We start from the raw sequence: 113,119 nt of genomic DNA on the forward strand, positions 1-113,119 counted from the left end.
CCTCGGCGCTGTGGCAGCAGTTCGGGCTGCTGGCCGACGTCATCGTCCCCGACGGCCGGGGTGGGGCCCGCTACCTGGAAGAGCTGCCGGTCGACCTGGAGGACCCGCCGATCGGCGACGCCGGCCATTTCGCGATCACCCTGGAGTACGGGCCGGAACACGACACGGTCGACCCCTTCGACATCGCCGTCGGCCGGATCCGGCAGAGCGACTCCGCGCGCGCCCACGAGGGCCACTACCTGCACCCGGTGGTACGGCATCACCGGCCCGGCGCGCCGGCCGCCGTCCACCACATCACCGAGAACCTGGAGAACGACTGGACCTCCCCGGAGGTGCACGTCGCGCCGCTGCGAGCCTTCTTCGCCCGCCAGGCCGCCTCGGTGCCGGCGTGATGGACACGCTGGGCGAGTTCGAGACCGGCGAGATGGACACGCTCGGCGAGTTCGAGGCCGCCGCCCGCGCGCGTCTCGACCCCGCGCACTACGACTACTTCGCCGGCGGGACCGGTGACGAGGTCACGCTGCGGGCCAACGAGGCGGCGTTCGACCGGCTGGCGCTGGTGCCGCGGGTGCTGCGCGGCGCCGGGAAGCTCCAGCTCGGCGTCACCCTGCTGGGCAGCCGCGCGGCCATGCCCGTGCTGGTGGCGCCGACCGCGTTCCACCGGCTGGCCGACCCCGAGGGCGAGCGGGCCACGGCCCGGGCCGCCGCCACCGCCGAGACGATCATGATCGTCTCCATGGCGTCCACGGTCGCCGTCGAGGACGTGGCCGCGGCGGCGCCTGGGGCCAAGCTCTGGTTCCAGCTCTACATCCAGCCGGACCTGGCCTTCACCGAGACCATCGTCCGGCGCGCCGAGGCGGCCGGCTGCACGGCGCTGGTCGTCACGGTGGACTCCCCCACCCTGGGAGCGCGGCCCCGGGACCGGCGCAACGGCTTCAACGACCTGCCCGAGGGCCTGCGCTGCGAGAACCTGCGCGACGGCGCGCGGGTGCGGCCGATCGTCATGTCACCGGAGATCTCCTGGGCGCACCTCGACCGGCTCAGGGAGATGACGGCGCTGCCGATCGTGCTCAAGGGCGTCGCCCATCCCGCCGACGTACGCCCGGCGCTCGACCACGGCGTCTCGGCGCTGGTGGTCTCCAACCACGGCGGCCGGCAGCTCGACACGGTCCCGGCCGCCGTCGACCTGCTGCCGGACATCGTGGCCGCCGTCGGCGGAACCGTCCCGGTGCTGCTGGACGGGGGTGTGCGGCGCGGCACCGACGTGCTGAAGGCGCTGGCGCTGGGCGCCGCCGCGGTCGCGGTGGGCCGCCCGGTGATCTGGGGGCTGGCGGCGGACGGGGAGCGGGGCGCGGGCCGGGTGCTCAGCCTCTTGCGTACCGAGGTCGAGCGGGCGCTCACCCTGTGCGGCTGCGCGTCGATCGACGAGCTCGAACCGGGGATGGTGCGACGACCGTGGTGACCGGAGCTTTGACCGCAGTGGCCACGGCGCTCGCCGTCGTCGCGGTGCTGAGCCTGCCGTGGTGGCTGCCGGGCCGGGTCGTGGCGCTGCGTGTACGGGTCTTCAACCGGGTCAACGGGGACGAGGGCATCCCGGTGCCCGGCGATCTGGTGGGGATCGAGCGGTTCAAGGAGGTCTACTCCCATCCGGCGGCCGGCGGCCGGAGCAAGGGCGCCGCCCTGTCGGACCTGTTCTGGTACTGGCTGGCGCCCGGCCCCGAGATGCACCAGGAGCACCTGGAGGCGGGCGAACGGTATGACGCCGTCGCCCGGGCCACGCGCGGCTTTCTGTCCATCCCGCGTACGGAAGCGGAGGAGCTGACCCGCCGCTGCGTCACCCGGACGCTGCGGGAGGCGGGCGGGCTGGTCCGGCTGCGCGACCTGATGATGCCGCTCTGGGCGGAGTTCTCGTACGAGCTGGTCTTCGGCAGGCCATGCCCGCGCACGGCCCGCGACCTGATCGCCGGCAACGCGAACGACGTCGTCACCTCGCTCAAGTGCTGCGGGCTGCGGCACATGGACCGGCGCGACCGGCTGACCCGGTATCTCATGGACCGGCTGCCCCTGGTACGGCAGCCGCTCCCCGAGGGGTTGTCGGCCAGGGAACAGGCGCTCTATCTGCAAGGGGCCTTCTTCAACACCGCGGTCGTCCAGCTGTCGGAGGCCATGGCCCACCTGCTGATGGTCCTCGCGCAGCACCCGGACGTACAGGCCAGGGCGTTGACGGGCGGTCCGCGCTACCTGGACCAGGTGATCGCGGAGACGCTGCGGCTCTACCCGCTCTTCGGCATCGCCCACCGCGTCACCACCGGCGACATCCCGCTGGACGAGCACACGGTGATCCCGGCGGGCTCGGTGCTGTGCTTCAACTACCCGGAGTTCCACCGCGCGGGCTTCACCGACCCCGACCACTTCGACCCCAGCCGCTTCGGCCCCGACCGGTCCGACCCGGCTCGCCTCCACCCCGACCGCCTCGACCCGGTCCAATCCCAGCCTGACCACTTCAGCCCGGCCCAATCCCACCCTGACCACTTCGACCCGGGCCGCTCCCACGCCGACCGGTTCGACCAGGCCCACCCCCGCCCTCACCGAACGGCGGTCCGTGAGCTCAACCACATCCCGTTCGGCGTCGCCGCGAACCGGCCGTGCCCGGCCTGGCGGCTGGCGCCGATCGCCATGCGGGTCGCGGCGGAGGAGATCCTGCGCCTGTACGCCCTGGACTCCACCGCCTCCCACACCCGGTCCCTGCCCAACCGGGGGCCGTGCCTGCTCACCCCGCGCTACGCCCGCAGGAGTGCCGCCCACCGGCCACTGCTGCTGTTCGTGCGATTCAGGGACCGCTGGGAGGACGTCTGGCGCAGCCTGGTCCAGCTCGTCCTCGGCACGTACATGGTCTGGGACGCGCGCAGGCAGCGGCTGTGCGAGCGCCACTTCGCGGATGACGGCCAGCCGGTCGCCCACTGACCATCCCGCCCAGCCGATCACCCGCTGATCGTCCCAGCCGACCGGTCACCCAACCGATTGTGCTGATTGTCTGGATTGCGAGCGGAGGAATGGTATGCCGACGATGGCGCTGGTCGCCGCCGGTGACCCGAACGCCTCGAGCAGGCCAGGAGAACCGACCCCGAACAGCCCCGCCCTCTGGAGGAGCAGACAGCCGCCGCCCAGCCCACCATTTCCTGAAATGTCAACACTTGTCGGGACCCTGGTAATTCTGCGGCGGTGATGCAACGGTTGATCCGTGGCTGGGACATCGAGTACAGCCGGCGCCCCCGCCCGTCGGCTGCTGCTCGTGGAGGATGACCGCGAGCTCGGGGGCATGTTGGTGGACCTGTTCACCGACGAGGGCTACACGGTCGACCTGGCCCTGGAGGGGCAGCGTGGCCTGCACCTGGGCCTGAGCCGCGCCTACGACGCCATGATCGTCGACCGGGGCCTGCCGGTGGTCGACGGCATCGACCTGCTGCGGCGGCTGCGCAGGCAGGCCGTCACTGTGCCGGTACTCGTCCTCAGCGCCTTCGGCACGGTCGCCGACCGGGTCACCGGGCTCGACGCGGGCGCCGAGGACTACCTGGTCAAGCCGTTCGAGATCGACGAGCTGCTGGCCAGGGTACGGGCGCTGCACCGCAGGAACCTGGACCAGGCCGGGCTGCTGCCCGTCGGCGCCGGCTGGCTGGATCCGGAGGCCCACACCGTACGGCTGCCGACCGGCGAACAGGTGACCCTGTCCGGCCAGGAGGCGCGGCTGCTGCACGCGCTGGCGATCCGGCCGCGGCAGGTGCACACACGCGCCTCGCTGCGGCAGCGGGTCTTCGACGGCGCCCGCACCGATGCGATCGTGGACACCTACGTCTACTACCTGCGCGGCAAGCTGGGGGCGGGCATCGTCAGCACCGTACGAGGCGTGGGCTACCGCCTGGGTGAGCTGTGAGGGGGCAACTGGCCGCCGATTCGGATCAGCGTCTGCTGAACCGGGCCCGCCGGCGGGTCACCGTGCAGGTGGCGGGCGCGATCTCGGTGGTGCTCGCGCTCTTCGGGGTGATGGTCTACTGCGTCACCGTGAGCGACCAGAGCGCCTCCGCACGGCGTGACCTGGCCGCCGCGACCCAGCACGGCTCCGTCGCTCACCCTCCCCCCTGCATGTGGCTGTTCGAACTACGCGACGGCACCGTACAGGCCTCTCCCGGCGCACCGGCGGCGCTCCCCCTGCGCACCGCGCTGTACCTGGCCGCCGCCGGCGGCGGCCCGCAGGTCACCCAGGCCGAGCTGGCCGGGCAGAGCTATCTCGTACGCACCGAGCGGCGCGGTGACGTGGCGACCCAGGCGGTGATCGACCTTCGCTACCAGGCCGCCGAACGGCAACGCCTGCTGCGCACGATCGCCGCCGCCGAGCTAGCCGGGCTGCTGGCCGCGCTGCTGATCGGCCAGGTCCTCGCCCGCCGGGCGATCGCGCCGCTGGGCGAGGCCCTGGCCCGCCAGCGCAGGTTCGCCGCCGACGTCAGCCACGAGCTACGGACCCCGCTGACCCGCCTGCACACCCGCGCCCAGCTCGTGGCCCGCCAGCTGCGGCGCGGCACCGACCCGATCCTGGTCATCGACGAGGCCGACCAGCTGGTCACCGGCAGCCGCCAGCTGGGCGAGGTGGTCGAGGACCTGCTGGTGTCGGCCCAGTTCAGGCAGCTGCGCCGGCCGTTCGTCCCCGTCGACCTGGCGGCGCTGGCCGAGGAACTGGCCGTCGCCGAGGCGGCCCGCGCCGCCGCGCACGGCGTGACGATCGAGGTACACCGCCAGGGCCTCGACGCCCACACCGTGCGCGGGGCGCAGTCGGCACTCCGCCGGGTGATCTCCGCCCTGCTGGACAACGCGCTCGGCCACACGAGTGCGGGCGGGCACATCTGGATGACGATCGTCGGCGGCCCGGAGGTGGTGGAGCTCACGGTGCGGGACGACGGGGTGGGCCTGGATCCGGCCGACTCCGAGCGGCTGTTCACCCGGTTCGTCGGCCAGGGCTTCGGGCTGGGGCTGGCCCTCGTACGGGAGGTGGTGGACGGGCACGGCGGCACGATCACGGCGGACGGGCGGCTGGGAGCGGGCGCGGTGTTCACCGTCCGCCTCCCGGCGGACCCCACCGTCCCGCACCGCCCGCGGCCAAGAAACGAGCCCACCAAGCCCACCAAGCCCACCAAGCCCGCCGAAACCACCAAGCCTGCCGACCACTCCGACCACTCTGGCCGCTCCGACCGCTCGGACCGCGAGCCTGAGCGGCGATTCTGATCCGCAATATTCCAACTCACGAATATTCCGGATCCCATCGACTGGCTGCTCGACGCGGTATCAGCCAGAGCAAGATCTCCAAGATCGAGACAGGCGAAGTACCGCCCTCCGCAGTCGACGTCGAGCGCATCCTGCGCGCCCTGAACGCTTCACCTGAAGTGACCGAGGAGATCACCGCTCTCCCGCGACTGGCGAACACGCAGTTCCTAGACTTGCGCTCTACCCTTCGGCGCGGCCTCTGTGCCGGCGGATGTCACGGCGGTCCAACTCGGTCGTCTGGCGTCGCTGGCGGTTCTTCCCAATATCCGGTTAGGCGTCATCCCCGTGGCTCAACCGCACCTGCCAGAGGGGCCGCTGGGCAAAGCCATGGGTCGACCTGGTGGTCTGGTCGGACGGGCTTCGCTTTTGGTGGCGTGTCGGCTGGAACGGAGAACACCCGAGACCCGTCTACGCGTGGCATCCGTCGGCGCACCCGACGCGCGCCGGCCGCCGCGTGACGCACTCGCCTTCCGAGGCGACCCCCGGTGCGTATCCATGGGTGTGAGCTTGCGCGAATTGATCAGCGCGTTCCCCGGCTGGGACATCTCAGACGCGGCCGGCGGGGGCTGGTACGCGGTCCGCATCGCCACGGTCCCCGCACACAGCGGGCTCTCCAATGTCCGGTGTGGAGCCACCTTGGACGAGCTGCGTAAGCACCTGGAGCTGGAAGCTCAACGCGCGCGCCGCCCTGCCCGGCTGCGAGGTGCGGCCTGACCTGCCGCCCCGTCTATCAGGGACGCTTCATCTGAATTGTGGCGTGGAGAGCCGGTCCTTCAGGGCCGGGAGAAAGCGCCACCCCTCCTCTCGAAAACAGTGTGGAAAGACTCGGTCACGTTCGGTAATATGTGCGGTGGGTGAGGCCGGAGTGACAGGAGGTGCGTGATGGCGATCCGCCGCTCCGCCACCAAACGCCACGGCCTGCCCACGGTCGTGCAACTGCGGCTCACACCCGCACCGGCCCAAGCCGACGCCCTGGCCGCAGCGGTGCTGCTGTGCAATCAGGCGGCCACCGTCGTCTCCCGCCTGGCCTGGCAGCACCGTGTCTTCGCTGTGGTGGAGTTGCATCGGCTGGCCTACTACGAGGTGCGGGCGCAGGTGGCCGGGCTCGGCGCGCAAGCGGCCGTGCGGGCCATCGCCCGGGTCGCCGGCGCCTACGCCAACCGGCGCGCCACCAAGAAACGCGCCCACATCTTCCGCCCGCACGGCGCCGTCCCCTACGACGCCCGGCTGATGAGCTTCAACCGGGACGCCCGCACCGTGTCGCTGTGGACCTCCACCGGCCGCATCACCCTCCCCTACACCGGCCGTACGGAAGACCTCAAAGCCGTGGACACGCTGCCGCTCGGCGAGGCAGACCTGATCTGCCGACGCGGCGTGTGGCTGCTGCAGGTCGCCCTCACCCTGCCCAAGCCGGCGGTGCGCGAGCCGGTTCACGGCTTTGTGGGGGTTGATCAAGGGGTGGCCAACCTGGCGGTCACCTCCGACCGGGCAGTGCTGCCCGGCCCCGCCCTGCCGGGGCCGATCGGCGGCAACGGCCACGTCCGCACCCTGCGCGAGCGACGCCATCGCCAACGCCGACGGCTGCAGAAGAAAGGCACGTCTGCGGCGCGGCGGGTACTGCGCCGCCTGTCCGGCCGTGAACACCGGATGATGACCGACCTCAACCACCAAATCAGCAAATACGTGGTGCGCGAAGCCGAACGCACCGGCCGCGGCATAGCCCTGGAAGACCTTCAGGGCATCCGCGGCCGGGTAAGGGCTCACCGGCTCCAGCGGCGCACCCTGCACAGCTGGGCGTTCGCCCAGCAGATCACCCTCACCTGCTACAAGGCCGCCCGCGCCGGGATCGCCTTCGTGCTGGTCGACCCCGCCTACACCTCGCAGACGTGTCCGGGGTGCGGGCATATCGGCAGGGCGAACCGTCCGGCGCGGGGCCGGTTCGTCTGCGAAAGGTGTGGCCTCGCTGGGCACGCCGACCACATCGCGGCCCGCAACATCGCCGCACGCGGCGTTGCGGGCTGGGCTGCCATCAACCAGCCACACGCTACCGGCCTCCCTTCACCCAGACGGGACCGTGAGAGCAAACCACCGGCTTCAGTCGGTGGTAGTTGATTCTTGCCTGCTCTCCGCACTGAGCAGCAGACCGAAAAGCGCGCCTTGCGCGGTTTGAGTACGGAACGCGTCCAGCGGCGGGTTCGATCCGATGCCGAAGAGGTCTTCGGCATCCTTCACGGACGGCGCGGAATCTAGGCTCACGGCCATCCCCTGTCCTGCTGGAGGCCTCCATGTCCGGGCCTGATCAACTGTTCGCCAAGCTGCGGGCCAGGCCGGCGCGGGCCCGCGTCTGGGTGCAGACGCTGATTCTGCTCGTACGCCCTGGATCTTCGGGTCGCGGGGGTGGGAGCGAAACATCTCCTCACAGAGCCCGCCCAGGATCGGTTTCACCTGCGGCGGCGGAACAGGCAACGAGCCGGTTGACCGGTGAGCGCCCCGAGGGCGATAGTGCGGACGAGCGCCGCCGGCACGCCCGGGACGAGTTACGGCGGGGCGGCGTCGTCTGGCTGGCCTATGCCACCGCGGTGCGGCACCTGATCCGGCTCGCGGTGCCCGCCGCGGCGGTATTCCTGCCGATCGGCCTGCTTGCGGCGTCGGCGCTGGTCTTGCTCGCGGACGGGTCCGCGGCGGTGGTCAACGGCGACTTCGAGCTGATCGGCACGCCTGATACGTCCTTGCTGGCGTGGTCGGCGGCGGTGCTGGTCGTCTTGGGGGCCGGACAGGCGGTGGCGCTGCCCGCGACGGTGATGCTCGCCACCGGGCGGCTGGTCGGCAAGGACGTCTCGGCCTCCGACGCGATGCGGGCCGCGGCCCGGCGCTGGCCCGCGATGGCGCTACTCGTCCTGGTCGGCGTGTTGGCGTTCACGGCTGCTCTGGTGGCCGGGCTCGGCATTCTCATGTGGACCGGGGCGCAGGTCACGGCTTACGCCGTCATGACGGTCCTGGCCCTGTCCGCGATGCCGTGCCTGCTGGCCGTGGCGCCCATGGTCCTGGAGGGCCGGTCCGCGAGGGGCTCGCTCGCTCGCGCCTACCGACTGACGGCCGGCGCCTCCTGGGCAACAACGCTCACGCTGGCCTTCGGCGTCGTGCTCTTGCCCGCGCTGGCCGCGCAGGCGGTGAACTGGGCGGTGTCCGGGCTGCCCATCGTGCCGGCCGTGGCCGGCTCCGTACTGGCGCTGGTCACCGTGCCGTTCCAGGCGGCCGTGATCGCCCGCCTGTTCCTGCACCGCTTGGACATCAAGGGGACGATCACCGAGTTCAAGGAGGTCGTCGACGGTCTACCGGCGAGCACGCCACGCCCGGTCAGGCGCGTGCCGGTGCTCGCGGCGCTGCTCCTGCCCGGCCTGCTGTACGGCGGCGCGGTGCTGATCAACCCGCTCGGCTGGCTGGAGGTCTCCGAGACGGCCGTCACAGAGAACTGGTCACGCGAGTCGGACTCCGAGGTTTCTGAGGAGGACGGGCGTCCAAAGCCGCAACTCCATGCGTCGGACTTGCAAGCCCTGCACGCGGGGCAGGGCGGGCGCATGGTCATGCTCCTCGACGACTCCGCCGAGGCGAAGCTGCTGACCTGCATGGACAGCAGCTGCACTCAAACCCGGTTCACCTGGGCCGAACCGGTCGGCGTCGTCGGCGGGTACACAGCGGCCAGCGCCCGGCTGGCGGACGGCCGTCTCGTCGTGTCGACGTGGACGCAGGAGGGCGCGGACGAAGACGGGCTGATCCTGGACTACGACAAATGGCGCGCCCGGCTCGGGCTGCTGATCTGCGACGCGACGGCCTGCGTCCCGGCCCCTGGCGGCAAGACCATCACGGAGGTGACATCGTCCACGCAGGACAGGGCGGTCGCTCTCGCGGCACGGCCTGGCGGCGGTCTGCTGGTCGCCCAGCTCCACCAGCTCCCGTTGAGTGAAAGTGACATCGCCGAGGAAGGGCTCTCGATCACCACCTGCGACGATCCGGCCTGCACCCATCCACGCACCAAGCAGATCGCCAAGCTTCCCGTCCACAGATACCGGGACAACGATCGCGGCCTCATCGCCGGCGTAGGCCCCGACGACCGGCCCGTTGTGCTGCGGTTCGACCGCGAAACCGGCTCGGTCTTCGTGATCTCCTGCGACGACCCCGCCTGCGCCCGGGCACGCACGGGGCAGCCCGTCCAAGATTCGACCGATTACTCCGACGGCCAAGCCGGCGCTGCCATGCTGGTCCGGGCCAACGGCCGGCCGCTGATCGCCTACCGGGATGTGACCGACGGCGCGATCAAACTGCTCGACTGCCACACCCGCGAATGCTCAAAGGCCGGCACCATCACGCTGTCCGAACCCGGTCACAACACGGCGCCGGCGACGGTGCTGTCCCGGGACGGGCGGGCTCTGGTGGCCTATCAAGACCTCGACCGCAAACGGGTCGTCATCGCCGCCTGCACGGGAACGCACTGCACGCGCACTCCGATCACGACGATCCGGCGCCGCGGTAGCGACGGCCTGGCCATGGCGTTGAACGGCCAGGGCCGACCCATGATCGCCTGGATGGACGTCGGGGGATGGCACGACTGGGACCTTGTCGTCACCACGCCGCTCAACCTGCCCTGACCCAACTGGTTCCCGCGCTACCGATCAACGTGCCGCGCCACACCTGATCATCGGGCACGAGCGCTCGCAAGGAGCTCAGGACGTTCCGTCCAAGCCCGCGAGCAATCGCTCGATCTCCGAGGCATCAGGCAGACTCTCCACCACCGGCGGTAGAACTGGAACGGCGTCTCGCTCATCGACTGCCGCAAGGTGTGCGACACCAGGCGGCACCACGGAGCGGATCGCCTCTACGCAGCGGGTTTCGGCCTCAGCGCGGATGCTGATCGCCTTCAGGGCGGAACGTTTGGCCTCCTGCCGTTCTTCTTCCCACTCGCGGGCCTCTCGGGCGACCTCGACGGATCGTTCTCTCCTGTACGGATCGGACAGATCGCGGATGAGCTCTTCCGCCATGAACTCGTCCAAGGCGCGCCAGTCACCGCCCGGCGCATCCGGCGCCGAAGCCAGGATACGGAAGCTCCGGACGGCCCGGCTGTGCGCCTCTCGCGCGTTCTCCGCCCAGGACCGCGCGCCGGATGCCTGTGTCCTGGCCAACTCCACGCTGTCGGCGAAGTCCGACAGCGCCTCGGCGCAGGCACGATAGGCGATCGCGAGTCTAGTCGTCTCCGCGTGGATCTCCGTCATGATCTCATGGAAGTCGGCATCATCACCGTCTCGCACCCGGGCGCCGCCGACCGGCCGGGCGTAGTCGGTGGACATCGAGGAGAACCAGCCCTGTCGGCGGGCCGAGTGCTTGGCCGCCCGCTCCAGCAGCACCCGCTCACGACGCGACATGCTCCCGTCCAGGGCCCGCAGCACCAGGTCGGCCACGTCCTCGGGCCGGTAGCGACGATCCAGCGAGCCGTGCAGCTCCACCAGGGCTTCCCTGCGGGCTGGAACGCGGCCGTCCGCCTCGCGGAACTCCATGCCCCCATCATTCACGTCCGCGCCATCGCGCCTCAAACGATTTGCCGGCGCGGGCCGAACCCGATGTCCGCCAAGCCCTGACCGTGTGACCGGAGGTCGTCCGCCACCGGTTCCAGCGATTCGGCAAGCCACTCTCATGACCAGGAAAGGTGACCGGGTCGTTCCAGGGCGGATCACGACAAGGCTGAAAACCTCCCTGTGGGAGATGCGGTGACCCGCAGTCCGATCACCACACGGAGGTGCGCCATGACGATCAACGCCAATCTCGACAAGCTGCTCGACAAGGCATTCGAGAAGTACGAGCTGGAGAAGCTGCCCGCCGCCCCGGTGAGCGCGCTCGCCGGGGTGAGCGACGCCGACGCCGAGTCGCTGGCCAAGGCGTTCAACATCAAGACCATCGGCGATCTCGGCCGCAACAAGCACTTCCGCGCCGCGGTGGCCATCGTCAACCTCGTCGACGCCGCCAAGTAGCAGCGCACCGCTAAGACGCCCTGTCCATCGTGGGCGCGGGCGGGGCGTCTCGGCAGCGACGCACGCATGAGAAGAGGCCCGTTCCTCATGACGAGTAACGAGCCTCTGACCTGCGACGAGCGTGGTGGGCGATACTGGGATCGAACCAGTGACCTCTTCGGTGTGAACGAAGCGCTCTCCCGCTGAGCTAATCGCCCGCCCTGCGGCCCCTTGCGGCGCCGACGGGAAAACCATACCGCACTCCGGGACCAGGTGGCGAAGCGGCGGGAGGCGCGGAGGGTGATTCGGGGAAAGGGTGCGGTTGCCCATCGGCGTGACGGCTCGTTGGCATACCATCGTCGTGTTCCGGTAGGTGCCGATCGTGATCTTTTCTCAAGGAACGTTCTTGGTGGGCTCCCCGGAACAGGCTCCACGAACACGCAAAACCCTTGTAAATACGACCCGATTGATGCCGTTTAGCCAGGTAGATGCCTAAATGTCCAGCTGTGATGTGCGTTACAGAAGGGCCTAGGAGCGGAATCTTTCCTACAGGTTTCTTCGTTCCGCGTGATAGCTCAGGACGAAGTCCGTCAGAGCAGTGATAGCCCCGAAGAGGGGACCTTCGACGAAAAGGTTTGGCTGACGATGAACAGCACCACCGTCTCCGCCGAGCTTGGCCTTCGGCTTGTGGTCCCCGACCGTACTACCGTCCCCCTGCTCGCCGGACTGAGTTACACGGCCGACGACCCGTACGCCATCCGCATGGCCTTCCACGTAGGGAACGACGAACCGGTCGAGTGGATCTTTGCCCGTGAGTTGCTGACAGTTGGCATCGTGAGACGCGTCGGCGACGGCGACGTGCAGGTATGGCCCGCACGCGCCGACGGCGAACGCACCCTGCACATCAGTTTGACCTCGCCGTTCGGCCAGGCACTGTTCGAGGTGCCGCTGGCGCCGCTGACCGAGTTCCTCCACCGCACCTACGAGAAGGTGCCCGCCGGCCGCGAGACCGACTTCATGGACCTCGACGCCGAACTCACCAATATGCTCTGGCCGAGCTGACCTCTTTTCGATCTTTTACGGCAGAGCACGGTGAGCCCCAGACGCCGCACAGGGCTGGGGTCTGTCCAGGGACACGCTCCTCCGGTGGAGGTGGCCGGGCGCCGTGACGTGCGCATTCTTGACCCCGGTCCGGGGATTGGGCCGGGGTCTCATGATTTGCGCGGGACCGCCCGGGGTCTGATCATTAGGCCGGGGTCCCGGTGAACGCGTGCCCGAGGTCCGCGCCATAGACGGTAAGTCGGGTTCCTGATGGTTTGCTGAGATTATTGGTTGATCTCGGTCAGAGCCGCTTTCATTCTCGTAATCTCGATGCTCTGGCCCGAGTAGACGTCTCTCGCCATGCGCCTCATCGGCTGGTCCGTGCCGGCGGCGAGCTCTTCGCCGGCCATCTTCAGGGCGCCCCCGTGGTGTCTGACCATGAGTTGCAGGAACAGGCGGTCGAAGGCGGCCGCGCGGGCCGCCCGCAGGGCGTTCATCTCCTCAAGGGTGGCCATGCCGTAGCCCTCGGGGCCGTGCGAGTGGTCGCCGGGGACCGGGCGGCCGAGGGAGGCGAGCCAGGAGGACATGACGGTGATCTCGGGACGCTGCGCACTGGCGATCTGCTCGGCGAAGCGGCGTACGGCCGGTGTCGTCGTACGGTCCTTGACCAGGCCGGTCATCTCCAGCGCCTGCCGGTGGTGCGGGATCATGCCTTCGGCGAAGCGCACGTCGGCGGCGGCCGGGGCGGGCGGCGGCTGGCCGAGGCGTTCGCCGGGCGTGGCCGTGCGGGCGGGGCTGCCCGGGCCCTGTGGGACGATCACCGGAGCGTCGGTGCCGATCGCGGACGGCTGCTCCGCCTCCTGGGCGCACGCCGACAGCACGGGCAGCACGAGTGCCGCCAAGACTGCGGGAATGAGCGCACGCGATCGGGACCTTTCTGACATAGCTTCCATAGTGACCCAGGAACGAGAGGGAAGTGCGTGATCTTCGGAAAGGTACGGGTGGCGGCGGCGTGCGCGGCACTCCTGCTGATGGCCGCGTGCAGCGCCGGTTCGCGAGGGGAGGATCCCTCCGGAGACGGGGGTGAGCCCCTCACCACCGCCCAGCCGACCGGTGACGCGAAGACGAGCCCGAACGTCAAACGGGTCGCCCACGTGCCCCGCACGGCTCCGCTCAACGGCGCCATGGACTGGAACACCGACCTGGCCTTCCAGGGCGACTACGCGTACGTGGGCAACTTCGGCGGGTTCTCGATCTACGACATCAGCAACCCGACCAAGCCCAAGACCGTCAGCCAGGTCGCCTGCCCGGCGCAGCAGAACGACGTCTCGATCTACGGCGACCTGCTGATCCTGTCGATCGACGAGCCGCGCAGCGACGAGAGCTGCGCCTCCACGACGAAGAGCCAGGCCTGGGAAGGGCTGCGGATCTTCGACGTCAGCGACAAGAAGAACCCGAAGTACGTCTCGGCCGTCGCGACCGACTGCGGATCGCACACGCACACGATGATCCCCGATGGGGAGACGCTGTACGTGTACGTGTCGTCGCCCGGCCCAGAGCCGGAGTCGGACACGTGCCCGCCGCCGCACGAACTCCTCCAGGTCGTGGAGATCCCCACCAAGGACCCCAAGGCCGCCAAGGTCGTGGCAAGGCCGAACTTCTTCCCGGACCGGGAGGAGACGGGCGCCGGGTGCCACGACATCACGGCGTTCCCGGAGAAGAAGCTGGCCGCGGCCGCCTGCTTCGGTGACGGCGTGCTGCTCGACATCTCCGACCCGGTCAACCCGAAGCTGCTCCAGCGGATACGCGACGAGGAGAACTTCCAGCTCTGGCATTCGGCGACGTTCAACAACGACGCGACCAAGGTGGTGTTCAGCGACGAGCTGGGCGGCGGCTCCGCGCCGACCTGCGACCGGGACACGCCGCGGACCAAGGGCGCGGACGCGATCTACGACCTCACGAACGGCCAGTTGGAGCGGCGCGGCTACTTCAAGATCCCACGCGAGCAGGAGCAGGACGAGAACTGCGTCGCCCACAACGGCTCGCTCCTCCCGGTGCCGGGCAAGGACATCATGGTCCAGTCGTGGTATCAGGGCGGCGTGTCGATCTGGGACTTCACCGACTCCGCCAACGCCAAGGAAATCGGCTACTTCGATCCGCCCCCGTTCGACGGCGTCGCGGGGTCCTGGTCGGCCTACTACTACAACGGCTACATCTACTCCAGTGACATCCGGGGCGGCCTGGACGTCATCGAGATCAAGGATCCGCTGACGGACCCGGCCAAGCAGGTCAAGATGGACGACTTCAACGTCCAGACCCAGAAGTCCTACTGAGGTGCCGTGATGGTCCCCGCCCGCCAGTTGCTGTAGGTGGTGGCGAAGGAGGAGGCCAGCCGGATGTTGGCGTTGAGCGCGCGCCAGGACAGGTCGAAGAAGACCGGCCTGTCGCGCGGGTCCAGCTTGAGCTTCCAGGTGAGCTGGGTGTCGGCGAGGTCGTCGGCGGTCCACCCGCCGGTGATCTCCGAGATCTTGTCCTGGAGCGCCCGCGGGCCCTTGCTGGTCACCAGGGAGCCGGAGTAGGACCGTCCCTCCGCGCTGATCCGCGGCGTCAGGCTGATCACGTCGAGCAGGGCGCCGATCCCCGCGGTCACGGGGAGCATCTCGGCGAAGTAGAGCGACGCCGACGCCTCCTTGCCCTTCACCGGCTTGCCGTCCAGGTAGACCGTCGGCGTGTCGGAGCTCTCTATGACGACCACCTGGCGGCTGTCGCCGACCGACTCGACCCGCATGTCGAAGTCCGTGGTGGTGTCATCGCTCGCGCCGAACACGAGCCGGCCCCGGGCCTGGCCGGCATACGCGCTCTCGCTCAGGCCGCCCGAGTAGGTGAAGTCGGCCAGCGGCGTCACGATGGTCGCCGCCTCCACGGCCGCGACCAGCTCCGCGCGCTTGGCCGGCGGCGGGGGGACCACGGACTCGGCCGCGCCGGTGGTCGTCGATGACGGTGTACCGGTGGCGGCGGCCGATGTGATGGGTGCGCGGCCGGCCGCCCGCTCCCAGAGCAGCACCCCGCTGACCAGCAGCGCCGTCGCCGCGAGGCCCGCCCCGGCCAGCATCTTCCTGCGCGCCAGCAGCGCCCGCACGGGGTGGATGGGCGGCAGCGGCCCGGCCACCAAGGTGTCGGCCGCCGCCAGCGCGCCCTGTTCGAGCACGTCGGCCTCTTCCGATCGCCGGTCCTCGCCGAGCAGTTCCAGCAGGACGCCGCGCGCCGTGGGACGGGCCGCGGGCTCCTTGGCCAGGCAGCGGGCCACGATCCCGCGCAGCGGCTCGGCCAGATCGCCCAGGTCGGGCTCGCCCTGCAGGATCCGGTAGGCGACCGCGGCGATCGTGTCCCCGCCGAACGGCGCCTGCCCGGTGGCCGCATACGCCATCGTGGAGCCCCAGGCGAACACGTCGGCCGGCGGCCCGACGGGCCCGTCGCCGAACTGCTCGGGCGCCATGTAGCGCGGTGTCCCGGCCAGCCCGCTCTTGGTCGCGGTGAGCCCCGAGAGCCGGGCGATGCCGAAGTCGATGACCCGCGGCCCGTCCTGGGCCATCAGCACGTTGCCCGGCTTGAAGTCGCGGTGCACCACGCCCGCCCGATGGATGGCGGTCAGCGCGGTGACCGTACCGATGGCCAGGCGGGTGAGAGACGTGCCGCGCAGGGGTGCGACCTCCTCCAGAGAGGGGCCGTCGATGTACTCGCTCACGACGTAGGGCGGGTCGTGGTCGAGGTCGGCGGTGATCACCCGGGCCGTGCAGAACTCGGCGACCTGCCTGGCGGCGGCGAGCTCCCGCTGCGCCGTGCGATCGACGCCGCCCGCCACGCCGCCCGCCATCAGCTTGATCGCCACTCGCTCGCCACCCGGCTTCTCGGCCAGGTAGACCACGCCCTGCCCGCCCTGCCCGAGCCGGCCCACGATCAGATAGCCGCCGAGCCGCAGCGGGTCGCCCGGCCGGGGTGTATCGACGGCCATCTGCTCAGGGGTTGAGGTCGGCGGCGGCGTGCTCGGCGAAGATCCGCATCGCCTTCGCGGTGATCGGCCCCGGGGCCACCGGCAACTCGGTCTCGTCGACGAGCCTGATCGGCTGGATGTCGCGGGTGGTGGAGGTCAGGAACGCCTCCTCGGCGGTGTAGAGGGCGGACAGCGGTACGTCGGCCTCCTCGCCGCCGCACCATTGGAGTACCAGCGCCCTGGTGACGCCGGCCAGGCAGCCGGAGTCGAGGGTCGGGGTGAGCAGCCGCCCGTCGCGGACGATGAAGATGTTGGAGCCGGTGCCCTCGCACAGGTTGCCGGCGAGGTTGCCGAAGATGGCCTCGCCGCCGCCGCGCGCCTTGGCGTGGGCCAGGGCCTTGGCGTTGTCGCCGTAGGAGGTGCTCTTGACGCCGGCCAGGGCGCCGTTCTCGTTGCGCGGCCAGGGGACGACGGTGACGTTGGCGGTGCCGGGGAACGGCTTCTGCTCGTCGACGATCACGATCGAGGTGGTGCCCTGGTCGCCGCGGTCGGAGCCGAGAGGGCCCGGGCCGCTGGTGTAGGTGATGCGGATGCGGCCGAGCGGCCAGTCGGGGGCGGCGGCCAGGCACTTGCCGACGCCGTCTTCGATGGCCCCGAGGTCGGGCTCGGGCAGGTCCATGCGCTGGGCCGACAGCGCGAGCCGGTCGAGGTGCCTGGTGAGCGCGAACGCCTCGCCGTGCACGATCTTGATGGTCTCGAAGACTCCGTCGCCGACCATCAGCCCATGGTCGAACACCGAGACGGTCGCCTGCGCGGGGTCGATCAGTTCCCCGTTGACCCAGACAGGGATGGTCATCTATTTCCTCCTGAGGATGCCAGTGCGATGAGCCTGGACGCCTTCAGCTCGGTCTCGAGCCATTCACGCCGGGGATCGCTGCCCCAGGTTATGCCCGCGCCCGTGCCGAAGCGGATCTCGCCTGCTTCGATCCAGAACGTACGGATGCCCACAGCCAGCGCCGCCCGTCGACGGTCGGCGTCGACCCAGCCCACGGCCCCACAGTACGGCCCGCGCGGCTCCGGTTCGAGCTCATTGATGATGCGCAACGCGGACGACTTGGGCGCGCCGGTGACCGAGCCGGGCGGGAAGGTCGCCGCGAACAGCTCCGGCCAGCCCGCTCCGGGCGCCAGCCTGGCCCGTACGGTCGACACGAGGTGGACCAGCCCGGGATGCTCCTCGACGGCGCAGAGCGACGGCACCTCGACGGAGCCGACGGCGGCGATCCGGCCGAGGTCGTTGCGGACCAGGTCGACGATCATGACGTTCTCAGCGTAGTCCTTCTCCAGCAGGTCGTCCGCCGTGGCGCCGGTGCCCTTGATCGGTCTTGACTCGATCTGGTCTCCCTCGCGCGACAAATACAGCTCGGGCGAGGCCGACACCACGCTCAGTCCGGGCACCTGGACGACGGCCGCGTAAGGGGCCGGGTTGCCGGTGGCCAGGCGGGCGGCCAGGGCCAGCGGGTCGGCGTCGTGGGGCAGCGGCGCGGTCAGGACGCGGCAGAGGTTGGCCTGGTAGACCTCGCCCCGCTCGATGTAGTCGCGGATGGCCTGGACGCCGCGCTCGTAGGCGGCCTGGTCGAGGGAGCTGTGCCACCGGTCCGGGGCTGGACCGTGCCATGGGGTCCTGGGGGTGGGCAGGGGCGCCTGGCGTACGTGGTCGAAGCGGGCGCACGTCACCTTGCCCTCGTAGTCGACCACCACCGCCCACCAGCCGTCACCGTCGAGCGCGGCCAGGTCGGTCGTCAGGTCGCGCAGGCCTGTGGCGAGGAGGTTGCCTACGGAGGCGAAGCCGTCGTACACACCTGCCATTCTCCCAGCAATCGGACGAACTCCCGCGCGGACGGCAGCGGCACTTCGGGCAGGGCCGCGTACACCTTGCGTGCAGGGACCAACCCCCTCAGGGGCCGCAACACCAGATCGGCGGGTACGGCCCGCGCCGCGAGCTCCGGCACCAGCGTCACCCCGAGCCCGGCAGCGACGCAGCCGAACTTGCCCGTCCATTCGGCCACCCGCAGCCCGCTGCGCGGCGTGAACCCGGCCGCGGCGCAGGCGGTGACGAGCAATGTCGGCTGTCCGCGCGGCGCGGCCTCGATCCACGTCTCGTCGGCCAGGTCGCGCAGGTCCACGTCGGGCTCGGCGGCCAGCCGGTGCGCCCGCGGCAGCGCCACCAGCAGCCGGTCCTCGCGCAGCGGCACGATCCGGCCGCCGTCGGCGGGCAGCCCGGCGGGATAGTCGCTGATCACCGCGACGTCCAGCGCGCCCGCCTGCAGCCGCTCCATCAGCCGCGTCGTCAGCCCCTCGACCAGCCGCAGCCCGACCTCCGGCCGGCGCTCGGCGAACCGCTTGAGCGTCACGGGCACGAGATCGACGTTGGCCGTGGCGAACGCGCCCACCCGCAGCGTGCCGCCGCTGCCGCCGTGGATCGCGGTCAGCTCCTCGCACGCGCGGTCGAGCCGGTCGAGCACGGCGACGGCGTGCCGGTGCAGCGCCACTCCCGCCGGTGTCAGGCGTACGCCTCTGGCCAGCCGCTCGAACAGCGGCCCGCCGGTGGCCCGCTCAAGGGCGGCGATCCGCCGCGAGACGGCCGACTGGGTGTATCCGAGCAACTCGGCGGCGGCGGTGAACGAGCCGCTTTTGGCCACCTCGTCGAAGAGGCGGAGCGCGACGGTGTCGAAGGTATTCGTGTCTGTCATGGCTGACATGCAATCTAGTCGGTGGTGGAATGCCTCGCATGTCAGTTAACTGGGGAACGTGATTGCATTTCTCGGACAGGGACGCATGGGCGTCCCCATGGCCCGGCGGCTCAGCGAGGCCGGGCATCAGGTGACGACATGGCGGCGCGGGACCGGTGTCCCGGTCGCCGAGGCGGTCGACGGGGCGGATCTGGTTCTCACGATGCTGCGGGACCCGGCCGCTGTGCGTGAGGTACTGACGGGCGCCCTGCCGGGGCTGCGGCCCGGCGCGACGGTGGTGGAGATGTCCACGATCGGGCCGGAGGCGGTGCGGGAGCTGCGCGCGCTGCTGCCCGCCTCCGTGAAGCTGGTGGACGCGCCCGTCCTGGGCAGCGTCGGCCCCGCGGCCGACGGCACGCTGACCGTGCTGGCGGGCGGGGATCTTGCGGGGGTGCGTGACGTGCTGTCGGTGTTCGGCACGGTGCGCGAGTGCGGGCCGGTGGGGGCGGGCGCGGCGATGAAGCTCGCCGTCATGAGCGCCCTGGTGCCGGCCCAGGTGCTGCTGGCGGAGACGTACGCGTACGGGGAGGCGCACGGGGTGGACCGCGACGCCCTGGCCGAGGTGCTGTCGGGCACCCCGCTGGGCGTCCTGGCCGAACGCCTCCGCACGCCCGCCCCCGAGACCCGCTACGCGCTCGGCCTGGCGGCCAAGGACCTGACGCTGGCGGCCTGGCCGGGTGCCACCCTGGCCACCGCGGCCCGCGCGCGCCTGCAGGAGGCCGAGGCGGCCGGGCTCGGCGACCACGACGTGACGGCCATCGCCGCCCACGTCGGCGGGCGGGCCGCGCACCGGGCCGTGCCGATCAACCCCGCGACCGTGCCGGCCACGAACGGCTTCTACTCCCATGCCGTACGAGTGGGCGACATGCTGTACGTCTCCGGGCAGGCGGCCTTCGACTCGAACGGGCGGCTCGTCGGGGAGGGGGACATGGCGGCTCAGGCCGAGCACGTGTTCCAGTGTCTGGGGCGGATTCTCGCCGATCAGGGGGCGGGGTTCGAGGACGTGGCGTTCCTCCGGACGTACCTGACGAACATGGACGATCGGGTGGCGTACGGGCAGGTGCGCCGCAAGTACTTCCCGGGGACGCCGCCCGCGAGCACCACCGTGGAGGTGTCGAAGCTGTTCATGCCGGGGCTGCTGCTGGAGATGGACGCGATCGTCGCGCTGCCGTAGCGCGGGCGGGGCCCGCGCCACGACGGCACCGGACGGCTGGCGGCCTAAATATGGCGAAAAATGCCGAAAAATTACGCCAGGCGGCCCGTGACGGACTCGGCGGCGGCGACCACGCCGCCGTCGGCGACCAGGCGGACGGCGTACTCGATCTCCGGCGCCAGGAAGCGGTCGGGGCCGGGCCCCGGGACGGTCTCGCGCAGCGCCTTGACCACCGCGCCGGTGGCGGGCGCCGGCTCCAGCGGGGCGCGCAGGTCGAGGGCGCGGGCGGCGGTGAGCACCTCGACGGCCAGCACCCGGGTGAGGCCGTCGACCGACTTGCGCAGCTTGCGGGCCGCCGACCAGCCCATGGAGACGTGGTCCTCCTGCATGGCGGAGCTGGGGATCGAGTCCACGCTGGCGGGCGCGGCGAGCCGCTTGAGCTCGGAGACGATGGCCGCCTGGGTGTACTGGGCGATCATGTGGCCGGAGTCCACGCCGGGGTCGTCGGCCAGGAACGCCGGCAGGCCGTGGTTGCGCGCCACGTCCAGGAAGCGGTCGGTGCGGCGTTCGGACATCGAGGCCAGGTCGGCGGCGACGATGGCCAGGAAGTCCAGTACGTAGGCGACGGGGGCGCCGTGGAAGTTGCCGTTGGACTCGACGCGGCCGTCGGAGAGCACGGCGGGGTTGTCCACGGCGCTGGCCAGCTCCCAGGTGGCGACGTTCGCGGCGTGGGCGATCGTGTCGCGGGCGGCGCCGGCCACCTGGGGGGCGCAGCGCAGGGAGTAGGCGTCCTGGACGCGGGTGCAGGCGGTCGGGTCGCGGTGGCTCGCCATGATGCCCGATTGATCCAGAATTTTCGTCATATTGGCGGCGGAGAGCGCCTGGCCGGGCTGCGGCCGGAGCGCCTGCAGTTCGGGGGCGAAGACGCGGTCGGTGCCCAGCAGCCCCTCGACGCTCATCGCGGCGCTCACGTCGGCGGTCCTGACGAGCATGGTCAGGTCGTCGATGGCCAGGATGAGCATGCCGAGCATGCCGTCCGTGCCGTTGATGAGCGCGAGGCCCTCCTTGGCGGCCAGCTCGACGGGCTCGATGCCCGCCTGCTTGAGCGCCTCTTCCGCTGCGGTGATATTTCCGGACTCATCCCGTACGACGCCCTCGCCCATCAGCGTGAGCGCCACGTGCGCCAGCGGCGCCAGATCGCCCGAGCAGCCGAGGCTGCCATACTCGTGCACGACCGGCGTGATGCCCGCGCTGATGAGCGCGGCCAGCGTCTTCGCGGTGGTCGGCCGGATGCCGGTGTGCCCGGTGGCCAGCGTGTGCAGGCGCAGCAGCATGAGCGCGCGCACCACCTCGGTCTCGACCTCGGGACCGTTGCCCGCGGCGTGGCTGCGGACCAGCGAGCGCTGGAGCTGGGCGCGCAGAGCCGGGTCGATGTGCCGCGTGGCCAGGGCCCCGAACCCGGTCGAGATCCCATAGGCGGGCACCGGGCTCTCGGCCAGCTCGTCGACCAGCTGCCGGGCCGCGGAGATGGCGGCGATGGCGTCGTCCGTGAGCCGTACGGCGGCGCCGTGACGGGCCACCCGGATGACGTCGTCGAAGGTGAGGGGCTCTGGACCGACGTTCACGACTCCGTTGTCGCGCATGATGTGACTCTCCCGCTTAGGTAACCGGCGTATGTGATGTTAGCTCCTTACCGGAGAACGAGGTGGCCCGCCCTTCCCTGGCCTCATCACTGGAGAACAAGGCATCACTGGAGAACAGGGCGGCCAGCCCTTCTCTGCCCTCATCCGTCAACACCACCGCCCGGGGAACGGGGCTCTGCCGGTACCAGCCGCGCTCGAGCAGCGCCCCGGTCACCGCCGCGCCGAGAGCCCCGCCGAGGTGGGCCCGGCGCTCGGTCCAGTCCAGGCATTCCGGGGCGAACCGCCGCCTGGCCTTCCGTACCCCCGCGACGTCCACCCCGAGCCCCGCCAGCAGCCGCTCCCCCTTGTCCGTGACCTCCTGGTTCACCAGGAAACCGCCCTGGACCAGCTGGTCGAACAGCGCCACACCGGCCCGCCCGGCCAGGTGGTCGTAGCACGTACGCGCCTCCTCCAGTTGCCTGGCCTGGCGCGACTGGCGCAGGGACCGGATGGGCGGCCGGGTGCTCACCCTGGCGAGCACCTCCAGCACCTCGGCGACCTCGTGACCGGCCAGGCGGTAGTAGCGGTGGCGGCCCTGCCGTACGACGTCGACGAGCCGCCCGTCGAGCAGGCGGGACAGGTGCGCGCTCGCCGTGGCGGCGCTCACGCCGGAGAGCCTGGCCAGCTCCCCGGCGGCCAGCGCGCGACCGCCCAGCAGCGCGGTGAGGATGGCCGCCCTGGTGGGATCGGCTATGAGCGCCGCGACGGGCGCGATGTCGGAGTCGTGGGCGATGTATTCGGCGGCCATACTTGACGCTACCCCACGGACATTTCGCCGCCCGCCGAAGCATGGCCTCTTCGCCGCGCCCGGCGCCCGGTTAGGCTGCGGGTGAGCCTAACCAGGGAGTTCCGTTGGCAGTCCCGTCGACCCCGTCGACCCCGTCGACAGCAGGAACCGGCGTCTCGACAGGAGAAGCCGACGCCTCGGCCGCCTCGGCCGCAGGAGCCGGCGTCGCGCTCGTCACCGGAGCGTCCCGCGGCCTGGGCGCCGTGATCGCCCGCAGGTTAGGCGCCGACGGCCACACCGTGGCCGTCAATTATCACTCCGAACACGAGAACGCCCACCGGGTGGCCGCCGACATCCGCGCCGCCGGTGGATCCGCCGAGGCGTTCGCGGGGGACGTCACCGACGAGGCCGCGACGGCCGAACTGGTCGCCCAGGTCACCGACCGGCTGGGCCCCGTGGAGGTGCTGGTCCTCAACGCGACCGGTCCCCAGCCGAAGGTCGCGTTCGAGGATCTCACCTGGCAGACGCACCTGGACCAGCTCCACTTCTTCGTGAAGAGCCCCACGCTCCTCATCCAGGCGGCCCTGCCGGGCATGAAGGCACGGGGCCGGGGCCGCGTGATCCAGATCGGCTCGGACATCGTGGACCGCGCCCTACCCGGCATGTCCGCCTACATCGCCGCAAAGGCCGCCCAGCACGAGCTCACCCGGGCATGGGCACGCGAGCTGGGACCGTACGGCGTCACGGTGAACCTCGTCGCACCCGGCTTCATCCCCGTCGAACGGCACGCCGAGATCGGCGCTGAGGACCTGGCGGCGTACCGGGCGCATGTCCCACTCGGCCGGATGGGCACGCCTGACGACGTGGCGGGCGCGGTGTCCTTCCTGGCCTCGGAGGCGGCGGCGTTCGTTACGGGAGAACGCATCACCGTCAACGGCGGCCACACCATCGGCTGACCCGAAACCCGAGACTCGGAGACAGCGGCGCCCGGAAACAGCGGTGTCCTGAGACGGCGGCGCCCAGAAACAGTGATGCCCGGAGACGGCGGCGCCCGATGACAGCGGCGAGCCCCACGGCTCGGCTCCCATGCGCCGGGCCGTCGCGACCTCGCGACGGCCCGACCACGCGACCACGCTTAGACGCCGCCCCAACCATTCCACGGCCACGATCGACCCCATGACAGACAACGCCACCAACCCCGCACTCCTCGTCGCCGAAGCCGTCGACCGGTGCCTCACCATCGCCGAGACCTGGCTCGCCTGGGACGGCATCCCCATCGTGACCGACGGGGCCAACCTGTGGACCCCGGCGAAAGCCGTACGCCGCATCCAGGACCACCTCATCGACCACCTCGCCGAAGTCGAGGCGCTCCTGGCCGGCGCCACCCCGCAGGACGACCACTGGCACGGCCGGATGGTGACACTGGAGGCCGACTGGGCCCGCTTCACGGAGCTGGACCTGGCGGAGGCCCGCTCCCGCTGGACCCGCCTGGGCCAGTCCTACGTGAACCGCTACACCACCGCCCCGGACGCCTGGGATCTGCCGCGCTCCCCCAACTGGACCCTGCGCGGGATCGCCGAGCACGTGTCCGAGATCACCTGGTACGCCGAACAGGTGGGAACCCTCCGGTTTGGGGACTCGGCCAGGATTCGCTAGAGTTCTCTCGTCGCCGCACACCAGCGGAGACAACGCGGAAGTGGCTCAGTGGTAGAGCATCACCTTGCCAAGGTGAGGGTCGCGGGTTCGAATCCCGTCTTCCGCTCGGAGCTTCCGGCTCGGTGGAGTGGCCGAGAGGCGAGGCAACGGCCTGCAAAGCCGTCTACACGGGTTCAAATCCCGTCTCCACCTCCCAGGACGATTAGCTCAGCGGGAGAGCACTTCCCTGACACGGAAGGGGTCACTGGTTCAATCCCAGTATCGTCCACCACATTTCAATGCAAGACCTGGTCAAACAGGAGTTATAGCCCCAGCTCACGGCACCTGACGGGAGTCTGGGGCTTCTTGTTGTTCCCGGCCGCGATCGTCAACCCGTGGGCCATGATGTGGCGCACCCCGCAGGCCGAACGGCTGGAGCTTCGAGCTCGGACGGTGAAACGAAGCCTGCTGCCAAACTTGGCCAGCTGTCCGCCTTCCTCAGCAGAACCAACCCGGCTGGCCGTGCCTATCCCTGGCGACGCCGTCTCCGGATGACGTCCATGCCGCCAAGGCCAGGCAACCGGCCCCGCCACAGACTGTGCCGCCGTTGACGTACCGGCTCACGAGGGTGACCTACACCGCTACAACGGCTGTTCCAACCAATGCCGCATGGGCGCGAGACCTGAGGCTCCGAAGAAGGCCAACGCGCGCTTGTTGAAGTCCCACACGTCGGTGAGAAGGCTTGAACAGCCCGCTTCCTTGCCGGCCACGCGAACTGACTCGACCAAGGCGGAACCCACTCCAGTACGAGCTATGGCAGGGTCGACGGCGATGTGTTCCACGAAGACAAAGCTCCGGGGCTGCATGAGCGCGTCACCTGGGCGCTTGTGCATGGTCGCCATGACATAGCCGACAGGACCTTCCGAAGAGTCTGCGATGAACGCAAGAGCGTTCTCGCGCGCCAGGAAGGAGCTGAAGAGGGACACTAACTCTTCCGCCGAGGTGAGGCCCGATGTCGTCGTGAAGGGAAGGAGTCGTCTCGGGCCGATTTGCTACACCCTTGCGCCGCTCCCTTTCGCTCAGGACCGGACCGTAATGCCTGAGGGGTCGATAGCGAAGAACCCATCATGCGCGCCGCAGTTTCCGGGTGGCGGCCCGGCCTGAGAGTAGGCGGGATGCGTTTGGGGAAGCGGAGTCCCGCCCCCGCTGAAGGTGCGCCCGTCGAATATCTTTCCCACGCCGGGGATCGCGACTCCGCGTCTCCCGTCCCGGGCCCGGAGCGGTGATGTGCCTTTCGGCCACAGGGGAATGAGCACCTTGGATCCGTGGGTGCGCACCAGGGCAAGGCACGATTCCTTCTCGATCCATGTGAGCCGGGCGGTCAGGAACATCAGATCGCTCCACCCTTGATCGTGCACGAGAATGGCGGGATCGGTACCAACCGTCCAGTGGCAGACGACTGTTGAGCAGGACGTCGGGGCGGGTGCACGGGTGGCGGCAGTTTGAGCGCTGGGGCGCGCAGACGTGCAGCCTTGCAGGCCGAATATCCCGATCAGCATGACGACGACGGCTACTCGCCTCATGAGGAGCGCACCTCCGTGAAGGCGGAACCAGGATCGAGGCTGGGCCGCCGTGGGCACTTCAGTATGTGCGTGCCATCGGCGACCCAGCGAAAGCCTAGCGAGTCCAGACGTAGTATTTCGCTCCGTTGTAAAATCGGTTTACCGGCGTGAAGGCGCAGAATGAACCTTCCACCGGCGTCGCAGCGCCCTTAAGGACGCCATATGCCTCTGCGTCGCGATAGAAGGGCCCACCGCTGTCCCCGAACCAGCATGTCGTGTCCGTGGCACGAATGGTGGTCACGACCTGGCCGCCGACATTGCCGATGGTGTGGTTGAGTTTGGTAACGGTACCGCAGTCCCGTCCGGTTGCCTGCCCATACTTGCAAACAGCGTCGCCTATGGCCGGGCCGGCGGATCGGGCGTCAGCGTAGCGTTTGGCGCCGTCGTCCCAGTAGAACGTCCGGGTCGCGGTCATCGCGCCGTGGTCGTACATGCCGATGTCACCGCCGGAACCGATGTACACCCACTTCGCGACTACGACACTGCTGCCGCCATCAGCCACGTCGTTGTGGTAGACCGCTTCTCCCTCCTCCACACAGTGCCCTGCCGTACCGTGCCGCTTGGTGGCTCCGCTCTCGGAGATCAGATTGAAGTTCGAGGTGCAGAACCCGTCGGCATATCCCAGTCTTCCTCCGCCCCGGATGTAGTTGTCATAATCGGCGCCCAACGGCCCTTCGCCGATGGACACCTTGACCTGGATGTTCGGATCAGCCACCGCTGGAACAGCGGCCTCACGCAGCTTGTCGGCCGTCAGCGTGGCTCTCGCACGTGAGGATGGCACCACCAGGGCTTCCACGGCGCCGAGCCGAGGGTCGTACCAAGTTGCGATGTCTGCCACGTCGGGATTGCCGCGTAGCGCCTTGTGCAACTGCTTCTGCGCGACAGGCAGATCGGCTTCGGTGTAGCCAAGGTTGCCACGCAGCTCGACCTGTACGGGAAGCGTCTTGGCAAGCGCGATGGCTCGGGGCGGGATCGCGCCCTTGAAGCCGATCCAGACGCTACCGTCGTCTTCGTTCGCGAACCCTGAAAGCTCTTTGGGAAATTCGCCGACAGTTTGTGGGCCATGGGTGAGGTGTACTTCTGATAGCCGTACCGTTCGATCGCATCCTCCAGCGAGGTCTGCTTGGCCTCAGCCATTCCCTGCAGGTCGATGAGCTGTACAGCCGACAAATCGTCGATCATGACGTCAGGGGTTGAGACAGGACCATCGGGCCAGTTGGCGGTCGCGGCGGGATCTGTTCTGGCGATGTTCGCGACGTAATCCGCGATGACATCCTTCAGCGGGATGCCCTTCGACGCGGCCGTCGCCTTGAGGCGATTTAGCTTAGGGCGCTGTACCTTCGGTTGTTTCTGGGCGGTCAGCGTGACGATCGTCGGATCGGCGGCGTTGGCTGTGGGGGTCGAGGCAGTCGCAGGCGCTGCCATGATCCCGCCCGGCAAGCCCAAGATGGGCAAGGCGAGCAGAGCAAGCATTTTCCCGCGTTTGGTGTGACCGATGGGTAAGTGCACCCGTTTCCTCCGATGGCCGTAAGGATCACTGCTTACGGTTGCAGTCAAGCCTCGCAATGCCGTACGGCAAAGGCGCGGAGGCAATCTGTGTCAGCCTCGTTATCTGGTAACGCTGCCGTCTCCCTCACCACAGCAATTCACCGCTCGAAAATAAGGCCATAAACATTTCGGGTCATCCCGAGCAGCGGGGTAGGTGAGGCGGCCGCCGAAGGTCTCCTGGGCTGCGCTCGGGTTTGCGCCAGTAGCCGCGCGCCACATTGGGGCCGTGCAGCCAGATCTCGCCGATCCGGTCATCGGGTAGTTCCGCGCAGGTCTCGGGGCCGACGATGACGACGTACTGGCCGGCGGGGCTGCCGCACGAGATCATCCCGACGGCGCGGCGGACCGGCGCAGCCGGGCGGCCGTCGAGGACGCTCGCGCGTGTGTCTCGGCCCAGGTCAACGTGGTTTTGCGGCCATCACGGTGGCTGCCGTAGTCGACGAAGGTGTACGCCGGCGCGTCGGGCCGCTCCACGGCCCACTTGAGAACCAGATCGGTCAGTGGTTCCCCGTCTAATGCCTCGGTTGAGCGATCACCCAGAGCCATTCCACTCCCCCCGCCAATGGGCCGGCGCGACCGTGTCGGCTAATTGCATTTACCTAGTCGCCGATTAATAGCGCCATTCGAGAGGATAGGCTCACCTCGGCTCGCTCAATGGACATATTTTCCATCTCTGTCTATATATGGTATTAAATTGGACATTTCTTATGCCGGGAGCAGCGGGCGACTTCTATCTCGGTCTTTTTTATCTGCTTTCCGGATATAAGAGATTGGCTTTCCGGCTGAATCGCGGGATCTGACACGTGGGAGACAGGTCCGATCTTGGCCCTGGTCAAACGGACCTGTACGGGTTACCATCCGGGAACACATCCGATGTATGTGGCCCTCAGGAGCTGTCATGCCGACCGCCACACCGATACGTCTGTGCGCCGCCCTCCTCCTGTGCCTCTTCCTCCTGCCCGCCCTGCCCGCCTCTGCCGCCTCAGCCACAAGCTGGACGATCTCCGCCTTACCCGGCGGTCCGGCGGCGGAGCTCTCGCTCGACCCCCAGGCGGGTACCCTCACCTTCGCCGCGACGCGCCACGGCGTCCGGGTCCTGGAGCCGAGCCCGGTCGGCATCGTCACCGAACGGGCCGACCTGTCCCAGGGATTGCGCTACCTGCATCGCCGCGACCGTCTGGTGACCGAGCACTACACCACCACGGTGGGCAAGCGGCTCAAGCGGTCGGCGCTCATGCGCGAGGCGACGTTCACCTTCGCGAACACCACCGGCGCCCGGCTCGACCTGGTCGTCAGGGTCGCGCGGGACGGTGTCGCCTACAGGTACCGGCTGCCGGCCGACTACGGTCCCGTCCTGCGCGAGACGTCCGCGTACACGCCGCCCCAGAACGCCACCGCCTGGCTGGCCCTGCACCGGCGCGACTACGAGAACCCGTTCGTCCAGTACACCGCCCTGACCGCGCCCACGGGCGACTACATGGTGCCCGCGCTGTTCGAGAGCGGCGGCGACTACCTCCTGATCACCGAGTCCGGCCTCGACGGCGGCTACTCCGGGCCGCGACTGGCGCACGAGGAGGGCACCGGCACCTACAGCCTGCGGCTATGGGATGAAAAAGTGCAGGCCGACGAGACCCCATGGCGGGTGCTGATCGCCGGGGATCTGGCCACGGTCACCGAGTCCACGCTGGTGGACGACCTCGCCCCCGGCTCCCGGGTCCGCGACACCTCGTGGATCGCGCCGGGCCAGGTGCTGTGGACGTGGCTCGCGGGCGGCAGGGAGGCGGGGCAGAGCCTGGAGAAACAGCAGGCGTTCGTCGACTACGCCTCGGCGCGCGGCTGGCCGTACGTGGCGGTGGACGCCGGGTGGTACTTCCTGAAGGACCAATGGGACGTCACCGATCCGAACTGGCCGACCACCAGCTGGATGCCGAAGCTCGTGGAGTACGGGCGGGCCAAGGGCGTGGGGATCATCGTCTGGATCCACTTCCGCGACCTGGACACGCCGGAGGAACGCGCCCTGTGGCTGCCCACCCTGAGCCGCTGGGGCGTGCGCGGCGTCAAGATCGACTTCATGGACTCCGAGTCGCAGGAGCGGCTGCGCTGGTACGACGAGATCCTCCCGGCGACCGCGGCGAACCGGCTCCTGGTCAACTTCCACGGCTCGACCATCCCCAAGGGCATCCACCGCACCTGGCCGCACGTGATGACCATGGAGGGCGTGCACGGCGGCGAGAAGCGCACGCTCACCACCGCCCACATCACCACCCTGCCCTTCACCAGGAACATCGTCGGCTCGATGGACTACACGCCCATGGCCTTCCACCGGGCGGGCCGGCCCACCTCCGACGCGCACGAACTGGGCCTGGCGGTGACGTACGAGTCCGGCCTGCAGGATCTGGCGGGCACCGTCGAGTCCTACCAGGCCAGGCCGGAGGCCGAACGCTTCCTCGAGCAGGTGCCCACCGCCTGGGACGAGACGCGATTGCTGTCCGGCCGCCCGGCCGACCACGTGGTGCTGGCCCGCCGCAGCGGCGACCGCTGGTTCGTGGGGGCCGGGATCTCGGGCGCGGCGCGCACGCTCGACGTGCCGCTGAGCATGCTGCGCGGCCGATGGCTGGTCGAGGTCGTCCGTGACGGCCCGACCGGCCTGGTACGCGAGAGCCACGTGGTCGACGGGCCCCGTGGCCGGCTGTCGGTGCCGGTGCCGGACGAGGGCGGATACGCCGCCATCGCCTGCCGCTGGCATCCCCGGATCACGACCTGCGACCGCTAGACCTCCGATCAGCGCTCCACCCACACCTCCGATGTATAGGTTGCATTTTGATGAGAAGACGGTTTCTGGCAGGGCCGATTGTCCTGGTTCTCGGCGCGGCGCTGACCGTGGTTCCGGCCGTACAGGCGCAGGCTCGTGAGCCCGCCGCAATGCCGTACACGCTGTGGTACGACGAGCCCGCCCCCGACACGAACGAGGGCTGGGAGACGCGGTCGCTGCCGATCGGCAACGGGGCCATGGGCGCGACCGTGTTCGGCGGGGTGGGAGCGGAGCGGCTGCAGTTCAACGACAAGACCCTGTGGACCGGCGGCCCCGGTGTGGCCGACTACAACTTCGGCAATTGGGACGCCCCGCGGCCCGGCGCGCTGGAGGGCATCAGGGAGCGGATCTGGAAGGAGGGCGGTATCCCGCCCGAGGACGTCCTGGCCGCGCTCGGGCTGAAGTCGGACACGCCGCGCCAGCGCCGGTTCGGCGCGTACCAGAGCTTCGGCGATCTGCGTCTGGCCTTCCCCGGCCTGCCCGAGCAGACCGGCGACTACCGCAGGCGGCTCGACCTCGCGCGCGGCGTGGCGGGCGTGTCGTTCACGGCCGGCGACGTCCGCCACAGCCGCGAGTACTTCGCGTCCGCGCCCGCGGGCGTGATCGTGGCCCGGCTCGCCACCGACCGGCCCGGCGGCGTGACCTTCACCGCCGGCATCGCCGTGCCGGCCAACCGCACGGTGAGCGCCACGGCCGAGCGCGGCAGGCTGACCGTCAAGGGGGCGCTGACCAGCAACGGGATGGCGTACGAGGCCCAGCTGCGGGTGCTCAACCAGGGCGGGAGCCGGACCGACAACCCCGACGGCACCATCACCGTGACCGGCGCGGACTCGGTGGTCCTCATCCTCGGCACCGGCACCGACTACGCCGCCGACTACCCCACCTACAAGGGCGAGGACCCGCACGCCAAGCTCACGGCGCGGGTCGACGCCGCCGCGCGCCAGGGGTACGCCAGGCTGCTGGCCGCGCACCGGGCCGACCACGCCGCGCTGTTCGACCGGGTACGGCTGGATCTGGGAGGAAGCCTGCCCGCCATCCCCACCGACGAGCTGCTCGCCCAGTACGGCAACGGCGCGTCCCCGGCCGCCGACCGGGCGCTGGAGCAGCTCTTCTACCAGTACGGGCGCTACCTGCTCATCGCCTCCTCCCGCCCCGGTTCGCTGCCCGCCAACCTCCAGGGCGTGTGGAACCTCCAGGAGGCCCCGCCGTGGCAGTCGGACTACCACCTCAACATCAACCTGCAGATGAACTACTGGCCCGCCGAGATGACCAACCTGGCCGAGCTGGCCCGGCCGCTGCACGACTACGTGAACGGGCTGCGCGAACCAGGCCGGGTCACCGCCAAGCAGATGTACGGGGCGCGCGGCTGGGTCGCCCACCACGCCTCGAACATCTTCGGCCAGACCGGCGCCTGGGACCACCCCGCCTACTTCTTCCCCGAATCGGGGGCCTGGCTGTCCGAGCAGCTCTACGACCACTACCGCTTCACGCTGGACGAGCGCTTCCTGAAGCGGACCGCGTACCCGATCATGAAGGAGACCGCCCAGTTCTGGCTCGACTTCCTGCGGACCGACCCCAGAGACGGCAAGCTCGTCGCCGTCCCCAGCCGCTCCCCCGAGCTCGGCCCGGCCACCGCCGGAGCGTCGATGTCGCAGGAGATCCTCTTCCAGCTGTTCACCGACCTACGTGAAGCCGCGGGGCTGGTGGGCGACCGGCAGCAGGCGGCCGCGGCCGCCGACGTGCTGGCCAAGCTGGACCCCGGCCTGCGGGTCGGCCGGTGGGGGCAGCTCCAGGAGTGGAAGGAGGACATCGACGACCCGGCGGAGACCCACCGGCACGTCTCCCACCTGTTCGCGGTGCATCCGGGGCGGCAGATCTCCCCGCGTACGACGCCGGAGCTCGCGGCGGCGGCCAAGGTCTCACTCAACGCCCGTACCGACGTGGGCACCGGCTGGAGCAAGGCGTGGAAGATCAACTTCTGGGCCCGGCTGCTCGACGGCGACCGCGCGCACAAGCTGCTGCGCGACCAGCTCCAGACCAGCACACTGGCCAACCTGTGGGACACCCACCCGCCGTTCCAGATCGACGGGAACTTCGGCGCGACCTCCGGCATGACGGAGATGCTGCTGCAGAGCCACCTGGGAGCGATCGACCTGCTCCCGGCGCTGCCCGCCGCGTGGGCGGCCGGCCGGGTGACGGGCCTGCGCGCCCGCGGCGCCCACACGGTGGGGCTGACCTGGGCGTCCGGGCGGCTGTCGGAGGCCCGTCTGACCTCCGACCAGGGCGGCGAGGTCAAGCTCCGTAACGACGCGTTCCGGGGCGGGGTGCGGGTCACGGCGGGGCACGGTCGTCCGGTCGCGTACAGGGTGGACGGAGACACGGTGACGTTCCGGGCGCGGGCCGGTGATGACTACCGAATCGGCGTCATCGGCCGATAACGGGCTCCAGGGGCGGGGGCCCGGCCTTGCGGCCGACGCCGACCATCACCCACGCCTTCTCCGGTCTCTCGGACTGGAAAGGGCTGTCGGGCCGCCACTCCCGGACGTACACCAGCCCGGGTTCGACCAGTTCGAGCCCGTCGAAGAAGGGCAGCACCGTCTCGCGCGTACGGGCGCCGCCTTCGGCGTGGCCCAGCATCCTCCGGTAGAGGGCGACGATCGGCTCCGCCACCTCCGGGCGGGAGTCGAAGACGACGTGCGTGATGACGATGTGGCTGCCGGCCGGCAACGCGTCACGCAGTTCGGCCACGTGCCGGAAGGGCTCGTGGCCGTCCGGGATGTACTGCAGGACGCCTAACAGCAGCACCGCCACCGGCTGGTCGAGGTCGATGACCGCCCGCAGGTCGGGGTCGGCCAGCAGCTCGGCGGGATGCAGGATGTCGCCCTTGACGACGCCGGTCCCGGCGCCCCGGGCCAGGATCGCGCGGGCGTGCGCGAGCACCACCGGGTCGTTGTCCACGTAGGCCACGCGGGCGTCGGGGGCGAGGGATCGGGCCAGTTCGTGGGTGTTGGCCTCGCTGGGGAGCCCCGAGCCCAGGGTGATGAACTGGGTGATGCCCTGCTCCACGAGAAACGGGATCACCCGTCCCTGGAACGCCTGGTGCTCCTGCGCCATGACCCGGACCTCCGGCGCGGTGGCCAGCACGGCCTCGGCCGCCTCCCGGTCAACGGCGAAGTTGTCCTTGCCCCCGATGAAGTAATCGTGCATCCGGGCGAGGTTCGGTGTGCTGGAGTCGATTCCTGCGATCCACCGGGCCTCGTCACTCATGCGGCGTCTCCTCCACTGTCGAATAGCTCTTTGATTATGCCCAACGACAGCAAGCTACGCCCAACCCGTAAAGACCGGACATAGCGCATCTAACAGCGGTGATGAGATGGGCTCACGTTTGGGCCTTGTTGGAGTGGCGCGGGCGGCGGATGCTGACGGCAGGCCCCCCAGCCGTGTGAGGTGTCCGTGATGCGCCGCCGATCCATCGCCGTCGTCCTCCTCCTTCTGACCGCCTTACTGGCGCCGCCGGGGGGCCGGTCGTCGGCGGTCGCGGCGGAAAGCAGGTCGGCGGCGGCCTCCGATGTGCGTGGGTTCGTCGACGCGCACAGCCACCTGTTCTCCTACGAGGCGTTCGGCGGCATGCTGCTGTGCGGGAAGCCGTTCGACCTCGGCGGCATCTCCCGCGCCCTGGCGGACTGCCCCGATCACTATCCCCATGGCGAGCTGGCCTGGTTCGAGAACTTCACCCGCACCGGCTCAGCGACCGGCACCCACGACCCGGTGGGCTGGCCCACGTTCCGCGACTGGCCGGCGCACGACTCGCTGACCCACCAGCAGGCGTACTACACGTGGGTGGAGCGGGCCTGGCGCGGCGGGCTCCGGATCATGGTCAACGACCTGGTGGCCAACCGCCAGCTGTGCGCGATCTACCCGCTGAAGAAGAACTCCTGCGACGAGATGACCACGATCAGGCTGGAGGCGCAGCGGGCCCGAGAGCTGCAGGACTACATCGACACCCAGTACGGCGGGCCCGGACGAGGCTGGTTCAGGATCGTGCTCGACCCGGCCGAGGCCAGGCGGACGGTCGAGGCGGGCAAACTCGCCGTCGTTCTGGGCATCGAGACCTCCGAGCCGTTCGGCTGCCGCCAGATCCTCGGCATCCCGCAGTGCACCCAGGGGCAGATCGACCGCGGGCTGGACGAGATGTACGCGCTCGGCGTACGGAGCATGTTCGTCTGCCACAAGTACGACAACGCCCTGTGCGGCGTACGCTTCGACTCCGGCACCCAGGGCGCCATCGTCAACCTGGGCAACCTGCTCAGCACCGGCTCCTTCTGGCAGGCGCGTACCTGCACCGGGCCCGAGCACGACAATCCGATCGATCCCGGCGGAGTCCTGCCCGACCAGCTGGCCGCGCTGCTGCCACCGGGCGTCTCCCTGCCGATCTATCCCCCGGCGCCGCACTGCAACACCAGGGGGCTGACCGCCCTGGGCGAGTACATGGTCAAGGGGATGATCCGCCGGGGCATGCTGGTGGAGCTCGACCACATGAGCGCGAAGGCCGCCGGCAGTACGCTCGCCATCCTCGAGGCGGCCGGCTACCCGGGCGTGATCTCCTCCCACAGCTGGGCCGATCCGAGCTACTTCGACCGGATCTACGCCCTTGGCGGGATGATCACGCAGTACGGGCACGACGCGCGGGACTTCGTCGCCGAGTGGCGGCGCACCCAGCCGCTCAGGCAGGCGCACCAGATCCCCGGCTACGGCTACGGCCTGGACGTCAACGGCCTGGGCCGGCTGCCCGCGCCCCGCACCGGCAACGCCGCGAACCCGGTGACCTACCCCTTCACGTCCTTCGACGGAAGCGTGTCCCTGGACCGGCTGCGTACCGGCGATCGGGTCTGGGACGTCAACACGGATGGCGTCGCCAACTACGGCCTGGTGCCCGACTGGATCGAGGACATGCGGATCATCGCCGGACCGGACATCGTGCGGGACATGGCCGCGGGCGCCGAGTCCTACCTGCGCACCTGGACGGCCGCCGCGGCCCGCCGCATCCCCTAGCCCTGTTACCGGGTGCGGTCGTAGCGCATCACCACCACGCGGGAGTCGCAGGTGCGCGAGTCGGCGAGCCGCAGGTTGATCCGGTCCTCGCGGGGCACGAACAGCGGCTTGCCGCCGCCCAGCACGACGGGATGCACCGCGACGTGGTACTCGTCGATCAGGCCGTGGTCGGTCAGGGCGGCGGCCAGGCGGGAGCCGCCGGTCAGCAGCAGGTCCTTGCCGGGCTGCCGCTTGAGCTCGGCGACCTCCTCAGCGAGGTTCTCGCCGATGACCCTGGTGGCCCATTCGGTCTCCTTCAGCGTGGTCGAGAAGACGATCTTCGGGGTGTCCCGCCAGATGGGCGCGAACCTGAGGACGTGCGGGTGGTCCGACATCGACTCGGCGTTCGGCCAGAAGCTCGCCATCCCCTCCCACACGCCACGCCCGTACAGGAAGGTGTCGGATCTGTCGGTCAGCGCGTCGGAGTACGCCGACAGCTCCTCGCCCATCTCGGGCCAGTCGAACTCGCCCTTCGGCCCGTCGATGTGGCCGTCGATCGACGCGTGCACCCAGTAGATGATCTTGCGCATGTCCCGCTCCTTCACTCGGCGTTCTTCGCTTTCGTGGTGGAGTCGGAGCCGCGCCGCCGTTCTCTACATCCGGCCGGAAGTTTTTTCCCGACTTCCGCGAGCCAGGGCTTCAGGCCAGGAGTTCGCGGGCCAGGGACTCGCTCCACCACTGCTGGACCCGATCCGGCGCCCAGCCGCGTTCGGTCGTGAGCGTGGTGTAGACGTCGATGGTGCACAGGGCCGCGTAGATGTCGACGGCCGACCGCACGTCCAGCCCGTCCCGCAGCACCCCGGCCGGCCAGGAGGAGAACACCTGGACCCGCGTCTCGTCGCCCCGCCGGCGGGCGTCGCGGTAGGCCGCGGCCAGTTCGGGCTCGGTGCGGCCGGCCTCGCGCACCAGCGTGATGACATCGCCCGCGCGCTCGAACAGCCGCCGGTCGTAGGCGGCCATCGCCGCCAGTTGCCGACGGGGATCCGCCGCCGCGGCTTCCAGCTCGGCGAGCTCCCGGGCGACATCGGCCGACAGGTCGGCGGCGTCGACGAGGGCCTGGGTCAGCCCCGCCTTGTTCCCGTACACCGCGTAGACCGTCGGTACGGAGACTCCCGCCTCGCGCGCCACGTCGCGGACGGTCGTCGCCGCCCACCCTTGGGAGACGAAGAGCCGGCGAGCGGCCCCGGCGATCTCGGCCCGCGTCTCCCGCGCCTGCGTCGCCCGGCGCAACGAGTCGTAGCGGCGCGGCCCCGGCTCTGCACTCACGATTCCCCCTACTTTCCGCTGTTCATAATGAATATATGACACGACTCGCAAAGGACAGCGCGGCGAGGCACCTCGTGGCAGAGGTCCCCAGGAGGGAGACGGTCCGTCACAGCAGGGCCCCTGCGGAGACACCCCTCCAGAGGGAGAGGTCCCCAGGAAGGAGACGGTCTGTCACGGCAGGGGTTCCTGCGGGGACACCCCCTCCGCGGGGAGAGGCGGCGAACGGTCGCGGACATCGCGCTAGTGGCCGCGTACGGCCTGGATCGCGGCGTCACGTGTGAGTGCGGCGCCGCGGTCGTAGGCCGTGGTGAAGGCCGCCTCACCGAGTAGGGCGCGGGCGCGTTCGGTGGGTCGCAGCAGGTTGTCGAAGCCGCTCAGGTCCGTCGTTCCCCGCAGTGCGGTGGCCAGGCCGAGCAGGTGGGCGGCGCGCGTGGGCTCGGCGTCGGCCAGGGCGAGCGCGGCGCGCAGGTGTGCCGCGCCGGCCAGGGTCGGCATGTCCACCGCGTCGGCGGCCAGCTCGATCGCGGTGTCGAGCAGCGGCCGGGCGCCGTCGGCGTCGCCGTCGAGCAGGGCGGCCATGGCCCGGTAGCAGCCGGCCGACGCCCGAACCGGAGAGTGGAGAGCCATGGCCTCCACCGCATCGAGCTCGCGCCGGGCAGCCGCCCGATCGCCGCTTCTGAGCAGGACCTCGGCCCGCGCCAGCCGGATGTACTCGATGCCTTCCTGCTTGCGCAGCTGCTCGGCGAAGTCCCAGGCCGCGAGCATGTCGCTCTGTGCCTGGTCGAGCTCGCCCAGCCGCGCGCGGGTGATCGCGAGGCCGGCCAGGATGGCCGCCTGATCTTCGAGGATGCCGAGCTCGCCGGCCAGGCGGAGCGCCTCCAGCCGCGCGTCGATCGAGGCGCTCAGGTCGCCCTGGCGGGCGTGGTGCTCGGCCAGTACGCGTAACGCCGAGGACAGGGCCCAGCGTTCGCCGAGGGCCTCCAGTTCTCGGCGGGCCTCGTCCAGGAGGGTAAAGGCGTGAGTGACCTCGCCCTCGTACTCCGCCACGATCGACTGCGTCATCAGCGTCGTCGCGCGCTCCCAGCCGGTGAGGCGCGGCAGCAGCCGATCGGCCGAACGCGCGGCGCCCGCGGGATCGCCCAGCCAGATGGGCGCGAAGAGCAGCAGAACCCATCCGGACACCCCATCGCCCAGCCGGTCGCGCAGCTCCAGGCCGGTGTTCATCGCCTGCCGGGCCGCCTCGACCGCACCGAGCCCGTGGTGGGCGAACGCCTCCAGCACCAGCCGCACCGGGCGCTGGGCCTCGGGCACCTCGCCGGGCAGGTCGAGGACGGCGCGCGCCCAGTGCATGCCCTCGAGGGACCTGCCCTCCAAGTACCAGAACCACCAGACTGCCGCGAGGAGCCGTACGCCCAGCTCCGCGTCCCCGACGTCGGCCGCGAGCCTCATCGCGGCCAGGACATTGTCGTCCTCGGCCCGCAGCCGCGCCAGCCAGTGGAGCTGGTCCGCCTTGCGCAGCTCGGGGTCGGCGGTCTCGGCGAACCGGAGGAAGTAGCGGGCGTGCCGGTCACGGACGGCCCGGTCCTGCCCGGCCTCGGTCAGCCGCGCCATCCCGTACGACCGGACGGTCTCCTGCATGCGGTAGCGCTCACCGGACGGCTCGACCAGGGACTTGTCCACCAGGGCAGTGAGGACGTCCAGCACGTCGGCGGCATGCGGTCCGCTGGCCCCTTGGGGGGTGTCGGCGGCATGTCCGCCAACCGTTTCGAGCGCGTCGAGGGTGGCGCCGCCGGGAAAGGCGGCCAGGAGCATCGCGAGTTCGCGTTCGCGGCCGGACAGCAGGTCCCAGCTCCAGTCCACGACCGCCTGCAAGGTCTGATGCCGGGGCAGCGCCGTACGGCTGCCGCTGCTGAGCAGGCGGAACCGGTCGTCGAGCTTGGCGGCGATCTGCTCGACGCTCAACGCGCGCATCCGCGCGGCGGCCAGCTCGATGGCCAGTGGCATCCCGTCGAGCCGTCCGCAGATCTCGACGACCGTACTGGTGTTGTCCTCGTTCAGTACGAAGCCGGGGCGGACCAGGGCCGCGCGCTCGACGAAGAGCCGCACGGCCGGATAGGACCGCGGATCGCGCACCGCGGCCGCCGGCCACTCCAGGGGCGGGATGGGATAGAGACTCTCCCCCGCGATGGCCATCGACTCCCGGCTCGTCGCCAGGACGCGCAGGTCGGGACAGGCACCGAGCAGCCGGTCGGCCAAGTGCGCGACGGCCCACACGACGTGCTCGCAGTTGTCCAGGACGAGCAGCACCCGCCGGCCGTCCAGCTCCTCGGACAGCCGGTCCAGCGCCTGGGCCAGCCGGTCAATGACGTCACGAGCCGGGGCATCGTGAGCCGCGGCATCGCGGTCCGGGGCGTCACGGTCCGGGGTGCCGCGAGCCGGGGTGCCGTCGGTGGGCGCGGGCTCGAACCAGCCGGAGTCCCTGGCGCCGATCGCCGTGAGCACGGCGTGGGCGACGTCGAGCGGCTCCGTCACCGCCGCCAGCTCGACCAGCCAGACGCCGTCGGGGGCGAGCTCGGCGGAGCGCTGGGCGACCTCGGTGGCCAGCCGGGTCTTGCCCGCGCCGCCCGGCCCGACGACGGTGACCAGGCGGGCGGCTTCCAGCGCCTTGGTCAGCTGCGCCAGTTCCTCCTCCCGGCCGACGAAGCTGGTCACCTGAGCGCGCAGATTGGTACGCCGGGTCCGACGGCGAGGTTGATGCCGAGGGTCGTGCCGGAGGAGGCTCAGGTGGACCTCGGCCAGCTCCGCCGACGGGTCGACACCCAGCTCGTCGGCCAGCGTGCGCCGGGTCCGCTCGTAGGCGTCCAGCGCGTCCGCCTGCCGGCCGGCCGCGTAGAGCGCGCGCATCAGCAGGCCCTGCAGGCGCTCGCGCAAGGGATGGGCGGCGGCCAGTGGGCGCAGCTCGGCGAGGACGTCGGCGCCTTCGGCGAGTTCGAGCTCCAGGCGTTGTTCGGCGGCCGACAGGCGCAGCTCGGCCAGGCGTACTCCCTCGTGAGCGGCGAACGGCAGGTCGGCGAACTCCGCGAACGCGGGCCCGCGCCACAGGCTTTCGGCCGCGCGCAGCGCCGCGAGGTCGCCGACGCTCACCAGCTTCTCGAAGCGCGTGACGTCGACCTCGGCGGGCTCGATCGCCAGCCGGTAGCCGGGCGGCTGCGACTCGATCGTCGCGGCGCCGACCAACCGGCGAGTGCGGGAGACCAGGGCCTGCAGAGCGTTGGCGCTGCCCGCCGGCGGCTCATCGCCCCAGATGGCCGCGATGAGAACCTCCACCGGCACGACCCGACCCGCCTCCAGCGCGAGCCTGGCCAGCAGCGCGCGCAACTTCGTGCCCGGGATCTCGATCGGCCGGCCGTCGTCGGCCCGCGTCTCGAACGGACCCAGCAGCATCACACGCACGCCCCAAGCTTCCCACTCGCCGGCTTACGCCGGTGCCGGTCGTCGCGCCGCGTTGGCTTCCACCAGTCCTTCGCCGGTGCTAGCTTTCGCCCGTGATCCTGAATGTGGTCTTCCTGCTCGGGGCGCTGGCCTTGATCGTGGCCAACGGGATCTTCGTCGCGGCGGAGTTCTCCCTGGTGACGGTCGAGCGCGTACGGGTCCATCAGCTGGCGGAGTCCGGAGACCGGGGCGCGCAGGGGATCGAGGCCGCGGTGCGGCGGCTGTCGTTCCACCTGTCCGGGGCGCAGCTGGGCATCACCGTCACGTCGCTGCTGCTCGGCGTCGTGTCCGAGCCCGCCATCGCCGGCCTGCTGGAGCCGCTTCTGGGTAGCGTCCCCGCCGCTCCCGGCGTCGCCGTCGCCCTGGCGATCGTCATCTCCACGGTGGCGCAGATGGTCCTGGGCGAGCTGGTGCCCAAGAACGCCGCCCTGTCGAGGCCGATGGCCGTGGCCAGGGTGGCGACGCCGCCGCAGCGGGTGTTCTCCGCCGCGTTCGGGCCGCTGATCAAGCTGTGCAACGCGGTGGCCAACGGCATCGTCCGGTGGCTGGGGGCCGAGCCGCAGGAGGAGCTCGCCTCGGCCCGCTCCCCCGAGGAGCTGAGCCTGCTCGTACGCCTGTCGGCGGAGGCGGGGGCGCTCCAGCCGAGCACCGCCGCCATGCTCCAGCGGGCCCTGCGCTTCGGCGGCAAGAACGCGGCGGAGGCGATGACCCCTCGTACGGACTGCGTGACCATAGCCGGATCCACCAGCGTCGCCGAGTTCCTCAGGCTGGCCCGCCGCACCCGGCATCTGCGCATCCCCGTGTGCGGCACGGAACTGGACGACATCCTGGGCGTGGCGAGCGTGCCGCGCGCGTGCGCCGTGCCGGAGCAGGAGCGGGAGCGGACGCCGGTGTCCGCGATCGTCCGGCCGGCGGTCCAGGTGCCCGAGTCGGTGAGCCTGGAGGTGGTCCAGGAACGGCTCAGCTCGACGGGCGTCGAGATGGCCGTGGTGATCGACGAGTACGGCGGCTTCGCGGGCGTCGTCACCGCGGAGGACCTGGTGGAGGAGCTGATCGGCGACATCGCCGACGAGTACGACCTGCCGGAGGAGGAGTCGGCGGAGCCCAAGGCCGCGCTGCTCGCGCCGGGCGCCTCGGTGAGCGTGCCGGCCGTGCTGACGGCGGACGAGGTCGAGGAACGTACCGGCTTCCGCATGCCTGAAGGGCCCTACGAGACGCTCGCGGGGCTGGTGCTGGCCCGGCTCGGCAGCATCCCCGATCCTGGCGACGAGGTGGAGGTGGGCGGGTGGAGGCTCCGGGTGGAGGCCATGCGTAGCCGGCGCATCGAGCAGGTCACTCTCACCGCGCCGAGGCGGGAGCATCCGTGACCATCGGCGACGGCTTGGCCCTGGTGCTGCTTCTGGCGGTCAACGGGTTCTTCGTGGGCGCCGAGTTCGCCCTCATCTCGGCGCGCCATACCCAGGTCGAGCCGCAGGCGCGGGCGGGTTCGCGCCGGGCGCAGGCGGTGCTCGCCGCCATGAACACGGTGCCCAAGATGCTCGCCGCGGCCCAGCTGGGCGTGACGCTGGCCTCGCTGATGCTCGGCGCGTTCGGCGAACCGGTGGTTTCGCGGGCGGTGGAGCCGCTGTTCGCGGCCGTGGGGCTGCCCGAGGAGATGGTGCATCCGGTCGCCTTCACGCTGGCGCTGCTCCTGGTGGTGTCCGCGCACGTGATCATCGGGGAGATGGTGCCGAAGAACCTGGCGCTGTCCGGCCCGGACACGGCGGCGCTGTGGCTGGTGCCCCCGTTGTTCGTTCTGGCCCGGGCGATCGGCCCGGTGCTCACGTTGATCCAGGCCATGGCGGGTGCGGCGCTGCGGTTGCTGCGGATCCCGCCGGCCGACGAGATCCACACCGTCTACACCTCGGCGGAGCTGCCGGTGCTGATCGAGGAGTCCCGCCGGCACAAACTGCTGCGGCAGGACGAGCGGGACCGGATGATCGCCACGCTCGCGCTGCACGCCCGGCCGGTCCGGACGGTCATGGTGCCCATCGGCGAGGTGGTGAGTGTCCCCGCGACGATCGACAGCCTCGGACTGCAGGAATACTCGGGCCGCCACGGGCACTCCCGCTTCCCCGTGCACGGTGACAGCCCCGCCGAGCTGCGGGGCTACCTGCACGTCCTGGACGCGCTCAACGGGCACGGAATCCGTCAGCCGCTGCCGATCCGCGCCCTGCCGCTGATCGCCGGCACGGCGACGCTCGCGGACGTCCTGGCGACCATGCGTCAGCGCCGCGCCCAGCTCGCCGCCGTGACCGGCGACAAGGGGCAGGTGCTCGGCGTGGTCACCCTGGACGACGTGCTCAGCGGGATAGTTCGCCAGCCTTCCAGAGGCCCTTCATGACGGTATTCAGGGCATCTTGTACTCCGCGGCCTTGCCGCAGTAGCTGACCCCGATCGGCGAACTGCTGAACCGGCACACCTGTACGACCACGCGATCGATGGCGGCGACCCCCGCCGGATCCGACAGCGAGAAGGAGAGCGGGACCTGGGCGTCGTCCGCCTTGTAGGTCTCCGAGTCGACGAGAGTGGTGCCGTTGTAGGCGTTGAAGACGGCGCTGGAGTACATGCCGTCCCGAGAGCAGGGCGAGAGGGCGGCGTCATCGGACAGGTACCCGTCGACCTTGACGGTCGGCCGGATCACCGGCCCCGCCGTCCAGTCCAGCGTCCCTTCGGTGATCCCGCGAAAGCATGAGTCGCCGGAGTCGGCGTGGAACCTCACCGCCGCCTGGGCCGACGCCACGGACTGGACCGTCAGCAGAGCGGCGGCGACCAGGGCGCCCAGCGCCAGGTGAACAGGTAAACGCATGCGATTTGACCCTTCCCTGTCATGGTGATCCGAGCCCTCATCGTGAACGACGGATCCGGGCTGCGCCACCCCTGACGGTGGAACCCCAGCTCGCCGAGCTCAAAGCGCACCCCTTGCCGTTGGATGACCCGTCCGGCCCCCGACTTCCACTCGGCGGAGTCAGCCGGCCGTCCCGAGCTTATTCATGACGTCGTCCTTCATGACGACGCCCGCCTGCATCACGATCTCGATGTGCGCGGGATCGGCCAGCGCGTGGATGTCGCGCAGCGGATCGGCGTCGGTGACCACGAGGTCGGCGAGCTTGCCCGTCTCCAGCGTGCCCACCTCGTCGGAGATGCCGAGCGCCTCGGCCCCGGTCCGGGTGCCGGCGACGAGGGCGTCCATCGGGGACATGCCGAGCTCGACGAGATGGCCGAGCTCGCGCAGGTTCTGGCCGTGCGGGCACACCCCCGCATCCGTGCCCAAGGCGATCTTGGCCTTGCGCGCGATCGCGTGACCGATGTTCTTCTTGGTGATCTCGGACCACTTCACCTTCTTGGCGTAGTGGTAGGGCTGCATCTTCTCCTTGTCGATCGCGAACACGGTCGACAGGGTCGGGACGAGGAAGGCGCCGCGCTCCTCCAGGAGATCGAGTCCTTCGTCGTCGATGCCGTACCCGTGCTCGACGCTGGTCACCCCGCCCCGCAGGGCGGTCAGGATCCCCACGCGCCCCTGCGCGTGGGCGGCGATCGGCTTGCCGCCGTGCCGGTCGAGCTCGTCGACGATCGCCCGTACCTCGTCCAGGCGCAGGCCCTCGTCGTCGGGATGGTCGTGCCTGCTGCCCATGCCACCGCTGGTGCAGATCTTGACGAGGTCGGCCCCCTGGCGGAGTACCCGGCGCGTCGCCCGGCGGGCCTCCTCCACGGTGTCGGCCAGCTCGATCAGCTCGGGGACGGTGTAGGCGACCTCTCCGCCGGGCACATGGAAGTCCCCGTGGCCCGCGGTGTGACTGATCGGGCTCACCGCCAGCTTCAGCCGGGGTCCGGCGATCAGCCCGCGCTCGATCGCCTCGCGGAAGCCCATGGACAGCCCGCCGAGATCGCGCGCGCTGGTGATGCCCGCCTCGAGCGTCTCCCGGATCCGCGCGGCGGACTCCAGGTGGATCAGGGCCGGGTCGTTCTGGAGGCGGTGGTACGGCCCGTTCGCCAGGGCGAACCCCAGATGCACATGACAGTCGATGAATCCGGGCAGAAGCGTCCGGCCCCGCAGATCGCGTACGTCCGCGTCGCGGCCGTCCGGGGCCTCGGCCGCCCTGCCGACGAACCCGATGACGCCGTCCGAGGTCACCTCCAGCACGCCGTCCTCGATGGGCGGGCCTCCGGTGCCGTCGATGATCCTGACGTTGGTGAGCCGAAGTTTTCGCTGCAGCCTCAAGAGGCGTCCTTCCGTGGCCTGGGCCGGATGTCGAAGCCTGGTGCGCCCGGCACCGAGTCGAGCAGGGTGCGCGTGTACTCGTGCCGCGGGCGCTGATAAAGATCCGCCGCCGGGGCCTGTTCGACGATGTCGCCGTGGTAGAGCACCACGACCTCGTCGCTCACGTGCCGGATGACGGCGAGGTTGTGCGAGATGAACACCATGGTCAGATCGAGTTCGCGGCGCAGGCTCGCGAGGAGGTTGAGGATCTCCGCCTGGACCGAGACGTCGAGCGCGGAGGTGATCTCGTCGGCGATCACCACCTCGGGCCGGATCATCAGGCCGCGGGCGATGGCCACCCGTTGCCGCTGTCCTCCGGAGCACTCGTGGGGATAGCGGTCGATGGTGTCGGCCGGCATCCTGACGGTCTCGAGCCAGTGGACGATCTCGTCCCGGTGCGTCTTCACCTTCGCCCGGCGCGGGTCCATGGCCTCGGCGAGTGCCTCGCCGATCGTGCGGCGGGGATCAAGTGACGAGTAGGGGTCCTGCGGGATCATCTGGACCTTCCGCCGCATCGCCCGGCGGTCCGCGCCGCGTGCGGAGGACACGTGCACGCCGCCGACCTTGACGCTGCCCGCCGACGGCCGGACGAGCCCGACCAGCGCCTTGGCCAGCGTCGACTTGCCCGATCCTGACTCTCCGACGATGCCGACCGTACGGCCCCTGGGGACGTCCATCGTGATGCCGTGCAGGATGCGCGTCGCGTTGCCGCCCCAGCCGTAGCCCACCTCGAGGTCGCGCACCTCGACGGCGATCGCCTCATCCATGCGAGTGCTCCTTCGCGTGCTCCGGGTCGCTGGGCCGGTCGGCCACGGGGCCGTCGATGTCGGGTGCGGCTTCCAGGAGTTTCTTCGTGTACGGGTGGCGGACGGTCTCCACGGCGAGGTCCACCGCGGCGATCTCCTCCACGATCTCCCCGTGGTACATCACGAGGACGCGGTCGCACAGCGCGCGTACCACCCCGATGTCGTGCGAGATGAACACGATCGAGGCGCCGAACTCGCTGTTGACCCGCTTGAGCTCGCGCAGGATCTCGGCCTGGACGGTCACGTCCAGGGCCGTCGTCGGCTCGTCGGCGATGATCAGGCGCGGCTCGACGGCCAGCGCGGTCGCGATCATCGCGCGCTGCCGCATGCCGCCGGAGAGCTCGTGCGGATGCTGCTTCATGCGGTGTTCCGGCCTGGTCATCTGGACCACCTTGAGCGCGTCGAGCACGCGCTGCCTGGCCGCCTGCGCGCCGAGGCCCTTGTGGGTACGCAGCACCTCGGTGAGCTGACCGCCCATGCGGAGCGCGGGATTGAACGTCGAGCCCGGATCCTGGTAGATCAGGCTGACCGCCTCCGCCATGAGCGCCGGCGCGACGGGCCGGCGCAGGTCCAGATCGCCGATGGCCATGCGGCCGGCCGTCGAGGTCAGGCCGTCCGGCAGCAGCTGTGCGAGCGACATCGCGGTGAGGGTCTTGCCCGAGCCGCTCTCGCCCACGATGCCGACGATCTCTCCCCGTCTGATGCCGAAGGAGATGCCCTTGACCAGCGGTTGGTCGCCCGAGTGGATCCACAGGTCGCGGACGTCGGCGAGGTGGTCGCTCTCCGGCACCGCCTCGTCCTGGCGGGCGGGAGGTGCTGTGCTCCGGCCCGCTGCCGTGCGCCCCCGAGGGTTCGCCGCCGCCGCGAGCCCGTCACCGATCAGGACCGCGCCCAGCCCGGTCAGGATGACCAGGGCCGCCGAGCCCGCCATCTGGAAGGGCCGGCCCGCCAGGAGCGACGGCAGGGCCTCGTTCAGCAGCTTGCCCCAGTCGTAGGAGGGCGACTGGACGCCGAGGCCCACGAACGACAGCGCGGAGATCGCCGTGAGCGTGGCCGCGAACGTCGAGGCCGACAGCACGAGCAGCGGCTCGGCCATGTTGGGCAGCATGTGACGGATCGCGATCCGGCCGTGGCTCACGCCCAGGAGGCGGGCGGTCGAGACGTACTCCTGCTGGGAGACCTTCGCGGCGAGGTTCGCGGTCAGGCGCGCGAAGTAGGGGATGCCGGACAGGCCGATGGCGATCACCGCGGAGGAGCCGCCCGCGCCGAGCACGGCCGCCACGACGAGCGCGAGCAGGAGCCCGGGGAAGGCCACCATCGCGTCGATCACCCGCAGGCAGATCTCCCTGACCCGGGGCGGTACGAGCCAGACGCCCGTACCCAGGACGACACCGAGGACGACCGCTATGGCCGTCGCGCCGACCGTCATCAGCAGGGTGAGGCGGGTGGCGACCAGGCTGCGCAGCAGGACGTCGTGGCCGGCCGCGTCGGTGCCGAGCGGGTGATCCGAGGAGGGCGCGGCGAACCGCGGGCCCAGCGCGTTCGCCTGGCCGGCGAACAGGATCGGGGCCAGTACGGCGATCAGCACGACGCAGCCCAGCACGCCCAGGCCGAGCACGAGCCCGGGGTTCCAGCGGCGCGAACGGCTACGCGGAGACATGTGACCCCCCGAGGGTCCGTGGGTCGATCAGTCCGAGCAGGACGTCTACGAGGAGGTTGATGATCGCGGTGATCATGCCGATGACGAGGACCATGCCTTGGATGACCGGATAGTCGCGGTCGAGGATGGCCTTGATGATGCCGCTGCCGAGGCCCGGCAGCGCGAACACCGATTCGATGATGATCGCGCCGCCGACCATGCCGGTCAGGATCAGCCCACTCAGGGTGAGCGTGGTGGTGAGCAGGTTCGGCAGCGCCCAGCGGACGTGGCGCCGCAGGGCGGGCAGCCGCCAGCCCCGGGCCGTCCGCATGTAGTCGGTCTCCAGCACGACCGCCATCTCGCGCCGGACGACACGGGAGATGGTGCAGATCGGGCCGATCGCGATGGCCACGGCCGGGAGCACGAACGACGCGGCCCCGAAGCGGGGTGTGTAGGCCGGCGGGAACAGCGGCACCAGCCCGATGCCGAGCGCGAACGTCACGACCAGGAACGACGCCATGATGTAGCCGGGAATCGAATCCAGGAAACCGGTGACCATGCCGAAGGCCACGTCCAGCCACTTGCGCCGGCCGCCGCGCGTGAGCACCCCGATGACCATGCCCAGCGGGACCGAGATCACCAGGACCAGGACGATGCCGGTCACCGCGATGGTCGCGGTGAAGGGCAGGCGGTTCACGATGAGTGACGACACCGGCTGCCGGTACATGAAGGACGTACCGAGGTCCCCGGTGAAGACACCGCCCACGTGGTCGAGGAATCGCTCCCAGATCGGGCGATCGAGTCCCAGCTCTCCCCTGATGCGCTGGATGTCGGCGAGGTCGGCGTTGGCGCCGGCGATGCCGACCGCCGGATCACCGGGGATGAGCTGGACGATCAGGAACGACACGACCAGCAGCGCGACGAAGATCACCACCAGGCTGGCGAGCCGCCGCACGGCGAATCGGAGCCAGGCGGAGGAGATCCGCGCCGGACGCTGCCGCGCTCCGGTCAGGGGGTCCGGTGGGGGGACCCCCAGAGCACGCGTGGAATCGAGAGAGGCCATGACTGACGCGCCTTCCGGCTATTGGAGCTATTTGACGATGCGGAGCGTGGCGGGGTCGAGGTAGTCGTCGAAGGTCCGGATGTCGAACCCGGCGGCGGCGACCGTGGTGGCGGGCAGGGTCGCCAGCGGGATCGCGTCGACCCGCTTCAGGAACGACTTCTGCGCGGACTGGAGGGCCGAGCACTGCGCGTTGCGGTCGATCTCGCTCATCGCCTTGGTGACGAAGCCGTACCCCTCCTTGTTGAGCTCGCCCGTCTTGTTGCGGCCGCCGTCCTCGGTGGCCGGGCCCATCACCCGCAGCAGGGAGGAGGTGAGGACGCCCAGCTGGTTGTTGTCGCCCTGGACGTTGATGTCCCAGTCCTTGCCGCCGGCCGTGGTCAGCGTGGCCCAGTTGGCGTTGTCGAGCGAGTCGACGGTCACGGTGGCGCCGGCGTTGCGCAGCGCCTCGGCGATGTAGTCGTTGCCGCCCTGCAGCAGGGTGGTGCCGACGATGCGGAAGCGGAGCCCGGTCAGCTTCTTGGTGGCGGCGGCGAGATCCTGGGCGACCAGCAGCGACTTGTCGGTGTTGACACAGGCCAGCTTGGCCGACCCGACCGACAGGGTCGTGCTGCCGCGCTTGCCGCTGATGATGTCGCTGAAGGCCTTCGCGTCGATGGCCTGGGCCACCGCGGTGCGCAGCTCCGGCTTGTCCGCGAACACCGTCCCGGGACGCTCGTTGAACAGCAGGTACGTCGTGGTGTTCGAGGCGACCGACGAGGTGAACCCCTTGTTGCCGTCGAAGCGGGCCACGTTCTCGTCGCTGATCGTCCCGACGTCCAGGCTGCCGGCCAGCAGCTGGGTGGCGATCGTCGCGTAGTCGGTGATCGGCGTGAGAGTCACCTGCTTGGCGGCCACGCCCGTCAGCGGCTTGGCGAACTTCGGCCAGGCCGCATATCCCTCGCGCAGCGACAGCTGGTAGGACACCGCGGGCTGCGAGGCGGTCAGGGAGTAGGGGCCGGAGAACGCCCCGGCGACCTTGCCCGCCGCGAGTCCCTTGGTGTCCTTCAGGCCCGCCGGGCACACGATCCCGGCCTGCGGCAGGGTCAGCCCGGTGAGGAAGTCGGACCACGGAGCCGACAACTCGGCTTTCACCGTGCCCGCCTTGTCATCGGGCGTGAACGTCGCGGTGGCCCCGCCCAGGGCCAGCGTACGACCCGAGGAACCCGTCTCCTTGGCCGCGAACCGCGTCAGTGAGGCCGCCACCACGGTCGGCGTGATCGGCGTACCGTCCGAGCAGTTCAGTCCGTTGCGGATGGTGAGCGTGTAGTGCGCGGCGTCCTCGGCGGTCCACGAGGACGCGACCCCACCCGCGAGGGTGTTGCCCGCGTCCTTGCGCACCACCGTGTCGAACAGCAGTCGCGCCACGGTGAAGTCGTCGCCGCCCTTGGCGAGCGCCGGGTCGAAGGTCGCCGGATCGGTGTTCAGCGACATATTGATGGTGTCGGTGGTTCCCCCACCGGCACCACAGCCGACCGCGCCCAGCGCGACCGCGGCCGTCACCGACAGCGCAAGAATCGATTTGCGATACACCAATCCTCCAGGTCCAACCGCGAAAGGAATGGCGTGAGCTTAGGTTCTGCGTGCTACCTGGCGGGTTTTCCCGACCCACTTTGCACGGAATTGCGGGATAAGGCGGGTCGGGTGCACGATCCTTCCGGAAAGGCTGCCTACCGCAGGTTTCCCGCATGTTACCGGCACCCGACGCTTAATTGATCTTGTGGTGACATCTGCGCAGGTGCCCGATTGCGGGGAGGACCTGGCCTTTCCTGCATGATGGACGGATGGTGGACGGGCTGGACTTTCAGATCATCAACGCGCTCCAGATCCACCCTCGGGTCACTTGGGCGCAACTAGGGAGGATTCTTAGGGTTGATCCTTCGACGATTTCCCGTCGCTGGTCGGCGCTCACCCACGAGCGGCAGGTGTGGACGAGTTGTTTCGAGGCCGACGGGCAGCGGTCCCATGGGCGAGAGATCTCGGCTCTGGTCGAGATCAGGTGCGCCCCCGGCCGACGCGTCGACGTGATCGCCGAACTCGGCCGGCAGGGACCCATTTTCAGCGTGCACTGCACCTCTGGTCCCCGCGATCTCTACATCATGGTCTCGACGCACACTCTGCTGTCCATGGACCGCTACATCGACGAGCACATCGCGGTGATCCCCGGCATCGTCGGCACCCAGACACACTACCTGCGGCGCATCTTTCTCGAAGGATCGGGCTGGCGGCTCAACGCGCTGTCCGACCAGCAGGTCGAGGCGTTGCGCCTGCTCCGGCCGTCCGAACCCCCCGAACACCGCAAACCCACCCACCGCGAGGTGATCACCGCGCTCAGCACGGACGTGCGCCGGACGGCCGCCGACATGCAGCGAGAGCTGGGCCGCTCGATCTCGGTGATCTCCCGGGACATCGACGCGCTGCTCGCGGCGGACTGGGTCAGATGGCGCGTCGACTTCGCGCACACCCTCATGGGCTGGTCGGCCGCGGCGGTGCTGTGGCTCGACGTCCAGCACTCCGAGATGGAACGCCTCGTCTCCATGCTCCGGTCGCTGGAGAATGTACGGATGTGCGCGTCGGTGACCGGCGCCACCAATCTGGCGGTCTTCCTCTGGTTGCGCGATCTCCAGGAGCTGGACGAGATCGAGGGCAAGCTGGCCTCGCTGTTCCCGAAGGCGCCGATCAAGGACCGATGGATCGTGCCAAGGATCGCCAAGCGCACCGGCTACATCCTCGACCTCGACAGCCGGCGCCTGCGTTACGTGCCGGTCGGCGGTCAGCCGGTATTCGAGGACTAGCTCGACGCGACTTCGTGCGGACCATGCTCGGAAATTTGGTGTTTCGTGCAGAATCGCGCGCGATCGACCCCGCTCCGCGGTGCCTTCCCTAGCCTGAGCGAGGCGGCCGCCCGGCCGTCGATCATCGTGGCGAGAAGGAGTCTTGTGGACTTCGAGCAGCTCAGGGCGCTTCGGCGAGAAGTGCACCGCAATCCGGAACCCGCGTTCGTGGAGATCGGGACAGCGGCCCGGATCAAACAGGCCATCGACGGCCTGCCGGTGCGGGTCCTGACCGGGAAGGACGCCCACGACCTCTCCCCCGTCGTGAACTACCCGTCACCGCAAACGCTCGACGAGTGGGAGGCTCGCGCGGTCGCGTCCGGCGTTCCCGCCGAAAGTGCCAGGTACTTCCGGGAGAACGGCACCGCGATGGTCGTCGATCTGGCCGGCGACCGGCCGGGCCCGCGATGGGGCCTGCGGATCGACATCGACGCGCTGCCGATGCGCGAATCAGACGATCCCGCTCACTTCCCGGTCGCGAACGGCTTCGCCGCGACGAACGGCGCGATGCACGCGTGCGGCCATGACGCGAACGTCGCCATGGGTGTGGGCCTGCTGCATCGTCTCGCCGACCGCGACTTCGCGGGCTCGCTGCGGATCCTGTTCCAGCCCGCGGAAGAGGGCGTACGGGGCGCGCAGACGATGATCGACGCCGGGGTCGCGGACCCGATCGACACCATGCTCGCCGTGCACATGGCGGGCGACTTGGGCGTCGGCTCGGTCGTGGGCAGTTTCACCGGCGGCATGGCCACCCGCAAGCTGAAGGTCGACTTCACCGGCAAGGCCTCCCACGCCGCCGGTTCGCCGGAGACGGGTCGCAACGCGCTGCTCGCCGCCGCCATGGCCGCGCTGGGGATCATGGCGATCCCGCGCTTCAGCTCCGCGGACACCCGGCTCAACGTCGGCACGCTCGTCGCCGGTGACGGAGTGAACATCGTGCCGTCCGCGGCGGTGCTGACCTGCGAGGCGCGCGCCACGGATGACGAGGTCGTCGATGAGTTGGTGGACCGGATCCGGGCCGTCGTGGAGGGAGCCGCCCGCACGCAGGGCGTCGAGGTGGCGCTCGCCGTGATGGGCCAGTCCTCGACCGTGTCCCCTGACGACGAGGTGATCGACCGCATCGTCGAGGTGGCCGGTGCGCTGCCCGAGGTGGCGGAGGTGATCAGGACGCAGGCGTTCGCCGGGAGCGACGACGCCAACCTGCTCATCCGGCACGTGCAGCGGCGCAACGGTAAGGGCGCGTACCTGATGATCGGCGGCGCCAGCCCCGGGCCGCACCACAGCGCGAACTTCGACGTGGTGGAGGAGGCGATCCCGATCGGCATCGACATCCTCGCCTCGCTGATCCGCCAGAATTGAGCGTCGCCTCCCTGACGTACGGGTTGTGCCGTCTGGCCCGCGGGCCCGGCGGCACCTGACTGAGTGCCTCGCGCGGCGTGTAACAGTTGCGCCAACCCCCGGGAATCAGTCAAGATCAGTTCATCTGCGCACGGTTCTGGGCAGAAAGCGCCAACCAGACATCCGTCTTAAGCGGCAATTTTTTATCTGGAAGGTTAGGAGATCCCGCTTTAAGGCGTGACAGCGCGACGATACGCCAGGACACTCAGCTTAGAGCCATATATGCGATAAAAGAGGAGACGATGTCGTGGCGGATGAATCCTTCGACAACGATCCCGCACTCCCCTCCAAGATCGACGCCAGCAAGCCGCATCAGGCCCGGGTGTGGAACTATTGGCTGGGCGGAAAGGACAACTACCCGGTAGATCGCGAACACGCCGAGCAACTCCGGCAGATCTATCCGGGAATGGAGGATATCGCCCGCCACGCCCGCGCGTTCCTGGGCCGCGCCGTCCGCTATCTGGCGGAGGACGCCGGCATCCGGCAATTCCTGGACATCGGCACCGGACTGCCGACGGTCGACAACACCCATGAGGTCGCTCAGCGGGTGGACCCGTCCTGCCGCGTCGTCTATGTCGACAACGATCCCCTGGTGCTGGTACACGCCCAGGCTCTCCTGGCCAGCGACCCTCGGGGGGCCTGCGACTACATCGAGGCCGATGTACGCGAGCCGGCCGCCATCCTGGAGTTCGCGGCCAAGACGCTGGACTTCAGCCGGCCGACCGCCCTCATGCTCCTCGGCGTGATGGGCACGATCTTCGACGACGACCAGGCGCACGCGCTGACGCGGCAACTGCTGGACGCTCTGCCGTCGGGCAGCTACCTGGTGTTCGAAGACGGTACGAACACCATCAAGCCCGACGCGGCCGCGGAGGCCGGACGGCTCCACGACGAGGAGCAGTCGTACTCCTACCGCCTGCGCACCCCGGACGAGATCGCCCGGTTCTTCGACGGCCTGGAACTGGTGGATCCGGGCGTCGTCTCCGTCTCCCGGTGGCGGGTGGAGTCCTCGGTGTTCGGCGTGCCCGACGAGGTGGACGCCTTCTGCGCCGTGGCCCGCAAACCGTAGCCCTACGGGGTGCCGTCGATCTCCTCGTCGATCTCGTCGATGATCTTGTTGATGATCGCCGGCGTCACGGCCGACGGCTGCGCGTGGATGCCCAGCTCGTCCATCAGGTGCTGGTACGGGTGCACGTCGGAGGCCCTGGTGAGATACTGCGCGCTGGCGATCTGCTCGAGGTAGACCACGTCGTCGAGCTCGGCCTGGGCGAAGCGCAGCATGGTGATGGGGCCGACCCCGCCGATGTGGCCGCAGTAGCTGAACGGAAGCACCTGGATGGTGACGTGCGGCAGCTTCGCCATCTCCTTGAGGTGCTCGAGTTGCCCGCGCATCGTGGGGCCGTCGCCGACCCGGCGGCGCAGGGCCGCCTCGTCCAGCACCACCCAGAGCTTGGGCGCCATGGGCCGCGTGAGGATCCGCCGGCGGCGCATCCGGAGCGCGAGCCGGCGCTCGATCGCCTCGGGCGGGCAGCCCTGGTGGCCGCAGGTGATCACCGCGCGGGCGTAGTCCTCGGTCTGGAGCAGGCCAGGGATGTATTGGACCTCGTACGTACGGATCATCGCCGCGTCCTGCTCCAGCCCGAGGTAGTCCTCGAACCAGTCGGGCACCACCTCGCGGTATTCGTGCCACCAGCCCGGCGCGTTGGCCTGCTTGGTCAGTGAGAGCACGGCCTCGCGCTCGGCCTCCTCGACCACGCCGTAGAGGGTGAGCAGGTCGGCCACGTCGCGCAGCTTGAAACTGGTCCGCCCGCATTCCAGGCGGCTGATTTTGGAATGCGAACCCCGGATGGCGTATCCCGCGGCTTCACGCGTGATCTCCCGCGACTCGCGCAGCCGGCGTAGTTGCCTCCCCACCAATATCCGCAGCGCTGTCGGCCCGGACTGACGAGTCTCCCAACCTGGAATTTCGGTCAGGTCGTCAATATTCCGAGCATTCGGCATATACGCTCCTAGGTCGGAAACTGTGGCAGTCTGACGCGCAGACAATCCTGCCACGCTAGCCAGCTCCGCCGCCACGAGCCAGGTTAATAGCGGAAATACCAGGTCACGGGATGGGCACAGCGCTTGACCACCGCTTGACCACCGTCTGACTGCTTCCGATCTGGCTCCGATCTGCCGCCGATCGGGCGATAACATTTGGGTTGGCATGAAAGTCATCATCTTCGGCGCCACCGGCATGGTCGGGCAGGGCGTACTCCGGGAATGCCTGGCCGACGACCGGGTGACGGCCGTGCTCACGGTCGGCCGCACCCCCACCGGACGTACCCATGACAAGCTGCGCGAGCTCGCGCACCCGGATCTGCTCGACCTCACACCGATCGAGGCCGAGCTGTCCGGCTACGACGCGTGCTTCTTCTGCCTCGGTGTCTCCTCGGCGGGCATGAGCGAGAAGGACTACCGGCGCGTCACGTACGACTTCACGCTGGCGGCCGGCGAGACGCTGGCCAGGCTCAACCCCGGCTCGACGTTCGTCTACGTGTCCGGGGTGGGCACCGACGAGCACGGGCGGGCGATGTGGGCCCGGGTCAAGGGCCAGACCGAGAACGCGCTGCTGGCCCTGCCGTTCGAGGCGTACATGTTCCGGCCCGGCTACATCCAGCCCATGCACGGCGTCACCTCGCGGACGACCTGGTATCGGCTGGCGTACGTGGTGACGGCGCCTTTCTACCCGATACTGCGGCTGCTCTTCCCCGCGGCGGTGACCACGACGGAGCGGATCGGCCAGGCCATGATCACCGTGGCGGACCGCGGCGCGCCCAAGCGGATCCTCGGACCGCTGGAGATCAACGCCCTCCAAGGCTGACCCGCGCGGAATAACCTCGGACCGTTCGCTGCTTGGGTGGTCGTTGAACGTTCAATAGTAAGAGGTGATGAACGATATGCAGTTCGGGATCTTCAGTGTGGGCGACGTGACCACGGACCCCACCACCGGCAGGACGCCGACGGAGCATGAGCGCATCAAGGCGATGGTGGCCATCGCGGTCAAGGCCGAGGAGGTGGGGCTGGACGTGTTCGCGACCGGCGAGCATCACAACCCGCCGTTCGTGCCGTCCTCCCCCACCACCATGCTGGGCTACATCGCGGCCAAGACCGAGCGGCTCACGCTGTCCACGGCCACGACGCTGATCACGACCAACGACCCGGTCAAGATCGCCGAAGACTTCGCGATGCTGCAGCATCTGGCCGACGGCCGGGTCGACCTGATGCTGGGCCGGGGCAACACCGGGCCCGTCTACCCGTGGTTCGGGCAGGACATCCGGCAGGGCATCCCGCTGGCCGTCGAGAACTACGCGCTGCTCCACCGGCTCTGGCGCGAGGACGTCGTCGACTGGGAGGGCCGTTTCCGCACGCCGCTGCAGGGCTTCACCGCCACGCCCCGGCCGCTGAACGGGGTGCCGCCCTTCGTGTGGCACGGCTCGATCCGCAGCCCGGAGATCGCCGAGCAGGCCGCCTACTACGGTGACGGGTTCTTCGCCAACAACATCTTCTGGCCGAAGGAGCACTTCATTCGGCTGATCACCCTCTACCGCCAGCGGTACGCCCATTACGGGCACGGCACGCCCGAGCAGGCCATCGTGGGGCTCGGCGGGCAGGTGTTCATGCGGAAGAACTCGCAGGACGCGGTGCGCGAGTTCCGTCCGTACTTCGACAACGCCCCCGTGTACGGGCACGGCCCGTCGCTGGAGGAGTTCACCGAGGAGACGCCGCTGACGGTGGGCAGCCCGCAGCAGGTCATCGACCGGACGCTGACGTTCCGGGAGTCGTTCGGCGACTACCAGCGGCAGTTGTTCCTGATGGACCACGCGGGGCTGCCGCTGAAGACGGTCCTGGAGCAGCTGGACATCCTCGGGGAGGAGGTCGTGCCGGTGCTGCGCCGGGAGTTCGCGGCGAACCGGCCGGCCGACGTGCCCGACGGTCCCGTCCACACCACCCGCGACCGTCTGACCGCCTGACCGCTGCACATGGAGTTCGGAGGAGTGTTCATGAAGCTCGTCGTCGTCACGGCGGGTCTGACCCAGCCGTCGTCCACCCGCCTGCTCGCCGACCGCCTGACGGAGGCGACCGTGCGGCGGCTCACCGACCGGCCGACCGAGGTGACTGTGCGGGTGATCGAGTTGCGCGATCTCGCCGTCGACATCGCGAACAACTTCGTCACCGGCTTCCCCGGCGCCCGGCTGCGCGCGGCGATCGAGGCGGTGACGGAGGCCGACGGCCTGATCGCGGTCACGCCCGTCTTCAGCGCCTCCTACAGCGGCCTGTTCAAGTCGTTCTTCGACGTCGTGGAGCCCACCGCGCTGGCGGGCAAGCCGACGCTCATCGCGGCGACCGGCGGCACGCCACGGCACTCGCTGGCATTGGAGCACGCGCTGCGGCCGCTGTTCGCGTACCTGAGGGCCATGGTGGCGCCGACCGCCGTCTACGCGGCGTCGGAGGACTGGGGCGGCGGGGGTGACGGCTTCGCGGACGGCCTGGCGGAGCGGATCGACCGCGCCGCGACCGAACTGGCCGACCTGCTGCGCGGCCGTACGCCGGCGCCCGCTGAGGCCGGGCTCGGCGACGCGGCCGGCAGCAGGCCGGGCCGAGAGCCGGGCCGCCAGCCGGAGCCGGAGCCGGAGCTGGATGTCGTGCCGTTCGAGCAGCAACTAGCCGCACTACGCCGATAAGGGGCCCAATTTCACAACAAAAGCCCCGAACGTTGACTCCTGTGAGTATGGTTCGTTAGGAAGCTTTCCTAACGAAGAGCAGGAGATCACGTTGCTCCGAACCACTCTCGTCTCACTGGTCGCCTTAGCCACCACTCTCGCGCTCACGGGCACCAGCCAGGCCGCGGTCGACCTCACCGATCCGCACAAGAAGGACATCGCCATGCAGCTGGTGTCCAGTGCCGAGAACTCCACACTCGACTGGAAGTCCCAGTACGGCTACATCGAGGACATCGACGACGGCCGCGGCTACACGGCCGGGATCATCGGCTTCTGCTCCGGCACCAGCGACATGCTGGCGCTCGTCGAGCTCTACACCAACCGCAAGCCGGGCAACGTCCTGGCCAAATACCTTCCCGCGCTCCGCAAGGTCAACGGCAGCGACTCGCACGCGGGCCTCGACCCGAACTTCACCAAGGACTGGAAGACCGCCGCCAAGGACACCGTCTTCCAGACGGCGCAGAACGACGAGCGCGACCGCGTCTACTTCAACCCGTCGGTCAGCCAGGCCAAGACGGACGGACTGCGGGCGCTGGGCCAGTTCATCTACTACGACGCGATCGTCATGCACGGCCCCGGCACCGACAAGCTCAGCTTCGGCGGCATCAGGAAGACCGCGATGTCCAAGGCCAAGACCCCCGCGCAGGGCGGCAACGAGACGACGTACCTCAACGCGTTCCTGGACGCCCGCAAGGCCGCGATGAAGGCCGAGGAGGCGCACGAGGACACCACCCGCGTCGACACCGAGCAGCGGGTCTTCCTCAAGAACGGCAACCTCGACCTGAACCCGCCGCTGACCTGGAAGGTGTACGGCGACAGCTACACGATCAAGAGCTAATAGACGTACGGCCCGCGCCTCTGCCACGCTCTGATCATGACCCGTGCTGGGACGATCTTATTGACAGGGGCGACGGGCGGCATCGGCTCGGCCATCGCCACGACGCTGCTGGACGCGGGCTACCGGGTCCTGGCCCTGGTCCGCGACCCGGCCCGCCTGAGCGAACTCGCCGCCTCAGGCGGGCTCGCCACATCGGGTGAACTCGCCACATCTGGCGGGGTCGCCACCGTGGACCGACCGGTCGGGCCCGGTGCCATGGACGAGGTCACCGGACCTGGCAGCTCGGGCCGGACCACTGGCCCTGGCGGCGCAGACCGGACCGCTGAGCCTGGCGGCGCGAACCCGACCCCTGGGCCTGGCGGCACAGACCGAACCGCCGGGCATGGCGTGGATGGGATCGCCGGGCCTGATGCCATGGATGGGATCGCCGGGCTGGGCGAGATCACCCCGGTCGCGGCGAATCTCCCGTGGCCGGAGATCATGACTCCGGCCGTACCCACGGTCACGCCCGCCGAAGTCAGCCCCACCACCGTCACGCACCTCGATGTGACGCCCGCCGGTTTCACCCCCGGCAGTGTGATCGCCATCGTGGCGGACCTGGCCCGGCCGGAGACGCTGGCCGCCGCGCTGCCGCCCATCGGGGTGTTAGACGCGTTCGTACACTGCGCGGCCATCGCCGAGGTGACCACGACCGCGGACAGCACGGTGGAGCTGTGGCGCGACACGTTGAATGTCAACGTCGCCTCGGCCGCCGAGCTGCTGCGCCTCCTCCTGCCCGCTCTGCGCAGAAGCCGCGGCCGGGTGATCCTCATCAACGCCGCGCCCGGCCTGAGCCCCCAGGGCTGGCCCGCCTACGCGGCCAGCAAGGCGGCACTGCGCGAGCTGGGCGACGCCGTACGGGACGAGGAACAACCCCATGGCATCCGGGTCACCACGATCTACCCGGGCGCCACGGCAACCGAACTGCTGCGCAAGGTCCGGACCGGCTTCGGCTCGCCGTACGACCCCGACAGGTGCCTCCCCCCGGCCGCGGTCGCCTCCATGGTCCTGACGGCCCTCACCGCCCCACCGCAAGCCCACCTCGCAGAGCTCTCCGTCCTCCCGGCCCCCTGACCTCTCCGGGCCCGCTGACCCCTCACAGCCCCCCGACCGGCAGGCCGGGCTCGGTGACTTCGACCGGCAGGTCGGGGTCGGCCACCTCGACCGACAGGCCAGGTGGGAGGCCCGTCACCTGGACTCCGCCCGACCGGTCGATCGACACGGTGACGTCGGCGCCCGCCACCCGCAGGCCGCGTACCGTGACCGCGCCGAGCGGGGCTCCCGCCAGAGGACGCACCAGGACCTTGCCGCCCGGTACGTCCGGATACAGGCCCACAGCCGTGTGCAGCAGCGTCACGGCGGCGGCGGCCGACCACGCCTGGGGACGGCAGGCGGCCGGGTAGGCCACCGGGCGCCCGACCGTGTCCCGGTCGTCGCCCGCGTGCAGCTCGGGCAGGCGGTAGTCGAAGCCCTCCGCCGCCGTCAGCAGGCCCCGCGCCAGCTCCGCCGCCAGGCGGCCATGACCGGTCCTGGCGAGTCCGGCGATGACGATGGCGGTGTCGTGCGACCAGACGGACCCGCAGTGGTAGGACAGCGGGCTGAACGCGCCGTCGTCCGCCGACATCGTCCGCAGCCCGAAGGCACCGGACATCGCCGGGGTGCCCAGCAGCTCCGCCACCCTCGCCTCCTCCCCCGGCGACAGCAGTCCCGTGCCGAGGAGGTGGCCGATGTTGCTGGTCAGCGAGTCGACCGGCCGCTTGTCGCGGTCAAGGGCCAGCGCCGGAAAACCGCTCTCCCGATCGGTGACCGGTGCGGGGTGGGTGACCCAGAAGCGGGCGCGGAAGCGGTCGGCCATCGTGCCCGCGTAGTCCAGCCACCGCTCAGCCCCCTCCCGCCCGAACGCCGCAAGCAGAGCGGCCCCCTGGTGGGCGGCGGCGCAGGCGTACCCCTGGACCTCAGCCAGCGCGATGGGCGGCTCCGCCTGGCGGCCGTCGCGGAAGCGGACCGCGTCGCCCGAGTCCTTCCACCCCTGGTTGGCCAGGCCGTGGCCGGTGGAGTCGATGTACTCCAGGAAGCCGTCCCCGTCCGGGTCCGCGTGGTCGCCGAGCCAGCCGAGCGCCGCCTCCAGGGCGGGGAGCAGGGGCTCGATCTGGGCGGCGGGCATGCCCCAGCGCCAGGCGTCGTGCAGCAGCCCGATCCAGAGGGGGGTGGCGTCGATGGTGCCGTAGTAGGCGGCGGGCAGTCGCAGGTCGCCGCCGCTGTGCTCGTGACGGCGCAACTCGTGCATGATCTTGCCGGGTGCCTCACCGGTGGCCGGGTCGACGTGGGTGCCCTGTCGTCTGGCCAGTACGCGCAGAGTGCTCGCGGCCAGGTCGGTGCCCAGAGGCAGGAGCATCCTGGCGGCCCAGAGGCTGTCCCGCCCGAACAGCGTCAGGAACCACGGCACCCCCGCCCCCAGGAACGTGTCCTCCGGCTCACAGGTCTCGGCCAGCCGGAGGGAGCGCAGGTCCTCGAGCGAGCGGGCCGCCAGCCGTACGAGGCGGGCGTCGTCGGCCGTCACCTGCGGGACGCTCCACTCCAGCGGCTTGGCCGGCGCGGTCACCACCGCCTCGGGGTCGTCGATCACGACGGCCCACCGCAGCGTGACGCGCTCGCCGGGCGCCAGCGCGACATCCCACCGAAACCGCCCTGCGGTCTCCGGCTCGGCCGCCACATTCTCGCCGGTCACCCGCACGGGGTGCCCCACGAGCTCGGCCGTGGCGTTCTCGGCGGTCGCCCGTACGTGGATGCGGCCGGACCGCCACTCCAGGCATGCGCCATCGGTGGACGAGCCGGGCGTGACGGCGGCCGGAGGGGCGCTGCCGCCGGACTTCACCAGCTCGATCGGGGCGAAGTCGCAGCTCAGGTCGAGGGTTACGGTGGCCGTCACCGGGCGGGTGGCGGTGGAGGTGATCTCGATGAGCTCCGCCATCCGTCCGGGCGCGGCCTCCCGCGTACGGTCGACGCGGACCGTGGGGTCCGCGATCGGGTCGCCCAGCCAGCGGACCAGCGACACGAACCTGGTACGGCCGGCGGCCTGCACGGCGTGCCCCACCGCCTCCGGTTCCCTGCCGTCCACGGCCAGCTTCACCTGCGACAACGCTCGCGCGTCCGCATGGAAGAGGCCCTGCACCCCGGCCGCCCTGATCTGGCCGTCGGTCCCGCTCAGCGCGGTCGTCGGTGCCAGGACGGTGCTGACGAGGTCGTGCAACAGCGGTTGCAGGCGGTGCGTGGCTTGGTCGAGCACGAGCGGCCCCCAAAATCTTGACAGGCGAATCATCCAAGGGAGATAGTGCGTAACACTCCGTTTACTTGAACGATCCAATCCTGCCATACCTCCGTTTGAACGTTCAAACCCTTAGAAAGCGACATGATGCCCGAAAAGGTGACGATCGCCGACGTCGCGCGGCGTGCCAACGTCTCCCGGCAGACCGTCTCGAACGTCCTGAACTCCCCCGACCTCGTCCGCGAGGAGACGCGTGAGCGCGTACGGCAGGCGGTCGAGGAGCTCGGCTACCGGGTGAACCAGGCCGCGCGCCGCATGCGGACCGGCCGGTCACGGCTCCTGGCCGTCCGGATCGAACAGACCCAGGATGGCATGAACGTGTTCGACCGGTTCCTGCACGGGCTGACCGAGTCGGCGGCCAAGGCGGGGTACCGGGTGATCCTCTACTCGGCCGACGACGACCAATCGGAGATCGCCACCTTCGACGACCTGCTCGGGGCGTACGAACCGGATGCGTTCGTCCTGACCGGCACCCATTACGGCGATGTGCGCACCTCGTGGCTGGCCGAGCGGGAGCTGGCATTCGTCACGTTCGGGCGGCCGTGGGGCATGCCGGAGGGCGGCGACCATCCGTGGGTGGACGTGGACGGCGCGGCCGGTACGGCCGCCGCCACCCGGCACCTGCTCGACGCGGGTCACCGGCGGATCGGGTTCATCGGCTGGCCCGAAGGCTCCGGCGTCGGCGACGACCGCAGGAGCGGCTGGGTCCGGACGCTCGAAGCCGCGGGCCTGACGCCGCGCGCGAAAAACGGCGAAGCTCGCACGAATGACGCCGAAGGCGGCGAGGCGGGTGCGCTTGAGCGGCGGACCGATGGGTCGGCGGCCGAGGGTGAGGCCGCGGCGCGGGAGCTGATCGCCGCCGGCGCCACCGCCCTGGTGTGCGTGAGCGACTCCGTCGCCCTGGGCGCCATGCAGGCCGGGCCGGTGCCCGTGATCGGGTTCGACGACACGCCCGTGGCGGCCGCGATCGGCCTGACCAGTTTGAGCCAGCCGCTGTCGGACGCCGCCGTGCGCTGTGTCCGCGTGCTGACCCGGCTGCTCGAAGACGACAGCCCGGACAAGCCGGATCACGTACTGCTTCAACCCTCCCTGGTCATCCGGCGTACAGCGTGAAAGGAAACGCGATGAAACACCTCCCCCTGGCGGCGCTCGCCGTACTGGCGCTGGCCGCGACCGCGTGCGGCAGCGGCTTCGAGGACAAGCCGTCGGCCGCGCCGCAGAGCAGCGGCCCGGCCTCGCTGCGGATTCTCATCGCCTCCTCCGGCGACCCGGAGACGACGGCGGTCAAGCAGGCCGCGGACGCGTGGGCGAAGGCGAGCGGCAACCAGGCCACGGTCACCCCGGCGCAGGACATCCACCAGCAGCTCGGCCAGGCGTTCGCGGGCGGCACCCCGCCCGACGTCTTCTACGTGGACGCCTCGCGGTTCGCCGACTACGCCAGTGTCGGCGCGCTGGAGCCGTACGGTGACAAGATCTCGAACCCGGACGACTTCTACCCGAGCCTGCGCACCACCTTCACCCGCGACGGCAAGTTCTACTGCGCGCCGAAGGACTTCTCCACGCTGGCGCTGATCGTCAACGACGGCCTGTGGAAGAAGGCGGGCCTGGCGGCGGACGACGTACCGACCACGTGGGAGCAGCTCACCGAGGCGGCCGGCAAGCTCAAGGCCAAGGGCATCATCCCGCTGGCGATCGGCGACACCCGCGACCGGATCGGCGCGTTCATGGTGCAGGCGGGCGGCTGGATCACCAACGCCGACGGCAAGCAGGCCACCGGCGACAGCCCCGAGAACCTCAAGGCCCTGGAGTACGTCAAGACCCTGCTCAAGGACAAGCTGGCCCAGTACCCCAAGCAGCTCGGCGCGGAGTGGGCCGGTGAGGCGTTCGGCAAGGGCAAGGCCGCGATGACGATCGAGGGCAACTGGATCAAGGGCGCGCTGAAGGCCGACTACCCCGACATCCAGTACACGGCCCATCCGCTGCCCGCCGGGGCCAAGCAGGGCACGCTGTCGTTCACGAACTGCTGGGGCATCGCGGCCAAGAGCGCCAACAAGACGGCGGCGATCGCCTTCGTCGAGGCGATGACCAAGGCCGACCAGCAGCTCACGTTCGCCAAGGCGTTCGGGGTCATGCCGTCGCGACAGTCGGCCAAGGACGCCTACGTCAAGGAGTTCCCCGCGGACACGGCGTTCGTGGACGGCGCCGCCTACGCCCAGGGCCCGGTGAACGCCGCCAAGATGGACAGCGTCCTGTCCGACTTCGACGCCGGGCTCCAGCAGCTCACCTCGCAGGACCCGAAGGCGCTGCTGGCCAGGCTGCAGAAGAACACGCAGTCCGCGCTGGGCGAGTGATGCGCCGCAGCCGGGCCAGGGACGACGTGACGGGGTGGCTGTTCGTCGCGCCGGTCGTGGTCATCCTCGGGGTGTTCCTGCTGCTGCCGATCCTGATGGCGATGTGGGTCAGCCTCACCTCGTGGAACGGCCAGGGCAGCCCGTTCAAGAGCGGCGTGCCGTTCGTCGGGCTGGAGAACTACGGCCGGCTGTTCACCCGCGACGACCTGGCCCGCGAGAACTTCATGATCAGCGTCCGGAACAACGCCTATTACGTGGCGATCGTCGTACCCCTGCAGACGGCGCTGGCGCTGGGCCTGGCCCTGATCGTGAACAGCCGCCTGCTCAAGGGCAAGTCGTTCTTCAGGAGCGCGTTCTACTTCCCGTCGGTCACCAGCTCGGTGGCGATCAGCGTGGTGTTCCTGTTCATCTTCAGCAACTCCGGGGCGCTCACGCAGTTGCTCGGCTTCTTCGGCATCCAGGGGCCGCAGTGGTTCTCCGACGCCAGAGGGGTCATCCACCTGCTGCTCGGCATGGACACGCCGCCGGCCGCACTCGCCGGGGCGGGGCCGTTCGGCCTGTCGTGGTGGGAGTGGCTGTCCGGGCCGAGCGTGGCGATGTGCGCGATCATCGCGCTGGTCGTGTGGACGACGTCGGGCACGTTCATGCTGATGTTCCTGGCGGCGTTGCAGGACATCCCGGTGACGCTGGAGGAGGCGGCCGTGCTCGACGGGGCGGGGCGGTGGCAGCGCTTCCGGTACGTGACGCTGCCCATGCTCAGGCCGACGATGTTCCTGGTGCTGACGCTCGGGATGATCGGGAGCTGGCAGGTGTTCGACCAGATCTACGTCATGAGCAAGGGCGCTCCGGCCAAGACCACGCTGACTCCGGCGTTCCTGTCGTACCAGACGGCGTTCCGGGACTTCGACTATGGGGCGGGGACGGCGATCTCGTTCGTGCTGTTCCTCATCATCGTGCTGCTGACGCTGTTCCAGCGGCGCGTGATGCGGGAGAGGAGGAGCTCGTGACACACCCGACGCTCTCAACGCGGGACAGGACGGCGGGAGGTGGGGTGCGCAGGCTCGCGAGCACCTTCACCGGCTACGCCATCCTGATCTTCTTCGCGCTGGTGTTCATCTACCCGTTCGTCATCCAGGTCGCGAACTCGTTCAAGACCGAGCCGGACGCGGCCGCCTCACCACTCTCGCCCATCCCGCAGCCGGGGACGCTGGCGGGGTTCGAGCGGGTGTTCAGCGGGACCGACATGCCGCTGTGGCTGGGCAACTCGCTACTGGTGACGCTTGTGCTGACGGCCGGGCGGGTCTTCCTCGACTCGCTGGCCGGGTACGCGCTGTCCAGGCTGCGCTTCCGCGGGCGGTCGGCGCTGTTCGGGGCGGTCATCGCGGTGATGGCCGTGCCGGGCGTAGTCCTCTTTATCCCGAAATTTCTGGTCCTCAATCAGTTGGGGATGTATGACAGCTATCTGGCGTTGATCCTGCCGATCCTCGTGGACGCGGCGGGGGTGTTCATCATGAAGCAGTTCTTCGACTCGATCCCGGCGGGGGTGGAGGAGGCGGCCCGGATCGACGGGGCGGGCGCGTTCCGTACCTTCTGGTCGGTAGTGCTGCCGATGGCGCGGCCGGCGCTGATCACGCTGACGATCATCTCGTTCCAGAGCGCGTGGAACGAGTTCCCGCACACGCTGGTGGCCGTCCAGAGCCCGGCGCTGTTCACGCTGCCCCGGGGGCTGGCCGACCTGGTCAGCGGGTCGCTGGGGGGTGGCACGCAGTATCCGCTCAAGCTGGGGGCGGCGCTGCTCGCGACGATCCCGGTGGCGGTGATCTTCGTGATATTCCAGCGCAGGTTCGTCCGCGGCGCCAACGAGGGCAGCGACAAGGGGTGATCAAATTTTCTTGTACGGCACAGCCGCCCCCACCGCCACCCGCCGCACGGGGCTCAGGACCTCCAGGAATACGGCCGCCGAACCCGCACGGAGCCGGGCGCCGTTACGCGCGCACGGGCACCGTCTGGGTGGGTTGTCCGCACCCCTTCACATACTTCGCCGCCCGATATATCGTCGCCCGTATGGTTAAAAGATCGCCAGTGATGAGCGAGCCCACGTACTTCGTACTGACCGCGTTACTCGATGGGCCTTCGCACGGCTACGGGATCATCAAGCGCGCCGAGGAGCAGTCCGATGGGCGGGTGCGGCTCGCCGTCGGCACCCTTTACGGCGCGCTGGACCGGTTGGCGGGCGACGGGCTGATCGCCGTGGACCGTGAGGAGACCGTCCAGGGCCGCCCCCGCCGCTACTACCGCCTGACCGAGGACGGACGTGCGGCTGTCATCAAGGAGGCGGCGCGGATGGAGCAGGCCGCCCGGGTCGTCACGGGACGGATCGCCCCGGCGTTGGGGACGGCACGGGCATGAGCGAGGCGTTCACCGAAAGCTGGTACCGGCTGTTCCTGCGGGCCTTCCCGTCCGGCCACCGTGCCGAATACGGCGCCGAGATCCTCGGCACGTTGATGAACGACTCGCCGCGCCGTGCCCCCTCGCCGCGGGAGACGGCCGCCCTTGTCACGGCGGGCTTCGCCGCCCGGGCCCGCAAGGCCGCCGAGGGGCCCGCGCCATGGTGGGCCGACGGCGTGCATCTCGGCCTCCTGACGCTGGCCCTGGCGAATCTGTCGTACAACATCGCCGACCACGCCTCCCCCTGGTGGCTGGCCACTTCGGCGGCGCTGGTGGTCGCGCTGCTGCGCGGCTGGGCGCTGGCGGCACTGCCTTTGGCCTTGGTCAGCACGCTCTCGACCGGCCGGGCCATGCTGCTGGGGACCGAGGCGACGGGATGGGCGCCGTTCTTGGGCCCGGCGTACCACAACTGGGTTTCTCTGGCGCCCTACGGCCTGCTGGCGGCCGGGGCCGTGGTCCTCGCGGCCGGTCGATCGCGGGACCTGCGCACGCGGCCGTGGTGGTGGCTGGCGATCCCGGCGGCTGCCATCGTCCTCACTTACGCGCCCAATTTCGTCGAGTACGGCGAGACCTGGCAGCTGGTCAGGGCGGGTACGGAAGGCGGCCTGCTCTTGACAGGGGTGTGGGCCACCACCGTCGGGCGTAGCCCGCGCTGGGCGTTGGCGGCGTCGATCTACATCCTGCCGGGCTTGGCGTCCGCGCTCACCAACCCACCGGCGAGCCTGCGGTACACGGCCTATTGGTCGGCCCTTGCGGCGCTCCTGCTGATCATGGCCGCGACGGGCTGGAGGCGCGCGGCCAAAGACTGAGAGTGATCACTGGCTGTCGTACTCGTCGTGGCGGCGCCACCAGAAGCCGGTCTCGTTACGGCCGAGTGGCGCGCGGTCGAGCCACTGGAACATGCCCCAGAGCCCGTCCACCCCACGCTCGTACGTCGAGTAGGTGTGATAAACGACGCCATCCTCATCCTCGTCAACCTCGAGCGCGAACGCGCTCATGCCGGGCCCTTGCTGCCGGTACGTCGGCCAGTCCGTGCCCACGCTCGACGCGAACTCGACGAGGACGGGATTCTCCTCACCCGACTCCGGCGGCCGGACGTCCATCGAGCGGAAGTTGTACTCGACGACTCCCGACTGCCACTCCTCCCTGGTGTGCGTCACCCGGAAGTCGTAGTTGAAGTCGCTTCCGAACGATGAGGCCCAGGGGAAGCTCCAGCCCATCCGCCGCTTGTACGCCTGCAGTTTGGCGAGCGGAGCCTGCGACACCGCGCAGAGCGTGACGTCGTGGTTGGCGAGGTGGACGACGGAGCCGTTGAAGCCGTCCGCGATCGCCGAGCAGGACGGACATCCCGCCTGGTAGTCAGGCCCGAACATGAAGTGGTAGATGAGCAGTTGCGAGCGTCCCTCGAAGAGGTCGGCGAGGGACGCGGTGCCCTCGTCGGTCTCGAATCGGTATTCCTTGTCGATGCGGACCCAGGGCAGCTCCTGCCGCTGCCGCGCCACTCGGTCGCCCTGCCGCGTCAGGGCCTTCTCGGCCTCGAGCAGCTCCAGCCGGGCCGCGAGCCACTCTTCACGCGTTCCGGTCTTGTGATCGATCATTGTCTTCTCCTTGTCGTTACCACGCGATCAAGTCACGGGCACCGGCGCCCGCGACACGATCCGATGGTCGTCACGACTCCCCCTGCCCCTCACGTACCCAGATGCCGCTTGAGGGCGTCGAGACTGGAGTCCCAGTCACGGGCCAGCGCGGCGAGAAACTGCTGCGCGACCTGGATGGGGGCCGACTGGAGCCGGTAGCGGACGCGACGCCGCTCGCCGGGCTCGGCGATGACCAGCCCGGCCTCGGCGAGCAAGCCGAGGTGCTTGGCGATCGCCTGCCGGGTGATCGGCAGGCCGGCCGCCAGGTCCGTCGCCGTGGCCGGCCCGCGGGACGCGAGCGCGGCCAGGATGCTCCGCCGACTGGGATCGGCCAGCGCGGCGAAGACCTCTTCCGCGACGGCCTCCGGCTCACGCTCGGGCATCGAGGTATTCGACGAGCTCGTCCAGCTCGCTCTGCCATCCCTTGACGTTGCCGCCGTACGCGCCGGAGTAGAGGTCGTCGGGCAGTTGCGCGAAGCCTGATTCGACCACGGTGAGCCGGGTCCCTCCGGCCTCCGGCTCAAGGGTGAACTCGACGTAGGTACGGCGCGGATCGTCGGCCGGCAGGCCGTTGATGCCCCAGGTGTAGCCGAACACGTGCGGCGGCTCGAGGCGCTCGATGCGCAGGTAGGCGTTATGCCCGCCCTCGAAGGTCAGTTGGGCGAGGCCGCCGACACGCAGGTCGACGGTCGCCTTGTGACCGAACCACGTGCCCAATCCCTCAGCCGTCGTGATCGCTTCCCATACCTTCGCGGGCGGGTGGGCGACGCTGATGCTGCGCTCGATGCGATCGGGAAAACCCATGACACACCTCCATCTGTTGCAACCATTCGGTTGCCACAACACTATGGCAACCATTCGGTTGCGTCAACCGGCCGATGGGGTGGGCCGACCTCCGGCGGTCCTTCGTGGGCTGCTATGAAGGTCGCCGTGACCCTTGTTGAGACTCGTGCTGGTACGGTCCGTGGCGTCGATCTCGGTGATGTGCTCGTCTGGCAGGGAATCCCCTATGCCGCTCCCCCTGTGGGCGAGCTCCGATTGCGCCCGCCGCAGCCGCCGGCGCCCTGGCAGGGGGTGCGGGAAGCCACCGCGCCGGGGAACGCGGCCATGCAGTCCGTCCTGCCCGGCCTACCGGCCCCGGCCATGGACGAGGACTGCCTGTACGCGAACGTGGCGGCGCCTCCCCCGGACGGCCGGTTGAGGCCGGTGCTGGTGTGGATACACGGAGGTGGCTATCTCACTGGCAGCGGCACCGACATGTACGGCGACGGGGCGCTCTTCGCCCGCACCCATGATCTGGTCGTGGTCAGCTTCAACTACCGGCTGGGCAGCCTGGGCTTCCTCGACATCGGCGACTCCTCAGGCGTCTCAGGACTGCTTGACCAAATTCAGGCATTGCGCTGGGTGCGGGAGAACATCGCGGCATTCGGCGGAGATCCGAAGCGGGTCACCCTGTACGGTCTGTCCGCCGGTGCCAAGAGCGTGGCCAACCTGCTGGCCACCCCGCTCACCCGAGGGCTGATCCACCGGGCCGCGTCCAGCAGCGGCGGCGGTGACCACGTCGCCACCCCGGCGCAGGCCAAGGCCGTGACCGTACGGTTCCTTCGGGAGCTCGGCGTGAGCGGCGACCGGGTGCGCGAAGTGCCCGCCGCCGAGATGCTCGCGGCACAGGACGCCATCGCCACCGGCGCGAAGGCCCTCTGGATCTGGCGGCCCGTCATCGACGGGACCGTGCTGTCCGGCAGGCCCATCGACGCCATCGCCGCGGGTGCCGCCGCCGGCATCCCGCTGCTCGCCCAGACCTGCGGAAACGAGGGCGGCACCTTCCAAATGCTGGACGCCAGTACGGCCGCACAGGCGCCGAGGGTGCTGGCCGAACTGTTCGGCACGGCCGAGGCGGACACGATACTGGCCGCGTACCGCGAGAGCCGACCCGAACTCGACGACACCGCGCTCGGCCTGGCCGTCCTCAGTGACGAGCGGTACGGCATACCCACAACCCGGCTGGCCGAAGCGCAGGCGCGACACGCCCCGGTGTGGCGATCCCGCTACGACGGCCCCTTTCCCGGGGTACCCGCCACGACTCCCCTGGGCAGGCTGCTACGGGGTGGGCACAGCGCGGACGGGCCGATGATCTGGCAGTCGACCCCACTCACCGAGCCCGCCGACCAGACACTGTCGGCAGAACTGCACGACACCTGGGGGCACTTCGCCCGGGGTGACGCGCCCAGTTGGGCACCCTACGACACCGAACACCGCCAGACCATGATCTTCGACGCCGGCCAGAGCCGAGTCGAACCCGATCCCCGACCGCTCGAGCGCCGCGCCTGGAACGGCCGCACCTGGCCTTCAGGCACCTGGTGGCGCCTCGACGGCCTCACCTGAGACGGCCTTCACCTGAACAGCCCGGCCAGGCGGCGGCAGAGCAGACCCGATCAGGTCAGTAGCGGCGTGGCGTACCTCAAGAAGGCTCAGCTGGCTTCGCGAAGGGGTTGGAACTGGACGGTGAGACGTAGGCCGAGGGCTTCGGCGAAGCGTTCCAGCATGGGGATTGTCGGCATGGTGCCGCCGGCTTCGAACCGGGCCACCGCCGGCTGCTGAAGACCTGCGCGCTCGGCCAGCTCCAACTGGGTCAAGCCAAGCTCTTCGCGGCGCAGCCGTACGGCCTCACCCAGCTCGAAGCGGATCCGAGCGGCTTCGTAAGCGGCTCCGGCTCCCGGACGGCTCATGATTTCGGCGCGCTTGTCGGTCCATGCCTTGCGCTCGCTCATGTCACTCATCCTCATCCGCCGTGTGAGCCTCGGCGATGCACCGGTTCATAGCTCGCACAGCTCGTTTGACCTCGGCCGTCTCGCGCATCCGCTGCTTGCAGAACACCGTCAGCAGAATGATCCGTCTGCCTGATGCGATCCAGTATGTAACGCGCACAGCCTCTTGAGAGAGATAGAACCGAAGCTCCCTGAGCTTGCCATGCAGTTGCCTGGTGTACGGCTAGTCGAGCAGCACTCCACGCCACGCCAGCAAATCGACATAGAAGACCACCGTTTCCTGATCCTCCTGGCTGAGCGAGTCGAACCACTTGTCGATCTCAGGCTCCAACTCCACCTCTCCCCAATTCATAACACGGACGTTATAGCGCAGGCAAGCGCGGTGTCCCTGAAATGAGAAATAAGCCCAGGTCACCGGCTACGCTCGCCTATTTTGGCGGAGCGACCTCATCCGACCCAGCGCCAATGGACGACGCCTGTCAGCGGCCGTACTCGGTGGACCAGTTGCTCGGGACTCCATGGGCCCGCAGGCGCGCGGGCGCGTGCCGGACCAGCCAGGCGGACAGTGTGGCGCGCTTGTTCTCCCCGTCGTCCCAGGCATCCCAAGGGAGCCGGTCGGCCAGCAAGTCGGACTCCCAGTGGGCCACCGCTTCAGCCAGGCGCTGGTCGGCGACGGGGTGGGCCACCGCCTCCCAAGCGGCCAGCCACGGATCGAGCGTGCCAGACGCCTCGGTGCACAGCACGAGCACCTCATGCGCGGGCACGGCGATCTCGGATGTGGTGAGGCTGTACGTCCACCACGCGTGCAGGAATGCCCAGATCTCCGATACCTGCTCCGCGGGCCAATCCCGCCACTGACCACGAACGAATGAGCGACCAATCTCCTCCATGCCGGACAAATTCTCCACGTAACCGTCGACGAGGTCGGACGCCAGCTGGGGCAGGATGCGGCGCAGCACCGATCCGTGGTCATCCCAGTCGGTGGCCCTCAAGGTGCGCCCCAGAAGGTCGAGGCTCAGCCACACGTCCGGCATCTTCAGACGAGCGAGGTCTTCCGCGCTGCCCCAATGGCACTCGCAGTTGCGCTCGTCGGGGCGGGCGGTCATGCCACGGAAGGTGGTGGCCACGCCCTTCAGCGCTGCGTCGAGACGAAGACCGGTGAGCGTCTGGGAGAGGTGCTTCATGGGCGTACGCCTTTGAGGGCTCCGGAAGCATGAGCCAGCCGAAGATCCCTACCTTACTCTCCCGGCAAGAGCCGCTCTCGGACGGCCCTTCGTCGGATTCAGAGGAGGAACGGATCCGCCCGCCAGGCGTAGTCGTCGGGTAGGTGGAAGTCGGTCAAGGGGATCACTCGGCTGGTGGGCGACGTGCCGCGCGAGGTGACCGGTCTCAGCCGTTTCTGGCACAGCGCCGTCGAGGGTTGCCTGAGAACGAGGCTGGTGTAGCCCTCTTTCCGCAGTTCGAAGCAGAGCGCCTTGATCAGCCGAGCGGACAGCTCCGCATGGCGGGGTTCGACCAGGTGGATATAGCGGAGTTCGCAGGCGTCAGGGGTCGGATGCCCCAGAACGGCGCCGATGACACCGAACAGCTCGCGCCGATGGTCCTGATCGAGGACCAGCAGGAGGCGCTGCTTGCCGGTGCCGGTGTTCTGGAAGATTTGATGGCGTAGTTCAGCCACGCTGCGCAAGCCGGTCAGCTCGGTCACCAACGGTTCGTCGTAGGGCTCGTAGTCGCGGACGCGGTCTGCCCAGCGCAGGTGGAGATCCAGGTACTCCTCGTGCGCGCAGGGCATCATCCACCCGTGCTTACGCGTGCAGCCGGGGTCCCAGTGGTAGGCGTAGTGGATAAGAGAGGCGGCCAGGTCGGGGTGGGCACTGGCCCAGATGTCGTCGAAGATGTACCAGGGCCGATGGCCGTTGAAGTCCGTGTGAAGGGCCATCTGCGCCAGGTGCTCGCCGACCTGGATGAGTGTCCGCTCGGGCAGACGACCGTTGTCGGGGGTGAAGCTGCGCAGGTGTTCCAGCGCCGTCTGGTGCGCCTGGTCGTGCGGCTCAGGGAAATCTCTGGCTTCGCCGGCGAAACGGTTGAGACGTTCGAGGGCAGGTGCGATGCCGTCTTCGTCCGGGGCTACCAATGCTCTGAGATCGAGGAGGTGGCCGGGCCAGGTGTCCAGATTCTGGATGGGCCGGCGCAGTGCGGCGCCGAGTTGAGGCAGTCGCACACCGGGAAAGGCGTAAGTCCGATCCCAGCCAAGGGTGTCGTGCCTGGCATTTAGAGCAGTGAACAGCAAGTAGGTGGTGCCAACATCGCCGGCTGTTGAGGTGGCGAGCTCCGCGCAGGGGAAGGGCGCGACGAACGGCGTCGGGCCGGGAGCAACGGCGTCGGGCAGCGGCCAAGAGGGGTGGACGGGGTAGGCCCAGCGGTCCGGCTGCTCAGCGACACGGGCGTCGTCGACGAAGTAGAACGCTTCTTCCAGATTCGTGCCCATACTGCTGATGCGGATGCTGTGGGCATCGATGTGCAGCTCATTGTCGGCCCACAGCTGCATCCGAATCCGGCGGCGTAGTTCGACCATGTCCTCAGGAGGAGTGTCGCCGCATTCCCTCAGCCGTTCCAACTCGTAGGGTGCGTCGTTCAGGTCGGAGTGCGCCCGATCGAGGCCGTCCGGCTCCCACAAGCGGCGAAACCACTCAAGGACGGTGAGGCCGGGCACGTGCCGGACTCTCTTGCACAGCGGCCCAGCTTCCCAGTCGCGATGGATGAAGTACATCAGATGTGGACCCCTGAGGTGATGACGCCGTGGCTGGCCATGTCACTACCGTCGCGCACACGAGTACGGAGCAGGACGCACGGTAGCGCAGAAAACATCGGACAAACTGATGCTTAACCGTCCTCTGCCCAGATTCCCGGAATCCCAGGACGTCCGTGCGGAAAGTGGCATCACCTGCGCCCGGCCGAGCGGCTGGGCATGGGCGGGTCATGGCCGCATGACGGACGCGAGGAGCGCCAGCTTGTCGGCGCTGTCGGTGCCGGGGTCCGGGTGGAGGACGACGAGTGTCTGGCCTGTCGCGCCGCTGACGGCCAGTCTCTCCCGGTTCAGCCACAGGCCACCGAGCTGGGGGTGGTCGATGTGCTTGGGTGTGCCTTCGCACGTGTTCACGTCGTGGCGGGCCCAGAGCCTGCTGAAGCGAGGGCTGGCGAGGGAGAGCTCGCCGACGAGTTCGATGAATCGGGGGTCGTCCGTGTCGGTGCCGACTGACTCGCGGAAGCCGGCGACCATGCCCTGCGCGGCGTCCTCCCAGTCCGGGTAGAGGGCCTGCTCGGCGGGGTCGAGGAACACGTCCCGGAGGCGGTTGCCCCCCGCCACGAGTCGCGGCGACAGAGCGGTCGCCAGCGCGTTGGCGGCGAGGACGTCGAAGTAGCGACCCTCCACGTACGCGGGGAGCGCGAGCGTGACGACGAGCTTCGCGACGCCCGGAGGGACGGTCTCCTTCCGGGGCCGCCGCCGACGCCGCCGGGGTTTTCCCGCCCCGAGGCGTAGCAGGTAGGCCGTCGCGTCGTCGTCGAGCAACAGCACGCGGGCAAGCGACTCGAGGACCTGCGCGGAGGGGTTGCGGTCGCGGCCCTGCTCCAGGCGTAGGTAGTAGTCGGCGCTGATGCCGGCGAGCATCGCGACCTCCTCCCGGCGCAGGCCCGACACGCGCCGTACGCCCACGGAGGGGATGCCGGCCTGTTCAGGAGTGACGAGCTCTCGGCGGGCGCGTACGTAATCGCCAAGAAGGTTGGATTCGTCGCTCATGTCCCCACGGTAGTTCGCGCACCTTCGTGCGTGCCTGGTCCTGTCACCCCCAGGATCGCGGGGGCGCTGGCTCCGTCAGCGGATGAGCGGAAATCTCATCTCCGGCACGAACACCGGCGATATCGGCCGGTGATCCCTTTCGCGAGCAAGGAGCTACACCATGTCAACATATTTGCTGGTACACGGGGCCTGGCACAGCGGGCAATGCTGGGAGCGGGTGGTCCCGTCGCTGGCATCGGCCGGGCATCGGGTGCTCGCGCCGTCGCTGACCGGCTTCGGCGACAAGGCGCATCTGCTCGGCCCCGAGGTGGGGCTGGACACGCACGTCGACGACATCGTCAGGCTGATCGTCGAGGAGGGCCTCACCGACGTGATCCTGGTGGGCCACAGCTACGCCGGGCTGGTCATCTCGTCCGCCGCCAATCGGATCCCGGATCGGATCACCCATCTGGTCTATCTCGACGCGATGGTCCCGGAGGACGGCGAGAGCGCGCTGGATGTGCATCCCATGACCCAGGCCCTCATCGACCGTGCCGCGGAGTCCGGTGTCGGGTGGCGGATCCCGCCGATGCCCGAGTTGCCGCCGCCCCTGGGTCTGTTCGGGGTCACCGAACCGGCGGACGTGGCGTGGCTGCGGACGATGTTGTCGGATCAGCCGGTGCTCTGCTTCCGGCAACGGGTCCGGCTGGACAATCCGGCCGTACGCACGATCGCGCGGACGCACATTCACTGCGTCGCCCGCGCACCGGAGGGCATCAAGCGGCGGCCCGTCCCAGCGATCCAGCCCAACGGCAGCCCGGCACAGGTGTGGGAACTGGAGACGGGCCACGACTGCATGATCACCATGCCGGCCGAGCTCACCGAACTGCTGCTCAAGCTCGGCTGACCCGCCCCGCAGACGGTAGACGCGGGCAGAGCGATAACCGCCCTCAGGTGGGCTCGGCTGGTTGATCAAGACCGAGCTTCGTGCGTAGGCGGGTGACGCCGGCGTGGAGGGCGGGAGGCACCGTGATCAGGATGGCTATGGCGGCGCCGAGGCTGTTCCGGACGGTTTCCACGATCATCCAGCCGAGCAAGACGGTCAGTGGGGTCCAGGTGCGCAGGTCCGTCCGTAGGATCCAACGGAGAACGGACAGCAGATGATCGGCCGGCATGTGCCGTATGGGGCGGCGCAGGGTCAGAGCCAGAGCGGGCATGCCGAGAGCCAGCCTGAGCGCGAAGCGGGTGCGGGCCCGCGGGTCCCCCAGCACGTCGAGCTCGCCGAGCCATTCGTCCACATAGCTCGCTCTCACCGCCGCCGGGAGAAGCAGCGCGCTGAGGACGAGCACCTGGTACCTCGCGCCGGTGTCCCCGAGCAGGTGGGTCAGGCGGCCGCGGGCGATCGATTCGAGTTCGTCCGCGATGGCGCGCAGGCCGAGGTGCCCGGCGAGCGGTGCGATGATGTCCAGCGTCTGCTTGCTCTTCAGCCGCTGTTTGTCCTGGTCGAGGTGCTGGATGGTGCGCATGTTGTGCAGCCGGTCGAGCACCTTCAGGGCGAGGACGCGGTTGTCCGCGGCGTCGATGGCCGCCTGATCGTGCCTGTGGTCGAGCTCGGTCATGCTCTGGACCAGCGTGGTGATCTCGTCGCCGAACTCCGCGCGGAGCTGTGCGGCGTCACATCCGGTGTCCTCGATGACATCGTGGAGCAGGGCGGCGCAGACAGTGGCGCAGTCCAGACCGGCGTCGATCGCGATCTCCGCCACGGCGACGGGGTGGGTGATGTACGGGTCACCGCTCTTGCGCACCTGGCCCTCATGGCAACGGGCGGCGAACTCGTAAGCACGCTGAATCCGGCCACGCTCCACAGCCGTCGATTCGGCGGGCAGCCGAGCCAGCAGCGGCTCCAGCAAGCCGGTCATGACGTCACCGGCCGGAGGTTCACGGCGGGTCCGCGGGACCGCTCGGCTCGCTCGAGGGCGGCGCGAGCCCGGAGAGCGCCCTCCTCGGTCAGCGTGTAGTAGTAGCGGGCGCGGCGGCCCTGCGCCAGGTGCTCGGCCGCGGACTCCTTGTGGCGCTCGATCCAGCCGAATTCGCGCTCCAGCCTGGCCAGGATCGGGTAGATGGTGCCGCTGGGCTGAGCGGTCTTCTCGCACAGTTCCAGCCCGTAGCGGCGCTTGGTCGGGTCGGACAGCATCTCTTCCAGCACGAGCATCGTCTGCAGGGTCATCCGCGGACCATTCGTCATGTGTAGAACTCTAGATATCCAGCACGGACTGTGACATTACCTCGCGGGTGACAACCATGTACCGCGCGCCACGAGAGCCGTCCCAGCCCGCGGCCACGGCACAAATTCCTGTTTTCGCAGCTGGACCGCATCTCGCGTGTCCCACCGTGTCCCACGGACGCCGCGCGCGACCTTGCCGCGGTGGTCGGATGAGTCCTGTCACCACGTACCAGCACCAACCCGATGAGAAAGGCAGTGACAGGACATGGGCCAGCACGTAAGCGACAGCGTCAAGGACATTCAGCAGCAACCCAAGGGGCGCGGAATGAGGTTCACGCTCAACGGCGCACTCTGGTCGCTTCAAGCGTTGTTCGGCTTCTTCTTCGCCGGCAGCGGTTTCGGCAAAGTGCTGCTGTACGACGGAGCCCTGTATGCGGCGGCGCCCCGGGCCGTGGCTTGGTACGCCGCCGTGCCGCAGCCCCTGATCGTCTTCATCGGGGTCTGTGAGGTACTGGGCGGCGTCGGCCTGATCCTGCCGGCGATGACGGGAGTCAAACCGAAGCTGACGCCGCTCGCCGCCGCGGGCCTGGCACTGACGATGATCCTCGCGGCTGGTTTTCACATCAGCCGCGGCGAATACGCATTGGTGCCGGCGAATGTCTTGCTGGGCGGCGTCGCGGCGTTCATCGCGGTCGGACGGTGGAAGCTGAGGCCCATCGCGCCCGCGACCATCACCACCTCACGCGTACTCAAGTCGTCGGCGGTCCTCGGCGTGCTGGCCCTGCTGGCTTTCGCTCCGACGTGGTACACGATGACCAACGTCCAGTTCTGATCACTCCGCCGGCGCGCACGGCTACCCGAGGAACTCCCGGAGCGAACGCGGTTCGCGGCCCAGGATGTCGGCCACGGTCGTGGTCGTGCTCGCCCAGCGCCCGTCCCCGATCTGGGCCATGAGTTCGGCCAGGTCACGGGCCGCTTGGGCGGGCATGCCGCGCTTCTCCAGGTGAACGGCGGCCTCCTCGACCGACTGGTCCACATAACGTACGGTCCGGCCGAGCGCTCGGGTGAGCTCGGCGGCGATCTCGTCGTGCGTAGGCGCCACCGGGCCGGTGAGCTCGTACGTGGTGTCGGCGCCGACGGGACGCGTGAGCAACGCGGCCGCCACCGCCGCGATGTCCCGCGCGTCGATGTAGCCGACCCTGCCCCCGCCGTACGAGCCGAAGATCCGCCCTTCCTCGTCGACGTCGCCCGCGAGATTCTGCATGAAGCCGACGGGCGCCAGGATCGACCACGGCACCCCCGACGCCTTAAGATGCTCGTCAACCTGCCCGTGCAGGCCGAACCCGAGCAGGCTGCTCGACGTCACGCCGCGCACGGACACGGTCACCACCTGCGCCACACCCGTGGCCGCCGCGTGATCGATGACCGCCTTGTGCGCTGCCATGAAGCCCGGCCACAGCGCGCTGTTGAGAAAAAGCCTGTCCCCCGGCTCGAGCGGGATGCTCTCCGGCCGCTCCAGGTCGCCGACCACGTAGTCGCAGCCCAGCTCCTCGCCCTGTTCCGCGCGCCGTACCACGGCTCGCACCGCACCGCCGAGTTCCTCGACCAGCGCGCGCCCGATCGTGCCCGTCGCACCCGTCACCACGATCATCGCAACCTCCTAAGTGGAATGTCAGCTTCCGTTTGTATACTAAGCGGAAGCCTGTCGTCCACTTCAATGGGAGTTCAATGCGCGCCGATGCCCGCCGCAATCGGGACCGGATCCTGGAGGCGGCCCGCGACGCCGTGGCCGAGCGCGGCGCGGACGCGCCGATGGAGCTGATCGCCCGCCGGGCCGGGGTCGGCGTCGGCACGCTCTACCGCCGCTTCCCCGACCGCGGTGTGCTGCTCGCCGCCCTGGCGGAGCAGTATGTTCACGAGCTCATGGACGCCCTCGACCGCGCCGTGGCGGCCGAGCCTGACGCGTGGTCGGCCATTCGCGCCTTCGTCGTCTACAGCGTGGAGAAGGGCCGCGGCGCCATCGCGGCCGCGCTGGCCGGGACCACCGCGCCGCAGGCGAGGCAGGCGCTGGTGCGTCGACTCGACGAGCTGGTACGGCTGGCGCAGGCGGACGACACGATGCGGTCAGATGTCGGCACGGACGACCTCATGGAGTTGCTCAACGTGTTCGCCTGCCACCCCGACGTCATCCCGAAGCGCTTCCTCCCCCTCATGCTCGACGGCCTCGACCGGCGCGGCAGGTGATCAAACGACGACGCGGCATGGGGCACCTGCCCGGCGCGGCAGGCGCCCCACGCCACCCTGGTCACGCGCGGGTCGTGAGTGCGAAAATCTTGACGTTCGGCGCCACGGGGCTGGTGAACGAGACCGCCTCGCGCGTCGCGTCGGCGGCTACCGACACCCGCCAGATGGTCACCTTGCGGCCGTCGGCGGTGTTGTTGACGTTGTAGCGGGTGTCGGCCGTCAGTGCCGCCTCCTCGCCGAAGTGGGGTGCGGCGCCGGCCCAGTCGGTTACCTTGAGCGGGGCCGTGGAGGTTGTGCCGTCCGCGTAGGTGATCGTGAGCTCGGTCTGCTGGTCGCCGTTCACGGCCGTGACCAGCAGGTCGAGGGCCTGGTAGCGGCCTGGCGTGAGGTAGGTGCGCTGGCCGCGCAGTGTATGAACCGTTCTTCATATTCGCTGTGAAAGCCTGGGATTCTGTTCTGGGCTCGTGGTCCGTGCTGTGCGGGTGGAACGTGATCCGTGGGATGGGTCGGTATCCGGCGGGCGTGTATCGCTCACGCGTTCTACCCAAAGACGTCAACTCTTGGTAGCGTTGCGGTCGCACATCGTGGTGGCGGGGGTGAGCGGGGTGCAGGTTGGGCTCCAGGTCGTGCGGTGCACGTGTCGATGTCGCCTGGTCACCCATGACCTGATGGGGGCGGTGAGTGAGTAGGCTCACCGCGACAGCCTCCTGCACCGCTTACGCGGCGGTGGTGGAGGCGACTGGTGAGGTCGTCGCGCAGGCGCTGCTGGTGCGGCGGGTGGCCTGGCTGACCGGTCTGGCGCGCGATGTGACCGCCCGTCTGGTGGTGGCCCGGTGGAATGCGGCTGATCTGGACGCTTTGGGGTCCGGGGTGGGGCTGGACGGGCGGGTGTTGCCGTCGAAGGGCTGGATGGCGCTGCGCCGGCTCGGCTGGGGTGTGAGCCCGCCCTTGGGCGTGTACGTCTGTGATCGGGTGATGCGGTGCGCCCAGGAGCAGGCCGCCCGCCTGTTGCGGCTGGCGTTGCACCGGCGCCGTCTGGTGGCGGCGATCGTGGCCACCTGGCCGCAGAATACGGGTGCACGCACCGGCGCCGAGTGGCAGGCGCTGCGCGCGTTGCTGCCGGACGGGGTGACGGCGGCCGACATCCGGAACCGGACGCGGCAGATCCGCGCCTACCTCGACGCGCATGAGGTGTTCCCGGCAGATCTGACCGAGTTGGAGGAGCCGCCGAACGTTGCGGCGCAGGTGGTGCTGGCGGCGGCCGACCGGCAACTGCTCACCCTGGAGCGCGCCGGCGATGACGGCGCCCGGCTGCGGGTGCGGCTTCCGCTGGTGGAGTTTCCTGCCTCTTCTAGGGACTGGGCGTGGCATGTGCTGCCGGTCGCGTTGCCGCCGACGGTGCCGGCTGAGGCGGCGTTGTGCGCTCCCACGGTGCGGGTGGTCAAGGGGCGGGTGCGTGTCGATCTGCCGTTCCAGATCCCGGTCGGTTTCGCGCCGGCTACCGGTCATCGGGTCGGGTGCGGCTTGGACTGGGGCCTCAACGGGCTGCTGGTCGGCGTGACGGGGCATCTGGCCGATGGGCGGGTGATCAGTGATGGGCGGCCGCTGGTCTACGACGCCAGCGGTGTGTCGGCCAAGCTGCAGCGGCTGCGCGGCGAGCGTGAGCACCTGGCTGCCAAGCACCGGCACCTGGAAAGGCTGCTAGCCGGGATCACGCCAGCTGATCCCCGCTACCTCGCGTTGAGTACGGCCTGCCAGACCCTCGGTGTCGAGCATGAGCGGCTGTGCGCCCGTATCCGGCATCTGAACAAGGCGCTGGCCTGGTCGGCGGCGCGGTGGGCGGTCGATCAGGCCGCCGCCGCGGGGGGCGACGGTCATCTATCTGGAGGACCTGGCCACCTTGGAGGCGCGCGGACGCCGGGCCAGGGCGAACGCGCGCCTGTCGGGGCAGGTGCGCGGGCGGATCGTCGAGGCGATCCGGCATCTGGCAGCCAAGTACGCCATCGCGGTGGTCACCGTCGCGGCGCGTGGCACTTCCCGGTACTGCCCCCGGTGCGGGGATGGCACGTCGGTGCTCCAGCATTGCCCGGCCCCGGACCGGCTCGGCGAGCGGGGCTGGAGGTGGGCTTACTGCCCGGCCTGCGGCCTGTCCTGTGATCGGAACCGGGCAGCGGCCGAGCGGATCGTCTCCCGCGGCCTGCTCGGCCAGCATGCTACCCGCACTCACCGTTCCACCGGGGTGCGCACCATCCACGCCATCGTGGAAGGGAATGTCGCCCGCGCCCGATCAACGCGCAAGCCCACCCGGGCGGCCCGCCGCGCCCGCCGCACCCGAGCAGACCTGCACCCCCGACCGGCAGCACGCGACAGAGCCAAAAACCGCCCCACCCCGAAACGGCCCACCCGCACCTCGGCCAACCCACGAAACAACTCGATGACGTCCAGCCGTGTGCCCGACCGGCGCACGGTGCCCGCCCCACCGCCCATCGGCGGTGGACAGCGTCCGGCGGGCCATGCACCCAAGCCGGGACGGCACCAGCCGTACCGGACAGGGCATGCAAGGAATTCTCACCATCGGACCGGCTTCCACCACGCCAAAGCCACCCCCGTGCTCATGCACATCGAGCACAGGAACGGCCCAGGCCAGGCCACGCCCGTCCGAGTTGCCTGATTCCTTCAGGGAACCACAGAGAATTCAAGACGCTGTGGAAGTTGCCTGCCGTGCCCTTGGTCTCCGGGATCAGGTAGGGGCCGCCCGACACCGTGCGCGGGCCCGGCTCGGGCAGCTGCTCGGCGGGGAAGCTCCAGCCCTTGCCGTCCAGGTTGCCCTGGGACTTGGCGTTCGTGGTGGCGACGCCGTCCACGTCGTACTGGAGTTTCTGCGCGCAGGAGGAACCGGACGGCAGGCACGCGGCGGGCAGGTTCGGCATGGGGGTGCCGGCGGTGGGGACGTGGTCGATGGGGAGGTCGCCGGATCCGGTCGCCCACGAGGTGTTGGGGGTGGCGCCGACGTTCACCATGATGTCGCCGCCCTTGTTCAGCAGGGACTCGGGGAGCCAGGAGCGGGTGTGGGTCTTGCCGTTGACCTTCACGTCCTGGACGTAGACGGCCTCGGGGGCGGCCTGCGGGGCGCTGATCGTGATCGTCGTGCCGTTGCCGCGCTTGATCCACGTCTTGGGGAACATGGGGCTGGACAGCAGCATGTCGGCCCGGCTCGGCGTCTGGGGGTACATGCCGAGCGCGGCGAAGACGTACCAGGCGGACATGGTGCCGAGGTCGTCGTTGCCGGGCAGGCCGCCGGGGCCGGTCTTGTACACGAGGGAGGCCATCGCGCGTACCGTCTGCTGGGTCTTCCACGGTTGGGCCAGCGCGTTGTAGAGCCAGGGTACGTGGATGCCGGGCTCGTTGGTCGGGTCGTAGCGGAAACCGTCGCCGCCGGTGGCCCACGTGCCGTCGGCGCGGTGGAAGAACGTGTCGAGCCGCTTGGCCGCCTGCTCCTTGCCGCCCATCGCGGCGGCCAGGCCGGCGACGTCGTGCTGGACCATCCAGGTGTAGGTGGCGCTGGTGCCCTGGGCGAATCCGGCGTCGGAGGTGGGCGAGAACGGCCACAGCCAGGTGCCGTCGGCCTTGCGTGCCTGCTGGTAGCCGCCCTCCTGGCCGGCCGACGGGTTGAACGTGTTGCGCCACCAGCCGGCCCTGGGCATCAGCAGGTCGTGTTCGCGGTCGCGGCCGAGCCGTTGCGCCCAGTCCGCGAGTGCGAAGTCGGCGGTCGCGTCCTCGAGTGTCTCCGCCGCGCCGCCCCAGCAGTGGCAGGTGTCCTGGGGCGCGTAGCCGAGCCGCAGGTATTCGGCGAGGTTGGGGCGCTGGCCCTCGCATTGTCCTGGGCAGCCCTTGTCGGACAGGCCGGACGGATGCGGCACGGTGGCCTGCTGGAACAGGGAGTCGAAGGCCGCGCGTGCGTCGAAGTTGCGTACGCCGAGCGCGTAGAAGCCCGCGAGCGCCGGGGCCGACGGGTCGCCGGTCATCACGTGGGTGGGGCCGTTGATGTGTACCCAGCGGTCCCAGACGCCGCCGTTCTGCCGCGCCAGGTTGTACAGGGATTGGGCGTAGTCGCCGGCGACCTGTGGTTCGAGCAGCGCCAGGAGTTGGGTGTGCGCGCGGTACTGGTCCCAGCCGGAGAAGTTGCCGTACTGGGCGCGCTGTCCGTGGGCGAGTCCGTGGACCTTCTGGTCGCTGCCGAGGTAGGTGCCCGCGACATCGCTGGTGACGTTGGGCTGCAGGTAGGAGTGGTACATCGCCGTGTAGAAGGTGGTCAGCAGATCCGCGGAGCCGCCGGACACCTCGATGGAGCGGAGCCGCTCGTTCCAGACGCGGGTGGCCCTGGCGGCCACGGACGTGACGTCGTCCCGCGCCGAGATCTCCTGGGTCAGGTTCCGCTTGGCCGCCGCGAGGCTGGTGTAGGAGATGCCGACCTTCATGCGGACATCGGTGTCGGCGAAGGTGACGTACCCGCCGGAGCCGCGGCCGGCGCGGTCGGCGCCGGTGGCGTAGCCCTCACCTCCGGCGGCCGTCGTGGTGCCGGGGCGCAGGTCGCCGTTCACCCAGGTACCGGTGTCGGAGAAGGCGCGGTCGAAGGAGGCCGCGAAGTGCAGCCGGTAGTAGCTCTTGCGGTTGTTGACGCCGCCGTTGGCCCGGCGGCCGCAGAAGGCGCCGGTCAGCACCGAGCCGGTGACCGTACGGGTGGCGGGGTCGATCGTGATCTCGGCGTTCTCGCTGCCGTTGAGCGAGTTGGACACCCGGAACAGCAGGCTGGCGGGTGAGCCTTTGGGGAAGGTGAACTCGCCCATGCCCGCGCGGGTGGTGACCGCGAGGTCGGTCTTGACGCCGGAGTCCAGCGTGACCGTGTATCGGCCGGGCCGTGCGCTCTCGTTGTCGTGGATGAAGGAGCTCGCGTAGATCGCGTCTGTCGTGTCCGCGGTCGGTGAGGACGTGATCGGGCCGGCGAACGGCATGATCGGGACGTCGCCCGCGGCCCCCGGATGGCACCCCGCGCCGTTGACGTGGGTGAGCGCGAAGCCTCTCACGCGGGGGGTGTTGTAGGAGTAGCCGTTGGCGCCTGCGGCGTTGGTCTGGTCGCCCGCCGTGTTGGTCGGGCTCCACGAGATCATCCCGAACGGCAGGACGGCGCCGGGGTAGGTGTTGCCGCCGTTGGCCGATCCGATCAGCGGATCGACGTGGCGTACGGGATCGGTGACCTTGGCGGGAGAGGAGGTTGCGCCGGCCGGGACGGCGATGGCCGTACTGAGCACGGCGCCGATGAGCGCGGCGGCTAGCCACGAACGGGGAGAGAACACCTCGTGATCACACCGGCTCACACTAACCGAGCCATGAACGCTCACGTAAGCCTAGAAGTCCGGACAGATAATCCCGGGCGGAAGCACGGTGATGCGCTCATGCCGCGATCACGGGTTACGGCTTGCGGCCGACGCCCCCGTAGAGCCATCGCGTGGCCTCGGGGGCCAGGTCGTCCGGGTCGGGGTGCCAGGTGTCGATGGTGACCAGGCCAGGAGGCACCAGCTCGAATCCCTCGAAGAAGCGTGCGACCTCCGCGTGCTCACGGAAGTAGATCGGCGTCGGCGTGGCCGCGTAAACAGCCTCGATCGCGGCCACCGCATCCGCCAGGTGACCGTCGCGGGTGACGTGGGTCATCGTGAGATAGCTGCCGGACGGCAGGGAGTCGCGCAGCTGGGTCATGACCGCGTCCCGCTCGTCCATGGTCAGGAAGTGCACCATAGCGATCATCAGGACGCCTACCGGCTGGCTGAAGTCGAGGAGCTTGACGGTATGCGGGTGTTCGAGGACCTCGGCGGGGCGCCGCATGTCGGCGGCGGCCACGGTGGTGTTCTCGTCGGTCGCGAGCAGGGCGCGGCCGTGTTGCAGCACGACGGGGTCGTTGTCGACGTAGACGACACGGGCGTCGGGGATGATCTCCTGGGCGATCTCGTGCGTGTTGCCGACCGTGGGCAGGCCGGACCCGATGTCGATGAACTGCCGAATACCCTGCCTTGCCATGTGGCGTACCGCACGGCGCAGGAACGCCCGGTTCTCCAGGGCCAGCTGGCGGACCTCTGGCATGGCCTTCTCGACCCGGCGTACGGCTTCCCGGTCGATCTCGAAGTTGTCCTTGCCTCCCAAGTAGTAGTCGTACATCCGGGCGACGCTCGGCCTGGTGACGTCGATGCCGCTAGGTCCGCTTGCGCCGTGCTCCGTCATGAACGGCCTCCATCTCCTAGATCGTTTCCCTGAAATTAGCGCAAACACCGACAGAGCGCGCCAAGCGCTGGTCGACCGGCGAGTCCGCCGAAGCATATCGATCTTCTCGACCAGGACGCATAGGACATTGACCAATATCTTTACACAACACACGCGGACCTAGTCAGAAGCTTCAGCCGTCTCGCCGAGATCGTCAGGTCGATCCCACTCACCGCCCGCCGCCGTCGGCAGAACCGTCGAGACGGCCCGCTGTCCATTTCAGCGGCGTTCCGCTGTTCCAGAATGCGTCTGCCATCAGGGAAGATCTGAGCGCCGTCGTTGACCACGAAGTCTCTCCAGCGCGGCCGCGACCTCACGAACCTGCTCAGGCTGCCGGGTGCACCAATCGGAGACATCATCGAACCATCGGTTCCAAACGGAGCTGACAGCATCAGCGGTGATCTTCTCTCCACCACGCACGAGAGCGGTGAGATCACCCACCTCGGGGTCGTATTCGTCTTCAGGCGCCCCCATGCCCAGCAGTCCTTCGGGGTCGTATCGATTGATCAAAGCACGGACAGCCGCAGCCACCTGATCACCAGTCATGACCCCAGCATGTCCCAGCACGGCCGAACTTCGGCTGCGATCACCGTCGGTCATGTCTCCACTCGATGACTCCACCGGTGAGGCAGCGGCCGCCATCGGGGACATCGCCACTTGGGGGCTGGCGCGCGAGAATGATCTCGATATAGTGTTCGATTTAATGGCTGATCGCATCCACAAGTGTGTCGGTTTCGTGCCTGGTAGGGAAAGTGTGCTCGACTCCTATGTCGGCTTCGACATCCTCAACCGCCTTCGCGTGACGGCGCCCGGCCATCGTGATTCTGCGAAGGCGTGGACGATCAAGCCCGCGACACATGTCGCTTGTCCGCTACGAAGATCATGAGAAGGGAATGCCTGTGGGTTTATGGACTTCGGCAGGACGTCGTCTCGGGGGGCTGGTGGCCGTCGTGGCTCTGGTTCTCGGCGTCCTCGCCACGGGGGCACCAGCCGCCTCGGCCGCCACGACGAACGTGGTGAGCAAGCTGGACATCGTCTTCGAGCGCACCACCGCGTCGAAGTGCCCGGTCACCTTCGACGTCCACGGCTACTTCGAGGGGCTGCCCGCGGGCGCGCAGACGATCGAGTATCGCCTCGTCGGCGCCCAGGAGTGGAAGACGCTCGTCATACCCGCCGAACGCGGCGCCGTCTACCAGGCCGTGCTGGAGACCGTCACGTGGGAATGGGCGCCGGACTCGCGTGACTACGCGGTCCAGATCGAGATCAACCAGCCTGACGGCCTGCGGTCCAACGCCCTCTACTACTTCAAGTGCGGCACTCCGCCAGACGGGGAGACGTTCGGCGTCGCCGCCGAGGACATCACCCGCACGGCGAGCGGCGGCCCGCTGGCCGAGCTGGCGGCCGACGCGCAGCTCGAGTCGGTGCGGGCCAGGTCCGGCGCGCAGGTCGCGCTCGTCAACAGGTACGTCGTCAAAGCGGACCTGCCCGCCGGACCGATCGGCTTCGAGCAGTTGTGGAACGCGCAACCCGCCGGGCTGGCCATCAACGTGCAGACGATGACCGGCGGCCAGCTCAAGAAGCTGCTGGCCACACCCAACCCGGCGGGCACCGTGCTGACCCCGTCGGCCGGGCTGCGCTACACCCTCGGTAGCGGGAAGGTCCTGTCGATGACGCTCGACGGGGTTCCGGTGACCGCCACGCAGGAGATCAAGGTCGCGGGCGGCTGGAGCCTCATCGCCGGCTTCGACGGCTGGCCGCGCTGGGAGGGGACGACCACGTACACGAGCGGTGCCGACGACACCGGGGCGCTCGCGTCCTACCTGGTCGCCCATTCGCCGGTGACGGCGCCACTGGGCGACCGCGTCACCGTCCGCTAGCCAGGAGGCCTGGCCGTGCACCGGCAGCGCGCACGGCCAGGTCAGTGGTTGCGTGGGGCCGTGATCGCGTTCACCGTGTACGTGGTGTCGGGGGCGGGAGTCGTGGTGAAGCGGGCGTTGGGCAGGTAGAGCCGGTTGCCGAACGACGCCACGGTGCTGGGGACGTCGAAGCGCGGGTCCGTCAGCCGGTTCACGACCTGGCCGGACGAGCCGTCGGCGGTCAGGCGGATGACGGTGACCGTGTTGAGCCGATTCTGCACCACGTACAGTGTCCGGCCGTCCAGCAGCAGGCCGTCGCCGTTGACCAGGGACTCGCCGCCCAGGTTCACCTCCGTGGTGACGCCGGTGGCGGGGTCGGTCTTGAAGAGCTTGCCGACGTTGGACTGGACGATGAGCAGGCTCTTGCGGTCGGGGGACGGGGCTATGCCGTTGGCGTTGTTGCCGGTCGTGTACTGGATGGCACCCGTGAGCGGCACCGATACCGCCTGGTCGGGCAGTGCGCCGTGCCGGCCGAGCGGCACCTTGTACAGGACGGGGTTGGTGGAGTCGGTGAACCAGGCCGCGTCCCGCGTGAGCACGACGTCGTTGACGAACGACGCCCCGGTGGCCAGCGGGTACGACTTGAGCACCGCTCCGGTACGGACGTCGATCACCCGGGCGTTCCCGGCGGTGCCACCGGAGACGAACAGGCGGTTACGCGAGTCGAGCTTGAGCCCGACCGAAGGGGTGCCGGGGCCCTTGCTGACGACGGCGCCCTGGCCGGTGCGCAGGTCGGCGCGGTAGATGTCGCCGTTCGCCAGGGAGCCGAGGTAGGCCACGGGCCGGCTGCCGATCGCTATCCCCTCCGGCCGGAAGCCCTTGGGGAGCGCGATCGTGTCAGGCAGTGTCGTAGCGTTAGGCAGCGTCATTGTGTCAGGCCGTGTGGCCGCCTGCGCCATCGCGCCGGGCGGCGTGGCCGCCGACGCGGGCGTGCCGGGCAAGGTGGCGAGCAGGGCGCAGAGCGCGGTCGTGAGGATCGCTGATCTCATGCGGCCCACGATGCCCTCGCCCCCCAGCCCGGCAAAGGCCCAAAGAGCCGGTTCACAGCTATTTCTGAGGAAATAGTGCGAAATGTCAGACTTCGACTACTTCCACGCCCATGAGGTCGGCCAGAGCACGCAGTTCGGCGGCGCGGTGGCCAGTACCGAGGGACCAGTGGTGGGAGATGCCGGTGGCGCTCCAGTCGTCCGTCCACTCCCCCGGATCGCGGCCGAAGTCGACGCGCGACGTGGTGTTGCCGATCTTGAGGTGCGGCCCGTCCACGGTCTCACCCTCCGACACGGCGAAGCCGAACCGCCCGTCACGCCGCTGGAGCAGCCCGAACGCTGTCACCGGCCCGTGCGCCACGTCGAACTCGACCGACACGCCCCACCCGCGCTTGCCATGGAAGACGCCCAGGCCGCGCAGCAGTGGCTTGCGCGAGCTGATCGCCAGGTGGGCGGGCCCGTCGTGGCCCATCTCGACATGGCCGCGCAGGAAGTCGAGTGCCTGCAGCTCGGTGAACGAGCCGCCGCCGCCCAGCCGGTCCATGATCAGCATGGCCAGCGAGGTCCGCAGCTCGTACTCCCCCGCCGCCGGGACGCCCCGCGCGGTGAGCAGTGAGGAGCCGAGGATCATGCCCGCGCCAAGCCGTTCGTGGATCTCGCCGTCGAGCCCGCGGTGGTAGTAGGCGAGGCTGTCCAGCTCGAAGTCGGCCACCAGCTGGTCCAGCCCGGCCGAGACGCGGGCCGCCCACTCGAAGTCCTCGGGCACGACCGTGTCGGCCAGCTCGAACACCTCCCGCGCGAGCTCCATCCGCTCCTTGACCTGGGTGTCGGTGACCTTCTCGACGCGTACGCGCAGGTCGTCGAACTCCAGCACCTCCACGTGCCCGCCCAGATTGACCGGCACCAGCGTCAGGTCGGTGGCGACGTCGAGCATGCCCGGGTAGAGGTGGCCCATCAGCCCGTGCCGCCCGTCGCGCAGCGTGGCCCGTACGCCCGCCGCTTTCACCCACCGCTCGATCCGCGCCCAGGCCCGCTCGTCCTCCAGGTAGCCGGACACCGATCGGAACGGGATCCCGGCCCTGGTGAAGGTGTTGGCCATCTCCGGCAGCGGGCACGCGCCGCAGTAGGCCAGCCACTGCCCGGTGTCGAAGGTCTCGTGGTCCATCGACTCCGACGGCTGCAGGTTGATCAGCAGCACCGGAGCGCCGCTGCGCTGGGCGATCGGCAGCAGCATGGTGGCGGTCATGTAGGTGGTGAGGAAGCCGACGATCAGGTCGCAGCCCGCCTCCCGCAGCCGTTCGGCCGCGGCCGCGCCCTGCTGGGCGTCGGAGATGAAGCCGACGTCGACCACTTCGCAGCCGAGCGTGCCCATGCGCTCGGAGACGCGCGCGGACGAGCGCTCCAGCTGGGGCAGGAGGTCGGGGAACTGCGGCCAGTACGCGCCGAGCCCGCCCGCCACGAGCCCGACCTTGGTGGGCCGCGCGGGGATCCGTTCGAGCGTCATGTCTTCTTGATCTCCTCTTCCGGTCTTTCGGTCGTGGGCGGGGTATGCCGCCGTGACAGGTCGGGGCTTCGGCGGGAACGCGCCCCCAGAGCGGAGGGGGCGCATTCCGGGCGTACGAGCGTCAGCGCAGGAAGGCGGCGGCCACTCCCGCGTCGACCGGGATGTGCAGCCCGGTCGTCAGCGACAGTTCCCCGCCCGTGAGCGCGAACACCGCCGCGGCCACGTGCTCCGGCAGTACCTCCTGCTTGAGCAGCGTGCGCTGGGCGTAGAACTCGCCCAGGCGCTCCTCCTCGACCCCGTAGACGGCCGCCCGGTTGGCGCCCCAGCCGGAGGCGAAGATCCCCGAGCCGCGTACGACGCCGTCGGGGTTGACGCCGTTGACCCGGATGCCGTGCGGGCCCAGCTCGGCCGCGAGCAGGCGTACCTGGTGGGCCTGGTCGGCCTTGGCCGCGCCGTAGGCGACGTTGTTCGGCCCGGCGAAGACGGCGTTCTTGGAGGAGATGTAGACGATGTCGCCGCCCATGCCCTGGCTCAGCAGGACCCGCGCGGCCTCCCTGGAGACCAGGAACGAGCCGCGGGCCATCACGTCGTGCTGCAGGTTCCAGTCGTCGAGCGTGGTCTCCAGCAGCGAGCGCGACAGGGACAGGCCCGCGTTGTTGACCACCAGGTCGACGCCGCCGAAGGCGAGGACCGCCTGGCGTACCGCCTCGGCGATCTGCTCCTCGGACGTCACGTCAACGCCCACGGCGATCGCGACGTCCTGCGGCCGGTAGGCGGCGCCGCCGAGCTCGGCGGCCACCTTGTCCGCGGCGCCCAGGTCGCGGTCGGCGACCACCACGCACGCGCCCTCGGCCGCCAGCCGCCTGGCGGTGGCGGCGCCGATGCCGGAGCCGCCGCCGGTCACGAACGCGACGCGCCCGGCCAGCCGCTTGGGCGCGGGCAGGCGGCGCAGCTTGGCCTCCTCCAGCTCCCAGTACTCGATGCGGAACTTCTCCGACTCCTCGATCGGCTGGTAGCTGGACAGCGCCTCGGCGCCGCGCATCACGTTGATCGCGTTGACGTAGAACTCCCCGGCCACCCGGGCGGTCTGCTTGTCCTTGCCGAAGCTGAACATGCCGACCCCGGGCACCAGCACGATCGCCGGGTCGGCGCCGCGCATCGGGGGCGAGTCGGGGGCCGCGTGGCGCTGGTAGTAGGCGGCGTAGTCCGCGCGGTACTGGGTGTGCAGCTCGCCCAGCCGGGTCAGGACGTCCGCGAGCGGCGCGTCCGGCGGCAGGTCCACGACGAGCGGGGCGACCTTGGTGCGCAGGAAGTGGTCGGGGCAGGAGGTGCCGAGCGCGGCGAGCCTCGGGTGCTCGGCGCGGGCCAGGAAGTCGAGCACCTCGGGCGAGTCGGTGTAGTGGCCGACCTGGCGGGCGTCGGTGCTGGCCAGGCCGCGGATCGCGGGGAAGAGCTCGGCCGCGCGCCGGTGCCTGGCCTCCTCCGGCAGGGGTTCGTGGACGACGGCGCCGAACGGGTCCGGGCGGCCGTGGTCGGCGATGTACTGCTCGGCGGTACGGATGATCTCCAGGGAGTTCGCCTGGCACTCGGCGCTCGTCTCGCCCCAGGCGGTGATGCCGTGGCCGCCCAGGATGCAGCCGATGGCCTGCGGGTTGGCGGCCTTGATCGCGGAGATGTCGAGGCCGAGCTGGAAGCCGGGCCGCCGCCACGGCACCCAGACGACCCGGTCGCCGAAGATGCGCGCGGTCAGCTCGGGGCCGTCGGCGGCGGTGGCGATCGCGATGCCGGAGTCGGGGTGGAGGTGGTCGACGTGGGCGGAGTCGACCAGGGCGTGCATGGCGGTGTCGATCGACGGTGCGGCGCCGCCCTTGCCGTGCAGGCAGAAGTCGAAGGCCGCCACCATCTCGTCCTCGCGCTCCTCGCCCGGGTAGACGCCGGTCAGCGCCCTGAACCGGTCCAGGCGCAGGACGGCCAGGCCGCCGGCGGTGAGCGTGCCCAGGTCACCGCCGGAGCCCTTCACCCAGAGCAGCTCCACGTCCTGGCCCGTGACCGGGTCGTTCTCGGTGCCCTTGGCGGAGGCGTTGCCGCCGGCGAAGTTGGTGTTGCGCGGATCGGAGCCGAGCGTGTGCGCTCTTTCGAGCAGTTCGTTCATGGCGTCAGACATCAGGCCCCCCAGCCTGCCTGGTTACCGCCGACACGGTCGGCGGCGATCTTCTCGAAGTATCCGGACTTGGCGTAAGCGGCCATCGGGTCGGGCGCGAGCCCCATCTCCTCCCGCAGCTCACCGAGCAGCGGGCGGACATCGGTGTTGTAGGCGTCCATGAGCACGGCGTTGGCGCCCAGCACGTCACCTTCCCGCTGGGCGGCGGCCAGCGCGTCGCGGTCGACGAGCAGCGCCTTGGCGGTGGCCTCCTGGACGTTCATCACCGAGCGGATCTGGCCGGGGATCTTGGGCTCGATGTTGTGGCACTGGTCGAGCATGAACGCGGTCTCGTTGGTGTACCCACCACCGCCGATGACCTCGAACATGATGCGGAACAGCTGGAACGGGTCCGCCGCGCCGACCATCAGGTCGTCGTCGGCGTAGAAGCGCGAGTTGAAGTCGAAGCCGCCGAGCTTGCCCTCACGCAGCAGGAACGCCACGATGAACTCGATGTTGGTGCCGGGCGCGTGGTGCCCGGTGTCGACCACGACCTGCGCCTTGTCGCCGAGCTTGAGGCAGTGCGCGTAGGCGGTGCCCCAGTCGGGCAGATCGGTCATGTAGAAGGCGGGCTCGAACAGCTTGTACTCCAGCAGGAAGCGCTGCTCCTCGCCGAGCCGCTCGTAGACCGCGGCAAGGGCTTCGGCGAGCCGGTCCTGACGGGCCCTGATGTCGTCCTGGCCCGGGTAGTTGGTGCCGTCGGAGAACCACAGCTTGAGCGTGTCGGACCCGGTGGCGTCCATGATGTCGACGCAGTCGAGCAGGTGCTGGAGCGCCTTGCGCCGTACCGCCGGGTCGGGGTGGGTGACGCTGCCGAGCTTGTAGTCGTCGTCCTGGAAGACGTTGGAATTGATGGCCCCGATGGTCACCCCCTGCTCGGTCGCGTGCCGGGCGAGGTCGGCGTAGTCGTCGACCTTGTCCCACGGGATGTGCAGCGCCACGGTCGGCGCGACGCCGGTGTAGCGGTGCACCTGGGCCGCGTCGGCCAGCTTCTCGTACGGGTCGCGCGGCACACCCTGCTGGGCGAACACCTTGAACCTCGTACCGGAGTTGCCGTACGCCCAGGACGGCGTCTCGATACGCTGCTGCCGCAGCTGATCCTTGATCATTTTTTTCCCCGATTTCAAGCCAGATGGAAAACTTCGGCCAGCGTGAGCAGCCCCTCGTCGGGCCGTCCGGCCTCGAAGAAGGGAGCCATCTCCGCCTGCCAGCGCGCGTTGACACCGGTCTCGGCCATCGCCTGCTGAGCCGCCTTGAAGTCGTCGGTCTCCAGATAGCCCACCAGCAGTCCGTCGTCGCTCAGGAACAACGAGTAGTTACGCCACCCGGCCTTCGTCAGCGCTTCGAGCATCTCCGGCCAGACGGCCTGGTGCCGCTCGGTGTATTCGTCGAGCCGCTCGGGCCGGACTCTCAACACAAAACAAACCCGCTCCATAACCAACCTCCTCTCATATCCACCCCGCACGGACCCTCGCGGCGCCGGGGGGTCCGGCGCCCAGGACGGCGCCGGACCTACTAGGAATCAAAAATCCGTCAGTAGTCGAACTGGTCGATGTTCGCCGCGTCGAACGTGAACGGCGGGCCCAGGATGACCTCGCCCTGCTTGCCGATCGTCCGCTCGCCCAGCTTGCCCGCCTTGAACGTCTCCCCCTCGGCCCCGGTGATCTGCCCCGACACCAGCGCGGCGGCGGCGTAGGAGGCCAGGTAGCCGAGGTCCTTCGGGTTCCACAGCGCGAACTTCTCCACGGTCTTGTCCTTGACGAACTGCCGCATCTGGTTCGGCGTCCCGAGCCCCGTGAGCACGACCTTGCCCTTGTACTTGGAGCCGGAGATGTACCGGGCCGCGGCCGAGATGCCGACCGTGGTCGGGGAGATGATCCCCTTCAGGTTCGGGTACGCCTGCAGCAGGCCCTGCGTCTGGGTGAACGACTTCTGGTCGTCGTCGTCGCCGTAGGCCACCTTGACCAGCTTCATGTCCTTGTACTCGGGCTTGCCGAGCTCGTCCTTCATGAACTTGATCCAGGTGTTCTGGTTCGTGGCGTTCGCGGTGGCCGACAGGATGGCGATGTCGCCCTTGTTGCCGATCATCCCGGCGAGCAGCTTGACCTGGCTGCGGCCGACCTCCTCCGAGCTGGCCTGGTTGATGAACAGGTCACGGCACTCCGGGGCGGCGTCCGAGTCGTACGCGACGATCTTGATGCCCTTGGCGCGGGCCTGCTGGAGCGGCCCGCAGACGGCGTTGGCGTCGTTGGCGGCGATGAGGATCGCGTCATGGCCCTGCTGGGTGAGCGTGTTGATGTAGGAGATCTGTGACGAGGCGGAGGCGTCGGACGGGCCGACCTCCTTGGCCTCGCCCTGATACTCCTTGGCCGCCTCGATGCCGGCGTTGTCGACGATCGTCTCGTAGGGGTTGTTGATCGCCTTGGGCAGGAAGGCGAGCTTCAGTCCCTGCTTGATCGGGGCGTTCGGGTCGGCCTTGGCGGCGGCGGAAGAGGAGGCGGGCGCCGGCGCGGGCGCGGAGGTCACGTTCGACTTGGTCGTACCGCTGCAAGCCGCCACGCCAAGAGCAAGCAGCGCGGTCACAGCGGTCAGGCGCATCGGGGTCATGGGGATCCTTTCAGAGCTGGCCTGACGAGCGAGACGAGACGGGGGGTGAGCACCGAGACGATGAGCAGCAGTCCGGTGACGATCGACTGGATCTCGGTCGAGACGTCGCCGAGCATGAGCAGATTGCGCAGCAACCCGATGAGCAGCACACCGGCGATGACGCCGCCGAGCGTGCCCTTGCCGCCGTCGAAGTCGACGCCGCCCAGGAGGACGGCCGCGATGACGGCGAGTTCGATGCCCACGCCGTTGTCGGCGCGGGCGGAGCCGTACCTGAGCGTGAAGACGACGCCGGCGAAGGCGGCGACGGTGCCGGAGATGACGAAGAGCAGCAGTTTGATGCGCTTGACGCGGATCCCGGCGAAGAACGCGGCCTGCTCCTGGGCGCCGATCGCGTACAGCGCCCGGCCGAAGCCGGTGGCGTGCAGGACCACGCCCACGATGGCGGCGAGCAGGACGAACACCGCTATCGGATAGGGAATGGGCGTTCCGGGCACGTCGTCGACGGCGAGCGCGGTGTAGCTCGGCGGGAACTGGGCGACCGCCCGGTCCCCGAGCACGACGTAGGCGAGGCCGCGGTAGAGGGCGAGCGTGCCGATCGTGACGGCCAGCGACGGCAGCCCGAGCCGGGTCACCAGCAGGCCGTTGACCAGCCCGCACACGGCCCCGGTCAGTACGGCGATCGGGATGATCACTTCGATGGCCATGCCGCCGTCCCACAGCGAGCCGACCAGCGCGCTGGAGAGCCCGAGCACCGAGGCGACCGACAGGTCCACCTCGGCGGCCACCACCAGCATGGTCATGGCCAGCGCGATGAGCGCGATCTCGCCCAGGTCCCCGAGCGCGAACGACAGGTTGTCGACGGTCGCGAAGCCGGGCGAGGTGAGCGAACCGGCCGCGAACACGGCGATCAGCAGCGCGCCGACCAGCACGTCCCAGCGCAAGACCTTAGCCATGACGGCTCCTGTTCCTGAGCAGGCGGGCCAGTCTGAGGGCGAGCACCCGGTCGACGCTGATCGCCAGCAGGAGCAGCGCGCCGGTGATGGCCTGCTGCCAGAACGGGTTGACCCGGAGCACGACCAGCGCGCTGCCGATCGTGGTGAGCAGGAGCGCGCCGAGCGCCGCGCCGTACACGCTGCCGACGCCGCCGGTGATCGCGACGCCGCCGACCACGACCGCGCTGACCACGAGCAGTTCCCAGCCGTGCGCGGAGTCGGCGATGACCGTGCCGAACCTGGCCAGCCAGAGCACCCCCGCCAGTCCCGCGAGGCAGCCGCTGACCAGGTAGGCGAGCAGGATCCGCCGCCTGACGGGCACGCCCGCGAGCCGGGCGGCCTCCGGGCTGGAGCCGATCGCGTAGAACTCCCGGCCGCTCGGGTACGACCGCAGGTAGTAACCGATCAACACCATGATCACGAGCGTGATGAGCGGCAGGTACGGCACCCCGAGCACCGAGCCGTTGCCCAGCGACAGCAGCCCCGGCGGCAGGTTGACCGCGTTGATCTGCCGCCCGTGGGCGATGTAGTGGTCGATCCCTTGGATCACGTAGAGGGTGCCGAGCGTCACCACCAGGGCGGGGACCCGGCAGAAACTGACCAGCAGGCCGTTGATCAGCCCGCAGGCCGCACCGATCGCCACCCCGAGCAGGACGGCGGGCAGGATGCCCATGCCGCCGGCCAGCTGGTCGCCGGTCACGAAGGCGACCAGCCCCACCACCGAGCCGACGGACAGGTCGAGGTTGCGGGTGATCACCACCATGGACTGGCCGACGGCCAGCAGCGCGAGGGTGGCGGTGTTGAGCAGGATGTCCTCGATGCCCTGCCCGGACAGGAAGTTGCCGTTGACGCTGGCCGTGACGCCGACCAGCGCGGCCAGCGCGATGACCAGGCTCAGCTCGCGGGCGCGGAACACCAGGTCGACGAGGCCGCGGGCGCTGCGCGCGGGCGTCGTCTGCTCGGGTGGCGCGGTGGCGGTCGTCACGCGGCCCTCCCCATGATGGCCGTCATGCGGCCCTCCCGGTGGCGGCGTTCATCACGCTCTCCTCGGTCGCGTCGGCGCGCGAGAGCTCGGCGGTCAGCCGTCCCTCGTGCATGACCAGCACGCGGTCGGCCATGCCCAGTACCTCCGGCAGGTCGGAGGAGATCATGAGCACCGCGATGCCCTGCCCGGCCAGCTCCGACAGCAGCCGGTGCACCTCCGCCTTGGTGCCGACGTCGATGCCGCGGGTCGGCTCGTCCACGATCAGCACGGACGGCTTCGTGGCCAGCCACTTGGCCAGCACGACCTTCTGCTGGTTGCCCCCGGACAGCACGCCCACCCCGTCGCTCAGCCGGGCGAACTTCAGCCGCAGCCGCACCGCCCAGTCCTTGGCCCGGTCGCGCTCGGCCGTACGGGAGATCGTCAGTCCCCTGCGCAGCGAGCCCAGCCCGGTCAGGCCGATGTTGCGCTCGATCGACAGCTCCATGACCAGCCCCTGCTGGCGGCGGTCCTCCGGCACCAGGGCCAGGCCCGCGCCCATCGCCGCGGTGGGGCTCCCGGTGGGCAACGGCCGGCCGTCCACCGAGACGGAGCCCGCGTCCCAGCGGTCCACCCCGAACACCGCCCTGGCCACCTCGCTGCGCCCGGCGCCCACGAGTCCGGCGAGCGCGACGATCTCGCCCCGCCGTACCTGGAAGGAGACGTCGGTGAAGACGCCTTCGCGGGTCAGCCGGTCCACCTGGAGGGCGACCTCGCCGAGGGCGGCCTCCTCCTTGGGGTAGAGCGTGCCGAGTTCGCGGCCCACCATGCGCCGTACCAGGTCGTCGTGGGTGAGTCCGGCGACCGGCTCGCTGGCGATCCACGCGCCGTCGCGCAGCGTCGTGACCCGCTGGCAGAGCGAGAAGATCTCGTCCAGCCGGTGCGAGATGAACAGGATCGCGCAGCCGTGCTCGCGCAACGCCTCGACCACCGAGAACAGCCGCGCCACCTCATTGCCGGACAGCGCGGCCGTCGGCTCGTCCATCACCAGGACGCGAGCCTCGCGGGACAGGGCCTTGGCGATCTCGACGAGCTGCTGGTCGGCGATGGACAGGCCGCGCGAGGGCTGCTCGGGGTCGAGCGCGACGCCCAGCCGTTCGAACAGCCGCCGTGCCTGGCCGTGCATCTCCTTGCGGTCGATGCGGCCCAGGGTGCGGCGGGGCTGGCGGCCCATGAAGATGTTCTCGGCCACGGACAGGTCGGGGAAGAGCGTGGGCTCCTGGTAGATGACCGCCACGCCGGCCTGCTGGGCGTCGGCCGGTCCGGCGAAGACGACCGGCTCGCCGTTGAGCAGGACCTGGCCGGTGTCGGGCCGGTGGACGCCGGCGAGCGTCTTGACCAGGGTGGACTTGCCCGCGCCGTTCTCGCCCGCGAGCGCGTGCGCTTCGCCGGCGAACAGTTCGAGTGTGACGTCGCGCAGCGCTCTGACGGCTCCGAACGACTTGCTGACGTTCGCGAGCGCGAGGGTGGGGGCACCACTCATGCATCCTCCGGACAACAAACGTTTTAATCGCGACGAACCCGGAATCTAAGCGCTGGACCAGCAGGCGTCAATGCCTTCACTCGTCTTCTGGCGTCTTTGTGATTGTTACGTTTTAATCGGGGGGTGCGATTCACTGCAGTGGACCTTGGCGCCTCCAGCGGGCGGGTCATGAGTGCCGACGTCTCGGCCGACAGCGTGCGGCTCGTAGAGGAACACCGTTTCGTCAACCGGCCCGTACGCGTGGCCGGGACGCTGCACTGGGACATCCTCTCCCTCTACCAGGGGGTGCTCGACGGGCTGCGCAGGGCCGGCCCCGCCGAGTCGGTCGGCATCGACGCGTGGGCCATCGACTACGGCCTGCTCGACCGTGACGGAGCGCTGATCGGCAACCCGGTGCACTACCGCGACGGGCGCACCGAGAAGGTGACCGAGCGGGTCGACCCGTACGAGGTGACCGGGCTGCAGTTCCTCCGGTTCAACACGATCAACCAGCTCGCCTGCGACCGGCTGGACCGGGCCGAGACGATGCTGCTGATCCCCGACCTCCTGGGCTACTGGCTGACCGGCGAACGCGGCGCCGAGCGCACCAACGCCTCGACGACCGGCCTGTACGACGTCACCAAGCGGGACTGGGCCTGGGACCTGATCGACCGCCTCGGCCTCCCCAGCCGGATATTTCCCGAAATTTCGGATGGCGGTGTCGCGGAGCTGCGGCCCGACGTGGCCGCCGAGATCGGCTACACCACCTCCCTGGCCCGGGTGGGCTCGCACGACACCGCCTCGGCCGTGGTCGGCGTGCCCGCCACCGGTGACCGCTTCGCCTACATCTCCTGCGGCACCTGGTCCCTGGTCGGCGTGGAGCTGCCCGGCCCGGTGCTCACGGAGGAGAGCCGCCTGGCCAACTTCACCAACGAGGCCGGCATCGACGGCACCACCCGCTACCTGCGCAACGTCATGGGCCTGTGGATCCTGCAGGAGTGCCTGCGCGTGTGGGGCGACCCCGCGCTGGAGCCGTTGCTCGCCGCCGCCGCCGAGGCCAGGACCAAGGCGGTCATCGATCCGGACGATCCGTCGTTCCTGCCACCGGGCGACATGCCCGCCCGGATCGCGGACTACTGCGCGCGTACCGGGCAGGCGGCGCCGGAGGATCGGGCGCAGGCCGTACGATGCATCCTGCAGAGCCTCGCCCTCGCCTACCAGCGGGCCGTCGCCGACGCCGTCCGGTTGAGCGGGCGGCCGGTCGAGGTCGTCCACCTGGTGGGCGGCGGATCGCGCAACGCGTTGCTGTGCCAGCTCACCGCCGACGCCACCGGCCTGCCGGTCGTCGCGGGGCCCGTCGAGGCGGCCGCCCTGGGGAACGCGCTGGTCCAGGCGCGGGCGCGCGACCTGGTCGGCGACTTGGCCGACATGCGGGCTCTGGTACGACGAAGTGAGAGCCTGCGCACCTACGAGCCACGGGGGCACCCATGACCGAGCCTGCCGAGGTCATCTCATGAGACGGATGGAGGAGGGGTCGTGACCACGGTGAGCATCAAGGACGTCGCGGCCCGGGCGGGCGTGTCGCCCGGCACGGTGTCCAACGTGCTCAACCGCCCGGAGAAGGTGGCCGACTCCACCCGGATCCGGGTCGAGTCGACCATCAGGGAGCTCGGCTTCGTCAGGCACGGCTCCGCCTCGACACTGCGGGCCGGCCACAGCCGCACGGTCGGCCTGTCCGTGATCGACATCGGCAACCCGTTCTTCACCGACGTGGCCGCCGGGGTGGAGGACGTGGCGAGCGAGCGCGGCTACGCCGTCATCCTCGGCAACTCCTCGGGCAGCCGGATGAAGGAGGAGCGCAACCTGCTGGTGTTCGCCGAGCAGCGGGTGCGCGGGGTGCTCATCACGCCGTCCGACGAGGACCCCGGCCGGCTCGACCAGCTGCGGGGACGCGGCATCTGCGTGGTGCTCGTCGACCATCCGGCCGAGCGCTCCGACCAGTGCGCGGTCGCCGTGAACGACGTGACCGGCGGCTCGATGGCCGTCGCCCACCTGCTGGAGGGCGGCGCGGGCAGCCTCGGCTACGTCACCGGGCCCCCCGTGATCCGCCAGTGCCAGGACCGCAAGCGCGGCGCCGAGCAGGCGATGGCGGCGGCCGGCCGCGAGCCGCGCGAGCTGCTGGAGGTCTCGATGCCCGCGATGACGGCGAAGGCGGGCCAGCAGGCGGCCGAGACCCTGCTCGCCGAGGGGACGCTTCCGGACGCGCTGTTCTGCGCCAACGACCTGCTCGCGCTCGGCATGCTGCGCGGCCTGCTCCAGGCGGGCGTACGGGTGCCTCAGGACGTGTCGCTGATCGGCTACGACGACATCGACTTCGCCTCGGCCTCCACGGTGTCGCTGACCTCGGTCCGGCAGCCCACGTACCAGCTCGGCCGGGTGGCCACCGAACTGCTGCTCGACGAGTGCGACAACCCGGGGACGCACGCGCACCAGCAGATCATGTTCCAACCGGATCTCGTCGTCAGGGAGTCCACGCGGTAGGTTGTGGCGCAAACCGACAAACGGGGTTGATCATGTCAAATGGTGCCCGTCATGCGCTCGGGCTGGTCGCGGGACTGCTCCTCCCTCCGCTGATCGCCGTCGGACTCTTCTACGGCGTCGGTGAGTTCAGCCGCAGCTTCCAGCAGTTCGTCATCTCCTGGGCCGGGATCGGCGCGGTCGTCGTCTCGGGAATCCTGCTCGCGCCGCTGCTCGCCTCGCGGCTGTCGCCCGTCGCCTCGCTGGTGGGCGGGCTGGAGTTCACCGCGTTCGGGCTCCTGCCGATTCTGGACGTCAGCGGCCTCCATCTGATGCCCGAGCGGATCTTCCCCGAGGCCATCTGGAGCGGGTTCCTGACCCTGGCCTACTCCGGGATGCTGCTGATGATCGGCGTACTGCTGCTGGTGGGCTCGGCCTTCCCGTCGCGCTGGCGGTCGACGCCGCAGCCCCTTCCGGCCGGGCCCACCTACGGCGTGATCCCGCCGTACCGGGGACCGGAGGACGCGACGCGGCCGATCCACCGCGAGTGAGCAGTACGGGGTCGTGGCCTGGCAGAATGCCGCCATGCGCGACTCCAGGATCATCGACTTCCTCGCCCAGCTCGCCGCACACGTGCCCGCGCCGGGAGGGGGCGCCACGGCGGCCCTGCACGCGGCACAGGCCGCCGCGCTGCTCGGCATGGTCGCCCGCTACACCACCGGGGAGAAGTACACCGACCACGCCGAGACCATCGTCGCGCTGATCGCCGAGACCGACACGATGCGCGCGCGGGCGCTGCGCCTGCTGGAGGAGGACGCGGCGGCCTTCACCGCAGTGACGGACGCCTACCGGCTGCCGAAGGGCCCCGAGCGCAGCGCGGCCATCGCCGCGGCCCTCGTCGGCGCGGCCGAGCCGCCCGCCCGGGTCGTCGAGACGGCCACGCGACTGGTCGACCTCTGCGAACAGCTGCTGCCGATCGGCAACCCCAACGTGGTCACGGACGTGGCCGCGGCGGCCGAGGCGGCACGCGCCGCGCTCACGACCGCGCGGGTGAACGTCGAGGTCAACCTGGGCGGCATCAAGGACGAGAAGGCCCTCCATAGGCTCCGGGCCCGGCTGGCCGACGTGGACGCGACGGTCGCCAGAGCGGAGTGGGTGACGGCCAGGGTCCGCGAGGGCCTCACCGCCACGTGACGCTACCCGGCTCCCTGCCGCACATCGCATCCCCTTGGGGGGGCGCACCCCGTCCGGCCCAGGCCGTTCTGGCGCGCTGTGGCGGGGGGATGGTCATGTGGTCGGCGGGCCGTGCGAGAGGATCTATGGGTGAAGACGCTCACGGGTAAGGAACTGGCCGCCGCCATCAGGGCGGAGACGGCGGCCCGGGTGGCCGCCGGGCCGCAGCCGAAGCTGGCCGTCGTCGTCGCGACCGCCGACGAGGCGAGCCTCTGGTACGTACGCTCGATCGCCAAGGCCGCCGCAGGCGTGGGCATCGCCTTCGACCTCGCCGACCTCGGCCCCGAAGCCACGGCCACCGGCATCCGCGAGACGCTCGAACGGCTCAGCGCCGACCCCGATGTGCACGGCGTCATACTGCAGACCCCGCTCCCCCAGGGCGCGTCGGCGCAGGAACTGGCCGCCGCCATCGACCCGGCCAAGGACGTGGACGGCGCCAACCCGCTGTCCCTGGGCCGGCTGGCCGCCGGGCTGCCCGCGTTCGCCCCGGCCACGGCGGCCGCCGTGCTGGCCCTCCTCGACCACTACGGAGTCGAGCTGGCGGGTCGCCGGGCCGTGGTCGTCGGCCGTTCGACCGTGGTCGGCAAGCCCCTGGCACACCTGCTGCTCGACCGGAACGCGACGGTGACCGTCTGCCACTCGCGCACCCGCGACCTGCCGGCCGTCACGTCCACGGCCGAGGTGCTGGTCGCGGCCGTGGGCCGGGCCGGGCTGATCGGGGCGGAGCACGTGGCGCCCGGCGCGGTCGTCATCGACGTCGGCACCAACCCGACCGAGGACGGCGGCCTGGCCGGCGACGTGGACTCCGCCGCGGTCGCGGACCGGGCCGGGGCGCTGACTCCGGTCCCGGGCGGCGTGGGCCCGGTGACGACCGCACTCCTGCTGCGGCACACCGCGCAGTCGGCGGGCCTGATGTGAGCACGTGGACGAGCGAAATCGACGCGTGACGTGCAGGAAGGCGTCGGCGCAGGGCGAGCCGGACTGGCCGCCCGGTAAATGCTGAATGACCGAGATGGCAGTGCCGGTGGGCGTCGACGCATGACGTACCGGACGACCGGCCGGGGGGCGTCGACACGTGACGTACCGGACGACCGAGATGGCGACGCTGGAGGGTGTCGATGCGTGACGTGCTGATCGTGCAGAACAGCAGGAGCGGCGGCCCCGGCCGCCTCGGCGGCTGGCTGGAGGAGGCCGGGCTGCGGCTGGACGTCGTACCCGCCTACGACGGCGCCCCACTCCCTGCCAGGCTGTCGCACGACGCCATGATCATGCTGGGCGGCGGCTTCCTGCCGAGCGACGACGACCGTGCGCCGTGGCTGGCCACGGCCAGGAGCCTGATGGCGCAGACGCTGCAGGAGGGCGTGCCGATGTTCGGCATCTGCCTGGGCGGTCAGATGCTGGCCGAGGTCGCGGGCGGCGAGGTGACCCCCGACGCGGGCGCTCCGGAGAACGGCAGCCTCCCCGTGACGCTGCGGCCCGAAGCCGCCGACGACGCGCTCTTCCACAGCTTGCCCGAGGTGGTGCCCGCCATCGAGCACCACGTCGACGCGATCACCACCCTGCCGCCGGGCGCGGTCTGGCTGGCGCAGACCACGGCCTGCCCGTACCAGGCGTTCCGGGTCGGGGAGCGGGCATGGGGGGTGCAGTTCCATCCCGAGGTGCTGCCGGCGCGTATCCGCGAGTGGCGGGTCGACGGCTTCGACCCGGACGAGGTCTATGCGCGGGCGGTGGCCGACGAGCCGGTGTCGACGCCGATCTGGCGCGAGGTGGCCACCCGCTTCGCCAAGCTCGTATGACCGGCCGCTACCCGGCCGGACTCACGGCGCTGGTGGTGCCGGTGCCGGAGGCCGAGCCGGTCGTGGGCCGCTGGCGGACCGCGCTCGACCCGTCGGCGGCGTACGGGGTACCGGCGCACGTGACGGTGATGTATCCATTCCTGCCGCTCGACGCCGTCGACCGGGCGGCGCTGGCTGAGCTCTTCGCCGGGTACGCGGCCTTCGACGTGGTGTTCGCGAGCTGTGCGCGGCTACCCGGGTTGCTGTATCTGGAGCCGGTGCCCGGTGAGCCGTTCGTCCGGCTCACACACGCGGTGACCGGGCGCTGGCCTGAGGCCCGGCCCTACGGAGGCAAGTACGAAACGGTAATGCCACACCTTTCGATCGGGTACGAGAGCGACGGCACCGCCCTCGATGAGGCGGGGACGGCGATCGAGCGAGGGCTGCCGGTCACAGCGCGGGTGGGGGCGGTCCAACTGGTGGCGTACGACGGCACGGTCTGGCAGGTGGTCGAGGATTTCCCGTTGACGGCGGCGGGCTCGCCTCGCTAGGCACACATCAGGCCACCGACACCGCATGACGAGGGCTCCCCTCACCAACCGGTAAGCCAGCGACAACACCCCAAGATGGTCGCAGCAATCGCCCCTATCCCGCAGCAAAACACCAGCTCACAGCACGAAACCGGGTTATCGAGCGGGACAGCCGCCGATAAACCCTCAGCTCACACCCCAGGCTCGACTTTTCGAGCGGCACAGGCCGCGTTCAGCAAGATCCGCCTCCTCGACAATTGCGATTGTCGATGTTCGTTCGGGCCGACCACGTGAAGAGGTCGACAACTTAGATTGTCGAGGACGACGTGGCCCAGCGTTGGCGTGCGGCCTGGCGGCTGATGCCGAGCATGCGTCCGACCTCGCCGTATGAGGCGCCGGCCGCCAGAGCGTCGCGAGCGCACCGGTCGACCTCCTCGACTGCTGCGACGCGGGCGTGCTCGGCCTCGGCCAGCCTGGCCAGGTGGTCGGCGGACCGCTCCGGTCCCGCCGTACGCTCTCGCTCCGGTCGGCCGTTCGCGGCGGATCTCGTCGCGGCGTGGGAGGCCGCGATCGGGAGAACACCGAGGGGGGCGTCGGTCAGGAGTGGCTGCAGGCAGGGGCCGAGAAGCCGTACCAGGTGAGTGACCGGGGCACGGTTGATCTCAGGAATTCTCAGCAGATATCGACCGACGAGCAGCCCCAGCACGAGCGTGCCCGCCAGAGCCGCGCGCAGCCGGGCGTCCTGCCCTGTCAGCACGTCGGCGAGCGGGTTCTCGTCGGGATCGGCGACCGCGCAGCGCACGGTCTCGGCGGCCTGCGGGTGGGTGAGCATCGAGCGCAGCACGGGCAGGCTGGTGTCCGGCCTGTGCTCGATGTCGTCGAGCACGTGCCGCAGCACGCGTTCGCCGAGCCGCTCCGGCGGCCCCGGCAGGGCGGCGGCGATCCCGATGCGCAGGTGCGCGACCTCGTCGAAGAGCGCCTCCTTGGTGCCGAAGTGCTGCATGACCAGGCCCGGGTCGATGCCTGCCTGCGCAGCGACGGCGCGGATCGTGGTCTGCTCGTAGCCGTGCTCGGCGAACAGTTCCCTCGCGGCGTCCAGGATGGCCTGCCGCGAACGGACTCGGCGTTCATCCCTGGTGAGTTCGTGGCGTTGGGTCGACGTCATGACACCTCACTCTATGAGTGTTGACCCAAACGAGGGCCGATCCCTACACTGAGCGAGTCTACAGGCGTGGAGTCGTCCGATCCGAAGGAACCTCATGACCAGCCACGACCAGGCGATCGCCGACCCGGTAGCGCGGCGCGCCGCCCGCCGGGCGTCCATCGCCCTCGGTGTCATTGTGACCTGTCAGCTCATGGTGGCGCTCGACGGCAACATCGTGAACATCGCCCTGCCCCGGATCCAGAAGGACCTGGGCTTCTCTCCCTCCGGGCTGGCCTGGGTGTTCAGCGCCTACTCGCTGGCCTTCGGCGGTCTGCTGCTGCTGGGCGGCAAGCTGAGCGACATCCTCGGCCGCCGGCGGATGTTCGTCGCCGGCCTGACCGTGGTCGTGCTGGCTTCCCTGCTCGGCGGGATCGCCTTCCATCCCGGCCTGCTCATCGCCGCCCGCGCGGCCCAGGGGGTCGGCTTCGCGCTCGCCGCGCCCGCCGCGCTGTCCCTGCTGGTGGTCACATTCGCCGAGGGGCCGGAACGCAACCGGGCGCTGGCCGTCTTCTCCACCGTCGCGGGGTTGGGCATCACGCTCGGGCTCATTCTCGGCGGGCTGCTCACCACCGTGTCCTGGCGGCTGGTCTTCTTCGTCAACATCCCGATCGGGATCGGCGCCGTCCTGCTGGCCCGGCCGTACCTGAGCGAGACTCCGCGGCATCCGGCCAGGCTGGACGTGTTCGGCGCGCTCGCCTCCACGCTCGGGATGACCGCCCTGGTGTACGGGTTCATCCACGCGTCACCCGCTGGCTGGGGCGACCCGGTCACGCTGTCTTCCCTGGTGGCCGGGGTGGTGCTGCTCGGCGGGTTCGTCGCGATCGAGGCCCGGGTCAAGCAACCGATCTTGCCGCTGCGACTGCTCGCGGTGCGCCCGCGAGCGGGCGCGTACGGCGCGTTCCTGCTGCTGCTCGCCTCGATGGGCGGTTCGTATTTCCTGCTGTCGCTCTTTGTGCAGGACGCACTCGGCTTCGGGCCCCTCGTAGCCGGGCTGGCGTTCCTGCCGATGGCGGTCGCGCAGTTCCTGACCGCGCGCAACGCGCCCAAACTGATCATGCGCTACGGTCCCCGGCCCGTCCTGCTGACCGGAGCCGCGCTGATGGTGATCGACAGCGCCTGGCTGACCCAGGTGAGCGGGGAGACCGGCTATTTCGCCGGGCTGTTCGGGCCGATCCTGCTGCTGGGCGCGGGACTCGGGCTCGCCTTCGTACCACTCAACGTGACGGTCATGGCGGGACTGGAGCCGCGCGACACGGGGTCCGCGTCCGGCCTGCTGCAGTCGTTGCAGCAGATGGGCCTGTCGGTCGGCGTGGCCGTCCTCGCGACGATCTACAGCAGCGTGCTCCGCGACCACCCCGCGGGACCGGTCACCAGTGCGCAGGCCGATGGCCTCAGTACGGCGGTTGTGGCGGCAGTCGTCTGTGCCGCGGCCGCCCTGCTCATCGCCCTGGTCACCATCCGGCAGCCACCGGCCCCCAAGCCTCCGGAGTCCTGAAACGATGATCGACAGGCCGCAGCTTCATCTCGCGCTCGCCCTGGAGGCCGGGGGATGGCACCCGGCAGCCATGCACGGGGACGGGCCGCCCAGCGCGGACTACTGGACCAACCTGGCGCTGGAGGCCGAGCGCGGGCTGCTCGACTTCCTCACCTTCGAGGACGTGCTGGCGCCCCATCCCTCCGGCTCGTCGCCCGCTCCTGGCCGGCTGGACGCGCCGCTTCTCGCCACTTGGGCGGCGGCCCGCACGGCGATGATCGGCGTGGTCCCCACGTTGACCGTCACGCATGCCGAGCCGTTCCACACCGCGACGGCCATCGCCACACTCGACCAGATGAGCGACGGCCGCGCGGGGTATCGCGTCCGGGTGTCCGGACGCCGTCAGGATTCCGCGCGCGTGGGCAGGCAGCGCCCGGACGACTACGACATCCCCGATCTGGCCGATCCCGGCTTCCTGTCGTCCATGGCCGACCGGTTCGACCAGGCCGCCGAACATGTCGAGGTCGCCAATCTGTTCTGGGACGGCCGGGTCGACTTCACCGGCCGCTGGTATCGGGCCGAGGGCCGGCCAGTCACGGTGCGGTCGCCGCAGATCGCCCCGCCGGTGACCGTGCTCGCTCACATGACCACCGCGTACCGGCTGGCGGCGCGCGTGGCCGATCTCGTCTACGTGACGCCCAGAGACGGCGCCGACGCACGTGCGATCGTGGCGGAGATCAGGACCCTGCGCGCCGAGGCCGGCAGGAAGCACGACCCGCTGCCGATCCTCGGCGAGCTGGTGGTCTTCCTCGACGCCACCCCGGACGCGGCGGCCGCGCGCAAGGCCCGGCTGGACGCCGAGGCCGGAGCCGAGTTCGTCTCCGACGCCTCGATCTTCACCGGGACGCCTGCCGAGCTGGCCGACCTGATGGAGGAATGGTGCCAGGCCGGGCTCGCCGGATTCCGGCTGCGCCCCGGTGCGGTGCCCGCCGACGTGCCCGCCATCACCCGGGAACTGGTGCCGCAGCTGCGGGCCCGGGGGCTCTTCCGAAAGAAGTACGAAACGGGGACCCTGCGTGAGCGCCTGGGCCTTGCGTTGGTGGAAGGACCCTCCGCGTGAATGTCGTGATCCCGCCGCTGAACGCGGTATGGGAGGCGCTGACCGGGCCGCATGCCCACCTCGCCGAGCGGAACGGGAACGCCGCCCGGTATCAGAGCGACGTGGCGCCTTTCGCCTCGCTCTCGCCCACCACCGATGGGAGAGCCTGGGCCGACCTCGCCAAGCTGGTCGGTCCCGGCGCCACCGTACCGCTGGCCGGGGTGCCGCAACCGCCGCCGGGCGGCTGGGGCATTTCCAGCACCGCTGTCGGCGTCCAGCTGGTCGGGGCCGCCGTAGCGGGCCGGCCCGATCCTGAAGCCGGGCCGCTTGGCCCCGACGACGTGCCCGCCATGCTCGACCTGGTGGCGCGCACGCGACCCGGACCGTTCCGTGAGCGCACCATCGCTATGGGGCTCTATCTGGGCATCCGGCACGAGGGCCGGTTGATCGCGATGGCCGGACAGCGGGTGCGCGTCCCCGGCTGGACCGAGATCAGCGCGATCTGCACCGACGTGTCCCACCGTGGCCGCGGGCTGGCGACCCGCCTGGTCCTGGCGATGGTGGACGACATCCACCGCCGCAATGAGCTCCCGTTCCTGAACGTGGTCACCACCAACACCGGGGCCCTGCGGCTCTATGAGTCGCTCGGCTTCACCCAGGCCCGCCGGCTCGACCTCATGGTGGTGACGCCACCCGTCAGCCGGAGCGCCGCACCTCCGCCGAGAAGGCCAGCAGGTCCGCCCGGCCACTGACGCAGAGCTTGCGATACACCCGAGTCAGATGCTGCTCCACAGTGCTGACCGTGACGAACAGCACAGCGGAGATCTCCCGGTTCGTACGCCCGGCGGCGGCCAGTTCCGCGACCCGGCATTCCGCGGTGCTCAGCCCCCTCTTGTTGAACACGGAGTACCTCGGCTGGGCGGGGTCCGCCGGGATCGGGCGTCCTCCGCCGGCCAGGCTCCGCGTCAGCGGTGCCAGCGAGCACTCCGCCGCGAGGTGTTCGGCGCGCCGGGCCGCCATCCGCGCCTTGCCCGACTGCCCGAGGCGGTGCCGGGCCTCGCTCAGTTCCGCGAGCGCGTAGCCGAGCTGGGCCCGGTCGCCGGCGGTCTCCAGCAGGTCGATCGCCTCCTCCAGCAGCTCGGGGCGCTCGGGTGGTTCGGCGGTGGCGGCCAGCGCCCTCAGCGAGATCCCTCGGGTGCGCGGACGGTCGGCCCCGGGCCGGGTGAACTGCTCAGCTGCCAGGTCCCTGGCCTGCTTCTGCTGGCCCAGCCGCAGCAGCGCCCGCACCGCGTCCGATCGCCACGGAAGGAACGCGGGCAGGTCGATACCCCGCTCCTGCAGCAGGTTCCCGCACACGGTGAGCTCGTCGTAGGCCGCGTGCAGGTGGTCCAGCGCCAGGTGTCGCTGGCCCCGGGCGTACAGGTACTGTGCGCCGAAACGGCTTCGGTACATCGCGTCGGGCAGAGTGACCGGCTCGGCCTCGGGGTCGTCGCCGCTCATCGCGGTCGTTGCGATCACCCGGCTGGACCAGGGCAGCCCGATCGTCTCCCCCCATCTCCGTTCCGGGACGAGCGCGAGCGCCGCACGGGCGTGGCGCTGCGCGGCCCGCATGTCGCCGAACCGGATGGAGATCTCCGCCTGGGTCGCGGTCAGCAGTGCCTGCCAGCTTGCGGCCCGGCGGGCTGACGCCTCGGACAGTAGTTCGTCGCACCGCTGGGCTGCCAGGTCGGCGTGTTCGGAGTAGAGCAGCGCGAGCAGCGCGGACTGGATCGAGCAGAACGTCGCATCGTCCAGGGACAACGATTCCAGTACGCGTTCCGCCGACCGGGTAGCTTCCTCGCTAGGGCCCTCATGCAACACCGTCTCCAGGGTGGTCGTGCCCTCCAGGGTCGTGCAGCCGGGCAAGGTGAGTAAGGGCGCGAAGGGCCTGTGCCGCGCCTTCAGGGCTGTCCGCGCCGGGGCGACCGCTTCGGCGGCCTCCGGCTGCCAGAACGCCGACACGATCGCGTCCTGGTGGCCCTGCCAGAGCAGCGCCGGGACGATCGCCGCGGCGAGCTCGTTCCGGAGCCTGCCCTCTTTCAGCGCCCAGGTGAGCGGTTCCAGCCGGTGGATGGCGGCGGGGTTGTCGCGGAACTCCACGCACACGCGCAGAGCCAGCAGCGTGAGCCGCCGTTCCTTCTCCTCTTCGATCTCCGCTTCGGCGCAGGCGAGTTCGGCCAGGTCGAGGCAGTTGGTCGCGAACTCCAGCTCGTCCCGGCGGAGCGCCTCTCGCGCGGCGGCGGCGAGAACGTCGAAGGCCCAGTCCTCGCCGGCGTACCAGGTCTCCACCAGATGGCGGGCGACCTGCTCGGGTGGAGCGCCGACGTGGTGCAGCAACGACGCGGCCGCGCGATGCAGCTCCTCCCGTTCGGCGATCGGAAAGTCGGCGAGTAACGCCTGCGCGGCGGCCGGATGCGGGAAGCGCCCGTCGGTCACCAGGCCGGCGGCCTCCAGCGTTTCCAGCAGCTGGAGGATCGCGCTCTCCGGCACGCCCAGCAGCCGGCTCAGCCTGGCGGGCGAGGCGTGATCGCCCAGCGCCGCGAGCCCGCGGGCGACATCGAGCACGTGGCGTCCGCCTCGGCGCAGGCAGGCGACCACCGCTTTGCCGTACTCGGGTCCGACGGCGTCGGAGGTGGTCTGCTCGTCTTCGAGCATGGCCATCAGGAGCAACGGATTGCCGCCGCTGAGGCGGTGCCAGTGGTGCGCGAGGCGTTCGGCAGCGCCGGGCGTCTTCCTGTCGGCGATCACCTCGGCGACGCCGCCGCCGGAGAGCTTGGCGACCCGGATCGAATGGAACTCGGGCTGGCGGAGCAGGTCGGTGTGCCACAGGCCCTGGAGCCGGTCGATGGCGGCCGGCGTCTCCGCACCCGTGGCGACGATCAGCACGCGGGCGCCGCGCACCCGGCTGCTGAAGTAGCCGAGGGTGTGCAGGGAAGCCTTGTCCGCGTAGTGCAGATCGTCGATCGCCAGCACGACCGGAACCTGCTCCGACCTGGCCCGCACCGCCGTCCAGAGCTGCCGGTTGGCCAGGGACGACAGCCGCCCCCGGGGGCTGAGCGTCGGATCGCACGCGTCGTTCAGGTCGGGTTCCGACAGCAGGTGTTCCGCCCCGTCCAGGCCGTGGAAGAGCTGGCGCAGCACGCCGAGCGAAAGGTCACGCTCGGCGCAGCTTCCGACCGCGTCCAGCACGAGCGCGCCTGCTGCCGCGGCGCGCTCGGTGACCAGCCGTAGCAGAGTGGTCTTGCCGACGGCGAGCGGGCCTCTGATGACCGCGGTGGCGCCCTGAGATTCGCGACATTCGCCCAGCAATCGAGTGAGTCTGGCCAGCTGGACGTCACGCTCCGCGATCATCAGGAACCCCCCGAGGCTCTTTGACGAATACGTCAAACCCGAGATCGACCCTAGGCAGATCCACATCATTCAGTCAAGAAGATTTCGATTCCCTTCATACTTCTCATAACCATTCGTAGCCCCACGACTACGTTAAATGGATGTAAAATTGAATTATGTTTGACACTTTCCAGATTTGTTTGATAGGGATTGGTTTTCGACAGGTATGAATTTTCCGGCCACGTAGTGTTTCCGGCAAGCGCTGCGCTGGATCTTCCCACTGGAGGTCTTGGGCAGAGCGCCGCGGCGTACCACGAGTACGTCGTCGGGAGTCAACCGGTGGTCCTCGCGCACCACATCATGGACGCGCTCGCGCAAGGCCTGCGCACCGTGCGTGTTCAGCACTCGCCCGTCCGCTTCAACGACGATCACCAGAAGTTCTCGCGTGCCGTCGTCGACGGAGAAGGCGGCGGCGCAGTTGGGGCGCAGGCCGGGCAGCACCGACTCGACGGACAGTTCGAGGTCCTGCGGATAGTGGTTACGGCCTTTTCTGATGATGACGTCCTTCAGGCGGCCGGTGACGTACAACTCACCCTCGTGGAGGAAGCCGAGATCCCCAGTACGTAAGTGCGGCTCACCCCGTACGCGGGCGCGGAAGGTCTCCTCGCTCAGACCGGGGCGGCCTAGATAGCCCGCGGCCACACAGGGACCGCTGACCCAGATCTCCCCTACGTGGCCCGGCGGGAGCTCTGCCAGGGTGTCAGGACCGACGATACGGACCTTGGTGGACAGGACAGGGACACCGCTGCTCACGATGGGTGTCGCACCCGGTGCCGCCGGGTCGGCGATCTCGGCCAGACCGGCGCCGAGTGCCTTCGCGGACAGCCACAGCACTGTCGGCGCCCGGTCCGGCGAGCCGCCGGTCGCCTTCAGAGTGTTCTCCGCGAGGCCGTAGCCCGGGGTCATGGCCTCGGGTCGGAAGCCGTACGCCGCGAACGTCTCGGTGAACGCCTGGATGGTCCGCCAGCGGACCGGCTCGGCGCCATTGGCCGCGATCCGCCAGCTGGAAAGGTCGCCCACCCCGCTGGTGCGTCCCTCGGCGGCGGCCCGCACGCACAGGTCGTAGGCGAAGCTGGGAGCGGCGGCGTGGGTGCCCCCGAACCGCGAGATCGCCTCCAGCCAGCGCGCGGGCCGGCGGATGAAGGCCTCCGGCGGCATGAGGTAGCACGGCGCACCCGCCCACAAGGGGAGCAGCACGCCGAACAGCAGTCCCATGTCGTGGAAGAGAGGCAACCAGGACACCACCGTCGCGTCCAGGCCGCAGGGCCACAACTCCTCGGTCTCGGCCAGGTTGCTCAGGAAGTTGGCATGGGTGACCATCACCCCCTTGGGGTCTCCGGTGGAACCCGAGGTGTACTGCAGCAGAGCGGTGTCCCCGGGGTCCGGGCAGCGGGCGACCGCCCCGCCCGCAAGCGTGTCGGTGGCGACGAAGACCAGCTCGGTGGGGCCGAAGCGATCCTGAAGGTCGTCGCGCACGGCCGCGGTCGTCAGCACCGTCGTGGTGGCGGCGTCGCGGGCGATGCGCCGGAGCCGCTCGAACCCTTGGCGGTTGCGCGGCACCTGGACGGGGGCCGGAGCCACCCCCGCGTACATGCAGCCGAACAGAGCCCGGATGAAATCGAGCCCCGAATGATAAAGCAGGATGACGTCCTCCGGTGCCGGAACCGAAGCGGCAATCGTCTGCGCCGCCTCGTCTAGCTGCACATACGTCATTGTCTCCGCGATGTGCTCACCGTCCGGCAGAAAAGCATAACCGAGGTCGTCGGGCTGCTTGGCGACGCGCATCTGTAGAGCGTCTGTCAAGGTGCGAATTTCACCGTCGCTGATGAAACTTCCCATCAAATCACTTTCCCGCGAGGGCCTGCACGACCGGGGCGAACGCCTCCTGGTGGGCGTCCATCACTGTGAGGTAGGAGATGCCGTACCGCTCCCTGATCTCGTGGACCTGAGCGATGATCTGCTCGACGCTGCCGATGAGGAGCAGCGGCGAACGCTCCAGCTCCTCCAGGGGGATCGGCAACTGGGTCTGCTGGATGTACCGGATGGCCGCGTCCCGGTCGTCGGTGACCACGACCGCCTGGATCAGCAGGTTGCGCTCCAGCTCGGCCGAGCTCGCCGCGGCCACCTGCTCGAAGTAGGCCACGCGGTCGGTGAACTCCTCGGTGGAGATGAGGCGCAGCCCGCCCGGCGAGGTCGGGTCATAGCG

General features: G+C 69.8%; 105 protein-coding genes, 4 tRNA genes and 2 pseudogenes (2 of these 111 running past the window's edge). 55 read left to right on the forward strand and 56 right to left on the reverse strand.

Annotation, left to right across the window (positions count from 1 at the left end; translation table 11 throughout):
* From AB0C30_RS44755 to AB0C30_RS44790, 8 genes are all read left to right on the forward strand, one after another.
* A protein-coding gene (locus AB0C30_RS44755; RefSeq protein WP_357955661.1) for an NAD(P)-binding domain-containing protein crosses the window boundary here: on the forward strand, positions 1-392 show its end. 1,192 nt of this gene lie to the left of the window's left edge; 392 of the gene's 1,584 nt are visible here — the last part of the coding sequence; its start codon lies beyond the left edge, outside the window; the stop codon is at positions 390-392.
* Positions 392-1,462 carry an alpha-hydroxy acid oxidase gene (locus AB0C30_RS44760; RefSeq protein ID WP_357955863.1) on the forward strand — a complete coding sequence of 357 codons (1,071 nt, stop codon included), beginning with the start codon at positions 392-394 and terminating at the stop codon, positions 1,460-1,462. The genes AB0C30_RS44755 and AB0C30_RS44760 overlap by 1 nt, the downstream gene beginning before the upstream one ends.
* A 17-nt stretch (positions 1,463-1,479) precedes the next feature.
* A complete protein-coding gene (locus AB0C30_RS44765) occupies positions 1,480-2,964 on the forward strand; it encodes a cytochrome P450 (RefSeq protein WP_357955865.1) in 1,485 nt (494 codons plus the stop codon).
* A gap of 328 nt (positions 2,965-3,292) precedes the next feature.
* Positions 3,293-3,931, forward strand: coding sequence for a response regulator transcription factor (locus AB0C30_RS44770; protein WP_357955663.1), 639 nt, complete (start codon positions 3,293-3,295; stop codon positions 3,929-3,931).
* Positions 3,928-5,274 carry a HAMP domain-containing sensor histidine kinase gene (locus AB0C30_RS44775; protein WP_357955664.1) on the forward strand — a complete coding sequence of 449 codons (1,347 nt, stop codon included), beginning with the start codon at positions 3,928-3,930 and terminating at the stop codon, positions 5,272-5,274. Before AB0C30_RS44770 ends, AB0C30_RS44775 begins: the two co-directional genes overlap by 4 nt.
* Positions 5,275-5,315: 41 nt before the next feature.
* The gene (locus tag AB0C30_RS44780; protein WP_357955867.1) at positions 5,316-5,771 is read left to right on the forward strand and encodes a helix-turn-helix transcriptional regulator; all 456 of its coding nucleotides are present in this window, start codon (positions 5,316-5,318) and stop codon (positions 5,769-5,771) included.
* A gap of 49 nt (positions 5,772-5,820) precedes the next feature.
* Complete coding sequence (locus AB0C30_RS44785; protein ID WP_357955667.1) at positions 5,821-6,027, forward strand: hypothetical protein; 207 nt, start codon at positions 5,821-5,823, stop codon at positions 6,025-6,027.
* Positions 6,028-6,195: 168 nt separating this feature from the next.
* Positions 6,196-7,425: a transposase gene (locus AB0C30_RS44790; protein WP_357955668.1), complete on the forward strand. Its 1,230-nt coding sequence runs from the start codon at positions 6,196-6,198 to the stop codon at positions 7,423-7,425.
* Here AB0C30_RS44790 and AB0C30_RS44795 read toward each other — a convergent pair.
* Positions 7,408-7,569 carry a hypothetical protein gene (locus AB0C30_RS44795; protein ID WP_357955670.1) on the reverse strand — a complete coding sequence of 54 codons (162 nt, stop codon included), beginning with the start codon at positions 7,567-7,569 and terminating at the stop codon, positions 7,408-7,410. The genes AB0C30_RS44790 and AB0C30_RS44795 overlap by 18 nt on opposite strands.
* A gap of 218 nt (positions 7,570-7,787) precedes the next feature.
* Here AB0C30_RS44795 and AB0C30_RS44800 point away from each other — a divergent pair, with 218 nt between their 5' ends.
* Positions 7,788-9,959 (forward strand): hypothetical protein, encoded by a 2,172-nt coding sequence (locus AB0C30_RS44800; RefSeq protein ID WP_357955671.1) that lies wholly within the window; start codon positions 7,788-7,790, stop codon positions 9,957-9,959.
* A gap of 75 nt (positions 9,960-10,034) precedes the next feature.
* On the opposite strand, the gene AB0C30_RS44805 is transcribed toward AB0C30_RS44800, so the two are convergent.
* Entirely contained in the window at positions 10,035-10,862 is an 828-nt protein-coding gene (locus AB0C30_RS44805) for a hypothetical protein (protein WP_357955673.1), read from the reverse strand.
* Positions 10,863-11,108: 246 nt separating this feature from the next.
* Here AB0C30_RS44805 and AB0C30_RS44810 point away from each other — a divergent pair, with 246 nt between their 5' ends.
* Entirely contained in the window at positions 11,109-11,333 is a 225-nt protein-coding gene (locus tag AB0C30_RS44810; RefSeq protein WP_357955675.1) for a hypothetical protein, read from the forward strand.
* 122 nt (positions 11,334-11,455) lie between these two features.
* On the opposite strand, the gene AB0C30_RS44815 is transcribed toward AB0C30_RS44810, so the two are convergent.
* Positions 11,456-11,530, reverse strand: a tRNA-Val gene (locus AB0C30_RS44815).
* Between the two features lie 427 nt (positions 11,531-11,957).
* Here AB0C30_RS44815 and AB0C30_RS44820 point away from each other — a divergent pair.
* Positions 11,958-12,374 (forward strand): SsgA family sporulation/cell division regulator, encoded by a 417-nt coding sequence (locus AB0C30_RS44820; RefSeq protein WP_020547189.1) that lies wholly within the window; start codon positions 11,958-11,960, stop codon positions 12,372-12,374.
* 263 nt (positions 12,375-12,637) lie between these two features.
* On the opposite strand, the gene AB0C30_RS44825 is transcribed toward AB0C30_RS44820, so the two are convergent.
* The gene (locus AB0C30_RS44825; protein WP_357955676.1) at positions 12,638-13,255 is read right to left on the reverse strand and encodes a DUF305 domain-containing protein; all 618 of its coding nucleotides are present in this window, start codon (positions 13,253-13,255) and stop codon (positions 12,638-12,640) included.
* Positions 13,256-13,333: 78 nt separating this feature from the next.
* Between AB0C30_RS44825 and AB0C30_RS44830 the strand changes: the two genes are divergently transcribed.
* Positions 13,334-14,686, forward strand: a complete 1,353-nt coding sequence (locus AB0C30_RS44830) for a hypothetical protein (RefSeq protein WP_357955678.1) — start codon at positions 13,334-13,336, stop codon at positions 14,684-14,686.
* Here AB0C30_RS44830 and AB0C30_RS44835 read toward each other — a convergent pair.
* The 4 genes from AB0C30_RS44835 to AB0C30_RS44850 are packed head-to-tail and all read right to left on the reverse strand — an operon-like array spanning position 14,680 to position 19,094.
* Entirely contained in the window at positions 14,680-16,365 is a 1,686-nt protein-coding gene (locus AB0C30_RS44835) for a serine/threonine-protein kinase (protein WP_357955680.1), read from the reverse strand. The two genes, AB0C30_RS44830 and AB0C30_RS44835, sit on opposite strands and share 7 nt — an antisense overlap.
* Before the next feature lie 4 nt (positions 16,366-16,369).
* On the reverse strand, positions 16,370-17,200 hold the full coding sequence (locus tag AB0C30_RS44840; protein ID WP_357955683.1) for an aminotransferase class IV: 831 nt from the start codon (positions 17,198-17,200) through the stop codon (positions 16,370-16,372).
* Positions 17,197-18,210 carry a chorismate-binding protein gene (locus AB0C30_RS44845; RefSeq protein WP_357955686.1) on the reverse strand — a complete coding sequence of 338 codons (1,014 nt, stop codon included), beginning with the start codon at positions 18,208-18,210 and terminating at the stop codon, positions 17,197-17,199. Before AB0C30_RS44845 ends, AB0C30_RS44840 begins: the two co-directional genes overlap by 4 nt.
* A complete protein-coding gene (locus tag AB0C30_RS44850) occupies positions 18,177-19,094 on the reverse strand; it encodes a LysR family transcriptional regulator (protein ID WP_357955688.1) in 918 nt (305 codons plus the stop codon). Before AB0C30_RS44850 ends, AB0C30_RS44845 begins: the two co-directional genes overlap by 34 nt.
* Positions 19,095-19,152: 58 nt before the next feature.
* On the opposite strand from AB0C30_RS44850, the gene AB0C30_RS44855 reads away from it, so the two are divergent.
* Positions 19,153-20,307 carry a Rid family hydrolase gene (locus tag AB0C30_RS44855; protein ID WP_357955689.1) on the forward strand — a complete coding sequence of 385 codons (1,155 nt, stop codon included), beginning with the start codon at positions 19,153-19,155 and terminating at the stop codon, positions 20,305-20,307.
* A 71-nt stretch (positions 20,308-20,378) separates the two neighbouring features.
* Here the strand turns inward: AB0C30_RS44855 and hutH are convergent, their stop codons facing one another.
* Positions 20,379-21,929: a histidine ammonia-lyase gene (gene hutH, locus AB0C30_RS44860; RefSeq protein WP_357955691.1), complete on the reverse strand. Its 1,551-nt coding sequence runs from the start codon at positions 21,927-21,929 to the stop codon at positions 20,379-20,381.
* 16 nt (positions 21,930-21,945) lie between these two features.
* Positions 21,946-22,716: a helix-turn-helix transcriptional regulator gene (locus AB0C30_RS44865; RefSeq protein ID WP_357955692.1), complete on the reverse strand. Its 771-nt coding sequence runs from the start codon at positions 22,714-22,716 to the stop codon at positions 21,946-21,948.
* 104 nt (positions 22,717-22,820) lie between these two features.
* On the opposite strand from AB0C30_RS44865, the gene AB0C30_RS44870 reads away from it, so the two are divergent.
* The 5 genes from AB0C30_RS44870 (at position 22,821) to AB0C30_RS44890 (ending at position 24,622) form a co-directional block, all read left to right on the forward strand.
* Complete coding sequence (locus AB0C30_RS44870) at positions 22,821-23,651, forward strand: SDR family oxidoreductase (RefSeq protein WP_357955694.1); 831 nt, start codon at positions 22,821-22,823, stop codon at positions 23,649-23,651.
* Between the two features lie 220 nt (positions 23,652-23,871).
* Complete coding sequence (locus tag AB0C30_RS44875) at positions 23,872-24,351, forward strand: hypothetical protein (RefSeq protein WP_357955697.1); 480 nt, start codon at positions 23,872-23,874, stop codon at positions 24,349-24,351.
* 34 nt (positions 24,352-24,385) lie between these two features.
* Positions 24,386-24,457: transfer RNA gene (locus AB0C30_RS44880), tRNA-Gly, on the forward strand.
* Between the two features lie 15 nt (positions 24,458-24,472).
* Positions 24,473-24,543, forward strand: a tRNA-Cys gene (locus tag AB0C30_RS44885).
* A gap of 4 nt (positions 24,544-24,547) precedes the next feature.
* Positions 24,548-24,622 (forward strand) — tRNA-Val (locus AB0C30_RS44890).
* Positions 24,623-24,971: 349 nt separating this feature from the next.
* Here AB0C30_RS44890 and AB0C30_RS44895 read toward each other — a convergent pair.
* The 5 genes from AB0C30_RS44895 to AB0C30_RS44915 all read right to left on the reverse strand — a co-directional run bounded on the left by AB0C30_RS44895 (position 24,972) and on the right by AB0C30_RS44915 (position 28,046).
* Complete coding sequence (locus AB0C30_RS44895) at positions 24,972-25,316, reverse strand: GNAT family N-acetyltransferase (protein WP_357955699.1); 345 nt, start codon at positions 25,314-25,316, stop codon at positions 24,972-24,974.
* Positions 25,317-26,007: 691 nt separating this feature from the next.
* Entirely contained in the window at positions 26,008-26,748 is a 741-nt protein-coding gene (locus tag AB0C30_RS44900) for a S1 family peptidase (RefSeq protein WP_357955701.1), read from the reverse strand.
* Positions 26,703-27,425 (reverse strand): hypothetical protein, encoded by a 723-nt coding sequence (locus AB0C30_RS44905; protein ID WP_357955703.1) that lies wholly within the window; start codon positions 27,423-27,425, stop codon positions 26,703-26,705. Before AB0C30_RS44905 ends, AB0C30_RS44900 begins: the two co-directional genes overlap by 46 nt.
* A 208-nt stretch (positions 27,426-27,633) precedes the next feature.
* Positions 27,634-27,828 (reverse strand): AMP-binding protein, encoded by a 195-nt coding sequence (locus AB0C30_RS44910; RefSeq protein ID WP_357955704.1) that lies wholly within the window; start codon positions 27,826-27,828, stop codon positions 27,634-27,636.
* The gene (locus AB0C30_RS44915; RefSeq protein WP_357955706.1) at positions 27,825-28,046 is read right to left on the reverse strand and encodes a hypothetical protein; all 222 of its coding nucleotides are present in this window, start codon (positions 28,044-28,046) and stop codon (positions 27,825-27,827) included. The genes AB0C30_RS44910 and AB0C30_RS44915 overlap by 4 nt, the downstream gene beginning before the upstream one ends.
* Positions 28,047-28,398: 352 nt before the next feature.
* Here AB0C30_RS44915 and AB0C30_RS44920 point away from each other — a divergent pair, with 352 nt between their 5' ends.
* Positions 28,399-30,273: a glycoside hydrolase family 97 catalytic domain-containing protein gene (locus AB0C30_RS44920; RefSeq protein WP_357955709.1), complete on the forward strand. Its 1,875-nt coding sequence runs from the start codon at positions 28,399-28,401 to the stop codon at positions 30,271-30,273.
* 50 nt (positions 30,274-30,323) lie between these two features.
* Positions 30,324-32,750: a glycoside hydrolase family 95 protein gene (locus tag AB0C30_RS44925; protein ID WP_357955711.1), complete on the forward strand. Its 2,427-nt coding sequence runs from the start codon at positions 30,324-30,326 to the stop codon at positions 32,748-32,750.
* Here AB0C30_RS44925 and AB0C30_RS44930 read toward each other — a convergent pair.
* On the reverse strand, positions 32,737-33,579 hold the full coding sequence (locus AB0C30_RS44930) for an SAM-dependent methyltransferase (protein ID WP_357955713.1): 843 nt from the start codon (positions 33,577-33,579) through the stop codon (positions 32,737-32,739). The genes AB0C30_RS44925 and AB0C30_RS44930 overlap by 14 nt on opposite strands.
* A gap of 189 nt (positions 33,580-33,768) precedes the next feature.
* Between AB0C30_RS44930 and AB0C30_RS44935 the strand changes: the two genes are divergently transcribed.
* A complete protein-coding gene (locus AB0C30_RS44935; protein ID WP_357955715.1) occupies positions 33,769-35,364 on the forward strand; it encodes a Coagulation factor 5/8 type domain-containing protein in 1,596 nt (531 codons plus the stop codon).
* A gap of 5 nt (positions 35,365-35,369) precedes the next feature.
* Here AB0C30_RS44935 and AB0C30_RS44940 read toward each other — a convergent pair whose 3' ends face one another.
* From AB0C30_RS44940 to AB0C30_RS44950, 3 genes are all read right to left on the reverse strand, one after another.
* Entirely contained in the window at positions 35,370-35,933 is a 564-nt protein-coding gene (locus tag AB0C30_RS44940; protein ID WP_357955717.1) for a dihydrofolate reductase family protein, read from the reverse strand.
* 109 nt (positions 35,934-36,042) lie between these two features.
* A complete protein-coding gene (locus AB0C30_RS44945; protein WP_357955719.1) occupies positions 36,043-36,669 on the reverse strand; it encodes a helix-turn-helix domain-containing protein in 627 nt (208 codons plus the stop codon).
* A gap of 240 nt (positions 36,670-36,909) precedes the next feature.
* Positions 36,910-40,113, reverse strand: coding sequence for a BTAD domain-containing putative transcriptional regulator (locus AB0C30_RS44950; protein ID WP_357955869.1), 3,204 nt, complete (start codon positions 40,111-40,113; stop codon positions 36,910-36,912).
* A gap of 101 nt (positions 40,114-40,214) precedes the next feature.
* Here AB0C30_RS44950 and AB0C30_RS44955 point away from each other — a divergent pair, with 101 nt between their 5' ends.
* The gene (locus AB0C30_RS44955; RefSeq protein ID WP_357955720.1) at positions 40,215-41,528 is read left to right on the forward strand and encodes a hemolysin family protein; all 1,314 of its coding nucleotides are present in this window, start codon (positions 40,215-40,217) and stop codon (positions 41,526-41,528) included.
* Complete coding sequence (locus tag AB0C30_RS44960; RefSeq protein WP_357955722.1) at positions 41,525-42,544, forward strand: hemolysin family protein; 1,020 nt, start codon at positions 41,525-41,527, stop codon at positions 42,542-42,544. Before AB0C30_RS44955 ends, AB0C30_RS44960 begins: the two co-directional genes overlap by 4 nt.
* 6 nt (positions 42,545-42,550) lie before the next feature.
* Here the strand turns inward: AB0C30_RS44960 and AB0C30_RS44965 are convergent, their stop codons facing one another.
* From AB0C30_RS44965 to AB0C30_RS44990, 6 genes are all read right to left on the reverse strand, one after another.
* A complete protein-coding gene (locus tag AB0C30_RS44965) occupies positions 42,551-43,009 on the reverse strand; it encodes a hypothetical protein (RefSeq protein ID WP_357955724.1) in 459 nt (152 codons plus the stop codon).
* A 159-nt stretch (positions 43,010-43,168) separates the two neighbouring features.
* On the reverse strand, positions 43,169-44,422 hold the full coding sequence (locus AB0C30_RS44970) for an amidohydrolase family protein (RefSeq protein WP_357955726.1): 1,254 nt from the start codon (positions 44,420-44,422) through the stop codon (positions 43,169-43,171).
* Positions 44,419-45,228: an ABC transporter ATP-binding protein gene (locus tag AB0C30_RS44975; protein WP_357955728.1), complete on the reverse strand. Its 810-nt coding sequence runs from the start codon at positions 45,226-45,228 to the stop codon at positions 44,419-44,421. Before AB0C30_RS44975 ends, AB0C30_RS44970 begins: the two co-directional genes overlap by 4 nt.
* Positions 45,221-46,927 carry a dipeptide/oligopeptide/nickel ABC transporter permease/ATP-binding protein gene (locus AB0C30_RS44980; protein ID WP_357955731.1) on the reverse strand — a complete coding sequence of 569 codons (1,707 nt, stop codon included), beginning with the start codon at positions 46,925-46,927 and terminating at the stop codon, positions 45,221-45,223. The genes AB0C30_RS44975 and AB0C30_RS44980 overlap by 8 nt, the downstream gene beginning before the upstream one ends.
* Positions 46,914-47,969 (reverse strand): ABC transporter permease, encoded by a 1,056-nt coding sequence (locus AB0C30_RS44985; protein WP_357955734.1) that lies wholly within the window; start codon positions 47,967-47,969, stop codon positions 46,914-46,916. The genes AB0C30_RS44980 and AB0C30_RS44985 overlap by 14 nt, the downstream gene beginning before the upstream one ends.
* A gap of 27 nt (positions 47,970-47,996) precedes the next feature.
* Complete coding sequence (locus AB0C30_RS44990) at positions 47,997-49,538, reverse strand: ABC transporter substrate-binding protein (protein ID WP_357955736.1); 1,542 nt, start codon at positions 49,536-49,538, stop codon at positions 47,997-47,999.
* Between the two features lie 251 nt (positions 49,539-49,789).
* Here AB0C30_RS44990 and AB0C30_RS44995 point away from each other — a divergent pair.
* The 4 genes and pseudogenes from AB0C30_RS44995 to AB0C30_RS45010 all read left to right on the forward strand — a co-directional run.
* Positions 49,790-49,903 (forward strand): annotated as a pseudogene (locus AB0C30_RS44995) (AsnC family protein); the annotation flags it as partial.
* A gap of 27 nt (positions 49,904-49,930) precedes the next feature.
* Positions 49,931-50,800 carry an Lrp/AsnC ligand binding domain-containing protein gene (locus AB0C30_RS45000; RefSeq protein ID WP_357955871.1) on the forward strand — a complete coding sequence of 290 codons (870 nt, stop codon included), beginning with the start codon at positions 49,931-49,933 and terminating at the stop codon, positions 50,798-50,800.
* Between the two features lie 144 nt (positions 50,801-50,944).
* The gene (locus AB0C30_RS45005) at positions 50,945-52,198 is read left to right on the forward strand and encodes an amidohydrolase (RefSeq protein ID WP_357955738.1); all 1,254 of its coding nucleotides are present in this window, start codon (positions 50,945-50,947) and stop codon (positions 52,196-52,198) included.
* Between the two features lie 286 nt (positions 52,199-52,484).
* Entirely contained in the window at positions 52,485-53,306 is an 822-nt protein-coding gene (locus AB0C30_RS45010) for an SAM-dependent methyltransferase (RefSeq protein ID WP_357955739.1), read from the forward strand.
* Between the two features lie 2 nt (positions 53,307-53,308).
* Here AB0C30_RS45010 and AB0C30_RS45015 read toward each other — a convergent pair whose 3' ends face one another.
* On the reverse strand, positions 53,309-54,151 hold the full coding sequence (locus AB0C30_RS45015; protein WP_357955740.1) for a helix-turn-helix transcriptional regulator: 843 nt from the start codon (positions 54,149-54,151) through the stop codon (positions 53,309-53,311).
* A gap of 292 nt (positions 54,152-54,443) precedes the next feature.
* On the opposite strand from AB0C30_RS45015, the gene AB0C30_RS45020 reads away from it, so the two are divergent.
* From AB0C30_RS45020 to AB0C30_RS45040, 5 genes are all read left to right on the forward strand, one after another.
* The gene (locus AB0C30_RS45020; RefSeq protein ID WP_357955742.1) at positions 54,444-55,100 is read left to right on the forward strand and encodes an NAD-dependent epimerase/dehydratase family protein; all 657 of its coding nucleotides are present in this window, start codon (positions 54,444-54,446) and stop codon (positions 55,098-55,100) included.
* Between the two features lie 76 nt (positions 55,101-55,176).
* The gene (locus AB0C30_RS45025; protein ID WP_357955873.1) at positions 55,177-56,250 is read left to right on the forward strand and encodes an LLM class flavin-dependent oxidoreductase; all 1,074 of its coding nucleotides are present in this window, start codon (positions 55,177-55,179) and stop codon (positions 56,248-56,250) included.
* Positions 56,251-56,280: 30 nt separating this feature from the next.
* Entirely contained in the window at positions 56,281-56,961 is a 681-nt protein-coding gene (locus tag AB0C30_RS45030) for an FMN reductase (RefSeq protein WP_357955744.1), read from the forward strand.
* 91 nt (positions 56,962-57,052) lie between these two features.
* Positions 57,053-57,838, forward strand: coding sequence for a chitosanase (locus tag AB0C30_RS45035; RefSeq protein WP_357955746.1), 786 nt, complete (start codon positions 57,053-57,055; stop codon positions 57,836-57,838).
* A gap of 36 nt (positions 57,839-57,874) precedes the next feature.
* Positions 57,875-58,951 carry an SDR family NAD(P)-dependent oxidoreductase gene (locus AB0C30_RS45040; protein WP_357955748.1) on the forward strand — a complete coding sequence of 359 codons (1,077 nt, stop codon included), beginning with the start codon at positions 57,875-57,877 and terminating at the stop codon, positions 58,949-58,951.
* Between the two features lie 22 nt (positions 58,952-58,973).
* Here the strand turns inward: AB0C30_RS45040 and AB0C30_RS45045 are convergent, their stop codons facing one another.
* Positions 58,974-61,163 (reverse strand): glycogen debranching N-terminal domain-containing protein, encoded by a 2,190-nt coding sequence (locus AB0C30_RS45045; RefSeq protein ID WP_357955750.1) that lies wholly within the window; start codon positions 61,161-61,163, stop codon positions 58,974-58,976.
* Positions 61,164-61,286: 123 nt separating this feature from the next.
* Between AB0C30_RS45045 and AB0C30_RS45050 the strand changes: the two genes are divergently transcribed.
* From AB0C30_RS45050 to AB0C30_RS45075, 6 genes are all read left to right on the forward strand, one after another.
* Entirely contained in the window at positions 61,287-62,315 is a 1,029-nt protein-coding gene (locus AB0C30_RS45050) for a LacI family DNA-binding transcriptional regulator (protein WP_357955754.1), read from the forward strand.
* 11 nt (positions 62,316-62,326) lie between these two features.
* Positions 62,327-63,553, forward strand: coding sequence for an extracellular solute-binding protein (locus tag AB0C30_RS45055; protein WP_357955756.1), 1,227 nt, complete (start codon positions 62,327-62,329; stop codon positions 63,551-63,553).
* Positions 63,553-64,560 carry a sugar ABC transporter permease gene (locus AB0C30_RS45060; RefSeq protein WP_357955875.1) on the forward strand — a complete coding sequence of 336 codons (1,008 nt, stop codon included), beginning with the start codon at positions 63,553-63,555 and terminating at the stop codon, positions 64,558-64,560. Before AB0C30_RS45055 ends, AB0C30_RS45060 begins: the two co-directional genes overlap by 1 nt.
* A gap of 44 nt (positions 64,561-64,604) precedes the next feature.
* Positions 64,605-65,435, forward strand: a complete 831-nt coding sequence (locus AB0C30_RS45065) for a carbohydrate ABC transporter permease (protein ID WP_357955758.1) — start codon at positions 64,605-64,607, stop codon at positions 65,433-65,435.
* Between the two features lie 203 nt (positions 65,436-65,638).
* Positions 65,639-65,962: a PadR family transcriptional regulator gene (locus AB0C30_RS45070; protein WP_357955760.1), complete on the forward strand. Its 324-nt coding sequence runs from the start codon at positions 65,639-65,641 to the stop codon at positions 65,960-65,962.
* Positions 65,959-66,810, forward strand: a complete 852-nt coding sequence (locus AB0C30_RS45075; protein WP_357955761.1) for a hypothetical protein — start codon at positions 65,959-65,961, stop codon at positions 66,808-66,810. The genes AB0C30_RS45070 and AB0C30_RS45075 overlap by 4 nt, the downstream gene beginning before the upstream one ends.
* A gap of 6 nt (positions 66,811-66,816) precedes the next feature.
* Here AB0C30_RS45075 and AB0C30_RS45080 read toward each other — a convergent pair whose 3' ends face one another.
* The 3 genes from AB0C30_RS45080 to AB0C30_RS45090 form a co-directional block, all read right to left on the reverse strand.
* Positions 66,817-67,599 (reverse strand): thioredoxin family protein, encoded by a 783-nt coding sequence (locus AB0C30_RS45080; RefSeq protein WP_357955763.1) that lies wholly within the window; start codon positions 67,597-67,599, stop codon positions 66,817-66,819.
* A gap of 89 nt (positions 67,600-67,688) precedes the next feature.
* The gene (locus AB0C30_RS45085; RefSeq protein ID WP_357955765.1) at positions 67,689-68,021 is read right to left on the reverse strand and encodes a metalloregulator ArsR/SmtB family transcription factor; all 333 of its coding nucleotides are present in this window, start codon (positions 68,019-68,021) and stop codon (positions 67,689-67,691) included.
* Complete coding sequence (locus AB0C30_RS45090) at positions 68,008-68,442, reverse strand: SRPBCC domain-containing protein (RefSeq protein WP_357955767.1); 435 nt, start codon at positions 68,440-68,442, stop codon at positions 68,008-68,010. Before AB0C30_RS45090 ends, AB0C30_RS45085 begins: the two co-directional genes overlap by 14 nt.
* A 126-nt stretch (positions 68,443-68,568) precedes the next feature.
* Here AB0C30_RS45090 and AB0C30_RS45095 point away from each other — a divergent pair, with 126 nt between their 5' ends.
* Positions 68,569-70,023, forward strand: a complete 1,455-nt coding sequence (locus AB0C30_RS45095) for a carboxylesterase family protein (protein WP_357955769.1) — start codon at positions 68,569-68,571, stop codon at positions 70,021-70,023.
* Between the two features lie 86 nt (positions 70,024-70,109).
* On the opposite strand, the gene AB0C30_RS45100 is transcribed toward AB0C30_RS45095, so the two are convergent.
* From AB0C30_RS45100 to AB0C30_RS45125, 6 genes and pseudogenes are all read right to left on the reverse strand, one after another.
* Positions 70,110-70,409, reverse strand: a complete 300-nt coding sequence (locus AB0C30_RS45100) for a helix-turn-helix transcriptional regulator (RefSeq protein WP_357955771.1) — start codon at positions 70,407-70,409, stop codon at positions 70,110-70,112.
* A gap of 1 nt (position 70,410) precedes the next feature.
* Positions 70,411-70,617, reverse strand: a pseudogene (locus AB0C30_RS45105) (type II toxin-antitoxin system RelE/ParE family toxin); the annotation flags it as partial.
* A 12-nt stretch (positions 70,618-70,629) separates the two neighbouring features.
* Positions 70,630-70,758, reverse strand: a complete 129-nt coding sequence (locus AB0C30_RS45110; RefSeq protein WP_357955773.1) for a hypothetical protein — start codon at positions 70,756-70,758, stop codon at positions 70,630-70,632.
* A gap of 127 nt (positions 70,759-70,885) precedes the next feature.
* Complete coding sequence (locus AB0C30_RS45115) at positions 70,886-71,590, reverse strand: hypothetical protein (RefSeq protein ID WP_357955775.1); 705 nt, start codon at positions 71,588-71,590, stop codon at positions 70,886-70,888.
* Positions 71,591-71,688: 98 nt separating this feature from the next.
* On the reverse strand, positions 71,689-73,176 hold the full coding sequence (locus AB0C30_RS45120) for a hypothetical protein (RefSeq protein ID WP_357955777.1): 1,488 nt from the start codon (positions 73,174-73,176) through the stop codon (positions 71,689-71,691).
* A gap of 207 nt (positions 73,177-73,383) precedes the next feature.
* Positions 73,384-74,205, reverse strand: a complete 822-nt coding sequence (locus AB0C30_RS45125) for a helix-turn-helix transcriptional regulator (RefSeq protein ID WP_357955779.1) — start codon at positions 74,203-74,205, stop codon at positions 73,384-73,386.
* 160 nt (positions 74,206-74,365) lie between these two features.
* On the opposite strand from AB0C30_RS45125, the gene AB0C30_RS45130 reads away from it, so the two are divergent.
* Positions 74,366-75,091 (forward strand): alpha/beta fold hydrolase, encoded by a 726-nt coding sequence (locus AB0C30_RS45130; RefSeq protein ID WP_357955781.1) that lies wholly within the window; start codon positions 74,366-74,368, stop codon positions 75,089-75,091.
* 43 nt (positions 75,092-75,134) lie between these two features.
* On the opposite strand, the gene AB0C30_RS45135 is transcribed toward AB0C30_RS45130, so the two are convergent.
* A complete protein-coding gene (locus AB0C30_RS45135) occupies positions 75,135-76,103 on the reverse strand; it encodes an HD domain-containing protein (protein WP_357955783.1) in 969 nt (322 codons plus the stop codon).
* The gene (locus AB0C30_RS45140) at positions 76,100-76,429 is read right to left on the reverse strand and encodes a helix-turn-helix transcriptional regulator (protein ID WP_357955785.1); all 330 of its coding nucleotides are present in this window, start codon (positions 76,427-76,429) and stop codon (positions 76,100-76,102) included. Before AB0C30_RS45140 ends, AB0C30_RS45135 begins: the two co-directional genes overlap by 4 nt.
* A 304-nt stretch (positions 76,430-76,733) precedes the next feature.
* Between AB0C30_RS45140 and AB0C30_RS45145 the strand changes: the two genes are divergently transcribed.
* Positions 76,734-77,240 carry a DoxX family protein gene (locus tag AB0C30_RS45145; protein WP_357955787.1) on the forward strand — a complete coding sequence of 169 codons (507 nt, stop codon included), beginning with the start codon at positions 76,734-76,736 and terminating at the stop codon, positions 77,238-77,240.
* Between the two features lie 21 nt (positions 77,241-77,261).
* Here the strand turns inward: AB0C30_RS45145 and AB0C30_RS45150 are convergent, their stop codons facing one another.
* On the reverse strand, positions 77,262-78,059 hold the full coding sequence (locus tag AB0C30_RS45150) for an NAD(P)H-binding protein (RefSeq protein ID WP_357955789.1): 798 nt from the start codon (positions 78,057-78,059) through the stop codon (positions 77,262-77,264).
* 77 nt (positions 78,060-78,136) lie between these two features.
* On the opposite strand from AB0C30_RS45150, the gene AB0C30_RS45155 reads away from it, so the two are divergent.
* Entirely contained in the window at positions 78,137-78,652 is a 516-nt protein-coding gene (locus tag AB0C30_RS45155) for a helix-turn-helix domain-containing protein (protein WP_357955791.1), read from the forward strand.
* A 61-nt stretch (positions 78,653-78,713) separates the two neighbouring features.
* Here the strand turns inward: AB0C30_RS45155 and AB0C30_RS45160 are convergent, their stop codons facing one another.
* Positions 78,714-78,995: a hypothetical protein gene (locus AB0C30_RS45160; RefSeq protein WP_357955793.1), complete on the reverse strand. Its 282-nt coding sequence runs from the start codon at positions 78,993-78,995 to the stop codon at positions 78,714-78,716.
* 1,665 nt (positions 78,996-80,660) lie between these two features.
* Between AB0C30_RS45160 and AB0C30_RS45165 the strand changes: the two genes are divergently transcribed.
* Complete coding sequence (locus AB0C30_RS45165) at positions 80,661-81,323, forward strand: hypothetical protein (protein WP_357955794.1); 663 nt, start codon at positions 80,661-80,663, stop codon at positions 81,321-81,323.
* Here the strand turns inward: AB0C30_RS45165 and AB0C30_RS45170 are convergent.
* The 3 genes from AB0C30_RS45170 to AB0C30_RS45180 all read right to left on the reverse strand — a co-directional run bounded on the left by AB0C30_RS45170 (position 81,265) and on the right by AB0C30_RS45180 (position 85,564).
* A complete protein-coding gene (locus AB0C30_RS45170; RefSeq protein ID WP_357955796.1) occupies positions 81,265-84,006 on the reverse strand; it encodes a GH92 family glycosyl hydrolase in 2,742 nt (913 codons plus the stop codon). The genes AB0C30_RS45165 and AB0C30_RS45170 overlap by 59 nt on opposite strands.
* 115 nt (positions 84,007-84,121) lie before the next feature.
* Complete coding sequence (locus AB0C30_RS45175) at positions 84,122-84,925, reverse strand: SAM-dependent methyltransferase (protein WP_357955798.1); 804 nt, start codon at positions 84,923-84,925, stop codon at positions 84,122-84,124.
* A gap of 294 nt (positions 84,926-85,219) precedes the next feature.
* Positions 85,220-85,564, reverse strand: coding sequence for a hypothetical protein (locus AB0C30_RS45180; protein WP_357955800.1), 345 nt, complete (start codon positions 85,562-85,564; stop codon positions 85,220-85,222).
* On the opposite strand from AB0C30_RS45180, the gene AB0C30_RS45185 reads away from it, so the two are divergent.
* Both AB0C30_RS45185 and AB0C30_RS45190 read left to right on the forward strand, forming a co-directional pair.
* On the forward strand, positions 85,563-85,850 hold the full coding sequence (locus AB0C30_RS45185; protein WP_357955802.1) for a hypothetical protein: 288 nt from the start codon (positions 85,563-85,565) through the stop codon (positions 85,848-85,850). The two genes, AB0C30_RS45180 and AB0C30_RS45185, sit on opposite strands and share 2 nt — an antisense overlap.
* A gap of 64 nt (positions 85,851-85,914) precedes the next feature.
* Complete coding sequence (locus tag AB0C30_RS45190) at positions 85,915-86,841, forward strand: 5'-nucleotidase (protein WP_357955804.1); 927 nt, start codon at positions 85,915-85,917, stop codon at positions 86,839-86,841.
* Positions 86,842-86,882: 41 nt separating this feature from the next.
* Here the strand turns inward: AB0C30_RS45190 and AB0C30_RS45195 are convergent, their stop codons facing one another.
* From AB0C30_RS45195 to AB0C30_RS45235, 9 genes are all read right to left on the reverse strand, one after another.
* Positions 86,883-87,869, reverse strand: coding sequence for a superoxide dismutase (locus AB0C30_RS45195; RefSeq protein ID WP_357955805.1), 987 nt, complete (start codon positions 87,867-87,869; stop codon positions 86,883-86,885).
* 85 nt (positions 87,870-87,954) lie between these two features.
* A complete protein-coding gene (locus AB0C30_RS45200) occupies positions 87,955-89,370 on the reverse strand; it encodes an L-fucose/L-arabinose isomerase family protein (protein WP_225297993.1) in 1,416 nt (471 codons plus the stop codon).
* A gap of 121 nt (positions 89,371-89,491) precedes the next feature.
* On the reverse strand, positions 89,492-91,534 hold the full coding sequence (locus tag AB0C30_RS45205; RefSeq protein WP_357955807.1) for a bifunctional aldolase/short-chain dehydrogenase: 2,043 nt from the start codon (positions 91,532-91,534) through the stop codon (positions 89,492-89,494).
* Positions 91,534-92,679, reverse strand: coding sequence for an L-rhamnose isomerase (gene rhaI / locus AB0C30_RS45210; protein ID WP_357955808.1), 1,146 nt, complete (start codon positions 92,677-92,679; stop codon positions 91,534-91,536). The genes AB0C30_RS45205 and rhaI overlap by 1 nt, the downstream gene beginning before the upstream one ends.
* Positions 92,680-92,693: 14 nt before the next feature.
* Complete coding sequence (locus AB0C30_RS45215) at positions 92,694-93,005, reverse strand: L-rhamnose mutarotase (protein WP_357955810.1); 312 nt, start codon at positions 93,003-93,005, stop codon at positions 92,694-92,696.
* Positions 93,006-93,103: 98 nt separating this feature from the next.
* Positions 93,104-94,177, reverse strand: a complete 1,074-nt coding sequence (gene rhaS, locus AB0C30_RS45220; RefSeq protein ID WP_357955812.1) for a rhamnose ABC transporter substrate-binding protein — start codon at positions 94,175-94,177, stop codon at positions 93,104-93,106.
* Positions 94,174-95,130: an ABC transporter permease gene (locus tag AB0C30_RS45225; RefSeq protein WP_357955813.1), complete on the reverse strand. Its 957-nt coding sequence runs from the start codon at positions 95,128-95,130 to the stop codon at positions 94,174-94,176. Before AB0C30_RS45225 ends, rhaS begins: the two co-directional genes overlap by 4 nt.
* Entirely contained in the window at positions 95,123-96,154 is a 1,032-nt protein-coding gene (locus AB0C30_RS45230; protein ID WP_357955815.1) for an ABC transporter permease, read from the reverse strand. Before AB0C30_RS45230 ends, AB0C30_RS45225 begins: the two co-directional genes overlap by 8 nt.
* A gap of 22 nt (positions 96,155-96,176) precedes the next feature.
* Positions 96,177-97,673 carry a sugar ABC transporter ATP-binding protein gene (locus AB0C30_RS45235; protein WP_357955816.1) on the reverse strand — a complete coding sequence of 499 codons (1,497 nt, stop codon included), beginning with the start codon at positions 97,671-97,673 and terminating at the stop codon, positions 96,177-96,179.
* 123 nt (positions 97,674-97,796) lie between these two features.
* Here AB0C30_RS45235 and AB0C30_RS45240 point away from each other — a divergent pair, with 123 nt between their 5' ends.
* The 7 genes from AB0C30_RS45240 (at position 97,797) to AB0C30_RS45270 (ending at position 103,728) form a co-directional block, all read left to right on the forward strand.
* A complete protein-coding gene (locus AB0C30_RS45240) occupies positions 97,797-99,143 on the forward strand; it encodes a rhamnulokinase family protein (RefSeq protein WP_357955818.1) in 1,347 nt (448 codons plus the stop codon).
* A 45-nt stretch (positions 99,144-99,188) separates the two neighbouring features.
* Complete coding sequence (locus AB0C30_RS45245) at positions 99,189-100,193, forward strand: LacI family DNA-binding transcriptional regulator (protein ID WP_357955821.1); 1,005 nt, start codon at positions 99,189-99,191, stop codon at positions 100,191-100,193.
* A gap of 32 nt (positions 100,194-100,225) precedes the next feature.
* Positions 100,226-100,720: a hypothetical protein gene (locus AB0C30_RS45250; RefSeq protein WP_357955824.1), complete on the forward strand. Its 495-nt coding sequence runs from the start codon at positions 100,226-100,228 to the stop codon at positions 100,718-100,720.
* A 34-nt stretch (positions 100,721-100,754) separates the two neighbouring features.
* A complete protein-coding gene (locus tag AB0C30_RS45255; RefSeq protein ID WP_357955827.1) occupies positions 100,755-101,363 on the forward strand; it encodes a cyclodeaminase/cyclohydrolase family protein in 609 nt (202 codons plus the stop codon).
* Positions 101,364-101,492: 129 nt separating this feature from the next.
* Positions 101,493-102,320: a bifunctional 5,10-methylenetetrahydrofolate dehydrogenase/5,10-methenyltetrahydrofolate cyclohydrolase gene (locus AB0C30_RS45260; protein WP_357955829.1), complete on the forward strand. Its 828-nt coding sequence runs from the start codon at positions 101,493-101,495 to the stop codon at positions 102,318-102,320.
* 200 nt (positions 102,321-102,520) lie between these two features.
* On the forward strand, positions 102,521-103,198 hold the full coding sequence (locus AB0C30_RS45265; RefSeq protein ID WP_357955831.1) for a type 1 glutamine amidotransferase: 678 nt from the start codon (positions 102,521-102,523) through the stop codon (positions 103,196-103,198).
* Positions 103,195-103,728, forward strand: a complete 534-nt coding sequence (locus tag AB0C30_RS45270) for a 2'-5' RNA ligase family protein (RefSeq protein ID WP_357955833.1) — start codon at positions 103,195-103,197, stop codon at positions 103,726-103,728. Before AB0C30_RS45265 ends, AB0C30_RS45270 begins: the two co-directional genes overlap by 4 nt.
* A gap of 286 nt (positions 103,729-104,014) precedes the next feature.
* Here AB0C30_RS45270 and AB0C30_RS45275 read toward each other — a convergent pair whose 3' ends face one another.
* Positions 104,015-104,872 (reverse strand): TetR family transcriptional regulator, encoded by an 858-nt coding sequence (locus AB0C30_RS45275; RefSeq protein ID WP_357955836.1) that lies wholly within the window; start codon positions 104,870-104,872, stop codon positions 104,015-104,017.
* A gap of 94 nt (positions 104,873-104,966) precedes the next feature.
* Here AB0C30_RS45275 and AB0C30_RS45280 point away from each other — a divergent pair, with 94 nt between their 5' ends.
* Genes AB0C30_RS45280 through AB0C30_RS45290 form a run of 3 tightly spaced genes read left to right on the forward strand, consistent with a single transcriptional unit; the run spans position 104,967 to position 108,236 of the window.
* Positions 104,967-106,406, forward strand: a complete 1,440-nt coding sequence (locus AB0C30_RS45280) for an MFS transporter (RefSeq protein WP_357955839.1) — start codon at positions 104,967-104,969, stop codon at positions 106,404-106,406.
* 4 nt (positions 106,407-106,410) lie between these two features.
* Positions 106,411-107,505 carry an LLM class flavin-dependent oxidoreductase gene (locus AB0C30_RS45285; protein ID WP_357955841.1) on the forward strand — a complete coding sequence of 365 codons (1,095 nt, stop codon included), beginning with the start codon at positions 106,411-106,413 and terminating at the stop codon, positions 107,503-107,505.
* Positions 107,502-108,236, forward strand: coding sequence for a GNAT family N-acetyltransferase (locus AB0C30_RS45290; protein WP_357955844.1), 735 nt, complete (start codon positions 107,502-107,504; stop codon positions 108,234-108,236). Before AB0C30_RS45285 ends, AB0C30_RS45290 begins: the two co-directional genes overlap by 4 nt.
* On the opposite strand, the gene AB0C30_RS45295 is transcribed toward AB0C30_RS45290, so the two are convergent.
* The 3 genes from AB0C30_RS45295 to AB0C30_RS45305 all read right to left on the reverse strand — a co-directional run.
* A complete protein-coding gene (locus AB0C30_RS45295) occupies positions 108,181-110,874 on the reverse strand; it encodes an AAA family ATPase (protein ID WP_357955846.1) in 2,694 nt (897 codons plus the stop codon). The genes AB0C30_RS45290 and AB0C30_RS45295 overlap by 56 nt on opposite strands.
* A 153-nt stretch (positions 110,875-111,027) precedes the next feature.
* On the reverse strand, positions 111,028-112,698 hold the full coding sequence (locus AB0C30_RS45300; protein WP_357955848.1) for a fatty acyl-AMP ligase: 1,671 nt from the start codon (positions 112,696-112,698) through the stop codon (positions 111,028-111,030).
* Positions 112,699-112,756: 58 nt separating this feature from the next.
* Positions 112,757-113,119, reverse strand: partial view of a TIGR03621 family F420-dependent LLM class oxidoreductase gene (locus AB0C30_RS45305; RefSeq protein WP_357955850.1) — the 3' portion only. 519 nt of this gene lie beyond the right edge of the window; only the last 363 of its 882 coding nucleotides appear in the window; its start codon lies off the right edge, out of view — the gene reads right to left on this strand; the stop codon is at positions 112,757-112,759.

Source organism: Nonomuraea sp. NPDC048901, from assembly GCF_040649695.1.
Lineage (GTDB): Bacteria > Actinomycetota > Actinomycetes > Streptosporangiales > Streptosporangiaceae > Nonomuraea.

Excerpts from the sequence above, each read along its gene's own strand:
- AB0C30_RS44760 (WP_357955863.1), top strand. The coding sequence starts at position 392 with ATGGACACGCTGGGCGAGTTCGAGACCGGCGAGATGGACACGCTCGGC.
- AB0C30_RS44790 (WP_357955668.1), top strand. The coding sequence starts at position 6,196 with ATGGCGATCCGCCGCTCCGCCACCAAACGCCACGGCCTGCCCACGGTC.
- AB0C30_RS44805 (WP_357955673.1), bottom strand. The coding sequence starts at position 10,862 with ATGGAGTTCCGCGAGGCGGACGGCCGCGTTCCAGCCCGCAGGGAAGCC.
- AB0C30_RS44810 (WP_357955675.1), top strand. The coding sequence starts at position 11,109 with ATGACGATCAACGCCAATCTCGACAAGCTGCTCGACAAGGCATTCGAG.
- AB0C30_RS44820 (WP_020547189.1), top strand. The coding sequence starts at position 11,958 with ATGAACAGCACCACCGTCTCCGCCGAGCTTGGCCTTCGGCTTGTGGTC.
- AB0C30_RS44835 (WP_357955680.1), bottom strand. The coding sequence starts at position 16,365 with ATGGCCGTCGATACACCCCGGCCGGGCGACCCGCTGCGGCTCGGCGGC.
- AB0C30_RS44840 (WP_357955683.1), bottom strand. The coding sequence starts at position 17,200 with ATGACCATCCCTGTCTGGGTCAACGGGGAACTGATCGACCCCGCGCAG.
- AB0C30_RS44845 (WP_357955686.1), bottom strand. The coding sequence starts at position 18,210 with ATGGCAGGTGTGTACGACGGCTTCGCCTCCGTAGGCAACCTCCTCGCC.
- AB0C30_RS44850 (WP_357955688.1), bottom strand. The coding sequence starts at position 19,094 with ATGACAGACACGAATACCTTCGACACCGTCGCGCTCCGCCTCTTCGAC.
- hutH (WP_357955691.1), bottom strand. The coding sequence starts at position 21,929 with ATGCGCGACAACGGAGTCGTGAACGTCGGTCCAGAGCCCCTCACCTTC.
- AB0C30_RS44865 (WP_357955692.1), bottom strand. The coding sequence starts at position 22,716 with ATGGCCGCCGAATACATCGCCCACGACTCCGACATCGCGCCCGTCGCG.
- AB0C30_RS44875 (WP_357955697.1), top strand. The coding sequence starts at position 23,872 with ATGACAGACAACGCCACCAACCCCGCACTCCTCGTCGCCGAAGCCGTC.
- AB0C30_RS44905 (WP_357955703.1), bottom strand. The coding sequence starts at position 27,425 with ATGCTTGCTCTGCTCGCCTTGCCCATCTTGGGCTTGCCGGGCGGGATC.
- AB0C30_RS44910 (WP_357955704.1), bottom strand. The coding sequence starts at position 27,828 with ATGATCTCGTGCGGCAGCCCCGCCGGCCAGTACGTCGTCATCGTCGGC.
- AB0C30_RS44915 (WP_357955706.1), bottom strand. The coding sequence starts at position 28,046 with ATGGCTCTGGGTGATCGCTCAACCGAGGCATTAGACGGGGAACCACTG.
- AB0C30_RS44920 (WP_357955709.1), top strand. The coding sequence starts at position 28,399 with ATGCCGACCGCCACACCGATACGTCTGTGCGCCGCCCTCCTCCTGTGC.
- AB0C30_RS44925 (WP_357955711.1), top strand. The coding sequence starts at position 30,324 with ATGAGAAGACGGTTTCTGGCAGGGCCGATTGTCCTGGTTCTCGGCGCG.
- AB0C30_RS44930 (WP_357955713.1), bottom strand. The coding sequence starts at position 33,579 with ATGAGTGACGAGGCCCGGTGGATCGCAGGAATCGACTCCAGCACACCG.
- AB0C30_RS44935 (WP_357955715.1), top strand. The coding sequence starts at position 33,769 with ATGCGCCGCCGATCCATCGCCGTCGTCCTCCTCCTTCTGACCGCCTTA.
- AB0C30_RS44940 (WP_357955717.1), bottom strand. The coding sequence starts at position 35,933 with ATGCGCAAGATCATCTACTGGGTGCACGCGTCGATCGACGGCCACATC.
- AB0C30_RS44950 (WP_357955869.1), bottom strand. The coding sequence starts at position 40,113 with ATGCTGCTGGGTCCGTTCGAGACGCGGGCCGACGACGGCCGGCCGATC.
- AB0C30_RS44965 (WP_357955724.1), bottom strand. The coding sequence starts at position 43,009 with ATGCGTTTACCTGTTCACCTGGCGCTGGGCGCCCTGGTCGCCGCCGCT.
- AB0C30_RS44975 (WP_357955728.1), bottom strand. The coding sequence starts at position 45,228 with ATGGATGAGGCGATCGCCGTCGAGGTGCGCGACCTCGAGGTGGGCTAC.
- AB0C30_RS44980 (WP_357955731.1), bottom strand. The coding sequence starts at position 46,927 with ATGTCTCCGCGTAGCCGTTCGCGCCGCTGGAACCCCGGGCTCGTGCTC.
- AB0C30_RS44985 (WP_357955734.1), bottom strand. The coding sequence starts at position 47,969 with ATGGCCTCTCTCGATTCCACGCGTGCTCTGGGGGTCCCCCCACCGGAC.
- AB0C30_RS45020 (WP_357955742.1), top strand. The coding sequence starts at position 54,444 with ATGAAAGTCATCATCTTCGGCGCCACCGGCATGGTCGGGCAGGGCGTA.
- AB0C30_RS45025 (WP_357955873.1), top strand. The coding sequence starts at position 55,177 with ATGCAGTTCGGGATCTTCAGTGTGGGCGACGTGACCACGGACCCCACC.
- AB0C30_RS45030 (WP_357955744.1), top strand. The coding sequence starts at position 56,281 with ATGAAGCTCGTCGTCGTCACGGCGGGTCTGACCCAGCCGTCGTCCACC.
- AB0C30_RS45040 (WP_357955748.1), top strand. The coding sequence starts at position 57,875 with ATGACCCGTGCTGGGACGATCTTATTGACAGGGGCGACGGGCGGCATC.
- AB0C30_RS45050 (WP_357955754.1), top strand. The coding sequence starts at position 61,287 with ATGATGCCCGAAAAGGTGACGATCGCCGACGTCGCGCGGCGTGCCAAC.
- AB0C30_RS45055 (WP_357955756.1), top strand. The coding sequence starts at position 62,327 with ATGAAACACCTCCCCCTGGCGGCGCTCGCCGTACTGGCGCTGGCCGCG.
- AB0C30_RS45060 (WP_357955875.1), top strand. The coding sequence starts at position 63,553 with ATGCGCCGCAGCCGGGCCAGGGACGACGTGACGGGGTGGCTGTTCGTC.
- AB0C30_RS45070 (WP_357955760.1), top strand. The coding sequence starts at position 65,639 with ATGAGCGAGCCCACGTACTTCGTACTGACCGCGTTACTCGATGGGCCT.
- AB0C30_RS45075 (WP_357955761.1), top strand. The coding sequence starts at position 65,959 with ATGAGCGAGGCGTTCACCGAAAGCTGGTACCGGCTGTTCCTGCGGGCC.
- AB0C30_RS45080 (WP_357955763.1), bottom strand. The coding sequence starts at position 67,599 with ATGATCGATCACAAGACCGGAACGCGTGAAGAGTGGCTCGCGGCCCGG.
- AB0C30_RS45085 (WP_357955765.1), bottom strand. The coding sequence starts at position 68,021 with ATGCCCGAGCGTGAGCCGGAGGCCGTCGCGGAAGAGGTCTTCGCCGCG.
- AB0C30_RS45090 (WP_357955767.1), bottom strand. The coding sequence starts at position 68,442 with ATGGGTTTTCCCGATCGCATCGAGCGCAGCATCAGCGTCGCCCACCCG.
- AB0C30_RS45100 (WP_357955771.1), bottom strand. The coding sequence starts at position 70,409 with ATGAGCGAGCGCAAGGCATGGACCGACAAGCGCGCCGAAATCATGAGC.
- AB0C30_RS45110 (WP_357955773.1), bottom strand. The coding sequence starts at position 70,758 with ATGAATTGGGGAGAGGTGGAGTTGGAGCCTGAGATCGACAAGTGGTTC.
- AB0C30_RS45115 (WP_357955775.1), bottom strand. The coding sequence starts at position 71,590 with ATGAAGCACCTCTCCCAGACGCTCACCGGTCTTCGTCTCGACGCAGCG.
- AB0C30_RS45120 (WP_357955777.1), bottom strand. The coding sequence starts at position 73,176 with ATGTACTTCATCCATCGCGACTGGGAAGCTGGGCCGCTGTGCAAGAGA.
- AB0C30_RS45125 (WP_357955779.1), bottom strand. The coding sequence starts at position 74,205 with ATGAGCGACGAATCCAACCTTCTTGGCGATTACGTACGCGCCCGCCGA.
- AB0C30_RS45130 (WP_357955781.1), top strand. The coding sequence starts at position 74,366 with ATGTCAACATATTTGCTGGTACACGGGGCCTGGCACAGCGGGCAATGC.
- AB0C30_RS45135 (WP_357955783.1), bottom strand. The coding sequence starts at position 76,103 with ATGACCGGCTTGCTGGAGCCGCTGCTGGCTCGGCTGCCCGCCGAATCG.
- AB0C30_RS45140 (WP_357955785.1), bottom strand. The coding sequence starts at position 76,429 with ATGACGAATGGTCCGCGGATGACCCTGCAGACGATGCTCGTGCTGGAA.
- AB0C30_RS45145 (WP_357955787.1), top strand. The coding sequence starts at position 76,734 with ATGAGGTTCACGCTCAACGGCGCACTCTGGTCGCTTCAAGCGTTGTTC.
- AB0C30_RS45150 (WP_357955789.1), bottom strand. The coding sequence starts at position 78,059 with ATGATCGTGGTGACGGGTGCGACGGGCACGATCGGGCGCGCGCTGGTC.
- AB0C30_RS45155 (WP_357955791.1), top strand. The coding sequence starts at position 78,137 with ATGCGCGCCGATGCCCGCCGCAATCGGGACCGGATCCTGGAGGCGGCC.
- AB0C30_RS45175 (WP_357955798.1), bottom strand. The coding sequence starts at position 84,925 with ATGACGGAGCACGGCGCAAGCGGACCTAGCGGCATCGACGTCACCAGG.
- AB0C30_RS45185 (WP_357955802.1), top strand. The coding sequence starts at position 85,563 with ATGTCTCCACTCGATGACTCCACCGGTGAGGCAGCGGCCGCCATCGGG.
- AB0C30_RS45180 (WP_357955800.1), bottom strand. The coding sequence starts at position 85,564 with ATGACCGACGGTGATCGCAGCCGAAGTTCGGCCGTGCTGGGACATGCT.
- AB0C30_RS45195 (WP_357955805.1), bottom strand. The coding sequence starts at position 87,869 with ATGAGATCAGCGATCCTCACGACCGCGCTCTGCGCCCTGCTCGCCACC.
- AB0C30_RS45200 (WP_225297993.1), bottom strand. The coding sequence starts at position 89,370 with ATGACGCTCGAACGGATCCCCGCGCGGCCCACCAAGGTCGGGCTCGTG.
- AB0C30_RS45205 (WP_357955807.1), bottom strand. The coding sequence starts at position 91,534 with ATGTCTGACGCCATGAACGAACTGCTCGAAAGAGCGCACACGCTCGGC.
- rhaI (WP_357955808.1), bottom strand. The coding sequence starts at position 92,679 with ATGATCAAGGATCAGCTGCGGCAGCAGCGTATCGAGACGCCGTCCTGG.
- AB0C30_RS45215 (WP_357955810.1), bottom strand. The coding sequence starts at position 93,005 with ATGGAGCGGGTTTGTTTTGTGTTGAGAGTCCGGCCCGAGCGGCTCGAC.
- rhaS (WP_357955812.1), bottom strand. The coding sequence starts at position 94,177 with ATGACCCCGATGCGCCTGACCGCTGTGACCGCGCTGCTTGCTCTTGGC.
- AB0C30_RS45225 (WP_357955813.1), bottom strand. The coding sequence starts at position 95,130 with ATGGCTAAGGTCTTGCGCTGGGACGTGCTGGTCGGCGCGCTGCTGATC.
- AB0C30_RS45235 (WP_357955816.1), bottom strand. The coding sequence starts at position 97,673 with ATGAGTGGTGCCCCCACCCTCGCGCTCGCGAACGTCAGCAAGTCGTTC.
- AB0C30_RS45250 (WP_357955824.1), top strand. The coding sequence starts at position 100,226 with ATGTCAAATGGTGCCCGTCATGCGCTCGGGCTGGTCGCGGGACTGCTC.
- AB0C30_RS45255 (WP_357955827.1), top strand. The coding sequence starts at position 100,755 with ATGCGCGACTCCAGGATCATCGACTTCCTCGCCCAGCTCGCCGCACAC.
- AB0C30_RS45265 (WP_357955831.1), top strand. The coding sequence starts at position 102,521 with ATGCGTGACGTGCTGATCGTGCAGAACAGCAGGAGCGGCGGCCCCGGC.
- AB0C30_RS45270 (WP_357955833.1), top strand. The coding sequence starts at position 103,195 with ATGACCGGCCGCTACCCGGCCGGACTCACGGCGCTGGTGGTGCCGGTG.
- AB0C30_RS45275 (WP_357955836.1), bottom strand. The coding sequence starts at position 104,872 with ATGACGTCGACCCAACGCCACGAACTCACCAGGGATGAACGCCGAGTC.
- AB0C30_RS45280 (WP_357955839.1), top strand. The coding sequence starts at position 104,967 with ATGACCAGCCACGACCAGGCGATCGCCGACCCGGTAGCGCGGCGCGCC.
- AB0C30_RS45285 (WP_357955841.1), top strand. The coding sequence starts at position 106,411 with ATGATCGACAGGCCGCAGCTTCATCTCGCGCTCGCCCTGGAGGCCGGG.
- AB0C30_RS45295 (WP_357955846.1), bottom strand. The coding sequence starts at position 110,874 with ATGATCGCGGAGCGTGACGTCCAGCTGGCCAGACTCACTCGATTGCTG.
- AB0C30_RS45300 (WP_357955848.1), bottom strand. The coding sequence starts at position 112,698 with ATGCGCGTCGCCAAGCAGCCCGACGACCTCGGTTATGCTTTTCTGCCG.